At 70.0% G+C, this 112,973-nt stretch carries 106 protein-coding genes and 1 tRNA gene (1 of these 107 cut by a window edge); 31 read left to right on the top strand and 76 right to left on the bottom strand.

Going from position 1 to position 112,973, the window contains the following annotated elements; translation table 11 throughout:
- Positions 1-1,275: the 5' portion of a S8 family peptidase gene (locus J5V96_RS04990; protein WP_236014575.1), read on the bottom strand. 702 nt of this gene lie to the left of the window's left edge; the window shows 1,275 of its 1,977 coding nt (coding positions 1-1,275); its start codon is at positions 1,273-1,275; its stop codon lies beyond the left edge, outside the window.
- A 251-nt stretch (positions 1,276-1,526) separates the two neighbouring features.
- Between J5V96_RS04990 and J5V96_RS04985 the strand changes: the two genes are divergently transcribed.
- Complete coding sequence (locus J5V96_RS04985; protein ID WP_208501168.1) at positions 1,527-1,883, top strand: iron chaperone; 357 nt, start codon at positions 1,527-1,529, stop codon at positions 1,881-1,883.
- Positions 1,884-2,007: 124 nt separating this feature from the next.
- Here the strand turns inward: J5V96_RS04985 and J5V96_RS04980 are convergent, their stop codons facing one another.
- The 8 genes from J5V96_RS04980 to J5V96_RS04945 form a co-directional block, all read right to left on the bottom strand.
- Entirely contained in the window at positions 2,008-2,382 is a 375-nt protein-coding gene (locus tag J5V96_RS04980; protein ID WP_208501166.1) for a VOC family protein, read from the bottom strand.
- Positions 2,383-2,854: 472 nt separating this feature from the next.
- The gene (locus J5V96_RS17200; protein ID WP_208501164.1) at positions 2,855-3,286 is read right to left on the bottom strand and encodes a GNAT family N-acetyltransferase; all 432 of its coding nucleotides are present in this window, start codon (positions 3,284-3,286) and stop codon (positions 2,855-2,857) included.
- Between the two features lie 116 nt (positions 3,287-3,402).
- Complete coding sequence (locus J5V96_RS04970) at positions 3,403-3,783, bottom strand: PLD nuclease N-terminal domain-containing protein (protein WP_208501162.1); 381 nt, start codon at positions 3,781-3,783, stop codon at positions 3,403-3,405.
- Between the two features lie 44 nt (positions 3,784-3,827).
- Complete coding sequence (locus J5V96_RS04965; protein WP_208501160.1) at positions 3,828-4,859, bottom strand: LacI family DNA-binding transcriptional regulator; 1,032 nt, start codon at positions 4,857-4,859, stop codon at positions 3,828-3,830.
- A 13-nt stretch (positions 4,860-4,872) separates the two neighbouring features.
- Positions 4,873-6,309 (bottom strand): GH1 family beta-glucosidase, encoded by a 1,437-nt coding sequence (locus J5V96_RS04960; RefSeq protein ID WP_208501158.1) that lies wholly within the window; start codon positions 6,307-6,309, stop codon positions 4,873-4,875.
- Positions 6,310-6,369: 60 nt separating this feature from the next.
- The gene (locus J5V96_RS04955) at positions 6,370-7,248 is read right to left on the bottom strand and encodes a carbohydrate ABC transporter permease (RefSeq protein WP_208502356.1); all 879 of its coding nucleotides are present in this window, start codon (positions 7,246-7,248) and stop codon (positions 6,370-6,372) included.
- 26 nt (positions 7,249-7,274) lie between these two features.
- Positions 7,275-8,306 carry a carbohydrate ABC transporter permease gene (locus tag J5V96_RS04950; protein ID WP_208501157.1) on the bottom strand — a complete coding sequence of 344 codons (1,032 nt, stop codon included), beginning with the start codon at positions 8,304-8,306 and terminating at the stop codon, positions 7,275-7,277.
- Positions 8,307-8,430: 124 nt separating this feature from the next.
- On the bottom strand, positions 8,431-9,759 hold the full coding sequence (locus tag J5V96_RS04945; RefSeq protein ID WP_307793527.1) for an ABC transporter substrate-binding protein: 1,329 nt from the start codon (positions 9,757-9,759) through the stop codon (positions 8,431-8,433).
- Between the two features lie 208 nt (positions 9,760-9,967).
- Here J5V96_RS04945 and J5V96_RS04940 point away from each other — a divergent pair, with 208 nt between their 5' ends.
- The 4 genes from J5V96_RS04940 to J5V96_RS04925 all read left to right on the top strand — a co-directional run bounded on the left by J5V96_RS04940 (position 9,968) and on the right by J5V96_RS04925 (position 13,059).
- Positions 9,968-10,939: a Gfo/Idh/MocA family protein gene (locus J5V96_RS04940; RefSeq protein ID WP_208501155.1), complete on the top strand. Its 972-nt coding sequence runs from the start codon at positions 9,968-9,970 to the stop codon at positions 10,937-10,939.
- A 132-nt stretch (positions 10,940-11,071) separates the two neighbouring features.
- Positions 11,072-11,320: a phosphoribosylformylglycinamidine synthase subunit PurS gene (gene purS, locus J5V96_RS04935; protein WP_208501153.1), complete on the top strand. Its 249-nt coding sequence runs from the start codon at positions 11,072-11,074 to the stop codon at positions 11,318-11,320.
- On the top strand, positions 11,320-12,027 hold the full coding sequence (purQ, locus tag J5V96_RS04930; RefSeq protein WP_208501144.1) for a phosphoribosylformylglycinamidine synthase subunit PurQ: 708 nt from the start codon (positions 11,320-11,322) through the stop codon (positions 12,025-12,027). The genes purS and purQ overlap by 1 nt, the downstream gene beginning before the upstream one ends.
- Before the next feature lie 87 nt (positions 12,028-12,114).
- Positions 12,115-13,059, top strand: coding sequence for a 2-hydroxyacid dehydrogenase (locus J5V96_RS04925; RefSeq protein WP_307793526.1), 945 nt, complete (start codon positions 12,115-12,117; stop codon positions 13,057-13,059).
- A gap of 84 nt (positions 13,060-13,143) precedes the next feature.
- Here the strand turns inward: J5V96_RS04925 and J5V96_RS04920 are convergent, their stop codons facing one another.
- The 6 genes from J5V96_RS04920 to J5V96_RS04895 form a co-directional block, all read right to left on the bottom strand.
- Complete coding sequence (locus J5V96_RS04920) at positions 13,144-13,947, bottom strand: ABC transporter permease (RefSeq protein WP_208501142.1); 804 nt, start codon at positions 13,945-13,947, stop codon at positions 13,144-13,146.
- Position 13,948: 1 nt separating this feature from the next.
- The gene (locus tag J5V96_RS04915) at positions 13,949-14,761 is read right to left on the bottom strand and encodes an ABC transporter permease (RefSeq protein WP_208501140.1); all 813 of its coding nucleotides are present in this window, start codon (positions 14,759-14,761) and stop codon (positions 13,949-13,951) included.
- Entirely contained in the window at positions 14,751-15,575 is an 825-nt protein-coding gene (locus J5V96_RS04910) for an ABC transporter ATP-binding protein (protein WP_208501138.1), read from the bottom strand. The genes J5V96_RS04915 and J5V96_RS04910 overlap by 11 nt, the downstream gene beginning before the upstream one ends.
- A 39-nt stretch (positions 15,576-15,614) precedes the next feature.
- Entirely contained in the window at positions 15,615-16,673 is a 1,059-nt protein-coding gene (locus J5V96_RS04905) for an ABC transporter substrate-binding protein (protein ID WP_208501136.1), read from the bottom strand.
- A 225-nt stretch (positions 16,674-16,898) separates the two neighbouring features.
- Complete coding sequence (locus J5V96_RS04900; protein WP_307793525.1) at positions 16,899-17,654, bottom strand: HNH endonuclease family protein; 756 nt, start codon at positions 17,652-17,654, stop codon at positions 16,899-16,901.
- A gap of 118 nt (positions 17,655-17,772) precedes the next feature.
- The gene (locus J5V96_RS04895; RefSeq protein ID WP_208501126.1) at positions 17,773-18,300 is read right to left on the bottom strand and encodes an adenine phosphoribosyltransferase; all 528 of its coding nucleotides are present in this window, start codon (positions 18,298-18,300) and stop codon (positions 17,773-17,775) included.
- Positions 18,301-18,339: 39 nt separating this feature from the next.
- On the opposite strand from J5V96_RS04895, the gene J5V96_RS04890 reads away from it, so the two are divergent.
- The 4 genes from J5V96_RS04890 to J5V96_RS04875 all read left to right on the top strand — a co-directional run bounded on the left by J5V96_RS04890 (position 18,340) and on the right by J5V96_RS04875 (position 21,811).
- Positions 18,340-18,924 carry a hypothetical protein gene (locus tag J5V96_RS04890; protein ID WP_208501123.1) on the top strand — a complete coding sequence of 195 codons (585 nt, stop codon included), beginning with the start codon at positions 18,340-18,342 and terminating at the stop codon, positions 18,922-18,924.
- A gap of 121 nt (positions 18,925-19,045) precedes the next feature.
- Positions 19,046-19,321 (top strand): GlsB/YeaQ/YmgE family stress response membrane protein, encoded by a 276-nt coding sequence (locus J5V96_RS04885; protein ID WP_208501121.1) that lies wholly within the window; start codon positions 19,046-19,048, stop codon positions 19,319-19,321.
- Between the two features lie 242 nt (positions 19,322-19,563).
- On the top strand, positions 19,564-20,862 hold the full coding sequence (locus J5V96_RS04880; protein ID WP_208501119.1) for an L-fuconate dehydratase: 1,299 nt from the start codon (positions 19,564-19,566) through the stop codon (positions 20,860-20,862).
- A complete protein-coding gene (locus J5V96_RS04875; RefSeq protein WP_208501117.1) occupies positions 20,855-21,811 on the top strand; it encodes an aldo/keto reductase in 957 nt (318 codons plus the stop codon). Before J5V96_RS04880 ends, J5V96_RS04875 begins: the two co-directional genes overlap by 8 nt.
- A 62-nt stretch (positions 21,812-21,873) precedes the next feature.
- Here the strand turns inward: J5V96_RS04875 and rbsK are convergent, their stop codons facing one another.
- From rbsK to J5V96_RS04830, 9 genes are all read right to left on the bottom strand, one after another.
- A complete protein-coding gene (gene rbsK / locus J5V96_RS04870) occupies positions 21,874-22,794 on the bottom strand; it encodes a ribokinase (RefSeq protein ID WP_208501115.1) in 921 nt (306 codons plus the stop codon).
- Between the two features lie 65 nt (positions 22,795-22,859).
- Complete coding sequence (locus J5V96_RS04865; protein ID WP_208501113.1) at positions 22,860-23,606, bottom strand: SDR family NAD(P)-dependent oxidoreductase; 747 nt, start codon at positions 23,604-23,606, stop codon at positions 22,860-22,862.
- Positions 23,603-24,442, bottom strand: coding sequence for a fumarylacetoacetate hydrolase family protein (locus J5V96_RS04860; RefSeq protein ID WP_208501111.1), 840 nt, complete (start codon positions 24,440-24,442; stop codon positions 23,603-23,605). The genes J5V96_RS04865 and J5V96_RS04860 overlap by 4 nt, the downstream gene beginning before the upstream one ends.
- 1,040 nt (positions 24,443-25,482) lie before the next feature.
- Entirely contained in the window at positions 25,483-26,280 is a 798-nt protein-coding gene (locus J5V96_RS04855) for an amidohydrolase family protein (RefSeq protein WP_208501108.1), read from the bottom strand.
- Complete coding sequence (locus J5V96_RS04850; protein ID WP_208501100.1) at positions 26,277-26,951, bottom strand: FadR/GntR family transcriptional regulator; 675 nt, start codon at positions 26,949-26,951, stop codon at positions 26,277-26,279. The genes J5V96_RS04855 and J5V96_RS04850 overlap by 4 nt, the downstream gene beginning before the upstream one ends.
- A gap of 212 nt (positions 26,952-27,163) precedes the next feature.
- On the bottom strand, positions 27,164-29,413 hold the full coding sequence (gene glgB / locus J5V96_RS04845) for a 1,4-alpha-glucan branching protein GlgB (protein WP_208501098.1): 2,250 nt from the start codon (positions 29,411-29,413) through the stop codon (positions 27,164-27,166).
- Complete coding sequence (locus J5V96_RS17355; RefSeq protein ID WP_208501096.1) at positions 29,410-30,825, bottom strand: maltokinase N-terminal cap-like domain-containing protein; 1,416 nt, start codon at positions 30,823-30,825, stop codon at positions 29,410-29,412. The genes glgB and J5V96_RS17355 overlap by 4 nt, the downstream gene beginning before the upstream one ends.
- On the bottom strand, positions 30,822-32,546 hold the full coding sequence (gene treS / locus J5V96_RS04835) for a maltose alpha-D-glucosyltransferase (protein WP_236014566.1): 1,725 nt from the start codon (positions 32,544-32,546) through the stop codon (positions 30,822-30,824). The genes J5V96_RS17355 and treS overlap by 4 nt, the downstream gene beginning before the upstream one ends.
- 82 nt (positions 32,547-32,628) lie before the next feature.
- Positions 32,629-34,590 (bottom strand): maltotransferase domain-containing protein, encoded by a 1,962-nt coding sequence (locus J5V96_RS04830; RefSeq protein ID WP_208501086.1) that lies wholly within the window; start codon positions 34,588-34,590, stop codon positions 32,629-32,631.
- Positions 34,591-34,769: 179 nt separating this feature from the next.
- On the opposite strand from J5V96_RS04830, the gene glgP reads away from it, so the two are divergent.
- Positions 34,770-37,355: an alpha-glucan family phosphorylase gene (glgP, locus tag J5V96_RS04825; RefSeq protein ID WP_208501085.1), complete on the top strand. Its 2,586-nt coding sequence runs from the start codon at positions 34,770-34,772 to the stop codon at positions 37,353-37,355.
- Positions 37,356-37,376: 21 nt separating this feature from the next.
- Here the strand turns inward: glgP and glgX are convergent, their stop codons facing one another.
- The 5 genes from glgX to dnaK all read right to left on the bottom strand — a co-directional run bounded on the left by glgX (position 37,377) and on the right by dnaK (position 43,548).
- Positions 37,377-39,527 carry a glycogen debranching protein GlgX gene (glgX, locus tag J5V96_RS04820; RefSeq protein WP_208501076.1) on the bottom strand — a complete coding sequence of 717 codons (2,151 nt, stop codon included), beginning with the start codon at positions 39,525-39,527 and terminating at the stop codon, positions 37,377-37,379.
- Positions 39,527-40,000 carry a heat shock protein transcriptional repressor HspR gene (locus tag J5V96_RS04815; RefSeq protein ID WP_208501074.1) on the bottom strand — a complete coding sequence of 158 codons (474 nt, stop codon included), beginning with the start codon at positions 39,998-40,000 and terminating at the stop codon, positions 39,527-39,529. Before J5V96_RS04815 ends, glgX begins: the two co-directional genes overlap by 1 nt.
- Positions 40,001-40,082: 82 nt before the next feature.
- Positions 40,083-41,069, bottom strand: a complete 987-nt coding sequence (locus tag J5V96_RS04810; RefSeq protein WP_208501072.1) for a DnaJ C-terminal domain-containing protein — start codon at positions 41,067-41,069, stop codon at positions 40,083-40,085.
- 2 nt (positions 41,070-41,071) lie between these two features.
- Positions 41,072-41,692: a nucleotide exchange factor GrpE gene (grpE, locus tag J5V96_RS04805; RefSeq protein ID WP_208501062.1), complete on the bottom strand. Its 621-nt coding sequence runs from the start codon at positions 41,690-41,692 to the stop codon at positions 41,072-41,074.
- Complete coding sequence (gene dnaK / locus J5V96_RS04800) at positions 41,692-43,548, bottom strand: molecular chaperone DnaK (RefSeq protein WP_208501060.1); 1,857 nt, start codon at positions 43,546-43,548, stop codon at positions 41,692-41,694. Before dnaK ends, grpE begins: the two co-directional genes overlap by 1 nt.
- 185 nt (positions 43,549-43,733) lie before the next feature.
- Here dnaK and J5V96_RS04795 point away from each other — a divergent pair, with 185 nt between their 5' ends.
- A complete protein-coding gene (locus J5V96_RS04795; RefSeq protein WP_208501051.1) occupies positions 43,734-45,167 on the top strand; it encodes an MFS transporter in 1,434 nt (477 codons plus the stop codon).
- Positions 45,168-45,329: 162 nt separating this feature from the next.
- On the top strand, positions 45,330-46,274 hold the full coding sequence (locus tag J5V96_RS04790) for an AraC family transcriptional regulator (RefSeq protein WP_236014519.1): 945 nt from the start codon (positions 45,330-45,332) through the stop codon (positions 46,272-46,274).
- Between the two features lie 16 nt (positions 46,275-46,290).
- On the opposite strand, the gene J5V96_RS04785 is transcribed toward J5V96_RS04790, so the two are convergent.
- Together J5V96_RS04785 and J5V96_RS16935 are read right to left on the bottom strand one after the other, a co-directional pair.
- Entirely contained in the window at positions 46,291-47,502 is a 1,212-nt protein-coding gene (locus J5V96_RS04785; protein WP_208501049.1) for an MFS transporter, read from the bottom strand.
- 130 nt (positions 47,503-47,632) lie between these two features.
- The gene (locus J5V96_RS16935; RefSeq protein WP_307793523.1) at positions 47,633-48,190 is read right to left on the bottom strand and encodes a MarR family winged helix-turn-helix transcriptional regulator; all 558 of its coding nucleotides are present in this window, start codon (positions 48,188-48,190) and stop codon (positions 47,633-47,635) included.
- A gap of 91 nt (positions 48,191-48,281) precedes the next feature.
- On the opposite strand from J5V96_RS16935, the gene J5V96_RS04775 reads away from it, so the two are divergent.
- The 4 genes from J5V96_RS04775 (at position 48,282) to J5V96_RS04760 (ending at position 51,923) form a co-directional block, all read left to right on the top strand.
- Positions 48,282-48,602, top strand: coding sequence for a hypothetical protein (locus J5V96_RS04775; RefSeq protein ID WP_208501047.1), 321 nt, complete (start codon positions 48,282-48,284; stop codon positions 48,600-48,602).
- A gap of 166 nt (positions 48,603-48,768) precedes the next feature.
- Positions 48,769-51,060 (top strand): immune inhibitor A domain-containing protein, encoded by a 2,292-nt coding sequence (locus tag J5V96_RS04770; protein ID WP_208501045.1) that lies wholly within the window; start codon positions 48,769-48,771, stop codon positions 51,058-51,060.
- Between the two features lie 129 nt (positions 51,061-51,189).
- Positions 51,190-51,558 (top strand): TfoX/Sxy family protein, encoded by a 369-nt coding sequence (locus tag J5V96_RS04765; RefSeq protein WP_208501036.1) that lies wholly within the window; start codon positions 51,190-51,192, stop codon positions 51,556-51,558.
- Positions 51,555-51,923, top strand: a complete 369-nt coding sequence (locus J5V96_RS04760; RefSeq protein WP_208501026.1) for a YchJ family protein — start codon at positions 51,555-51,557, stop codon at positions 51,921-51,923. The genes J5V96_RS04765 and J5V96_RS04760 overlap by 4 nt, the downstream gene beginning before the upstream one ends.
- A 62-nt stretch (positions 51,924-51,985) precedes the next feature.
- Here J5V96_RS04760 and J5V96_RS04755 read toward each other — a convergent pair whose 3' ends face one another.
- The 3 genes from J5V96_RS04755 to dcd all read right to left on the bottom strand — a co-directional run bounded on the left by J5V96_RS04755 (position 51,986) and on the right by dcd (position 54,625).
- Positions 51,986-53,161, bottom strand: a complete 1,176-nt coding sequence (locus J5V96_RS04755; RefSeq protein WP_208501023.1) for a zinc-binding dehydrogenase — start codon at positions 53,159-53,161, stop codon at positions 51,986-51,988.
- A complete protein-coding gene (locus J5V96_RS04750; RefSeq protein ID WP_208501016.1) occupies positions 53,161-53,868 on the bottom strand; it encodes an HAD family hydrolase in 708 nt (235 codons plus the stop codon). The genes J5V96_RS04755 and J5V96_RS04750 overlap by 1 nt, the downstream gene beginning before the upstream one ends.
- Before the next feature lie 151 nt (positions 53,869-54,019).
- The gene (dcd, locus tag J5V96_RS04745; RefSeq protein WP_208501009.1) at positions 54,020-54,625 is read right to left on the bottom strand and encodes a dCTP deaminase; all 606 of its coding nucleotides are present in this window, start codon (positions 54,623-54,625) and stop codon (positions 54,020-54,022) included.
- 145 nt (positions 54,626-54,770) lie between these two features.
- On the opposite strand from dcd, the gene J5V96_RS04740 reads away from it, so the two are divergent.
- Both J5V96_RS04740 and J5V96_RS04735 read left to right on the top strand, forming a co-directional pair.
- Positions 54,771-55,178 carry a hypothetical protein gene (locus J5V96_RS04740; protein WP_208501006.1) on the top strand — a complete coding sequence of 136 codons (408 nt, stop codon included), beginning with the start codon at positions 54,771-54,773 and terminating at the stop codon, positions 55,176-55,178.
- A 219-nt stretch (positions 55,179-55,397) separates the two neighbouring features.
- Positions 55,398-55,471 (top strand) — tRNA-Gly (locus J5V96_RS04735).
- 255 nt (positions 55,472-55,726) lie between these two features.
- Here J5V96_RS04735 and J5V96_RS04730 read toward each other — a convergent pair.
- The 11 genes from J5V96_RS04730 to J5V96_RS04680 form a co-directional block, all read right to left on the bottom strand.
- Positions 55,727-57,142: a glycoside hydrolase family 32 protein gene (locus J5V96_RS04730; RefSeq protein WP_208501005.1), complete on the bottom strand. Its 1,416-nt coding sequence runs from the start codon at positions 57,140-57,142 to the stop codon at positions 55,727-55,729.
- Between the two features lie 236 nt (positions 57,143-57,378).
- Positions 57,379-58,287, bottom strand: coding sequence for a carbohydrate kinase family protein (locus J5V96_RS04725; RefSeq protein WP_208501003.1), 909 nt, complete (start codon positions 58,285-58,287; stop codon positions 57,379-57,381).
- Positions 58,280-59,707 carry a glycoside hydrolase family 32 protein gene (locus tag J5V96_RS04720; RefSeq protein ID WP_208501000.1) on the bottom strand — a complete coding sequence of 476 codons (1,428 nt, stop codon included), beginning with the start codon at positions 59,705-59,707 and terminating at the stop codon, positions 58,280-58,282. Before J5V96_RS04720 ends, J5V96_RS04725 begins: the two co-directional genes overlap by 8 nt.
- A 65-nt stretch (positions 59,708-59,772) precedes the next feature.
- The gene (locus J5V96_RS04715; protein WP_208500998.1) at positions 59,773-61,587 is read right to left on the bottom strand and encodes a dipeptide ABC transporter ATP-binding protein; all 1,815 of its coding nucleotides are present in this window, start codon (positions 61,585-61,587) and stop codon (positions 59,773-59,775) included.
- Complete coding sequence (locus tag J5V96_RS04710) at positions 61,584-62,480, bottom strand: ABC transporter permease (protein WP_208500996.1); 897 nt, start codon at positions 62,478-62,480, stop codon at positions 61,584-61,586. The genes J5V96_RS04715 and J5V96_RS04710 overlap by 4 nt, the downstream gene beginning before the upstream one ends.
- A 48-nt stretch (positions 62,481-62,528) precedes the next feature.
- Positions 62,529-63,506, bottom strand: coding sequence for an ABC transporter permease (locus tag J5V96_RS04705; protein WP_208500995.1), 978 nt, complete (start codon positions 63,504-63,506; stop codon positions 62,529-62,531).
- A 12-nt stretch (positions 63,507-63,518) separates the two neighbouring features.
- Positions 63,519-64,628, bottom strand: a complete 1,110-nt coding sequence (locus J5V96_RS04700; protein ID WP_236014518.1) for a glycoside hydrolase family 172 protein — start codon at positions 64,626-64,628, stop codon at positions 63,519-63,521.
- Positions 64,625-66,031, bottom strand: a complete 1,407-nt coding sequence (locus tag J5V96_RS04695; RefSeq protein WP_208500993.1) for a family 43 glycosylhydrolase — start codon at positions 66,029-66,031, stop codon at positions 64,625-64,627. The genes J5V96_RS04700 and J5V96_RS04695 overlap by 4 nt, the downstream gene beginning before the upstream one ends.
- 76 nt (positions 66,032-66,107) lie before the next feature.
- Positions 66,108-67,718 carry an ABC transporter substrate-binding protein gene (locus J5V96_RS04690; RefSeq protein ID WP_208500985.1) on the bottom strand — a complete coding sequence of 537 codons (1,611 nt, stop codon included), beginning with the start codon at positions 67,716-67,718 and terminating at the stop codon, positions 66,108-66,110.
- A 131-nt stretch (positions 67,719-67,849) separates the two neighbouring features.
- On the bottom strand, positions 67,850-68,842 hold the full coding sequence (locus tag J5V96_RS04685) for a LacI family DNA-binding transcriptional regulator (protein WP_208500982.1): 993 nt from the start codon (positions 68,840-68,842) through the stop codon (positions 67,850-67,852).
- Between the two features lie 139 nt (positions 68,843-68,981).
- Positions 68,982-69,503, bottom strand: coding sequence for a CGNR zinc finger domain-containing protein (locus J5V96_RS04680; protein ID WP_208500980.1), 522 nt, complete (start codon positions 69,501-69,503; stop codon positions 68,982-68,984).
- Between the two features lie 25 nt (positions 69,504-69,528).
- Between J5V96_RS04680 and J5V96_RS04675 the strand changes: the two genes are divergently transcribed.
- Positions 69,529-69,720, top strand: a complete 192-nt coding sequence (locus J5V96_RS04675) for a hypothetical protein (RefSeq protein ID WP_208500978.1) — start codon at positions 69,529-69,531, stop codon at positions 69,718-69,720.
- A 25-nt stretch (positions 69,721-69,745) separates the two neighbouring features.
- Here the strand turns inward: J5V96_RS04675 and J5V96_RS04670 are convergent, their stop codons facing one another.
- Entirely contained in the window at positions 69,746-70,342 is a 597-nt protein-coding gene (locus J5V96_RS04670) for a TetR/AcrR family transcriptional regulator (protein ID WP_208500976.1), read from the bottom strand.
- A 105-nt stretch (positions 70,343-70,447) separates the two neighbouring features.
- On the opposite strand from J5V96_RS04670, the gene J5V96_RS04665 reads away from it, so the two are divergent.
- From J5V96_RS04665 to J5V96_RS04655, 3 genes are read left to right on the top strand one after another with little or no spacing between them, the layout of a single operon-like run.
- Positions 70,448-70,876: an organic hydroperoxide resistance protein gene (locus tag J5V96_RS04665; protein ID WP_208500972.1), complete on the top strand. Its 429-nt coding sequence runs from the start codon at positions 70,448-70,450 to the stop codon at positions 70,874-70,876.
- Between the two features lie 40 nt (positions 70,877-70,916).
- A complete protein-coding gene (locus tag J5V96_RS04660) occupies positions 70,917-71,495 on the top strand; it encodes a hypothetical protein (protein WP_208500971.1) in 579 nt (192 codons plus the stop codon).
- Complete coding sequence (locus J5V96_RS04655; protein ID WP_307793522.1) at positions 71,492-72,907, top strand: dihydrolipoyl dehydrogenase family protein; 1,416 nt, start codon at positions 71,492-71,494, stop codon at positions 72,905-72,907. The genes J5V96_RS04660 and J5V96_RS04655 overlap by 4 nt, the downstream gene beginning before the upstream one ends.
- A 43-nt stretch (positions 72,908-72,950) precedes the next feature.
- Here the strand turns inward: J5V96_RS04655 and J5V96_RS04650 are convergent, their stop codons facing one another.
- The gene (locus J5V96_RS04650) at positions 72,951-74,363 is read right to left on the bottom strand and encodes a serine hydrolase domain-containing protein (RefSeq protein WP_208500967.1); all 1,413 of its coding nucleotides are present in this window, start codon (positions 74,361-74,363) and stop codon (positions 72,951-72,953) included.
- Positions 74,364-74,473: 110 nt separating this feature from the next.
- On the opposite strand from J5V96_RS04650, the gene J5V96_RS04645 reads away from it, so the two are divergent.
- A complete protein-coding gene (locus tag J5V96_RS04645; RefSeq protein WP_208500961.1) occupies positions 74,474-75,214 on the top strand; it encodes an alpha/beta hydrolase in 741 nt (246 codons plus the stop codon).
- Here the strand turns inward: J5V96_RS04645 and J5V96_RS04640 are convergent.
- The gene (locus tag J5V96_RS04640; protein ID WP_208500958.1) at positions 75,211-75,747 is read right to left on the bottom strand and encodes a MarR family winged helix-turn-helix transcriptional regulator; all 537 of its coding nucleotides are present in this window, start codon (positions 75,745-75,747) and stop codon (positions 75,211-75,213) included. The genes J5V96_RS04645 and J5V96_RS04640 overlap by 4 nt on opposite strands.
- A gap of 100 nt (positions 75,748-75,847) precedes the next feature.
- Here J5V96_RS04640 and J5V96_RS04635 point away from each other — a divergent pair, with 100 nt between their 5' ends.
- Positions 75,848-76,240: a DUF7882 family protein gene (locus J5V96_RS04635; protein ID WP_208500956.1), complete on the top strand. Its 393-nt coding sequence runs from the start codon at positions 75,848-75,850 to the stop codon at positions 76,238-76,240.
- A 75-nt stretch (positions 76,241-76,315) separates the two neighbouring features.
- On the opposite strand, the gene J5V96_RS04630 is transcribed toward J5V96_RS04635, so the two are convergent.
- The 4 genes from J5V96_RS04630 to J5V96_RS04615 all read right to left on the bottom strand — a co-directional run bounded on the left by J5V96_RS04630 (position 76,316) and on the right by J5V96_RS04615 (position 80,559).
- Positions 76,316-77,452, bottom strand: coding sequence for a bifunctional 2-methylcitrate synthase/citrate synthase (locus J5V96_RS04630; protein ID WP_208500954.1), 1,137 nt, complete (start codon positions 77,450-77,452; stop codon positions 76,316-76,318).
- A gap of 37 nt (positions 77,453-77,489) precedes the next feature.
- Positions 77,490-78,389, bottom strand: a complete 900-nt coding sequence (gene prpB, locus J5V96_RS04625; RefSeq protein WP_208500952.1) for a methylisocitrate lyase — start codon at positions 78,387-78,389, stop codon at positions 77,490-77,492.
- Positions 78,389-79,915 carry an MmgE/PrpD family protein gene (locus J5V96_RS04620; RefSeq protein WP_208500950.1) on the bottom strand — a complete coding sequence of 509 codons (1,527 nt, stop codon included), beginning with the start codon at positions 79,913-79,915 and terminating at the stop codon, positions 78,389-78,391. The genes prpB and J5V96_RS04620 overlap by 1 nt, the downstream gene beginning before the upstream one ends.
- 140 nt (positions 79,916-80,055) lie before the next feature.
- Positions 80,056-80,559 (bottom strand): MarR family winged helix-turn-helix transcriptional regulator, encoded by a 504-nt coding sequence (locus J5V96_RS04615; protein WP_208500948.1) that lies wholly within the window; start codon positions 80,557-80,559, stop codon positions 80,056-80,058.
- Positions 80,560-80,599: 40 nt separating this feature from the next.
- Here J5V96_RS04615 and J5V96_RS04610 point away from each other — a divergent pair, with 40 nt between their 5' ends.
- Positions 80,600-81,511 carry a nitronate monooxygenase gene (locus J5V96_RS04610; protein ID WP_208500946.1) on the top strand — a complete coding sequence of 304 codons (912 nt, stop codon included), beginning with the start codon at positions 80,600-80,602 and terminating at the stop codon, positions 81,509-81,511.
- Positions 81,512-81,541: 30 nt separating this feature from the next.
- Here J5V96_RS04610 and J5V96_RS04605 read toward each other — a convergent pair whose 3' ends face one another.
- The 3 genes from J5V96_RS04605 to J5V96_RS04595 form a co-directional block, all read right to left on the bottom strand.
- A complete protein-coding gene (locus J5V96_RS04605) occupies positions 81,542-82,411 on the bottom strand; it encodes an EamA family transporter (protein ID WP_208500944.1) in 870 nt (289 codons plus the stop codon).
- Positions 82,408-83,691: a serine hydrolase domain-containing protein gene (locus tag J5V96_RS04600; RefSeq protein ID WP_208500941.1), complete on the bottom strand. Its 1,284-nt coding sequence runs from the start codon at positions 83,689-83,691 to the stop codon at positions 82,408-82,410. Before J5V96_RS04600 ends, J5V96_RS04605 begins: the two co-directional genes overlap by 4 nt.
- 111 nt (positions 83,692-83,802) lie before the next feature.
- On the bottom strand, positions 83,803-85,185 hold the full coding sequence (locus J5V96_RS04595; RefSeq protein ID WP_208500939.1) for an ATP-dependent DNA helicase: 1,383 nt from the start codon (positions 85,183-85,185) through the stop codon (positions 83,803-83,805).
- Between the two features lie 117 nt (positions 85,186-85,302).
- Between J5V96_RS04595 and J5V96_RS04590 the strand changes: the two genes are divergently transcribed.
- Complete coding sequence (locus J5V96_RS04590) at positions 85,303-86,367, top strand: hypothetical protein (RefSeq protein WP_208500937.1); 1,065 nt, start codon at positions 85,303-85,305, stop codon at positions 86,365-86,367.
- Positions 86,368-86,412: 45 nt separating this feature from the next.
- On the opposite strand, the gene J5V96_RS04585 is transcribed toward J5V96_RS04590, so the two are convergent.
- The gene (locus tag J5V96_RS04585) at positions 86,413-88,389 is read right to left on the bottom strand and encodes a bifunctional copper resistance protein CopD/cytochrome c oxidase assembly protein (RefSeq protein WP_208500934.1); all 1,977 of its coding nucleotides are present in this window, start codon (positions 88,387-88,389) and stop codon (positions 86,413-86,415) included.
- Positions 88,390-88,542: 153 nt separating this feature from the next.
- Here J5V96_RS04585 and J5V96_RS04580 point away from each other — a divergent pair, with 153 nt between their 5' ends.
- Positions 88,543-88,794, top strand: a complete 252-nt coding sequence (locus tag J5V96_RS04580) for a DUF6458 family protein (RefSeq protein ID WP_208500932.1) — start codon at positions 88,543-88,545, stop codon at positions 88,792-88,794.
- 106 nt (positions 88,795-88,900) lie between these two features.
- On the opposite strand, the gene J5V96_RS04575 is transcribed toward J5V96_RS04580, so the two are convergent.
- Positions 88,901-89,188 (bottom strand): HU family DNA-binding protein, encoded by a 288-nt coding sequence (locus tag J5V96_RS04575; protein WP_208500929.1) that lies wholly within the window; start codon positions 89,186-89,188, stop codon positions 88,901-88,903.
- Positions 89,189-89,453: 265 nt separating this feature from the next.
- The gene (locus J5V96_RS04570) at positions 89,454-90,056 is read right to left on the bottom strand and encodes a TetR/AcrR family transcriptional regulator (RefSeq protein ID WP_208500927.1); all 603 of its coding nucleotides are present in this window, start codon (positions 90,054-90,056) and stop codon (positions 89,454-89,456) included.
- 157 nt (positions 90,057-90,213) lie between these two features.
- On the opposite strand from J5V96_RS04570, the gene J5V96_RS04565 reads away from it, so the two are divergent.
- Positions 90,214-91,077: an alpha/beta hydrolase gene (locus J5V96_RS04565; RefSeq protein ID WP_208500925.1), complete on the top strand. Its 864-nt coding sequence runs from the start codon at positions 90,214-90,216 to the stop codon at positions 91,075-91,077.
- Positions 91,078-91,171: 94 nt separating this feature from the next.
- Here the strand turns inward: J5V96_RS04565 and rpsN are convergent, their stop codons facing one another.
- The 10 genes from rpsN to J5V96_RS04515 form a co-directional block, all read right to left on the bottom strand.
- Positions 91,172-91,477: a 30S ribosomal protein S14 gene (gene rpsN, locus J5V96_RS04560; protein WP_208500923.1), complete on the bottom strand. Its 306-nt coding sequence runs from the start codon at positions 91,475-91,477 to the stop codon at positions 91,172-91,174.
- A gap of 2 nt (positions 91,478-91,479) precedes the next feature.
- Positions 91,480-91,650, bottom strand: coding sequence for a 50S ribosomal protein L33 (gene rpmG, locus J5V96_RS04555; protein WP_208500915.1), 171 nt, complete (start codon positions 91,648-91,650; stop codon positions 91,480-91,482).
- Positions 91,650-91,886, bottom strand: coding sequence for a 50S ribosomal protein L28 (rpmB, locus tag J5V96_RS04550; protein ID WP_055987914.1), 237 nt, complete (start codon positions 91,884-91,886; stop codon positions 91,650-91,652). Before rpmB ends, rpmG begins: the two co-directional genes overlap by 1 nt.
- Before the next feature lie 190 nt (positions 91,887-92,076).
- On the bottom strand, positions 92,077-92,733 hold the full coding sequence (locus tag J5V96_RS04545; protein WP_208500913.1) for a DNA-3-methyladenine glycosylase: 657 nt from the start codon (positions 92,731-92,733) through the stop codon (positions 92,077-92,079).
- A 65-nt stretch (positions 92,734-92,798) separates the two neighbouring features.
- The gene (locus J5V96_RS04540) at positions 92,799-94,193 is read right to left on the bottom strand and encodes a hypothetical protein (RefSeq protein WP_208500906.1); all 1,395 of its coding nucleotides are present in this window, start codon (positions 94,191-94,193) and stop codon (positions 92,799-92,801) included.
- Entirely contained in the window at positions 94,183-95,103 is a 921-nt protein-coding gene (locus J5V96_RS04535; protein ID WP_208500904.1) for a TIGR03943 family putative permease subunit, read from the bottom strand. Before J5V96_RS04535 ends, J5V96_RS04540 begins: the two co-directional genes overlap by 11 nt.
- Positions 95,096-96,139 (bottom strand): permease, encoded by a 1,044-nt coding sequence (locus J5V96_RS04530; RefSeq protein ID WP_208500902.1) that lies wholly within the window; start codon positions 96,137-96,139, stop codon positions 95,096-95,098. Before J5V96_RS04530 ends, J5V96_RS04535 begins: the two co-directional genes overlap by 8 nt.
- A 19-nt stretch (positions 96,140-96,158) precedes the next feature.
- Positions 96,159-96,545 carry a Fur family transcriptional regulator gene (locus J5V96_RS04525; RefSeq protein ID WP_208500899.1) on the bottom strand — a complete coding sequence of 129 codons (387 nt, stop codon included), beginning with the start codon at positions 96,543-96,545 and terminating at the stop codon, positions 96,159-96,161.
- A 13-nt stretch (positions 96,546-96,558) separates the two neighbouring features.
- Positions 96,559-97,446, bottom strand: a complete 888-nt coding sequence (locus J5V96_RS04520) for a metal ABC transporter permease (protein WP_208500897.1) — start codon at positions 97,444-97,446, stop codon at positions 96,559-96,561.
- A complete protein-coding gene (locus J5V96_RS04515) occupies positions 97,443-98,276 on the bottom strand; it encodes a metal ABC transporter ATP-binding protein (protein ID WP_208500895.1) in 834 nt (277 codons plus the stop codon). Before J5V96_RS04515 ends, J5V96_RS04520 begins: the two co-directional genes overlap by 4 nt.
- Before the next feature lie 105 nt (positions 98,277-98,381).
- On the opposite strand from J5V96_RS04515, the gene J5V96_RS04510 reads away from it, so the two are divergent.
- Positions 98,382-99,416 carry an FUSC family protein gene (locus J5V96_RS04510; protein ID WP_208500887.1) on the top strand — a complete coding sequence of 345 codons (1,035 nt, stop codon included), beginning with the start codon at positions 98,382-98,384 and terminating at the stop codon, positions 99,414-99,416.
- 8 nt (positions 99,417-99,424) lie between these two features.
- On the opposite strand, the gene J5V96_RS04505 is transcribed toward J5V96_RS04510, so the two are convergent.
- The 5 genes from J5V96_RS04505 to J5V96_RS04485 all read right to left on the bottom strand — a co-directional run bounded on the left by J5V96_RS04505 (position 99,425) and on the right by J5V96_RS04485 (position 105,619).
- Entirely contained in the window at positions 99,425-100,408 is a 984-nt protein-coding gene (locus J5V96_RS04505) for a metal ABC transporter solute-binding protein, Zn/Mn family (RefSeq protein ID WP_208500885.1), read from the bottom strand.
- Positions 100,409-100,879: 471 nt separating this feature from the next.
- The gene (locus tag J5V96_RS04500; protein WP_208500876.1) at positions 100,880-102,223 is read right to left on the bottom strand and encodes a dihydrolipoamide acetyltransferase family protein; all 1,344 of its coding nucleotides are present in this window, start codon (positions 102,221-102,223) and stop codon (positions 100,880-100,882) included.
- A gap of 38 nt (positions 102,224-102,261) precedes the next feature.
- Positions 102,262-103,257 carry an alpha-ketoacid dehydrogenase subunit beta gene (locus J5V96_RS04495; RefSeq protein ID WP_236014517.1) on the bottom strand — a complete coding sequence of 332 codons (996 nt, stop codon included), beginning with the start codon at positions 103,255-103,257 and terminating at the stop codon, positions 102,262-102,264.
- Between the two features lies 1 nt (position 103,258).
- On the bottom strand, positions 103,259-104,389 hold the full coding sequence (locus tag J5V96_RS04490) for a thiamine pyrophosphate-dependent dehydrogenase E1 component subunit alpha (protein WP_307793521.1): 1,131 nt from the start codon (positions 104,387-104,389) through the stop codon (positions 103,259-103,261).
- Between the two features lie 162 nt (positions 104,390-104,551).
- Positions 104,552-105,619 (bottom strand): histidinol-phosphate transaminase, encoded by a 1,068-nt coding sequence (locus J5V96_RS04485; RefSeq protein WP_208500874.1) that lies wholly within the window; start codon positions 105,617-105,619, stop codon positions 104,552-104,554.
- A gap of 741 nt (positions 105,620-106,360) precedes the next feature.
- On the opposite strand from J5V96_RS04485, the gene J5V96_RS04480 reads away from it, so the two are divergent.
- A complete protein-coding gene (locus J5V96_RS04480) occupies positions 106,361-106,675 on the top strand; it encodes a GIY-YIG nuclease family protein (RefSeq protein ID WP_208500872.1) in 315 nt (104 codons plus the stop codon).
- 186 nt (positions 106,676-106,861) lie between these two features.
- Here J5V96_RS04480 and uxuA read toward each other — a convergent pair whose 3' ends face one another.
- The 3 genes from uxuA to uxaC are packed head-to-tail and all read right to left on the bottom strand — an operon-like array spanning position 106,862 to position 110,988.
- The gene (uxuA, locus tag J5V96_RS04475) at positions 106,862-107,938 is read right to left on the bottom strand and encodes a mannonate dehydratase (protein WP_208500869.1); all 1,077 of its coding nucleotides are present in this window, start codon (positions 107,936-107,938) and stop codon (positions 106,862-106,864) included.
- A gap of 12 nt (positions 107,939-107,950) precedes the next feature.
- Positions 107,951-109,528: a mannitol dehydrogenase family protein gene (locus J5V96_RS04470; RefSeq protein WP_208500861.1), complete on the bottom strand. Its 1,578-nt coding sequence runs from the start codon at positions 109,526-109,528 to the stop codon at positions 107,951-107,953.
- Positions 109,525-110,988 (bottom strand): glucuronate isomerase, encoded by a 1,464-nt coding sequence (gene uxaC / locus J5V96_RS04465; protein WP_208500859.1) that lies wholly within the window; start codon positions 110,986-110,988, stop codon positions 109,525-109,527. Before uxaC ends, J5V96_RS04470 begins: the two co-directional genes overlap by 4 nt.
- Before the next feature lie 265 nt (positions 110,989-111,253).
- Between uxaC and J5V96_RS04460 the strand changes: the two genes are divergently transcribed.
- Complete coding sequence (locus tag J5V96_RS04460) at positions 111,254-112,879, top strand: MFS transporter (RefSeq protein ID WP_208500851.1); 1,626 nt, start codon at positions 111,254-111,256, stop codon at positions 112,877-112,879.
- Positions 112,880-112,973 lie beyond the last annotated feature (94 nt).

Genomic DNA, 112,973 nt, shown 5'->3' with positions numbered 1-112,973 from the left:
CGACTGCGAGACCGTGGTCGGCGCTGACCCGTCGACCGTGGAGTCGTCTTTCACCGAGAACAGCATCAACGTGGCCTCCTTATTGGCCGCGAGGAGCGGCAGGTCGGTGCGCGAGTCGCCGGTGAAATCCCAGACGGGCCGGGTATCGCGGTCTGCCACAGCGCCCGCCAACCACATCCGCGGCATCACGACGACGGCGTTGCCCGGACGAGTATCGGCGACGTTCACACCGGTCCGGCGCAGCAGCGCGGTCAACTCATCGACAGACTTATCTGGAAACCGCTGCCGCAACACCGCGAACGCCCCCGCGACTTGCGGGGACGCGAACGATGTACCCGTGACCGGCGAGAAGTTGTTCTCGTGCTTCGTCTCCGTCGGCGTCCGGTACGACCACGCCGTCCACAGCTGATTGCCCGTCTCCGTGTTCCCCACCGGCGCCAGAAGCTGTACCCGCGCCGACGCGTTCGACGGGGCATAATCGTCCGTGAGAGTGTTCATATCCGACACGTTCGTCGAACCCACAGCGATCGCCGCGGGAGCACACGCCCACTTCCCGGTCGCGGCGGAAAACCCTTGGTTCCCCGCCGCGACGGTCACCGCGATGTTCTTCTCCTTCAACTCGGCGGCCAAGGTCGCGAACTTCACTGGGGGGCACGGTTCCGTATCCGCGATCTTCACCGAGTCAAACGCCGCGGAAATGTTCACCGCCGCGATCGAGTACTTCTTCGACAACACATCCCGCACATACTCCAGCGCCGCGTAGATGCCCACCACGCTCCAGTCGACGCTCGTGCCGACTTTCAGCAACGCCAACGACGCCCCCGACGCCACCCCCGCAACCGTGCCGATCTCCCCGCCCCGCTCCATGGGCGATCCCGCCGCGACCCCCGCCACCGCCGAGCCGTGTGTGGCATTGCACACCACCCCATTCGCGTCCACACAATCCACGTTGTAGCGAGACGTCCCCGGGCCGGACTCGAACCGCACGCTCGGATCGGCACTCCACGGCCCCGACGACGCACTGCACGTCGAATCGGAGAACACCAACGGCTCCGCGAACTTCCCGAAACACGCCTCTTCGACCACGCGGGAAGCGAACATGCGATGAGAGGGATTGAACGCCCCGTCGATGATCACCACCATCTGACCCTCACCGGTCAGGGTGGACTGATCAACCGATGCGAAACCAGACGGCAGCCCTCCAAGATTCTCCGGCGCAGAACCACCCGACGCAGCCACCGCCGCCTGTGTGCTCGTGAGCACCGCAGCGAACATCGCTGCCACCCCCAACGCCGCCAAACCCCGACGCCACACCCGCATATCCACTCCTCCATCGGAACCGCGGCTCACTCAACCAGCACGCGCCGCGCGAAACGGCCAACTCAGTACCGGCGAAGGAAGACTCAGTGCCAGAGCCCGCGAACAACAGCGTGGTGATTTCGAAGGGCTAGTTGCGCAGCACACAGGGCGCCCGGCTTCGGCCGGGCGCCCTTTCGCGTATTCGGTGCACACGTCAGGATGTGCGCATGGGCCCCGTCACCGAATCCCTCGCCGCGCTCGACGAGCCCGTGCGATCCTGTTTCGCCACGATGCACGCGCGCCTGCACGAGCTCGTGCCGCACGACATCACAGAAGGACTCAGCTACGGCATGCCCGCCTTCCTCTACCGCGGCAAGGGCATCCTCTCGACCGTGCAGACGAAGACGCACCTCTCGCTGTTCCCGTACTCCGGGTCCGTCGTCGAGCAGGTCGCGCCGGATCTGCCCGGCTTCTCGCTCTCGAAGGGCACGATCCGCTTCTCACTGGATCACCCGATCCCGCCCGCCGTGCTCGACCGCGTCATCGAACTGCGCCGCGCCGAGATCGAGGCGAAGCTCGGCTGAGCCGACGCAGCCGGACACTCCTGGTCAAGACCCGCCGCACCCGCACCACCCCGCACGGCGTTTCGTGACCACGAACCGCCCGGCGCGCCACCTGCACGGCGTTTTCGTGCGAGCGTGGCGCGGGTCAGAGGTACGGCCGAGTGATCAGCTCGAGATAGTGGCCCGAGGGATCGAGAAGATAGACCCCTCGGCCGCCGTGCTCGTGGTTGATCTCTCCCGCCCGGGAACGCTGAGGGTCTGCCCAGTGATCCCAGCCGTGATCGGTGATCTTGGCGTAAGCACGGTCGAAGTGAGCATCATCGAGGAGATATGCGTAGTGCTGCGGCGGGAACTCCATCGGCGGAGCTGCGAACTGCAGCAGGACGCCACCGGCGATCTGCAGGTTGACGAACGGGCCCCAAGCGGGCGCGTCGTCGGCTTCGAGCAGATCACGATAGAACGCCGCCATCTCGGCAGCGTCGACCGAGGCGATGATCGTGTGGTTGAAGTGTGCGGTCATGATTCTCCTTGTGTTGTGTAAGTGAGTTCGGGTCACTCACACACGGAGGAGCGCGGATCAGCGCACGACCAGATCGCCGTTCCGGGAACGGCCGGTGTCGGCCTGGCTGGTCATCATCCTCCCGAGGATACCGGGCCGGAGGCCGCCGTTACCGGTCAAGACCCGCCGCACCAGCACCACCCCGCGCGGCGTTTCGCGACCACGAGCCCCCGCCCGCGAATCAGGCCGACCCCTACTGGTCAAGGCCCGCCGCACCAGCACCACCCCGCGCGGCGTTTCACGACCACAAGCCGCCCGCCCGGCGGATCAGGCCGGTCCCACAGGTCAAGACCCGCCGCACCAACGCCACCCCGCACGGCGTTTCGCGACCACGAGCCCCCGCAGCACCACCCCGCACGGCGTTTCGCGACCACGAGCGCCCGCAGCGCCACCCCGCACGGCGTTTCGCGACCACGAGCCGCCCGCCGGCGGGTCAAGCGGGGCGCGCGTCGGGGCGCCAGCGCACCAGTGTGTTCTCCGGCGCCGCGACGGGCGCCCAGTCGTGCCGCCCGTAGAGGGTGTGCGCGTCGTTCGTGACGAGCAGCGTGCGCTTGAGGCCGAGGCGGTCGATCTCGGCGACGATGCCCTCGACGAGGATCTTGCCCAGCCCGCGGCCCCGATGATCCGGATCGACGATCACGTCGGCCAGCCAGCCGAACGTCGCGCCGTCGGTCACCAGGCGCGCGAAGGCCACCTGCCGACCGGTCGCGGTGTCGTACATGCCGAAGCAGCGCGATCCGGCGTTCGCGGCGTCCTGCACCGCGCGCGAGCGATCCTGCGCCCAGTAGGAGTGCTGCTGCAGCGTCGAATGGATCCAGTCGCCGTCGAGACGCTGGGGGTCGGCGGAGAACTCGTACGCGGTCACATCCCGATCCTGCCGCCTGGGCGGGCGATCCGCGCGGGCCAATCCCCACCCCGCGGCCCGATGCGGCCACCGGAGAGAACCCCGGGCCGGCCCGGCCGCCGGCGCGTCCGTGCGGGTTACTCGCCGCGCTCGGCGCGGCGACGCGCGAGCTCGGCGCGCAGGCGATCGGCTTCGATCTCGCGCTCGAGGTCGGCGAGCTGCTGCTCGGTGCTGCGCAGGTCTCGGACATCGCGCGGCGCGCGATCGTCGACGATCCGGATCCCTCCGGTGGCGGCCGACGGCGCCGCACCCCTCCAGCCGTGGTCGCGCGGCTCGCGCGCGGGCCACTCTCGTCCGACGGTCCACCAGAGCACCCCGCCCAGCACGGGGATGAGGATCGCGAGGATCACCCAGACGAGCTTCGGCAGGTGGTTCACCTGGTCGTCGCGCTTGGTGATGATGTCGATGAGCGTGAGCACCGAGAAGGCGAACACCGCGAACGAGATGACGTACGGCATGCCGTCACGTTAGCGCCCGCGACGGGCCCCGGAACAGCCCCGGATCAGGCGGTCTCGCGGATGACCAGCTCGGAGTGCAGGATCGTCGCCTGCGGCGGATCTTGACCTGCGAGGCGCGCGAGCAGCACCTCGGTCATGCGCTCGCCCTGCTCGCGCGAGGGCTGGCGCACGGTGGTGAGCCTCGGGGCGATCTCGATGGCCGCGGGCGAGTCGTCGAAGCCGATGACGGCGATCTCGTCGGGCACGCGCACGCCGCGAGCCTGGAGCACGCCGAGGGCACCCCGGGCCATGAGGTCGGAGGCGACGAAGACCGCATCGGGGCGGTCGCCCGAGGCCAGGATGCGCACCATCGCGGCGGCACCGCCCTCGATCGTGAAGTCGCCGTTCTCGACGTGCGACGGGGCGAGCCCCGCGCCCGCGAGCGCGTCGCGGAAGCCCTGGAGGCGGTCATCCGACACCGTCATGTCGAGCGGGCCCGTGATCGTCGCGATGCGCCGGTGACCGCGGTTCAGCAGGTGGCGCGTGGCGATGCGCCCGCCCTCGATGTTGTCGACGTCGACGAACCAGTAGTCGTCGCCGTAGGGCGGCACGGGGCGCCCGCCGAACACGACGGGCATGGTGCGGTGGATGCGCTCGAGGAAGGTGTTCGACGCGTGGTGCGAGACGATGAGCGCGCCATCGACGTTGCCGCCGGTGAGGTAGTTCGTCGTCTTGTCGCCCGGATCGCCCGAGGCGATGAAGAGGTTGAGGATGTAGTCGGACGACGCCAGTCGCCCGTTCACTCCGCCCACGATCGAGGCGAAGAACGGGTCGCCGAAGAAGCGCGTGGTGTCCTCGGGCACAACGAGCGCGATGGCGAGGGTCTGGCGCGAGGCGAGCGAGCGAGCCGCGCGGTTGGGCACGTAGTCGAGCTCGGCGATGGCTCGCCGAACCGACTCGAGCGCCGCGGGGCTCACCCGCTCGCCACCGCCCAGCACACGCGAGACGGTCGATCGGGACACGCCGGCGCGAGCCGCGACCTCCTCGATCGTGGCCGCGCCCGCTCCCCGTGGGGCGGTGGTGCTGGACAGTGACATCGGTACCAGGGTCTCAGACGGCGCTGGGAGCGTCAGCCGAGCGCGCCGCGATGATGCGCGCGTACTCCTTGCCGGAGTCCTTGATGGTGCGCACCTGGGTGTCGTAGTCGACGCGCACGATGCCGAAGCGCTTGGCGTAGCCCCAGGCCCACTCGTAGTTGTCGAGCAGCGACCAGTAGAAGTATCCGCGCACGTCGGTGCCGGCCTCGATCGCGTCGAGCACGGCCGCGACGTGGCCGCGCACGAACTGCGCGCGCTCCTCGTCGTGCACCTCGCCGTCCACGACCTCGTCGGTGTAGGACGCACCGTTCTCGGTGACGTAGAGCGGGGTGCCGGCGGCCTCGGCGTAGTCCCGCCAGACGCGGTTCAGCAGGTTCGTGAGGCCGGGGAAGTCGACCTCCCAGTTCATGTTCGTGCGCTTGTAGCCGCGCTCGGCCCAGTGCACACCCTCCATGGCGGGGAACGGCGAGCGCTTCGGTCGCGAGGACGGGGCCTCGCCCTTGGGGGCCGGGTTCTCGGGCACGGATCCGGTGACGAACTCGCCGTGGTAGTAGTTCACGCCGAGGAAGTCGAGCTTCGTGCTCACGACCTCGAGGTCGCCCGGCTGCACCGCCGCGAGGAAGCCGTCGACGGCGTCCGCGTCGACGCCGCGGATGTCGTCGATCACGTCGGCGGGGTACTCACCGCGGAAGATCGGATCGAGGAACCAGCGGTTGAACTGGCCGTCGACCTTGCGGGCGGCGTTGACGTCGGCCGGATCCTCGGGGTTCACGGGCTCGCCGTTGGTGAGGTTCAGCGTGATGCCGAAGTCGAGGCTCTCGTCGCGGGCGCGCAGCTCCTGCACGGTGCGGCCGTGCGACAGCAGCAGGTGGTGCGAGGCGAGCAGGCCGTCGAGGATGCTCTGGCGACCCGGGGCGTGCTCACCGCCCGTGTAGGAGAGGAACGACGAGCACCACGGCTCGTTGTGCGTCGTCCACTTGGTGACGCGGTCGCCGAGGGCGTCGTGCACCGACAGCGCGTACTCGACGAAGCGGTCGACGGTGTCGCGCGACGTCCAGCCGCCCTTCTCCTCGAGCGCCTGCGGCATGTCCCAGTGGTGCAGCGTCAGCCACGGCAGGATGCCGGCCTCGAGCAGCTCGTCGACGAGACGGCTGTAGAAGTCGATGCCCTTCTGATTCACGGGGCCGCCGTCGGGGCGCACCCGCGACCACGAGGTGGAGAAGCGGTAGGTCTGCAGACCCAGCTCCTTCATGATCTTCACGTCGTCCGCGTAGCGGTGGTAGTGATCCGTGGCCACATCGCCGTTGTCGGCGTTGATGACGGCGCCGTCGAGGCGGCTGAAGTGGTCCCAGATGGAGGCGGTGCGGCCGTCCTCGAAGGCGGCGCCCTCGATCTGGTAGGCGGCTGTGGCCGCGCCGAAGAGGAACTCGTCAGGGAAGGTGCGAGGCATGGTTGTCCTTAAGGATTGCGCAGGCTGTGCGCAGAGACTAGTTCGGGAAGCGCTTCCGGGTCAGCCCTTGACGGCGCCGGCCATGATGCCGGACACCAGCTGCTTGCCGGCGACCACGAACAGGATGAGCAGCGGGATGGTCGCGAGCACCGCGCCGGCGAGCACGATCGAGTAGTCGATGTAGTAGCCGGACTGCAGCTGGCTGAGCGCCGTCTGCAGGGTGGGGTTGGTCGCATCCAGCACGATCATCGGCCAGAGGAAGTCGGTCCAGGCGGTCATGAAGGTGAACAGACCGAGGATCGCCATGGCCGGGCGGGCCGCGGGCAGACCGACCGTGAGGAAGGTGCGGATCTGGTTGGCGCCGTCCATGCGGGCCGCCTCGATCAGCTCGTCGGGGATGACGTCGACGAGGTACTGGCGCATGAAGAACACGCCGAAGGCCGTGACGAGCATCGGCACGATGACGGCCCCGATGGTTCCGGTCCAGCCGAGCTCCGCCATGACCATGTACAGCGGGATGATGCCGAGCTGGGTCGGGATCGCCATGGTCAGGATGACACCGACCATCAGACCGTCGCGCCCCTTGAAGCGCAGCTTCGCGAAGGCATAGCCCGCGAGCGTGGCGAAGAAGACGACCGAGATCGTGATGATGGACGACACGACGATCGAGTTCCACAGCGACAGCCAGAACGGGATCGCGTCGAAGACCTTGAGGGCGTTCGCGACGAAGTTGCCGCCGGGGATCAGCGGGAGCGTCTCGCCGACGGTGCGGTTCGAGGTCGAGGCGACGACGAACGACCACCAGATCGGGTAGATCGATCCGATGAGGAACGCCGAGAGCAGGCCGTAGGTGAGGAAGCCGGGGCGGCTGCCGATGCCGGCGACCCCGCCCTTGGCGGCCCTGCGGCGCGTGGCCGGGGCCTCGGACGTCACGGCGATGCGGGTCGAGTCGGAGACCTGGGTGCTCACTGGGCGGCCTCCTTGACGGCGCGGCGGGACTTCTTGGCGGACTTCGGGTCGCCTGCGGCCGCGATGCGGTTCGACAGGAAGAAGTTGATGAGACCGAAGACAATGATCAGCAGGAACAGCAGCCAGGCCACGGCCGAGGCGCGACCGAGGTCGCCGCTCTGGAAGCCGAGCTCCCACATGTAGAGCACGGTGGTCTGGAACTGGCGGTCGGCGCCGCCGATGCCGCCGTTGCTGGTCGGGTCGAGCAGTCGGGGCTCGGCGAAGATCTGCAGACCGCCGATGGTGGCGGTGATGATCACGAAGATGAGGGTGGGGCGGATCGTCGGCAGCGTGATGTTGAAGAAGCGGCGGGCCGATCCGGCGCCGTCGATGGCGGCCGACTCGTACAGCTCGCGCGGCACGGCCTGCATGGCGGCCAGCAGGATCAGCGCGTTGTATCCGGTCCAGCGGAAGTTCACCATGATCGCGATCGCGATGTGGCTCCAGAAGGTGTCGCGCTTCCAGTCGATGTTGTCGATGCCGAAGACCCCGAGCAGGTTGTTGGCCAGGCCGTCACCCGGGTTGAAGATGCTCGAGAAGATGATCGCCACGGCGACGGGGGTCACCACGAACGGGATGAGCACGCTCATCCGCCAGAACGTGGGAGCGCGCAGGCCCTGGTCGAGCAGGTAGGCCACCAGGAGCGCCACCGCGAGCTGCGGGATCGAGGACAGCAGGAAGATGCTGATCGTGTTGAACAGCGAGTTCCAGAAGAACGGCGCCGCCAGCACCTCCACGAAGTTGCCGAAGCCGACGAAGTCGCCCTGACCGCCCAGCAGCTGCCAGTCGAACAGCGAGACGACTGCCGTGTAGATGAGGGGGAAGAGACCGGTGAGGCCGAACAGCAGGAAGAACGGCGCGATGTAGAAGTACGGCGACGCCTTGAGGTCGAATTTCGACAGCTTCTGACGGAAGGTCGGCTTCGGCTTCTCAGACGACGCGACGGCGGCGGCCGGCGCCTCGGGCGGCGCGGTGACGGTGCTGGTCATGGAAGGGATGCGTCCTCGATAGGGGGTCGGGTGATACGGCACGGAACGCTCTCGGGCCGTACCTGGGGGTGCGTGCCGGGGACCGATCCGATCCCCGGCACGCACCGGGTTCCTCAGCGAGGAGTTACTTCACGATCTCCTTGAGGAGACCCAGGGCCTTGTCCCAGGCGGCGTCCGCGTCGCCCTCACCGGTGTCGAGCACCTGCAGGGCCGGACCGAAGACCTTCTCCTGGATCTCGGAGTCCTTCGGACCCTTGAACTGCGCCACAACGCCCTCGGCGCGAGAGGCGAGGATGGCACCGGTCGGCGAGCCGTTGAACCACTCGTTCGGCGTGGCCTCGGAGGCGAGCGTCTCCTGCGCCTCGAGGGTCGAGGGGAAGTTGCCGGCGGCGGCCGACTGCTTCACCTGCTGCTCGGGCTGGGTCAGCCAGTCGGCGAGGGCCGCCGCGGCGTCCTTCTTCTGCGAGGTCTCCGGGATCGACAGCCAGGCGCCGCCCCAGTTGCCGGCACCGCCGGGGAACACGTCGGCGAAGTCCCAGGTCGAGGTCTCCGGCGTCGCGCCGGCCTGCTCGAGCTTGCCCTTCACGTTGCCGAGCATCCAGCCCGGGCAGACCATCGTGGCGAAGGTGCCGTCGACGAACGACTTGCCCTCGTTCCAGTTCCAGGCCTCCTGAGCGGCCGACTGGCCACCCTCGATGGCCGAGGCGAGCAGGTCGAAGTTCTCGCGGAGGTCGGCGTTGTCCTCGATGTTGAGTTCGCCGTCCTTCGTGTAGTAGCCCTCTTCCTGCTGGTTCACGATCGAGTTCCAGACGAAGCCGCCGTGGTCGAACCACGCCTTGCCGCCCGAGGCCTCGACGTACTCCTGGCCCACCTCGAAGTAGTGCGCCCAGTCGCCCTCGAGCTTCTTGGCGACCTCCTCGCGGTCGGTCGGGAAGCCGGCCGCCTCGAAGGCCTCCTTGTTGTAGCAGAGACCCGTCGGGCCGATGTCGGTGCCGTAGCCGAGCACGCGGCCCTCGGCGTCGGTGGCCTGCTCGTACTTCCAGTCGACCCAGTCGGCCCTGCGGTCTTCGATGCCGTAGTCGCGGAGGTCCACGAACATGTCGGACACGTTCATGATCTCGCCGAGCCAGCCCTCCTCGATCGCGACGATGTCGGAGACGCCCTTGCCGCCCGCGCCGAGCTTGGTGACGAGGTCGGTCTTGGCGTTGCCGCCGGTGTCGATGTTCTTCGCCTTGATCGTGACGTTCGGGTGGAGCTCCATGTACTCCTTGTAGAGCTCGTCGTAGCCGAACGTGCCGAACGTGGTGATGGTGAGTTCGACCTTCGCCTCGGGGTCGTACTCGCCACCGGCGTCGCCGCCGCTGGCGGCCGGCGCGCAGGCCGACAGGGCGAGAGCGGACACGGTGCCCGCCGCGGCGATGAAGCCGAGACGACGCATGGTCGTAGCCTTCACAGTTCACTCCTTTGTGGGTGGGGAATCAGGACGCCAGCTGTGGCGTGTCCCTGTGGTGAGAGGGATCCCGGTGATCACGCGTGGGAGCGCTCCCACCAGGCCTGCACGTGAGCATATGGGAGCGCTCCCACGCTCCGCAACTCCGTGATGGATCTGTGATGAACGCCCGGTGAACCGCTCGCCGGTGGCCCCCGCTAGGCTCGCCGACGTGACTGACACGACCACCCGCTGGGGAATCCTCGCGCCCGGATCCATCGCCGAATCCTTCGCCGCCGACCTCGCTCACACGCCGGGGCAGCAGCTGGTGGCCGTCGCGTCGCGCGACGCCGAGCGCGCCGCCGACTTCGCGGCCCGCCACGGCGCGCTGCGCTCGCACGGCTCGTATGACGAGCTCCTCGCCGCGCCGGACATCGACGTGGTCTACATCGCCTCGCCGCACGCGCTGCACCTCGAGCAGGCGACCCGCGCGCTCGAGGCGGGCAAGCACGTGCTGTGCGAGAAGCCGCTCACCCTCGACCGCGCGACCGCCGAGCAGCTGATCGCGACGGCGAGAAAGCAGGGCCGCTTCCTCATGGAGGGCATGTGGATGGCGACCAACCCGGTCATCCGCGACCTCGACGCGCGTCTGAAAGCCGGCGAGTTCGGGGCGGCGCGCCACCTGCACTGCGAGTTCTCGTTCCGCGTCGACGCGGGTCCCGAGCACCGGCTGCTCAATCCCGACCTCGGCGGCGGAGCCCTGCTCGATGTGGGCGTGTACCCGCTGTCGCTCGCCCACATCCTGCTCGGCGAGGCCATCGCTCTCCACGGGGCGGGCGTGCACGACCGCGTCGACCTGAACGTGTCGATCTCGGGCCGCTACCCCGGCGACTCGACCGCCTCGCTCGCCGTGGGCCTCACGCATCCGGCGCCGGTCGCCGCACGGCTGTCGACCACGGAGGGCTGGATCGAGATCGACGACTTCTACGCCCCCACGCACTTCACCTGGGTGCCGAGCGGTGGCGAGCGCGTGCGCTTCGACCCCGCGCAGCCCCTCTACGGCCGCGGCTTCGGCAACGAGGCCGCGCACGTGGCCGAGTGCATCGCCCAGGGACTGCTCGAATCGCCCCTCGTGCCGCACGCGCAGACCCTGACGATCCTGGGCCAGGTCGACCGCCTGCGGGCGGAGGTCGCCGGGGCCTGAGCGGGCGCGACGCGCCGGTAGACTGATGGCGATCCCCGCCCTCGCGATCGCTGGTGTTTCGACTCCTCGCTTCGCTCGTCGCTCAACAACCGATAACGGCGGCCGCAGGCGGCTGCTGAGAGGACCATGAGAATGCCCACCATCGTCGTCGACGTCATGCCCAAGGCCGAGCTTCTGGACCCCCAGGGCAAGGCGGTCACCGGATCGCTCGCGCGCCTCGGTCACGGAGCCTTCCAGAACGTGCGCATCGGCAAGCGCATCGAGCTCTCGGTCGACGGCGAGGTCACCGACGAGGTGCTCGCCGAGGCCCAGAAGATCGCCGACGAGATCCTGTCGAACCAGGTCATCGAGGACGTCGTGAACATCGAGGTCGTGTCCTGATGACCGCCCGGATCGGAGTGATCACCTTCCCGGGCTCACTCGACGACCGCGACGCGCAGCGCGCGATCCGTCTCGCCGGCGCCGAGCCCGTGGCGCTGTGGCACGGCTCGCACGACCTCGACGGCGTCGACGCGCTCGTGCTGCCCGGCGGCTTCAGCTACGGCGACTACCTGCGCGCGGGCGCCATCGCCGCCCTCGCGCCGATCATGACCGAGGTCAAGGACGCGGCAGCCAAGGGCATGCCGATCCTGGGCATCTGCAACGGCTTCCAGATGCTCGTCGAGGCGCACCTGCTGCCCGGCGGTCTGATCCGCAACGCCCACCAGCAGTTCATCCGCCGCGACCAGCGCCTGCGCGTCGAGAACGCCGACACGGCCTGGACGAGCGACTTCGAGGCCGGCCAGGAGATCGTCATCCCGCTCAAGAACGCGGATGGCGGCTACATCGCCGACACCGAGACCCTCGCGCGCCTCGAGGGCGAGGGCCAGGTGGCCTTCCGCTACCTCGGCGTGAACCCCAACGGCTCGGCGAACGACATCGCCGGCATCGTCAACGAGCGCGGCAACGTCGTCGGCCTGATGCCCCACCCCGAGCACGCGGTCGAGCCGGGCTTCGGCCCGCAGACCCCGGCCGCCATGCGCTCGGGCGTCGACGGCCTCGGCTTCTTCACCAGCGCCGTCAAGGCCGTGGTCTCCGCCGCGGTCTGACGCGCAGACGCCGCGAACGGCGCCGCTCCTCTCGGGGAGCGGCGCCGTTTCTCGTCCGCCCCTCCTGGGCCTCAGTAGGCTCGGAGGGTGAGCGAGAAGCCCGACACCGTCGTCCTGTCCGTCCCGACCACCGAGCTGGCCGAGGATGTGCGCGCACTGCTCGATCCGACGCTGCCGATCGAGGTGATCGAATGGGACGGCGGCCAGGATCCCGCTCCCCGCGAGGTCATCGACATCGTCGTGCCGCCCTACATGAAGCAGGGCAAGGCGCTCAAGGCGCTCGAGCACGTGCGCCACCGCCTCGTGCAGGGCCAGTCGATCGGCTTCGAGGGGGTGGCGGATCGCCTCCCCGAGGGCTCCGTCTACGCGAACGCCTCGTCGGTGCACGAGACCGCGACCGCCGAGCTGACGCTCGCCCTCATCCTGGCCGCCCAGCGCGAGCTGCCGCGCATGATCCGCAACCAGGACAAGGGCGTGTGGGACTCGTACCGTGCGGCGGGACTCGCCGACAAGCGCGTGCTGCTGCTGGGCTTCGGCGGCGTCTCGAAGGCGATCGCGGATCGCCTCCTGCCGTTCGAGGTCGACCTGGTGCCTGTCGCCACAACGGCGCGCCGCGAGGCCGGCATCGACGTGCACGCGATCGACGAGCTGCCGCAGCTGCTTTCCACCGCCGACATCCTGGTGATCGGCCTGCCCGGTGGCGATGAGACGCGCCACCTCGTCGACGACGCCGCCCTGTCGGCCCTGCCCGACGGCGCCCTCGTCGTGAACGTGGGACGCGGATCCATCGTGGACACCGACGCCCTGGTCGATCACGTCTCGCGGGGACGGATCCGGGTCGCCAGCGACGTGTTCGACCCCGAGCCGCTCCCCCAGGACCACCCGCTGTGGTCGCTGCCGGGCGTCATCGTGGCGCCCCACGTGGGCGGCAACGCCGACCCCATGCGCCCCCGGATCGCGCGGCTGGTCGCTGCGCAGGCCGAGCGCATCGCTCGGGGCGAGCAGCCCGTGAACGTGGTCATCGGCGGCTGACCCGAGAACGACGAGAGGGATCCGGATCACGCGGCGTGCGCGATCCGGATCCCTCTGCTTTCGAGTGCGTCTTTGCCGGGAGCGTCAGACGTTCTTGAGCGGGTGCATGCCCATCCGCGTCAGCGTGACGTCCTCGATCACCTGCATGAGGTTGTAGAGAACGAGCGCGGCGGCCGTGACGAGCACGACCGAGGCCCACACCTCCGGGAACTTCGACTGCGAGATCGCCGGGCCGATGCCGCCGCCGATGCCGTCGGAGGTGGCGAGCCACTCGGCCAGCAGCGCGCCGGTGAGAGCGCCCGGCACTGAGATGCGCACGGCCGCGAAGAACGCCGGAAGCGAGGAGGGCAGGGCGACCTTGCGCAGCGCCGTGAAGCCGGATCCGCCGTAGACCTGAATGAGATCGAGCATCTGCGGCGACGCCGAACGCAGGCCGAACACGATGTTCACCAGCGCCGGGAACAGCACCACGATGCCGCCGATCACGGCGACCGACCAGAGGTCGCGACCGAACACCAGCGTGATCACGGGGGCCATCGCCACCAGCGGCACCGAGCGCAGCAGCATGGCCAGCGGCATCAGCGCGTGCTCGATGCCGCGGTTGAGCTGGAACAGCATGGCCGCGATCAGGGCCACCACCAGGCCCGCCGCGAAGCCGATGAAGGCGTGCCCCAGGGTCACCCAGAGGCGCCCGAACAGCAGCTCGCGGTTCTCGGCCGCCTGCGGCCCGCTGAAGAGGTGGGTCGCGATGTCGAGCGGCCCCTTGCCGACGTAGGGGTTCACGTGGAACGCCCACAGCAGCCCCTGCCACAGCACGGTCACGACGATGAGCGTCACGACGAACATCACAAGGCCGCGGCCGAGCACACGAAGAGTCTGGTTCGCCATCTCACGCCCCCTTCGACCAGGGAGCCGCGGCGCGCGCCACCAGCCCCAGGAGCCCGTAGCCGGCGAGAGCGATCACGCCCGACAGGATCGCCAACGCCCACACCAGCGGCGGGTTGAAGTCGACCTGCGCGATCATCATCGCCCGGCCCACGCCCGCCTGCACCTTGCCGAAGAACCCGCCCAGCACCGCGCCGAGGAACGCCGCCGGCACCGCCACCTGCAGGGCGTTGAGGATCGCCGGGAGCGCCGCGATGAGCCGCACCTTGCGCAGCTGCATCAGGCGGGACCCGCCGTACACCGCCACGACGTCGAGCGCGCTGCGGTCGGCGGCCTTGAGCCCGAGCAGCGATCCGACCACCGTCGTGAAGAAGACGCTGAGGGCTGCCAGGATGACCGACGTCGGCGACGGTTCGCCGACCTTCGGCACCGGGAGCATCACGATGAGCACCATGCCGATGGCGACGATCGGCAGGCAGTAGGTGATGGTCGCGAGCTGCATCACGAGGCCCTCGAAGCGCGGCACAACGAGCACCAGCGCCGCAAAGAGCAGGGCCAGGCCGTTGCCCCAGACGTAGCCGATGCCCGCCTCGGCGAGCGTCACGCCGAACTGAGGCGCGAAGAACGCGAAGCCGCGCTGCACGGTCTCGACCACGACCTGATCCGGCGTCGGGATGGGATGCGTGCAGTTCGGGCCGAGGCAGGACAGCACCGTGGCGGCCAGCAGCCACCACAGGCCGATGACGCCCACGACGCCGACCGCGCCCCACACCCACGCGGGCACCGCACGGCGGCCTCCGAGGGCGTCAGTGCTCATCGTCCGCGGCGCCGTCCGCCCCGCCGAACAGCAGATCGGAGGCGTGGTCGACGTAGGCGTGGAACTCCGGCGTGCGCATCATCTCGGGCAGGCGCGGACGCGGCAGGTCGATGTCCATGACCTCTTTGATCCGGCCCGGACGCGGGGTCATGACCGCGACCTTGTCGCTGAGGAAGATGGCCTCCGAGATGCCGTGCGTGACCAGCAGGGTGGTCGCGGGCTTCTCGGTCCAGATGCGCAGCAGCTCGAGGTTCAGGCGCTGCCGGGTCATGTCGTCGAGCGCGCCGAACGGCTCGTCGAACAGCAGCACCTCGGGCTTCATCACGAGCGAGCGCGCGATCGAGACGCGCTGGCGCATGCCGCCCGAGAGCTGGGCGGGCTTGGCCTTCTCGAAGCCCGTGAGCCCGACGAGATCGATGAGCTCGGCGACGTAGTCCTTGTCGACGGCCTTTCCCGCCACCTCGAACGGCAGCTGGATGTTCGCCTGCACCGAGCGCCACGGCAGCAGCGCCGCATCCTGGAACGCGATGCCGAGCTTGTTCGACGCGCGCAGCTCCGTCGGCGTGTGGCCGTCGACGCGGATCTCCCCGCTCGTCGGGGCCTCCAGGCCCGCGAGGATGCGCAGGATGGTCGACTTGCCGCAGCCCGACGGGCCCAGCAGCGACAGGAACGTGCCCTGCTCGGTGTGCAGATTCGCGTCCTGGAGGGCGGTCACCTCGCGGCGACCTTGGCGGAAGGTCTTGTTCAGTCCGCTGATATGCAGACCGGTGCCCAGGACATCCTGGGCACCGGGTGCAGTAGCCGTGTCGGTCACGGGTCCGTTTCTCTCTTCGCTTGGCTCGAGGGGTCCGGATCAGCCCGCGTACGCGACGAGCTCGGGGTGCTCCTCGTAGACCTCGGTCAGCAGCGACAGGTCGAAGATCTGCGACGCCTCGACCGAGATGCCCGAGCCCTTGAGGCTGGCCACGGTGGCCTCCTGCATGTCCTCGGTGATCGAGAAGAGGCCGTGGGCCTCGGTGTCGGGCGTCGCGATGAGCAGGGCCTGGGCCTTCATCGCGGCCTCGGTCTTGACCGGGTCGAGGTCGGTGCCGAAGTCGGCGACCACGTCGGCCGCGGCCTGGGTGGGATCGGCGAGCACGTCGGTCCAGCCCTTGATCTCGGCGACCAGGAAGTCCTTGAGCAGCTCGCGGTTCTCGGCGAGGTAGGCGTCGGTGACCGACACGGTCTCGGCCACCAGCGGGAAGCCGTTGTCGGCGAGGGGCAGGTTCGTGACGGGGTTGCCGCCGAGCTCGACCGTCAGCGCCTCGTTGGTGAGGTACGCGTAGAAGCCGTCGACCTCGCCGTTCACGAGCGGCGACGGGTCGTACTGCACCGCCACGACCTGCACGTCGTCGGAGGAGAGGTCGTTCGCCGCGAGGAACGCGTCGAAGGCGGCGCGGTTGGAGTCCTGCACGCCGATCTTCTTGCCCTTGAGGTCGTCGACCGTGGCGATGTCGGCGCCGTCCTTGAGCGACAGGATCGTGAAGGGGTTCTTCTGGAAGGTGGCGCCGATCATCTTGATCGTGGCGCCCTCGTTGGCGACGGCCGCGCCGACGGCCAGCGGGTCGTTCAGCGCGATCTGGGCGGTGCCGCCCATCAGCTCGGCGACGCCGGTCGAGGGGCCCTCGAGCAGCGTGACCTCGTCGAAGCCCGCTTCCTCGTAGTAGCCCTTGGAGGTCGCGTAGAACTCCCCCGCGAACTCCTCGTTCTTGATCCAGGACTGCTGCACGGTGATCGAGCCGTGGCCGGCCGACTCAGCGGCTTCCGCTTCGGCGCCGGTGTCTCCCCCGGCGCAGGCGGTGAGCGCGACCGCGCCCGTGAGGATGAGGCCGGCGGCGGCGAGGCCGCGGCGGACGAACGTGGTGCGCATCATTTCGGTTGACTCCAGGTCGGGCGCGATCCGACATCCGGAGGTACCGGGGGGCCTCGCGCCAGGAGGTGCACGGGCGCCAGGAGACATCAACCGGTTCGGGTCCGGTGGAGAATCCCCGGACATCCGCGTTTCGGTGATGTGACCAATTGTGACGCCTCGAAAGCTGGGGAATCGCCTGGACCGGGGATCCGGCAGGTCACGTCTCGATATCGGAATGGATCCGGATCACCGCAGCGCGGGCTGATCGGGGCAGGTCGCCAGGATGCGCACCATCGTGTCGTGCTCGGTCGCGGTGACCCAGAGGCCGTAGGCCGCCTTCACCGACACCTGACGGGCGACGTAGTCGCAGCGGAACCCCTTCTGCGGCGGCAGCCAGGTGGCCGCGTCGCCGTCGGACTTCTGCCTGTTCGCGGTGCCGTCCACGGCGAGCAGGTTGAGCGGGTCGTTCGCGAAGCGCTCGCGCACATCCGGATCGAGCTGCTGCGCCCCCTTCTGCCACGCGTCCGAGAGCGCCACGACGTGGTCGATCTGCACGAGTTCGGAGGTTCCCTGCCCGCGCACGAACGCGATCCGCTCCCCCGTGTAGGGATCGGCGAGGGATCCGCTCATCACCCTGCACGGACCGGATCGCACGGTGTCGGTCAGGTCACGCGCGAGTACGTCGTTGCGGGTGTCGCAGCCGTTGCGATCGACGTCCTTCCAGCGCTGCCCGAACTGCTCCCGGTCGTACCCGGTGCGCGGCGCCCGCCCCTTGACCTCGAGCGTCTCGAGCAGCGCGAGCGCGGTGCCCTCCGCGGCCTCGGGGGCGGGAGCGGGGGTGGCTTCGGCTTCGGCTTCGGCGTCGGCTTCGGCGACCGGCGCGGCGAGGATCTCGGAGATCGGCCCGGGCACGCGGGCGGAGACGAGCACGGCGAGGACGCCGACCCCGATCACCCACGGCCAGGCGGACGCGCGACGACGGCGACGGGGCTTCAGAAACACCCGATCGACCGTAGCCGCCGCCTCGGACATCCCGGACATCCGGCCCGGCGCCGCGTGTGGCGAGGTGGCGACGCCGCGGTACGGCGGTGCGCGCGGCGCGGCAGCCGCGCGACCCGGATCAGACGGTGAAGACCGCGTGCACGTCGCCGACGTGGGCGCGGCCGCCGAGGCCCTCGAGCTCGAGGATGACGGCCGATCCGATCACCGTGGCGCCGAGGTCGGCGATGAGGCTCTCGGCGGCGGCGAGGGTGCCACCCGTCGCGAGGACGTCGTCGAACAGCAGCACGCGCTCGTGTCCCTCGAGCACGCCCGGGGCCTCAATCGTCGCCGTGCCGTACTCCAGCGCATACGACACGGCCGCCGCGGGCCGCGGCAGCTTGCCGGCCTTGCGGATCGGCATCATGCCGACGCCGGTGAGGGCCGCGGCGAAGCCCGCGAGCAGGAATCCGCGCGCCTCGATGCCCGCGACGATGTCGAACGTGCCCTCGTAGGGCGCGACCATCGCCTCCACGACGGTGCGCAGCGCGGGTCCGTCGGCGAGCATCGGCGACACATCGCGGAACAGCACCCCTGGCTCGGGGTAGTCGGGGGTCAGGGCGATCAACGACTCAGCGCGGGCCAGGGCTTCGTTCTGCACGTCCCCCATCCTCGCGCGCCCGCCTGTGACCACGCCTAACCTGGAGCCATGACCCGTCTCCAGGCCGACGCCGACACCGCCCGCTGGGTGCCCGTGACCGGATCCCTCGGGTTCCGCGGACGCCGTCATCGCCGGGCCGCGATCCGGATGCTGCTGGGCCACGGATCGCGCGCGATCGGCGGCCAGGGGCGCGGCAGCGGGATGCTCGCGTGGGGCCTCAGCCAGGCGGTGCCGCTGATGCTGCGCCGGGCCGACGGGCGTGTGCTGGCGTGGGTCTGGAAGGACGAGCCGGAGCTGGTCGTCGTGACGGCGCAGGTGCAGGAGATCACGCCGCAGGTGCGGGTGGCGCGGGCCAGCCGGCCGATGGAGTACGACGACACCGAGGCCTTTCGCGGCACCTACCTCGGTATGGGCGAGAGGCTCGTGCTGCCGCCCGCGGAGGGCCGCGTTCCGTTCGCCGAGTACAGCTGGGACACGGGGGCGCACCTCGTCACCGTGAACGCCATCGCGGGCGATGCCGAGCGCTTCGGAACCGTGCTGCCCGCGGTCGACGAGCTCGCCCGATCCGTGCGCATCGTCGACGATCTGCGCGTGCCCGAGACCACGGGCGTGCTCCGGATCAACCCCGCCTGAGTGTCAGCTGGGTCGCGCGTATTCCCACCTGGCGGGCCTTCTGTCAAGCCCCTGCCGGCGCACTCATCCATTTCATAGGTTGATTCCCGTGGGAGATCCCCACCAAGGAAGGGAGCGCGTCATGGGCTTCATCGCATTCATCATCCTCGGACTCATCGCCGGAGCGATCGCGAAGGCGATCCTGCCTGGGCGGCAGGGCGGCGGCTGGCTGGCCACGCTTCTGCTCGGCGTCGTCGGCGCCCTGCTCGGCGGCTGGCTCGGAGGTCTGATCTTCGGTGCCGATCTCGGTGGCTTCTTCGATCTGACCACCTGGCTTCTCGCCATCGGAGGCGCGATCATCGTGCTTCTGATCTGGGGTCTCATCACGGGCCGCAGCGGCAGCCGCACCACCCGGTAACCGGGCGGCACACGAACGTCGGACGCCTCCCTCCACGGGCGTCCGGCCGAAAGAGGATCCACCTTCACGAGCCATCAGACCCCACCGCGGTGGGTCGGCCCCGGAGGGTGAGGATTCCGGCACAGAGCGCCCGTCGCATCACGCGACGGGCGCTCCGTCGTGTGCGGGCGCAGAAATCTCCGTCGGGGCGTTGTGCTCACAGACATCGGATGTCTAGGCTGAATCGACCCCAAAGGAGCCCCGTGAGCACGATCGTCAGCGTCGACACATCCGACATCCGCTTTCCCACCTCCCTGCAGCTGGACGGATCCGATGCCATGAACCCGGATCCGGACTACTCCGCCGCGTACGTGCGTCTCGTCACCGACGCCGAGGACGGACACGACGGCCACGGCTTCGTGTTCACCATCGGCCGCGGAAACGACGTGCAGACCGCCGCGATCGACGCGCTCGCGCCCTTCCTGCTCGGCCGCGACGTCGAATCGCTGCTCGCCGACATGGGCGCAGTGTGGCGCGAGCTCGTGTGGGACTCGCAGCTGCGGTGGCTCGGCCCCGAGAAGGGCGTGATGCACATGGCCATCGGGGCCGTGGTCAACGCGCTCTGGGATCTGAAGGCCAAGCGCGCCGGCCTGCCCCTGTGGCAGCTGCTGGCCCGGATGACCCCCGAGGAGATCGTGGATCTCGTCGACTTCCGCTACCTCTCCGATGCGCTCACGCGCGAAGAGGCGCTCGACCTGCTGCGCGCCGCCGAACCCGGCCGCGCGGAGCGCGAAGCCGCGCTGTTCGCCGACGGGTATCCCGCCTACACGACCACCCCGGGCTGGCTCGGGTACTCCGACGAGAAGCTCGAGCGCCTCTGCCACGAGGCCGTGGCCGACGGCTTCTCGCAGATCAAGCTGAAGGTCGGCGGCGACCTCGACGACGACATCCGGCGCCTGCGCATCGCACGCGAGGCCGTCGGCCCGGACATCCGGATCGCGGTCGATGCGAACCAGCGCTGGGACGTCGGCTCGGCGATCGAGTGGATGTCCCACCTCGCCGAGTTCGACATCGCCTGGATCGAGGAGCCCACGAACCCGGATGACGTGCTGGCGCACGCGGCGATCGCCCGCGGCGTCGCGCCGATCCCGGTGGCCACCGGCGAGCACGGCGGCGGACGGGTGATGTTCAAGCAGATGCTGCAGGCCGAGGCGCTGCAGGTGCTGCAGATCGACGCGACCCGGGTGGCCGGGGTGAACGAGAACATCGCCATCCTGCTGCTGGCCGCGAAGTTCGGCGTGCGCGTGTGCCCCCACGCGGGCGGTGTCGGCCTGTGCGAGGCCGTGCAGCACCTCTCGATGTTCGACTTCGTCGCCGTCTCCGGCACACGCGAGGGCCGGATGATCGAGTACGTCAACCACCTGCACGAGCACTTCGCGACGCCGACGGACGTGCGCGACGGCGTCTACCGCGCGCCGCTCGCGCCCGGCAACGGCATGGAGATGCTCGCGGCCAGCCGCGAGGAGCACACCTTCCGCGGGGAGTTCGCGCTTCGTGGCTGAGCGGGAGCTGCCCACGCTGGGCTTCGGCACGGCGAACATCGGCAACCTGCTCGGCGTGCTGAGCGACGACGAGGCGTGGGCCGTTCTCGATGCCGCGTGGGAGGCGGGCATCCGCTACTTCGACACCGCCCCGCACTATGGCCTGGGCCTGGCCGAACGACGCCTCGGCGCCTTCCTCCGCGGTAAGCCGCGGGAGGACTATGTCGTCTCGACCAAGGCCGGGCGCCTCCTTGAGCCCGACCCCACTTGGGACGGCCAGGCGCTGGATCTCGGCGATTCGTACCACGTGCCCGCGTCGCTTGTGCGCCGCTGGGACTTCACGGCCGTCGGCATCCGGCGCTCCCTGGAGGCATCGCTGGATCGCCTCGGGCTCGACCGGGTGGACATCCTGTATCTGCACGACCCGGAGGGCACGGGCGACCTCGAGGGGGCGCTGGCGACCGGAGTGCCGGCGGTGCAGGCGCTGAAGCACGAGGGCGCCGTGCAGGCGGTCGGCCTGGGGTCGATGACCACGCGCGCACTCGAGCTCGGCGCCGACGCGGGGCTGGATCTGCTGATGGTGGCCGGGCGCCTCACCCTCGCCGATCAGCCCGCCGCGGCGCGGGTCGTGCCCACGTGTGCCGGCAAGGGCACGCGTATCGTCGCCGCGTCGGTGTTCAACTCGGGTGTGCTGGCGACCGACGATCCGGATGCCGACGCCCTGTACCAGTACGGATCCGTCCCCTCGGCGGTGCTCGAGAAGGCGCGGCGGATCGCCGGCGTCTGCCGCGACTTCGGGGTGCCGCTGCCCGCGGCCGCCCTGCAGTACCCGCGCCGATTCGATCCGGTCGCCGCCGTCGTGACGGGCACGGGCGATCCGGATCAGCTGCGCCAGAACGTCGCGCACGCCTCGCGCGAGATCCCCGAGGAGCTCTGGGCGGCGCTGGTCGCCGAGGGGCTCATCCCCTAGCGGCCGGCGGTCGCGGCCTCGCCCTCGGTTCGCGCACCCCGGAAGCCGCGGATCGGGCCACCTCAGCGGGGGAGCAGGGCGTCGACCTCGGCAGCGGTCGGGATGCTCGGCGACGCCCCGGGCTTGGTGACCGCGAGGGCTCCCGCGGCGATGGCGCGGCGGATCGCGTCGGGGCGGGTCTCACCCGCGGCGAGCGCGGCGGCGAGGTGGCCGGCGAAGGCATCCCCGGCCGCGGTGGTGTCGACGGCCTGCACGGGAAGGGCGTCGAAGTGCTGCTCGTCCGAGGCGGTGACGAGCACCGCGCCCGCCGACGCGAGAGTCACGAGCGCGGCGCCCGCTCCCCTCTCGACGAGCGCGCGCCCGGCGGCAAGGGCGCCCGACCGATCCTGCACCGCGAGACCCGTGAGGACTGCCGCCTCGGTCTCGTTGGGCGTGACGATGTCGATCAGCGGCCAGAGGTCGTCGTCGAGCCTCGCGGCGGGCGCCGGATCGAGGATCACCAGGATGCCGGCGTCGTGCGCTCGGCGGATGGCGTGCGCGACCACGGGGAGAGGCGACTCGAGCTGGGTGAGCAGCACGGCGGGCGCCTCGGCCAGGGCCGCGTCGACCTGCGCCTCGGTGAGCCGCGCGTTGGCTCGGGGCACCACCACGATGTCGTTCTCGCCCGTGGCGTCGACCCGGATGTGCGCGATGCCCGTGCCCACGTCGGCGAGGGCGCGCACCGCGGTCGTGTCGACGCCCGCCTCGCGCAGCTGCCCTGCCACGAGCTCGCCGAACGCGTCGTCGCCGACGCAGCCGATGATGCGGGCCACGGCGCCCGCGCGCGCGACGGCGATCGCCTGGTTGGCGCCCTTCCCTCCCAGCACCAGCGTGAACTCGTCACCCAGGATCGTCTCGCCCCGCGCGGGGACGCGCTGCGAGAACGTCGTGAGGTCGGCCGAGATGCTGCCGACGATGAGCACGGCGGGTTCGAGTGCGGTCACCCCGCAAAGGTATGAGAAAAGCCGGCTCCGGGCATCCGGAACCGGCGTTTCTCATACCTTCTGGGCTACGAGGTGCGCAGGCGCAGGGAGTCCATGCCGCCGTCGACGGCGAGCGTTGTGCCCGTGGTCGACGCGGCGCGCGGGCTCACGAGGTAGGCCACCGCATCGGCGACCTCCGCCGGGGCGACGAGGCGCCCGTGCGGCTGTCGCGCGTTCAGCGCGGCGCGCTCCGCTGCCGGATCTTCTGACGCGTCAAGCAGGCGACCCACCCAGGGGGTGTCGGCCGTCCCGGGGTTCACCGCGTTCACGCGGATGCCCTCGGGGAGGTGGTCGGCGGCCATCTGGCGCGTGAGCGAGAGCACGGCGCCCTTCGTCGCGCCGTACAGTGCGCGCTGCGGCAGGCCCACGGTCGCGGCGATCGAGCACGTGTTCACGATGGCCGCGGCCTTCGACGCGCGCAGCCACGGCAGCGCGGCCCGCGCGACGCGCACCATGCCCACGACGTTGACGTCCCACACCCGATGCCACTCGTCATCCGAGTTCGCCTCGATGGTGCCCTGCGCGCCGATGCCCGCATTGTTGACCAGGATGTCGATCCCACCGAGGTCCCGGGCGACGGCCTCCACCCCCGCGCGCACCGTGGCGTCGTCGGTCACGTCGACCACGTAGCCGTCGACGACGTCATCCGGGATCATCCGGTCGAACACCGCGACGCGGGCGCCGTCCTCGCGGAGGCGCTCGACGATCGCCGCCCCCAGACCCGAGGCGCCGCCCGTGACCACGGCTACGAGCCCACCGAGCACGCCGCTCACACGAACTCCTGACGCTGGTCGCCGAGGCCCTCGATCTCGAGCTCGACGACATCGCCCGCCTTGAGATACGGGAAGCGGCCCGACAGCGCCACGCCCTCGGGGGTGCCGGTCAGGATGAGGTCGCCGGGCTCCAGCTCGAGGTGCTGCGAGAGGTGCCACACGATGTACGGCACGTCGAAGATGAGGTCGCTGGTGCGGGAGTCCTGTCGCGGCTCGCCGTTCACGCGGCTGCGCAGGCGCAGGTCGGAGGGGTCCAGCTCATCCGGGGTCACCAGCCAGGGGCCGACGGGCGAGAACCCCGGCGCCGACTTGCCCTTGCCCCACTGGCCGCCGGAGATCTCGAGCTGCCACTCGCGCTCGGACAGGTCGTTGGCGATCACGTAGCCCGCGATGTGCGCCGCCGACTCCTCGGGGGATGCGAGGTAGCTCGCCCGACGGCCGATCACGATGCCGAGCTCGACCTCCCAGTCGGTCTTCTCGCTGCCCCGCGGAATCGCGACCGGATCGTACGGACCCACCACCGTGTTCGGCGCCTTCATAAACAGCACCAGGTTCTTCGGTGGCTCCGCTCCGGACTCCGCCGCGTGGGCGGCGTAGTTCATGCCGACGCAGTACACCGCAGAGGGACGCGCGATCGGCGCACCGACCCGGATGCCCTCGGCCTCGATCTCGGGGAGCTCTCCCGCGTCGAGGGCCGCCTGCACGCGCGCGACCGGATCCGTCGCGAGGAACTCCCCCGAGACGTCCGCGGTCAGCGGGGTGAGGTCGTGATATCGGTCATCCACGAGGACGGCAGGGCGCTCCGCGCCCTTCTCTCCGAGGCGTGCGAATCGCATCTGTTCCACTCCGAACATCTGAGGTCTGGCGTCGCGCGAGCGCGCGTGACGCCGAGCCTAGCACTCCGATGGACCGATAGGTCGGACGTCTGTCGCCACCCCGCTCGTTGAGCGACGAGCGCAACGAGGAGTCGAAATGCCCCACCCGCGCCGCGCCCGTGCCCCCGCGACGCTCACCCACCCGCTCGTTGAGCGACGAGCGCAGCGAGGAGTCGAAACGCCCAAGCCGCGCCGGCTGTGCCCCCGCGAGGCCGACCCACCCGCTCGTTGAGCGACGAGCGCCAGCGAGGATCGAAACGCCCAAACCACGCGCCGTCTGTGCCCACGGAACGCTTACCCACCCGCGCGTTGAGCGACGAGCGCAGCGAGGAGTCGAAACGCCCAACCCCGCCGGGCCTGTGCCCGCGACGCTCACCCGCCCGCTCGTTGAGCGACGAGCGCAGCGAGGAGTCGAAACGCCCCAACCTGCGCCGCGCCTGTGCCCCCGCGAAGCCTGGGCGTCTCGACTCGCTCCGCTCGCTCGACGAACGGGGGGGTGAGGGGCGCGAGGCTTGGGCGAGGGGCGAGGGGCGAGGGGCGTGGGACGTGGGGCACCCACCCACCCGTTCGTTGAGCGACGAGCGCAGCGAGGAGTCGAAACGCCCAAGCCGCGCGCCACCTGAGCCCCCACGACGCTCACCCACCCGTTCGTTGAGCGACGAGCGCCAGCGAGGAGTCGAAACGCCCAAGCCGCGCGCCGCGCCTGTGCCCCCACGAAGCCTGGGCGTCTCGACTCGCTCCGCTCGCTCGACGAACGGGGGGGGTGAGGGGCGTGAGGTTTGGGAGAGGGGCGAGGGGCGTGGGGCACCCACCCACCCGCTCGTTGAGCGACGAGCGCCAGCGAGGAGTCGAAACGCCGCAACCGCGCGGCGCCTGTGCCCCCGCGAAGCCTGGGCGTCTCGACTCGCTCCGCTCGCTCGACGAACGAGGGGTGGTGGGGGGCGGAGCCGCGGGGCGTCTCGACTCGCTCCGCTCGCTCGACGAACGGGGGGGGTGGCGCGTCACACGCCGTAGAAGGCGCGGGCGTTGGCGCCGAAGACCCGCTCGTCCGACGTCACGGAGCGCACGGCGGCGAGGGCATCGGCGACGGGCGTGCCCGCGCCCGGCACACCGGAGACGGGCCAGTCGCCGCCGAACAGGCAGCGCTCGGATCCGAAGGCTTCGAGCGTCTCCTCGAGAAACTCGTGCCCCAGTCCGCCCTCGGCGGGCAGACCCGAGAGCTTGACCTGCACGTGCGGCAGCGCCGCGATGCGGTGGATCGACCGCCGCCACTCCTGCCCCTCGGCGCTGTCGAGGCCCATGCGCACGGGCGGCTTGCCGAGGTGGTCCAGCACCGTCGGCGTGCCCGGCGCCGCCGCGAGCAGCGCCGCGAGCGCGTCCAGCTGCGGCCACCGCACGGTCGCGTCGAACGTCAGTCCCCGCTCGCCGGCCGCCCGCAGACCCGGCAGGAGGTCTTCGGTGATCCGCTGATCCTGCAACAGGTGCCGCACACCGCGTACGAGGGGCGCCTGCGTCAGCTCGTCGAGCCGCGGATGCCGCAGATCCACCTTCGCGACGATCGCGCGCAACCCCGGCCAGGCAAGGCCCGACACCCAAGCGACCTCGTCGAGCGGTGCGCTCGAGTCGGCCTCGACGAACACCCACTCCGTGATCGCGCCGTCCGCGTCGTCGACGTCGTCGGGCCCGAAGTCGCGATCGAGCGCCGGCTCGTCGCGAAGCCACGGGTACGCCAGCCGCGACGGCGCCCAGACGTGCACATGGGCATCCAGCACCCCGCCCGCAGGCGTCGCGCCGTTCACTGCACGCTCCTGCGTACCCACTCCTCGACGCCTGCGACGTGCGCGGTCATCAGCGCCGACGCGAGATTCGGATCGCGATTCGCCACCGCATCGAGGATCGCGTGATGCTCGCCGATCGTGCGCTCGACGGATCCGCCCTCGGTGATGGCCCGCCAGACCCGCGCGCGCACGGTACGGCCCGACAGCGACTCGAGCAGGCTCGCGAGGTAGGCATTGCCGGCGCTGCGCGCGACACGATTGTGGAAGTCGATGTCGTGGGCGATGAGCTCGTCGATGTCCGGATCCGTGCCGAGCGAGTCGAGCAGGGATCGGATGTCCGCCACGTCGTCGTCCGACGCCTCCCGCGCGGCGAGCGCGGTCGCCTGCGGCTCGAGCATGCGCCGCACTGCGAAGATCTCGAGGATCGAGTCGTCCTGGTGCAGATCCACAACGAACGACATCGCCTCGAGCAGCAGATGCGGCTCGAGACTCGTGACGTACGTACCGTCGCCGCGCCGCACGTCGAGCACGCGGATGACCTCGAGCGCCTTCACCGCCTCACGCAGGGAGCTGCGCGAGAGACCCAGCTTCTCGCTGAGTTCCTTCTCGGGGGGCAGCCGGTCGCCCGGCCCGATCTCGCCCGACACGATCATCTGCTTGATGCCGGCGATCGCTTCATCCGTCACTGCCATGCAGCGAGCTTATTGGTCGGATGTCTCGAATGGGGGCTTGGGGCGTCTCGACTCGGTCGTTCCTCCCTCGCTCGACGAACGAGCGGGGCGCGAGCGAGCGGGGCGCGAGCGAGCGGGCGCGAACCTGCGGAGGCTTGCGCGTCTCGACTCGGTCGTTCCTCCCTCGCTCGACGAACGAGCCGGGAGCGAGAGAGGAACGAGCGCGAGGCGCGTCAGACCGTGGGCGCCTCGGGCGCCGCGGGCTCCGCGAGCCGGAACCACACCGTGGCCAGGGGCGGCACGGCGATCTCGGCGGAGTCACCCGTGACCTCGACGCGGCCGAGGTTGCCGACGCCCGAGCCGCCGAAGTCCACGGCGTCGGTGTTGAGCACCTCGTCCCACACACCCGGCTGCGGGAAGCGCAGCCGGTAGTGCGAGTGCGGCTGAGCCGAGAAGTTCGTGATCGACACGAGGGGCGCGCCCCCCTCGCCGTCCCGCCGCACCCACGCGAACACGTTGGCGCCCGCGTCGTCCGACACCAGCCACTCGAAGCCCGCCGGAGTGGTGTCCTGCGCCCACAGCGCCGGGGTCTCCTTGTAGCGGGCGTTGATGTCCTTCATCGCGCGGTGCACGCCCAGGTGGTCCGGCAGATCCAGCAGCCACCAGTCCAGCTCGCGCGACTCGGCCCACTCCGACTCCTGACCGAACTCCGAGCCCATAAACAGCAGCTGCTTGCCCGGATGTGCCCACATGTACGCGAGGTACGCGCGCAGCGACGCGAGCTGGCGCCAGCGGTCACCCGGCGCCTTGCGCAGCAGCGAGCCCTTGCCGTGCACGACCTCGTCGTGCGAGATCGGCAGCACGAAGTTCTCGCTCCACGCGTAGACCAGCGCGAAGGTCATCTCGCCGTGGTGGTGGCTGCGGTAGATCGGATCCCGACCGAGGTACCCGAGCGAGTCGTGCATCCAGCCCATGTTCCACTTGAAGCCGAAGCCCAGGCCGCCGCCCGAGGTGGGGCGGGTGACGCCGGGCCACGACGTGGACTCCTCGGCGATCGTCACCACGCCGGGCACGCGCTTGTAGACCGTGGCGTTCATCTCCTGCAGGAACTGCACGGCCTCGAGGTTCTCGCGGCCGCCGTGTTTGTTCGGCGTCCACTCCCCCGCCTCGCGGGAGTAGTCGAGGTAGAGCATCGAGGCCACGCCGTCGACGCGCAGTCCGTCGGCGTGGAACTCCTCGAGCCAGTAGAGGGCGTTGGCATAGAGGAAATTGCGCACCGGCGGGTTGCCGAAGTCGAAGATGTGGGAGCCCCACTCCTTGTGCCAGCCGCGCTGCGGGTTCGGGTCCTCGTAGAGGGGCGCGCCGTCGAACTTCACCAGGGCCCACTCGTCGGTGGCGAAGTGGCCGGGCACCCAGTCGAGGATCACCCCGACGCCCGCCTGGTGCAGCCTGTCGATCAGGAGGCGCAGGCCGTCCGGATCGCCGAAGCGGCTGTCGGGGGCGTAGTAGCCGGTCACGTGGTAACCCCACGAGCCGCCGAAGGGGTGCTGCATCACCGGCATGAACTCGACGTGCGTGAAGCCGAGGTCGGACACGTAGCCGACCAGCTGATCGGCCAGCTGCTCGTACGAGAGGTCCTTGCGCCACGATCCGAGATGCACCTCGTAGATCGACATGGGGCGATCGGTGTGACCGCGTCCCGCGTGGGCGGCGCGCTGGGCGAGCCACTCGTCGTCTCCCCACTCGTAGCTCGACGCGTGCACGATGGAGGCCGTCATCGGCGGCTTCTCGGCGTACCCGGCCATAGGGTCGGCCTTCTCGCGCCACACGCCGTCCTGCCCGAGGATCGCGTACTTGTAGTGCGTGCCCGATCCGACGTCCGGCACGAAGAGCTCCCAGATGCCCGACGATCCGAGGCGGCGCATGGGGTGCTCGCGGCCGTCCCAGCTGTTGAAGTCGGCCTTCAGCCGCACGGCCTGCGCGCGCGGCGCCCACACCGCGAAGGCGGTGCCGGTGACGTCGGGTGCCACGCCCAGGCCGTCGAAGGTCTTCACGTGCGCGCCGAGCACGGTCCACAGCTGCTCGTGGCGCCCCTCGCCGATGAGGTGCTGATCGACCTCGCCGAGCGTGGGCAGGAAGCGGTAGGGGTCGTCCGACACGACCGTCGTGGTCTCGTCCCCCTCGCCGTACGTGGTCGCGACCCGGTAGGTCGGCACCTCGGCGATCGGCAGCACACCCACCCAGATGCCGTCCTGCTCGTGCGTGAGCTCGACCTCGTTGACGCCGTTCGCCGGCGAGGCCTCGAACCCGACCACCACCTTGGCGGCGAGCGGCTTCAGCACGCGCACGGTGACGCCTCCGTCATGCGGATGCGCTCCGAGCACGCCGTGCGGGTCGTGGTGCGTGCCCGCGGCGATCGCGGACAGCACGTGCTGATCGACGGGACGGATCTCGGGGCCGGCGTTCGGGGTGGCAGAGGTCATCGGGTACCGATCCGTTCCAGCGCGGCCAGCGGGATCCCGATCCACGTCGGCCGATTGCGCTTCTCGTAGACAGCTTCGTAGACGGCCTTGTCGGCCACGTAGGCATCCAGCAGGATGCGGCGCTCCTCCTCGGATCCGGCGGAGGATCCGAGCGAGGCGACGTATCCCTCCAGGAAATGCCGGCGCGCGCGGGCGGACCACTCTCTCGCGCGCTGCGCGCGCAGGGCGGCCTCGGCCTCGTCCACCGCGGGGATGCCGAGCTCGACCACGCGTGCCGCGTAGTCGAACGAGCGCAGCATGCCCGCGACGTCCCGCCAGCGGGAGTCGGGCAGCACACGCTCGCCGAACGGGCGGCCGGGCTCGCCCTCGAAGTCGACGATCTTCCACCCGTCGGTGGTGCGCAGGGTCTGGCCGAGATGCAGGTCGCCGTGCAGGCGCTGCACCTCGAGATCATCGAGCCGCGCGAGCGCGCTGTACGCGTCGCGCAGGCGCTCGCAGTAGGGCTCGATCTCGGGCACGATGCGGGCGGCCTGCTCGAGGCGAGCCACCATCGACGCCGCCAGTTCGCCGGTGGCGCCCGAGTTGCGGCGCTCGCTCGGGAAGCTGTCACGCAGCATGGCGTGCACCGCGGCGAGCGCTTCGCCGAGGCGGGTGGCCTCGCCGGCGAAGTCGCCGCCGGAGTCCTCCACCTCGAGCTCGAGGTCTGCCATGACCATGCGCACGCTGCCGGTCGCGAGCTCGAAGCCGTCGGTGGCGGTGCGCAGGAACTCCTGGATCATCGCGAGCTGCAGCAGGCCGCCGTCGGGCAGGTCGATCTCGACCCATCCGTACAGGGCCGCGATGTCGGCCGATCCGCCGCGCGTGAGCACCTCGTGGATCTCGATGTCGGGGTTCACGCCCGGGCTGACCTTGCGGAAGACCTTCATGATCGCGGTGTCGTCGAAGCGCACCGACGAGTTGGACTGCTCACCGGTCAGCGGCGACGACACGAGCGCGGGCGAGAGGGTCGTGCCCGGCACGCGCCGGAATCGGAGCCCGTCGCGATCCGCCGATCCCGTCTCCTCCGCCGCGACGAGCCCCTCGAGCCAGAGCGCCATCGCGTCGCGATCGTGCACACCGTCGTAGACGTGACGCACTGCGGATCCGGATGCCGCGGATCCGACGAACGCGTACGCGATCCGATCCTGCGGTTCGTCGTAGGACGACAGCGGCACCTGGTACTGCTCGGAGCCGCCTTCCTCATCCGTGTAGTCGACGGTGACGAGGTACACGGTCGCCCGCAGGTCGGCGTCATCGCCGGCCAGTTCGGCGAGCTGCGTGACGGAGCCGACGCGGAACGGCCTGCCCTTGCCGCCGAACCACCGCGTGCGCGAGAGGTACGCCTCCCAATCGATGCCGAGGTCATTGCTCACAGCAGTCCCACCTCTTCCTGCTCGTCAGCCGGCGCATGCAGCTGGAACCAGTAGAACGCATGTCCCCCCAGCGTCAACAGGTACGGCAGCTCGCCGATCTGCGGGAAGGCGACGCCGCCCACCAGCTCGATGGGCACCATGCCCTGGAACCGACGCAGATCCAGCTCCACCGGCTGGGGGAACTGCGACAGGTTGTTGACGCACAGGATGACGTCGACGGATCCGTCGGCGTTCTCGTGCTCGCGCGTGTACGACAGCACGGACGGGTTCGAGCCGCCTAGGTCGTTGAAGCTCCCGAGTCCGAAGGCCGGATGGCGCTTGCGGGCCTGGATGATCTGGCGCGTCCAGTGCAGCAGCGACGAGCGGTTCTCCTGCTGCGCCTCGACGTTGACGGCCAGGTAGCCGTAGACCGGATCCTGAACCACGGGCAGGGAGAGCTTGCCCGGGTTGGCCGACGAGAAGCCCGCGTTGCGGTCGCCGGTCCACTGCATCGGCGTGCGCACGCCGTCGCGGTCGCCGAGCCAGATGTTGTCGCCCATGCCGATCTCGTCGCCGTAGTAGAGCACGGGCGATCCGGGCAGCGACAGCAGCAGGGCGGTGAACAGCTCGATCTGGTCGATGTCGTTCTCGAGCAGCGGGGCCAGTCGCCGCCGGATGCCGATGTTCGCCTTCATCCGCGGATCCTGCGCGTACTCGTTCCACATGTAGTCGCGGTCCTCGTCCGTCACCATCTCGAGCGTGAGCTCGTCATGGTTGCGCAGGAAGATGCCCCACTGGCATCCCGACGGGATCGGCGGCGTCTGCGCGAGGATCTCCGAGATCGGGAAGCGCTGCTCGCGACGCACGGCCATGAAGATGCGCGGCATCACCGGGAAGTGGAAGCACATGTGGCACTCGTCGCCGCCGACCGCGGGGTCGCCGAAGTAGTCGACGACATCGGCGGGCCACTGGTTCGCCTCGGCCAGCAGCACCCGGCCCGGGTACTCGCGATCGACGATCTGGCGCACCTTGCGGAGGAACTCGTGCGTCTCGGGCAGGTTCTCGCCGTTGGTGCCGGGACGCTCGTAGAGGTAGGGCACCGCGTCGAGGCGGAAGCCGTCGAGCCCCATGTCGAGCCAGAACCGCATGGCGTCGAGCATCGCCTCGTGCACCTTCGGGTTGTCGAAGTTCAGGTCGGGCTGGTGCGAGAAGAAGCGGTGCCAGAAGTACTGCTGACGCACCGGATCCCAGGTCCAGTTGCTCGGCTCGGTGTCGACGAAGATGATCCGCGCGTCCTCGTAGAGCTCGTCGGTGTCGCTCCACACGTAGAAGTCGCCGTAGGGTCCGTCCGGGTCACGGCGGCTCTCCTGGAACCACGGGTGCTCGTCCGAGGTGTGGTTCATGACGAAGTCGATGATCACCCGGATGCCGCGGGCGTGCGCGGCGTCGAGGAACTCCTGGAAGTCGGCCGTTGTGCCGAGCTCGGGCAGCACGCCCGTGTAGTCGGCGACGTCGTAGCCGCCGTCGCGCAGGGGCGACGGGAAGAAGGGCGGAAGCCACAGGCAGTCGACCCCGAGCCACTCGAGGTAGTCGAGCTTCTCGATGAGCCCGCGGAAATCGCCCATGCCGTCGCCGTCGCTGTCCTTGAACGACCGCACCAGCACCTCGTAGAAGACGGCGGTCTTGAACCAGTCGGGTTGGGCGCGATCCTGCGGCTGATCCGGGAACGGCTCCTGCGACAGGATCGGGATGGCCGACGTGTACGGCGCGGGCTCGGGAGTCACGTGCGCTTCCTCCTTCGGGTACTGCGACGGCTTCGGGCGTTTACGGCTTCCGGACGGTCAGGATGTGCGCGACGTCTCCGACGGGGTCGAGGCGCACGTAGTTGTCGGCGCCCCACGACCACTCGGCGCCGGTCAGCTCGTCCTTCACGATGAACTGCTCGGGAAGGCCCGCGGCGGCGAGGTCGAGGTGCACCGTCGTCGCGTGCGCTCCGTGCGGGTCGAGGTTGATCACCGCGATGACGGTGTCGTCCTCGTGCGTCTTCGAGAAGACGAGGATGTTCTCGTCGTCGGCGGCGTGCACCACGAGGTTGCGCAGCAGTCCCAGCGCGGGGTGGGCGCGGCGGATCTCGTTGAGGCGGGCGATGTACGGCGCGAGGGTGCGGCCGCTCTCGTTCGCCGCGTCCCAGTCGCGGATCCGGATCTGATACTTCTCGCTGTCGAGGTACTCCTCGGATCCGGGCTTGACCGACACGTGCTCGAACAGCTCGTATCCCGCATACATGCCCCAGGTCGGGGTGGCGAGGGCCGCGAGGGTCGCCCGGATGGCGAACATCGCGGGACCGCCGTACTGCAGCGACGCGTGCAGGATGTCCGGGGTGTTCACCCAGAAGCTCGGCCGCATGAGGTGATCGCTCTCGCGCGAGACCTCGCGCAGGTAGTCCTCGATCTCGCCCTTCGCGGTGCGCCACGTGAAGTAGGTGTACGACTGGTGGAAGCCCACCGAGCCGAGCGTGTGCATCATCGCGGGGCGCGTGAAGGCCTCGCTGAGGAAGACGACATCCGGATCGGTGGCCTTGATGTCACCCAGCAGGCGCTCCCAGAACATCACGGGCTTGGTGTGCGGGTTGTCCACGCGGAAGATGCGCACGCCGTGCGACATCCACAGGCGCACGATGCGCGTGACCTCGCGCACCACACCCTCGAAGTCGTCGTCGAAGTACACCGGGTAGATGTCCTGGTACTTCTTCGGCGGGTTCTCCGCGTAGGCGATCGAGCCGTCGGCGCGATGCCGGAAGAACTGCGGATGCGACGTCACCCACGGGTGATCGGGTGCGGCCTGCAGCGCGAGGTCGAGCGCGACCTCGATGCCCTTCGCGTTCGCCGCGGCGACGAAGGCGTCGAAGTCGGCGAACGTGCCGAGGTCGGGGTGGATGGCGTCGTGTCCGCCGTCCTTGGATCCGATCGCCCAGGGCGACCCGGTGTCGTCCGGGCCGGGGGTGAGGGTGTTGTTCGGGCCCTTGCGGTTGACCTCGCCGATCGGATGGATCGGCGGCAGGTAGAGCACGTCGAAGCCCATGGCCTGCACGCGGTCGAGACTCTGGACGGCGGTCTGGAACGTGCCGCTGCGCACCTTGCCGGTCGCGGCGTCGATGGTGGCCCCCTCGGAGCGGGGGAAGAACTCGTACCAGGCGCCGGTGAGCGCGCGCCGCCGATCGGCGAACAGCGGGTACGGGCCGGCCGCGGTGAGCAGGTCGCGCAGCGGGCGACGCTCGAACAGTTCCTGGATGTCGGGGCCCTCGAGCACCGCGAGGCGCGCCTCGACCGGGCGGGCGACGTCCGTCGCCGCCGCGGCGGCGGCCTTGACCGCGGCCTTCTCGGCCGTGGTGAGCTTGTGCTCCTTGCCGATGCGCTTCAGCAGCAGCTGCGCCTCGAGGAACATGAGGTCGACGTCGACCCCGGCGCGGATCTTGATGCCCGCGTCGTGCGTCCAGGTGGCCAGCGGGTCGGACCATCCGCGCACCTCGAACGACCAGTCGCCCTCGGCATCGGGGGTGACCCATGCCTCGTAGCGGTCGGTGCCCACGCCGATCAGACGCATCCGCGCCGGATCACGGCGCACGCCGTCGGGACCGATGAGCACAACGTCTGCGCCGTGCTGATCGTGCCCCTCGCGGAACACTGTGGCCTGGATGGGCAGCGGCTCGTCGACCGTGGCCTTCGCGGGGCGGCGCCCCTGGTCCACGATCGGATGCACGTCGATGACAGGAATACGGCCGACCATGTCCCCAACCTGGCACAGGCGGGGCGAGGATGCCCAGTCTGGAGCGAGACCTTGCGTCATCCTTCACGCGGGTGTAACCGGGACCCCTGACGGTGCGACTCACGGAGGTCCGGCGCCGGTCGCCGACATTCATCCGGCAGACCTGTCGCGGCCATCGGAGCCGGCATTAGCGTGGGGCCATGCGAGCGATCCGACGTCTCACCGTCCGACCCGTCCTGCCCGAATCCCTCGCCGCCCTCGGCGAGCTGGCCGGGAATCTGCGCTGGTGCTGGGACATCCCGACGCAGGATGTCTTCGCCCACGTCGATCCGAAGCTCTGGCACAGCACACACGACCCGGTGCGCCTGCTGGGCCGGGTGCCCGCGTCGCGCTTCGACGAGCTCGCCGCCGACGCGGAGTTCTGCGCCAAGCTCGAGCGCGCGCACGCCGATCTGCGCGCCTACCTGGCCGCCGACCTCTGGTACCAGCGCGAGCTGACCGACGCCCCGCGCACGATCGCGTACTTCTCGCCCGAGTTCGGCATCGCGGCGACGCTGCCCCAGTACTCGGGCGGCCTGGGCATCCTCGCCGGCGACCACCTCAAGGCCGCGAGCGACCTCGGTCTGCCGCTGGTGGGCGTGGGGCTGCTGTACCGCCACGGCTACTTCGACCAGACGCTCTCGCGCGAAGGCTGGCAGCTCGAGTCGTACCCGCTCGTCGATCCGGATGAGAAGCCCCTCACGGTGCTGCGCGAGGCGGACGGATCCCCCGCGGTCGTGCGGCTCGCGATGCCCGGCGGCCCCGATCTGCGCGCCCGCATCTGGGTCGCCCACGTGGGACGCGTGCCCCTGCTGCTGCTCGACACCGACATCGACCCCAACCCCGAGCACTACGTCGACATCACCGACCGCCTCTACGGCGGCGGCGCAGAGCATCGCCTCCGCCAGGAGCTGCTGCTGGGCGTGGGCGGCGTGCGCGCGCTGCGCGCCTACAGCCGCATCACCGGCGCGCCGGTGCCGGACGTCTACCACACCAACGAGGGCCACGCCGGGTTCCAGGGCCTGGAGCGGATCCGCGAGCTGACCCTGCCGGCCGAGCAGGGCGGATCCGGCCTCTCGTTCGATGACGCGCTCGAGATGGCGCGCGCCTCCACCGTCTTCACGACCCACACGCCGGTGCCCGCCGGCATCGACCGCTTCGAGCGCTCGCTGATCCAGCAGTACTTCGCCGCCGAGGGCGGCGTGCTGCCCGGCGTGCCGACCGACCGGGTGCTCGCCCTCGGCGCCGAGGACTACCAGGGCGGCGACCCCGGGATGCACAACATGGCCGTGATGGGCTTCCGCCTCGCGCAGCGCGCGAACGGCGTCTCGCAGCTGCACGGCCACGTCAGCCGCGACATGTTCAATGGCCTCTGGCCCGACTTCGGTGAGTCGGAGGTGCCGATCGGGTCCATCACCAACGGCGTGCATCTGGGCACCTGGGTCGCGCGCGAGTTCCAGGAGCTGATGAGCGAGGTGGGCGCCGACATCGACGGCGACCCCGAGGCGTTCGCCCGAGCCCTGGACGGCGTGCCGTTCTCGCGGGTGTGGAGCGTCAAGCGCGATCTGCGCGAGCGCCTCGTGCTCGACGCACGCGCGCGGCTGCGCGCCTCCTGGCTCGCGCGGGGCGCCGCGGCGGCCGAGCTCGGCTGGATCGACGACGCCCTCTCCCCCGACGTGCTGACGATCGGCTTCGCCCGCCGCGTGCCCTCGTACAAGCGCCTCACGCTGATGCTGCGCGACAAGGATCGCCTGAAGCGGCTGCTGACGGATCCGGATCGCCCGATCCAGCTGGTCATCGCCGGCAAGTCCCACCCCGCCGACGACGGCGGCAAGCGCCTGATCCAGGAGCTCGTGCGCTTCGCCGACGACCCGGAGGTGCGCGGCCACATCGTGTTCCTGCCCAACTACGAGATCGGCATGGCGCAGACCCTCTACCCGGGCTGCGACGTGTGGCTCAACAACCCGCTGCGCCCCTACGAGGCGTGCGGCACCTCGGGCATGAAGGCAGCGCTCAACGGCGGCCTCAACCTCTCCATCCTCGACGGCTGGTGGGACGAGTGGTTCGACGGCCAGAACGGCTGGGCCATCCCCTCGGCCGACGGGCTGGCGGATCCGAACAAGCGCGACGACCTCGAGGCCGCGGCTCTCTACGACCTCATCGAGCGGGAGGTCGCCCCGCGCTTCTACGACGTCGACCACAACGGCGTGCCCATGCGCTGGCTCGAGATGATGCGCCACACGCTGGAGTCGCTGGGCCCGAAGGTGCTGGCCACGCGCATGGTGCGCGACTACGTCACCGCGCTCTACGCCCCGGCCGCCGCCGCCGCCCGGCGCCTGAACGGCGACGCGCACTACGCCGGCGCCGTCGAGCTGGCGGAGTGGAAGCGCCGCGTGCGCGAGGCCTGGGACGGCGTGCGCGTCGAGCACGTCGAGACCCACGGCGTCGACATCGCGCCCACCGTCGGATCGTCGCTCGAGGTCGTGGCCCACGTGGCCCTCGGCGGCCTGTCGCCCGAGGACATCGAAGTGCAGCTGGCCTACGGCCGCACGGGCGACGACGACCAGCTCTCCGCGGTGCAGGTCGTGCCGCTCGCGCTGCGCGAGTCGTTCGAGGGATCCCGCGCGTCGTTCGGGGGCTCGGTGCGCCTCGACCGCGCGGGCGCCTTCGGCTACACGGTGCGCGTGGTGCCGCGGCACGAACTGCTCAACACGACCACCGAGCTGGGCATCGCGGCGCTCGCGTAGAGGGGCGTGGTCGGGGCGGTCTCAGACCGCCTTGACCACGACCACGGTGCGTCCGTCGATGTGGAGGGGGTCGGTGATCTTGATCCGGGTGCCGACGGGCGCGCCGGGATCGGTGGACAGCACGACCTCGAGCTCGTCGATCCAGTCGTTCTCGGGGTGGCGGAGATCCACCGGCACATCGCCCGCGTTGAACCACAGCGCGAACGAGTCGTCGATGCGCTGCTCGCCCCGGGGCCCCGGCTCGCGCAGCGGAGTGCCCGAGACGAACATGCCGATGGTGCGCAGGCCCGCATCGTTCCAGTCGCGTCCGCGCATAAGACGGCCATCGGGGTGCAGCCAGGCGAGGTCGGCGGGCCCGCCCGGGATGGTCGGGGCGCCCTCGAACCAGTGACGCTGGCGCAGCGCCGGGTGCTCGCGCCGCAGCCGCAGCGCGGCCTTGGTGATCTCGTACACGTCGAGCCAGGCGTCATCCGCCGACCAGTCCATCCAGGAGATCTCGTTGTCCTGGCAGTACGCGTTGTTGTTGCCGCCCTGCGTGCGGCCCCGCTCGTCGCCGGCGGTCAGCATGGGCACGCCGTTGGACAGACACAGCGTCGCCATCAGGTTCGCGACCTGACGACGGCGCAGGGCGAGCACGTTCTTGTTGTTCGTCTCGCCCTCGACACCGTGATTCCAGGAGCGGTTGTTGTCGGTGCCGTCCCGGTTGTCCTCTTTGTTGGCCTCGTTGTGCTTGCCGTTGTACGAGACCAGGTCGCGCATGGTGAAGCCGTCGTGCGCGGTGATGAAGTTGATGCTGTTCGACGCGGTGCGGCCGTCGTCGGCATACAGGTCGCTCGATCCCGCCAGCCGCGTGGCCACCGCGTGGATGGGCGCCTGCCCGCGCCAGAAGTCGCGCATGGTGTCGCGGTACTTGTCGTTCCACTCCGCCCACTGGGGAGGCATCTGACCGACGAGATAGCCGTCCATCGACACGTCCCACGGCTCGGCGATGAGCTTCACGTGACGCAGGATCGGATCCTGGTCGATCGCGATCAGCAGGGCGCACTGGAAGTCGATGTCGTACCCCGTGCGGGTGAGCGCCGACATCAGGTCGAAACGGAAGCCGTCGACGTGCATCTCGGTGACCCAGTACCGCAGGGAGTCGAGGATGAGCCGCAGCGCGAGCGGGTTCCAGGCGTTGACGGTGTTGCCGCAGCCGGTGACGTCCCAGTAGCGGTCGTCGAAGGCGCCGTCCTGGCCGATCACGCGCTTGTAGAAGCCGCGATCGTCGAAGCCGCGGAACGAGAGCGTCGGCCCGTCCGGGCCGCCCTCGGCGGTGTGGTTGTAGACGACGTCGAGGATCACCTCGATGCCCTCGCGGTGCAGGGCCTTGACCATCTGCTTGAACTCGTGCACCTGACCGCCGCGATCGCCCGAGGAGCTGTAGGACGCGTCCGGCGCGAAGTACGAGATCGTGTTGTAGCCCCAGTAGTTGCTGAGGCCGCGCTCGGAGAGCCACGGCTCGGAGAAGAACTGCTGCACGGGCAGCAGCTCGACGGTGGTGACGCCGAGGTCGCGCAGGTAGGAGGTGACGGCCGGATCGGCGAGGCCCGCGTACGTGCCGCGCAGGTGCTCCGGCACGCGGTCGTGGAGCTTCGTGAAGCCCTTTACGTGCAGCTCGTAGATGACGCTGTCGCGCATCCGATGATGCGGCCGCACGGCCTCCTCGTCCTCCCAGTCGAAGGCCGGGTCGACGACCACGCTGCGCGCGGTGTACGCGGCCGAGTCGGTGGCGTCCGGTTCGAGGCGGCGATCCTCTCGCGCGCCGAAGATGGGCTGCTCGGCTTTGATGGTGCCGCTCGTGGCGCGGGCGTAGGGGTCGAGCAGCAGCTTCTTGGGGTTGAAGCGGTGGCCGTTCGGCGGGTCCCAGGGACCGGCGACCCGGTAGCCGTAGCGCTGACCCGGCTGGATGTCGGGCAGGGCGCCGTGCCAGATCCCGAGCATGTGCTCTGTGAGGTCGTACGCGGTCTCGTCGCCGTTCTCGTCGAACAGACACAGCTGCACGCCGGTCGCGTCGGGTGTGTACACGGCGAAGTTCGTCGACGCGGGCGACCAGGTCGCGCCGAGGGGCCAGGCGCGGCCCGGCCAGACCGGGATGGTCTCGCCGAGCATCTTCCAGGTGACCGGGCTCATCAGGGTTCCTCCCCCTCGGTGGGCTGACGGGTCTGGGGGTGCTCGACGGACTGCGGTGTCCACAGCACGAGTTCTGCACTGCGGCGCACGCGGGTGCCCGCGCGCAGCGTGACGACGGATCCGGTCGCGCCGGCCGCGAAGACGCGCGCGCCCGGTCGGGAGGCGCGCTCCGCGCGGAGCGCTCCCTCGAGATCCGCGCAGCGTCGACGGAGGGCGCGCACCTCGTCCTCGAGGTCGAGCACGCGGGCGATGCCCACGAGGCTCATCCCCTCGCTCGACAGCCGGGCGACCTCGCGGAGCTGCTCGACGTTGCGCGCCGAGTAGCGCCGCGAGCCGCCCCGCGTGCGCCCGGGCACAACCAGGCCGATGCGGTCGTACTGGCGCAGCGTCTGGGGGTGCATGCCGGCGAGGTCAGCGGCCACGGCGATGGCGAAGACGGGGGTGTCGTCGTCGATCTCGTATGAGTCGTTCATCTCTCTCCCCTCTCGCGACCGCCGGTGCTCACACCAGCTTCGCTCATCCGCGGATCCGGATGAGCGATCTTCACCCGGCAGGTCAGCCGCGCGCGCGGCCCATCAGCTCGTCACGCGGGTTGCCCTGCGGGCCCGCCTCGACGAAGCGGGCGAGTGCCTCCCTGGCCTCGTCGTCGAGGTGCGCCGGCACCACCACCTGCACCTCGGCGAGCAGGTCGCCGGTGCCCTTGGACGACGTGATGCCGCGCCCCTTGACGCGCAGCACGCGCCCGGAGGGCGTGCCGGGGGCGACGCGGAGCTTGACCGGATCGCCGCCCAGCGTCGGCACCTCGATGGTCGCGCCGAGCGCCGCCTCGGCGAACGTCACCGGCACCACCACGCGCAGGTTGAGCCCGTCTCGTGTGAAGACCGGATGCGGGCGCACCGCGATCTCCACAACGATGTCGCCGGGATCGCCGCCGTCGGGCGACGGACGGCCCTTGCCGCGCAGGCGGATCTTCTGCCCGTCGGCGACCCCCGCCGGGATCTTGATCTTGAACGGCTTGCCGTCCTCGCTCTGCAGCGAGATCGTCTCGCCCTTCGCGGCCGTGACGAAGTCGATGGTCGTGCGGGCGCGCACATCCGCGCCCTTCTGTGGGCCGCCGAAGCCGCGGAAGCCGCCGCTCGAGCGCCCGAAGCCGCCCGAGCCGAAGCCCCCTCCGCCGCCCTGGTTGAACATCGAGAAGATGTCGTCGAAGTCCTGGGCTCCGCCGCGGTTCTGCGTGAAGCGGCTGAACACGTCGTCGAAGCCGCCGGCACCGGCGCCTCCGGCGCCCGGGGTGAACCGGGCGCCGGATCCCATCGCGCGCAGGGAGTCGTACTCCTCGCGCTCGGTGGGGTCGTTCAGCACGGCGTAGGCCTCGCTGATCTCCTTGAACTTCGCCTCGGCCGCGGCATCGCCGGGGTTCGAGTCCGGGTGGTACTTCCGCGCGAGCTTGCGGTACGTCTTCTTGAGGTCAGCGGCGCTGACGTCCTTCGACACCCCGAGGACCTTGTAGAAGTCCTTCTCGAACCAGTCCTGGCTGGCCATGGTTACTCCGCGGGAACGGCGACGACGACCTTGGCCGCGCGCAGCTCGATGTCGCCCAGGCGGTAGCCGAGCTCGACGACCTCGAGGATCGTCGCTTCGGCGGTGCCGGGGATCGGCTGCTGGAAGATCGCCTCGTGCTGCTGCGGATCGAACGCCTCACCCGGCGCGCCGTAGGCGACAAGACCCATCCGCTCGGCCACGCCGCGCACCTTCTCGGCGATCGCTCCGAAGGGGGAGCCTTCGGCGAGGTCGCCGTGCTTCTCGGCGCGGTCGAGGTCGTCGAGCACGGGGATGAGGCCCTTGACGGCCTCTCCCTGGGCGCGCGCGATCTCGATGTGGCGCTGCTCCTCGGTGCGGCGGCGGTAGTTGGCGTACTCCGCCTGCAGGCGCTTGAGGTCGTGCAGCAGCTGCGTCTCGTAGTCGGAGTGGTCGGCCTCGGCCGCGTCGTCCGTCTGCTCGGCGTCGAGAATGTCCTCGATCGTCAGCTCGTCGTCGGAGGCCCCCTCCTGCGCCTCGGGGGCGGTCGCGTTCGCGTCCGCCCCCTCGGCCTCAGGCTGGACCTCGGCTTCGCCGTTCGTCGGCTCGTCGGCCTCAGAAGGATCCGTGAAGTCCTTGCCGGTCATCAGTTCTTCTTGTCCTCGTCGTCCTCGACCACCTCGGCGTCGATGACGTCGTCATCGCCCGCCTGGTCGCCTGCGGGGGCGTCGGCCGTCGGGGCGGCCTGCTCGGCCTGCGACTGGGCGTAGATCGCCTCGCCGATCTTGCCCTGGCTGGCGTTGAGCTTGTCGAACGCGGTCTTCACGGCCTCGTCGTCGTCGCCCGCGAGCGCCTTCTTGAGGTCGTCGACGTCGCCCTGCACGGTCTCCTTGACGTCGGCCGGCAGCTTGTCGTCGTTGTCCTTGATGAGCTTCTCGATCGAGTACGCGAGCGTCTCGGCCTGGTTGCGGACCTCGGCGGCCTCACGGCGCTTCTTGTCCTCGGCCGCGTGCTCCTCGGCCTCGCGCACCATGCGGTCGATGTCCTCCTTGGGCAGCGACGAGCCGCCCGAGATGACCACCGAGGCCTCCTTGCCCGTGCCCTTGTCCTTGGCGGACACGTGCACGATGCCGTTGGCGTCGATGTCGAAGGTGACCTCGATCTGCGGGATGCCGCGGGGCGCCGGGGCGATGTCCGTCAGGTCGAACGTGCCGAGCGGCTTGTTGTCGCGGGTGAACTCGCGCTCGCCCTGGAACACCTGGATCGACACCGACGGCTGGTTGTCGTCGGCCGTCGTGAAGGTCTCGCTGCGCTTGGTCGGGATGGCCGTGTTGCGCTCGATGAGCTTGGTCATGATGCCGCCCTTGGTCTCGATGCCGAGGCTCAGGGGGGTGACGTCGATGAGCAGGACGTCCTTGCGCTCGCCCTTGAGGACACCGGCCTGCAGGGCGGCGCCGACGGCGACGACCTCATCCGGGTTGACGCCCTTGTTGGCCTCCTTGCCGGTCTCGCGCTTGACGAGCTCGGCGACGGCGGGCATGCGGGTCGAGCCGCCGACGAGCACCACGTGGGCGATCTCGGAGAGCTTCACGCCGGCCTCGCGGATGACGTCCTCGAACGGCTTCTTGGTGCGCTCGAGCAGGTCCTTCGTGAGCTCCTCGAACTTGGCGCGGGTGAGCGTCTCGGACAGCGACACCGGGCCCTCGGCCGTGAGCGAGAGGTAGGGCAGGTTGATGGAGGTGCTCGTCGACGACGAGAGCTCCTTCTTCGCCTGCTCCGCGGCCTCCTTGAGGCGCTGCAGGGCGATCTTGTCGCCCGAGACGTCGACGCCGGTCGTCGCCTTGAACTGCGAGATCAGGTGGTCGACCACACGCTGGTCCCAGTCGTCGCCGCCGAGGCGGTTGTCGCCCGCGGTGGCGCGCACCTGGATGGTGGAGAAGTCGTCGTCCTTGCCCACCTCGAGCAGGGAGACGTCGAAGGTTCCGCCACCGAGGTCGAACACCAGGATGAGCTCGTCCTCCTGGCCCTTGTCGAGGCCGTAGGCGAGAGCCGCGGCGGTGGGCTCGTTGATGATGCGCAGCACGTTGAGGCCGGCGATCTCACCGGCATCCTTCGTCGCCTGACGCTCGGCGTCGTTGAAGTACGCGGGCACCGTGATGACCGCATCGGTCACGGTGTCGCCGAGGTACTGCTCGGCGTCGCGCTTGAGCTTCATGAGGATGCGCGCCGAGATCTCCTGCGGCGTGTACTTCTTGCCGTCGACGTCGAACGACCAGTCGGTGCCGATGTGGCGCTTGACCGAGGCGATCGTGCGGTCGACGTTGGTGACGGCCTGTCGCTTGGCCGTCTCGCCGACGAGCACCTCTCCGTCCTTGGTGAACGCGACGACCGACGGGGTGGTGCGGAAGCCCTCGGCGTTGGCGATGACCTTCGGCTCGCCGCCCTCGAGGACGCTGACGACCGAGTTGGTCGTTCCGAGGTCGATACCCACAGCACGTGCCATGTTGCTCTCCTTCTGACGGGGTCTAGCGAAAGATTCGGGGCGGGTTGAGCCGCGATGACTCAAGGATAGAACGCCGGATCAGACGTGTCAAAGCGAACTTGATATGACTTGACTCAACTTTGCATCGGGATCCGCTGAGAGCGTGGCGACACTGCCGGTTCACCGGCGGGCCGTAGCCTCATCGCATGACCGACCGCGATCCGTCTGAGATCACCCCGCCTCCCCTCGCGCGCACCGGAGCACTCGGACCCATCGCGCGGGGCATCGATCCGGATCCGGTCCCCCGCAAGGTGGTCACCTCGTGGGCCATGTGGGACTGGGCCATGCAGCCCTTCAACACGGTGATCCTCACGTTCGTCTGGATCGCGCTGTACCTGACATCGCGGATGTTCCTGCCCGCCGACGTGCGCGAGTCGGGCCTGCTCGCCGACGGCACCTGGATGAACTGCAACGAGTCGCAGTACATGGCAAGCGCGTACTGCCAGGGACTGACCGACCTGTCGGAGTGGTGGGGCTGGGCGAACTTCGCCGCGGGCATCCTGATCCTGCTGCTCGCCCCCGTGCTCGGCCAGCAGGCCGACGCCCGCGGCAGCAAGAAGAAGTGGCTCGTCGGCGCCACGATCTCGATCGCCCTGATCCAGTTCCTGCTCTTCTTCGTCGAGGCCGACCCGAAGTACTTCTGGTTCGGCGCGCTCGCCGTCGCGATCGGCGCCGTCGTCGGCGAGATCGGCAACGTGAGCTACTACGCGATCCTCTCGGAGGTCTCCACACCGAAGACGGTCGGCCGTGTCTCGGGACTCGGCTGGGGCCTCGGCTACATCGGCGGCGTCGCGGCGCTCATCGTGTGCATTCCTGTGCTGTTCGGGCTCGGCCAGGACAATCCGCTGGCCTACAAGCTCGTCGCGGTGATCTGCGCCGTGTGGACGCTCGTGTTCTCGATCCCGATGTTCCGCAACGTGCCCGAGTCGCCCGCCTACGCCGAGGCCGAGAAGTCGGGCTTCTTCCACGCCTACGTAGTGCTCGCCCGGAACCTGCGCAAGCTCTTCCGCACCAACCGCCCCGCCTTCTGGTTCCTGCTCGCGGCCGCCGTCTACCGCGACGGGCTGGCCGGCGTCTTCGCCTTCGGCGCCGTGCTGGCCGCGCAGGGCTTCGGATTCTCGTTCCTCGAGGTGATCGTCTTCGGTCTCGCCGCGAACCTCGTCGCGGGCGTCTCGACGATCTTCGCCGGCCGCGTCGACGACGCCATCGGCCCGCGCCGGCTCATCGTCATCGCCCTGTCGGGCCTCGTCGCCATGGCCTTCGTCGTCTTCCTGCTGAAGGACCTCGGATCCCTCGTGTTCTGGGTGTGCGGACTGCTGCTGTGCGCATTCGTCGGCCCGGCGCAGGCCGCCAGCCGCGGACTGCTCACGCGCCTCACCCCGCCGAGCATGCAGGGCGAGATCTTCGGCCTCTACGCCACGACGGGCCGCGTCGCCTCTTTCCTCTCGCCCCTGGCCTGGTCGCTGTTCCTCGCCTGGTTCGGCGGCATCGTCTATGGCGTGCTCGGCATCGCCGTGATCCTGCTGATCGGCCTGGTGCTGCTGCTGTTCGTGAAGCTGCCGCCGCACGTGCGCGCCTGAGCCCCGCGCCCCCGCCCCTCGCTGAAAACACGTGTTCTCAGCGGCGACACGCCTGATCGGCGCGGATCCGGCGTGCTCTCGCTCAGAACACGTGTTGTCAGCGGGAGTGAGGATGCGGCGGCGCGCCGGAATAGACGCGCGCCGTGGGCGGTTGGGCCCGCCATGACGATGGTGCCGACGGATGAGCGCGAGGACGCCGTCGTCGCGCGCCCCGACGACGCGGTCGATGATCGGATGGACCGGCTGCTCGCCTCCCTGCAGTGGGATTCGGCGGGCATGACGCGCCACACGCTCGCGGCGCGGGAGTCCCTCCGCCTGGCCGCGGGCGACGCCACGCTGGTCTTCACGCTCGAGGGCGCCGCCGAGCTCGTCGCGCACCCCCGCCGCGCCTGCGCCGGATGGGGCGGACGCCCCGACCGCCCGGCGCCGGCCCACCTCGATGCGGGCGACTCGGCGTTCGCCCTGGGCACCACCCCGCTGCGTGTGCGCGCCGCGGCCGCCTCCGTGATCCTCGTGGCGCGGCTGCGGCCCGCACCCGAGACGAGCCGACTGCTGGCCGCGCTTCCGGATGTGCTCACGGTCGGCGGGTTCGCCGCGCAGGAGCCGGGTGTCGCGGCTCTCGCGATGCACCTGGGCGAGCCGGCGGCCGCGCAGGCATGCGCCGTCGGCGGCGGGCGTGCGGTCTGCGACCTGATGGCGACCATGCTCGCCGTGTCCACGCTGCGGGCCTGGGCGGTATCCGGCTGCGCGCCCGCCGACTGGGCGGCGCGCACCGCCGATCCGTTCCTCGCGCGGGTGCTGGATGCGATCCACGCGGATCCCGGCCGCGACTGGAGCGTCGAGAGCCTCGCCGCCCTCGGGGCGATGTCGCGCTCGGTCTTCGCCGAGCGGTTCCGCGATGCGCTCGGACGCTCGCCGGCGGGATACCTCGCGGAGGTGCGGATGGAGGCGGCGAAGGCGCTGCTCGCCTCGGGCACCCGGGTCTCCGAGGCGTCGCGGCGGCTCGGCTACGAGTCGGACGAGGGCTTCAGCCGGGCGTTCCGGCGCCACACGGGCATGACCCCGAGCGCGTGGCGCGGCGCGGGCCTCCGCTCGATCGCGAGCTGAGGCCCGTCGCCCGTTATCAGCGCCCGGCGCGCCCCGCGATCCCGAAGGTCACGGCGCCCACGGCGATGGCCACCGCGCCCGTCGCGTAGGCCGCACCCACGCCGGCGCCGTCGATGAGCAGTCCGCCGAAGCCGGCCGCCAGCGAGATCGCGAGCTGGAAGCCCACGACCACGAGCCCGCCCCCGGCCTCCAGCCGGTCGGGCAGGCGACGGCCGATCCAGGTGTTCAGCACGATCAGCCACGCGGCGAACGACATGCCCCACACGAAGACCGCCACGCCGGCGGCGACCACCGACTGCGGCCACAGCAGCACCGCCACCACCGGAGCGGCCACGAGCAGGGGAACGGCGGTCGACAGCGGCGCGAGCCAGCGGTCGACGACGGCCGCGGTGATCGCGTTGCCCACGAGCCCGCCCACGCCGAACAGCCCCAGCATCAGGACGATCGCACCCTCGTCGAGAGGAGCCCCGCCGGAGCCGATGGTCACGCGCTCGAGCGCGAGGCGGATGTAGGTGTAGGCCACGAAGTGCCCGAAGACGATGAGCACGTGACCCGCGAGACCGAGCGCGACCCCCGGATGGCGCAGGGCGCCGCGCAGCACGGCGAGCCCCGCGCCCGCCTGCGCGGGCACCTCCGGAAGCAGAGCGCGCAGCGCGACGGCGACGGCGACGGTGAGCACGGCGGCGGCAGCGAAGACCGCGCGCCAGTCGAGCACCGTGCTGAAGAAGACGCCGAGCGGGACGCCGATCACCGTGGCCAGCGACACACCGGCCGTGGTGAACATCACCGCGCGGCCGAGCCGCTCGGGGCCCGCGATGCGAGCCGAGACCACCAGCGACATCGCCCAGAAACCGCTGAGCGCCGCACCGAGCAGCACGCGCGCCGCGAGCACGGTGACGAGGTTCGGTGCGATGGCCACCAGCAGGTTCGACACCGCGGCGATCGCGGCGAGCCAGACGAGGAGCGTGCGACGGTCGAGCCGCGGCACGAGCATGCCGATAGTGGGTGCGACGATCACCCCCACGAGCGCGGTCGCCGTGACGGTCTGGCCGGCCTGCCCCGGGGTGACGCCGAGCGCGTCGGCGAGCTCGATGAGCACGCCGTTCGGCAGGAACTCGGCGGTCACCAGCACGAAGCTCATCACCATCATCGCGACGAGCGCGGCATAGAGGCGGGGCCGGGCGGCGCCCGTCCCCTCGGTTCTGGGCAGGGAGAGGGTCTCGGTCATGCCTCCAGCCTGGCGAGCGGGCGCACGATGCGCCCGACCGGGCGTCCGGCGCATCCGACCGATCATCCGGATCCGCAGGGCAGGATGCCTGCGATGCTCGCCGGTTCGGCGCGCCGCCGGTCAGCGCGAGTCAGCGCGGCCAGGCGTCGGCGAGCCGGGTGAGGAGGCTCGCGAGCTGCGCGCGCTCGTCGGGCGAGAAGCCCGCGAGGGCATCGGCGACCGCGTCGGCGCGTGCGCCGCGACTGCGGTCGAGGATCGCGCGCCCCTGCTCGGTGAGGGCGACGAGCGTGCGGCGGGCATCCGACGGATCCGCCTCCCGCCGCGCCAGCCCCGTCTCGACCGCGGCCTGCACGAGGCGACTGGCGCGCGGCTGGTCGACCCCGAGCGCCTCGGCCAGTGCGCCCACCGACTGCGGTCCGTCCGCTCGCGCGAGCACCTCGAGAAGACGCAGCCGCGCCATGCCGCGACCGAGCGGCCCGCCGCCAGGGCCACCGCCGGGGCCGCCGAAACCGCCGCCGAACGGACCGTGGCCGCGCTCGTGCCCGTGATGCGCGTGGTGGCCGTGATCGCCGTCGTGATGCCCATGGTGCGGATGCTCGCCCCACGGACCTCGCTGCCCCGGTCGCATGCCCAGGCGCAGGCGCCCCAGGGCGTCGGCGATCTGCGCGATCGGATCATTGTCGGTCACGACTCCAAGATACATGCCACTTGACATGCGAATGGGATCCATGTCACCATGCATATACATGCACACTGACATACAAAACGAAGGAGCTCCCATGGAGAACCCCACCCACACCCCCGCCGACCACGACGCCCCCGCCGGCCACGGCTCGGCCGAGCGCCCCGAGCGCCGCAGCCGCGCGCTGCGCCTGCTCGACCGCCTGGACGCCTACAAGCGCCTCAGCGAGACCATCTCCGACGAGGATCTGGCCACCACCCGCCGCACGCTCGAAGCCATCGCGCAGGAGCTCGGCGACGAGGGTCGCCACGGCCACCGCGGCCACCACCGCGGCCACCGCCACGGCTTCGGCCCGCAGCACCGGATGCCGCACGGTCACCACAACGGCTTCGGGGATCGCCTGCACCACGCGTGCTGATCCACTCGCGCCGCGAAAATGCAAGTGGGATGGGGAGCGCTCCCCATCCCACTTTCACGTACCGAGACCTCCGTATCCGTCGCCGCCGGGATCTGCGAAAGTTCTGACACCACTCCGTGCGCCTCCCAGAGCGCGCGGATCCCACCTCACCCCCGGAGGACTCAGAGTGAAAAGACGCATCACCTGCGCGCTCGGCACAGCGGCGATCCTGCTGACCGGCTCGCTGCTCGCCCCCACCGCCGCCACCGCGGCCCCGGCAGGCATCCCCGCGGCGCCCGAGCCGACCACGCAGGGCCCCGCCGACGATCGTCCCGATCCCCTGCACGAGAAGCGCTCCGCGGCGAAGCAGCGCGCGGCCGAGATGGTCGCCCTGGGCGAGGCCACGGTGAAGACCAAGGGCAAGGGCAAGCACAAGAGCAACGTGGTCGAGATCCGCCCCGGCGAGTTCGTCGAGTACGGCACCTCCGAGACCGCGCAGCTGTTCACGATCCTCGTGGAGTTCGCCGACCAGGCGCACAATCAGATCCCCGAGCCGGCCGCCGACGACAACTCGACCTACTGGGTGCCCGACTTCTCACAGGCGCACTTCCAGGACATGTTCTTCGGCGAGGGCGAGTCGTTCAAGGGCGTCTACGACGAGATGTCGTCGGGTCGCTTCGACCTCGAGGGCGCCGTGAGCGACTGGGTGACCGCCCCGGGCACCGCCGCCTCGTACGGTTCGAACTACATCGACCCCGCGACGGGCGAGGACCAGGGTGAGACAAACGCGAGCATGACGGCGTTCATCCAGGACACCGCGAACGCCTGGTACGACGCGCAGGTCGCCGCCGGCAAGACGAAGGACCAGATCGTCGCCGAGCTGAACTCGTACGACATCTGGGACCGCTACGACATCGACGGCGACGGCGTCATCAACGAGCCCGATGGCTACATCGATCACTTCCAGGCCGTGCACGCGGGCCCCGGCGAGGAGGCCGGCGCCCCGGCCGAGGCCATCTGGTCGCACCGCTGGGCGGCCAACCCCGGCGGACGGGTCGGTCCGTCGACGCATCCCCAGGTCGGCGGCGTGCAGATCGGCGACACCGACGTGTGGATCCGTGACTACACGACGGAGCCCGAGAACGGCGGACTCGGCGTCTTCGCGCACGAGTTCGGCCACGACCTCGGTCTGCCCGACTACTACGACACCCGGCCGGGCGGCGACAACGGCACCGGCTTCTGGACGCTGATGTCGAGCGGATCGTGGCTGAGCCGCGGCGACGGCGCCATCGGCACCCTGCCGAACCAGATGGGCCCGACCGAGAAGCTCTACCTCGGCTGGCTCGACTACGAGGTCGTGCAGCGGGGCACCAGCGCCTCGGTCAAGCTCGGCCCGGCCTACCACGCCTCCACGCTCGGCGCGCAGGCCGTGATCGTCGACCTGCCGGAGGGCAGCTACCAGGCCGAGCTCGAGGCGTCGCCGGAAGGATCGCGTCACCTCTACTCGGGCAAGGGCAACGACATCCGCAGCACCGCCACCAGCCCCGCGTTCACCGTGCCCGCGGGCGCGACGTTCGCGGCCTCCGCGAAGTACGACATCGAGACCGACTGGGACTACGCGTTCGTCGAGATCACGACCGACGGCGGCGCGACCTGGACGGCCCTGCCGACCAACCGCTCGACGACGACCGATCCGAATGGGCAGAACACGCCCACCAACGGCATCACCGGCACCACCAGCGGATGGGTGCCCCTCACCGCCGACCTGTCGACCTACGCCGGCGCGACGGCCCAGGTGCGCGTGCGCTACTGGACCGATGTGGCCGAGGTGAAGGCGGGCTTCCAGATCGACGGCATCCAGATCTCGGGGCTGCCGACCACCGACGGCGCCGATGACTGGACGCTCGACGGCTTCCAGCGCGTGGTCGACGGCGCGTACACGCAGACGTACTCGCACTACTACGTGGCCGAGAACCGCGTGTACGGCGGCTACGACCAGACGCTGCGCACGGGGCCGTACAACTTCGGGTGGCAGGAGACCGCGGTCGACAAGGTCGAGCACTTCCCGTACCAGGACGGCCTGCTCGTCTGGTACGCGAACAGCCTCTACCAGGACAACAACACGCTCCAGCACCCCGGCGGCGGCGAGGCGCTGCCGGTCGACGCGCGCGCCAAGGCGCTGAAGTGGTCGGACGGCACCGTCGCCCGCAACCGCATCCAGCCGTTCGACGCGACGTTCGGCCAGCACAAGACCGACGCGATCTCGCTCCACCGCGAGACGCCGACGGGGATGACGACGCTCAAGGTGCCGTCGCAGAAGGCGATCACGACCTTCGACGACAGCAACCCCGATGCGTACTACGACCCCGAGAACCCCCTCGGATCGGTGCGCGTGGCGGGCACGGGCACCACGATCAAGGTCGTGGACCAGAACGTCAAGCGCGGCTTCATGACCGTCGAGGTCAACGCCGCCGGCTGATCCGGCGGGTCGATCAGGAAGGCCGCGCTCCCTCGGGGGCGCGGCCTTTCCGCTGTCGGGACACGCCCCGGATGCGAGTGTCACAGCAGGATCGGCACAACCGCCCTCCCGGGCGCTTAATCTGAGCGCGTGGCCTACGACGAAGTGCTCGCCGACCGCATCCGCGCGTACGCGGCTGCATCGGACGACGCGACCGAGATGAAGATGTTCGGCGGGATCGGATGGATGCTGCGCGGGCACGTGTACGCGGGCGTCACGCGGTCGTCGCTGATGATCCCCGTCGGCAAGGACGGGTTCGACGACGCCCTGGCGCGCGGGGCGAAGCCCCTGCACATGGGCGCCAGGCAGATGGCCGGCTTCGTCACCGTCGACGACCCCACCGACGAGCAGCTCGCCGAGTGGATCGGCGCCTCGATCGCCCGGATCGCCGCCCTCCCGCCGAAGCCGCCGAAGGCGCCGAAGGCCCGGAAGGCCGGCGCGAAGGAGCAGGACGCATGAGCCTGCTCGATCCCTGCCCCTGCGGCAGCGGCAGGGCGTACTCCGCCTGCTGCGGGGCCCTGCACACCGGGGCGCGCCTGGCCGAGACCCCCGAGGAGCTGATGCGCGCCCGCTACAGCGCCTACGTCCGCCGCGACGGCGACTACCTCCTGCGCACGTGGCATCCGCGCACCCGCCCGAAGACGCTGGACTTCGAGGACGGGCTGACGTGGGCGGGCCTCGAGATCGTCGAGGCGACCGACACGGAGGTCGAGTTCGTCGCGGTCTACGAGACCGCGCTCGGGATGGGCGCGCTCGCCGAACGCAGCCGGTTCGAGCGTCGCGGCGGGCGCTGGGTCTACGTCGACGGCGACGTCCGCGACTGATCCGGATCCGTCCCCTCCCCCCGGAGAGACGCGACGGATCCGCGCCGGCCGGCCGACAGGCCTCAGCGGCGGTGCAGGCCGCGGCGCAGGGCGTCGCGCGGGTCGACCCCTACGCGCACGGCGACGCCCGAGGCGGCGGCCACGAGGGCCTGGTCGAGCTGCGCGAGCGGATAGCGGGCGCTCACGAGCTCGTCGAACGGATGCTCGCCGGCGCGCTCCTTGAGGTACTGCACCACCTCGTCGAGATCGTGCGGCGTGTAGTTGTGCACGCCCCGCAGGGTCGCGAGCCCCCGCACCAGGCGCTCCGGGTCGAACGGGATCGGCTCGGTCGGCGAGACGCTGCCCACGAGCACGACCACCCCTCCCACGCCGATCACCTCGATCGCCTGCGCGACGGCGTGCGGAGATCCGGATGCCTCGAGCACGATGCCGTACTCGTTCGCGTCGATGCGGCCGAGGGCCTTCGCGACCGCCTTGCCCGCGGTGGGATCGACCACGTGGCGGGCGCCGAAGCGCAGGGCGAGCTCGCGACGGGCCGGATCCGGATCGGCGACGACGACCGTCGCTCCGCGGTCGGCGGCGATCGCGGTGGCCGTGAGGCCGATGAGGCCCGCGCCGAGGATCAGCACGGCCGAGCCCTCGAGGGGGGTGACCTGCTCGGCCGCCCGGAGCGCGGCCCACGCGGTCGCGCCCCCGCACGCCGCGGGCGCGAGCACCTCGGCGCCGAGCGTCTCGCCGACGCGCACGATGGCGGTGCCCGCGCGCAGGTGGGCGTGCGTCGAGAAGCCGCCGGTCAGCTCCCAGTGCGTCTGCAGCCGCTCGTGTCCGTACTTGAGCAGGTGGCGGCACTTCTGCGGCAGTCCGCGGCGGCAGCGGTCGCAGTCGCCGCAGCTGGCCATGACCGACCAGATAATGCGGTCGCCCGGGTTCACAACGTGACCGCTGACGTCGGTGACACCCTCGGCGACATCGAGCACGCGCCCGACATGCTCGTGGCCGAGCACCAGCGGCGTCGGCGCGGGGCGGTGCCCCGCGACCGTGTGCACGTCGGATCCGCAGATCGTCGCGAGCTCGATCGCGACGAGGGCCTCCCCCTCCCCGAGCACGATGCCGGGCACGGCGATGGCCTCGTGCGGGCGGCCTACGCCGGTCCAGGCCATGGCGACGGCCGACTGCTCGAGGCAGACATCGCGGACGTTCGCTGCGGGGGCGTGGGGCAGCAGGGCCTTCGGGACCATCAGACGACCACGCGGACGGGAAGACCGAGCAGCGCGCGCAGGCCCGTGACGTCGTCGAGCACTGCGTGCGCTCCGGCCGCCTCGAGGGCCGTGCGGTCGTGCGCGCCGGTCAGCACGCCGGTCACGAGCCCCGCGCCGGCGGCGAGCCCCGTGCCGATGTCGCTGGCGGTGTCGCCCGCGACCGCGATCGCGGCGACCGAGGACACCTGGGCGTGCAGTGCGGCGCGCAGCACGAGATCGGGCGCGGGGCGCCCACGGCCCGCGTCGACGGGCGAGAAGGCCGCGTCGACCAGGTCGCGCCAGCCGAGGCCGTCGAGGATCGTGTCACGCGTGACGGGAGCGAAGCCCGTGGTGAGGATGACCGCGATGCCGGCGGCGCGCAGATCCTGGAACAGCTCGGCTGCCCCGGGGATGGCCTCCACACCCTCCTCGACGATGAGCTCGGCGTAGGCCTGCTCGAATGCCGCGGTCGCCTTGGCCGCCGTCACGGCGTCGCCCCCTGCGAGGTGGGTGAACACGTCGAGCTTCGACTGCCCCATGGTGTCGCGCACGTACTGCAGAGCCTCGCCCCACGGCATGCGCGCGGCGACGCCGGTGCGCTCGTGGGCCCGTGCGAATGCGCGCTCGACGATGCCGTCGTCCTTGACGGTGGTGCCGGCCATATCGAGAACAACGAGCTCGACCGGAGTGGTGACGGATGCGTCCATGGGTCCCCCTGGAGTGAAGCGAACACCCCACCCTCGCATCGCGCCGCACGTCGATCCGGCCGATGCCGGCCCTGTTCACCCCGCGTTTACCGAGGTTTCCGCGCCCGGTTCGCTCTGCGTCGAGGGAAGCGGATGCGGGCCGCCAGGCGGATCAGCCGCCGAGGGAACCGGCCTCGGTCACGGACACGTCCGTCCGGTGGAAGCTCTGGAAGGAGCGCGACGCCGTCGGGCCGCGCTGACCCTGGTAGCGGTTGCCGTAGGGACCCGAGCCGTACGGGTTCTCGGCCGGCGAGGTGAGCTGGAAGAAGCACAGCTGACCGATCTTCATGCCCGGCCACAGCTTGATCGGCAGGGTTGCGACGTTCGACAGCTCGAGCGTGACATGCCCCGTGAATCCGGGGTCGATGAATCCGGCCGTCGAATGCGTGAGAAGGCCCAGGCGCCCGAGCGACGACTTGCCCTCGAGGCGGGCGGCCACGTCGTCGGGCAGGGTGACCTTCTCGAAGGTCGAGCCGAGCACGAACTCGCCGGGGTGCAGCACAAACGGCTCATCCGGTGCCACCTCGACCAGGCGGGTGAGGTCGGGCTGATCCTCCGCCGGATCGATGAAGGGGTACTTGTGGTTGTCGAACAGGCGGAAGTAGCGGTCCAGACGCACGTCGATGCTCGACGGCTGCACCATCGCCGGGTCGAAGGGCGAGAGGCCGACACGGCCGGCGTCGAGCTGGGCCTTGATGTCGCGATCCGAGAGCAGCACGGGTCAAGCCTAGAGTGCCTCCGGCCGCCTTCGCGGCGGCCTTGCCACAACGCATGTGCTCCCGTCAAGCGGGAGGCGCGCAGCCCACCGTCGGTGTTGCATCGGAGACGAGCCACGTATCGAGCCACGTCGAGAGGAGATGCGCATGTCGCAGGATCAGACCCAGCCGGTCACGGAGACGAAGGACGCCGCAACGGAGGCGATCGACAACGCCAAGGAGCGCGCGGCCGAGGCCGCGACGCAGGCCGAGAACGACCTCAAGGGCAAGGCCGGAGGCGCTCAGCACGCCGTCGCCGACGGGCTGCGGGCGGCGGGAGACAAGGTCGCGGCGCTGTCCGACACCGACGGTGTGGTGGGAGACGTCGCCGAGAAGGTGTCGGAGGGCCTCACGCACGCGTCCGAGTGGGTGGCCGGCCGCGACCCCGAGTCGATGCTCACCGAGGCCAAGTCCTTCGCCAAGCGCAAGCCGTGGGTCACCGCGGGGATCGCCGTCGGTGCGCTCCTGGTGCTCAACCGCATCACGCGCGCGCTGACGGGCGGCGGGCGCCGCTGAGGCCCCGCGCGGGCCTGGGCACGCGCCTGGGCCGCGCCCCGCGCCGAGGGCACACGCCCCGCGCCGAGGGCGCATCCGGCTCGCGAGCGCGCGTCCTCCGAGATGTGCTCTCGCGCCGACGATGTGCCCTCACCGGCCGGACACGGATCCGCACCCCGCGATCGCGCGGCGGTGCGGATCCGTGCTGTTAGGCTGGCCATCACGCGCTCCGGCGCGTACGGGGCTGTAGTTCAATGGCAGAACTTCTGCTTCCCAAGCAGACAGCGCGGGTTCGATTCCCGTCAGCCCCTCCACTGTCAGTTCTCGCTTGTTGAGATATCACACGGAACTAAGACACCACGCCGATTCAGCGTGCCCCCGGCCGTCGTCGGCCTCTGGAAAGCCGCGCGGTGGGTCCGCGACAAGCTGAGGTCCATCCGCGGACGATCCAACGTCCCGATGGTGGGCGGCCTAAGCCAATCACCATCGAAGGACGTGACGCCTACAAGGCGCCAGGAGCCTCGCGACGCGGGTTCGACCTCGTCGCGAGGGCGGGATGGCGACGTCAGCTACCCGAGGTAGCGAATGGTGAGGTTACGGAATGTCGTGGTGCCGTCGTGGGAGTAGAGGCGGACACGGTTATCGCTCTCAAGAGGGAACACCCGGTGCGAATGAACCACTCGCCCGTCTCCGACGAACATCTCGACGCTGGTGCGATCCACGAGAATTCGAATCGCGAGCCGTCCGGCAGAGGGGTCCACCGGCGTCTGGCTCTCCCCGCCCATCGGGTTGATCGTGGGGCGGCGGTTGACGTAGGTGAAGGGGCCGCCGAGGAACAGTCCGGCGGCCACGTGACGCCCGCCACCCGGCGCTCGGCAGATCTCGAGGCCGATGTTGGTCGGAGACGAGGCGGGGTCCCAGACCAGTTCGCACGTCAGGTCGAACGTCTGGGACCGCACGTCCAGATCGCGTGTGCCCGTCAGTTCCACGTCACCCAGCTGCTCGGTCTTCCGTGCGTATTCGTCGAGCGCAGCGGTCGGGGCCGATGCCAGGTAATACACCCCGTCTCCGCGCTTGAGTCGGATGTCCCGCACGATCATGTCGTCGCCGTTGTACCCGTCCGTGACGAGCGTGGGGGTGTTGTGCGGGTAATCCCAGAAGTTCGCCCATCCGATCGCATGGCGAAGGTTGTCGACTTCGGCTCCGGATGCGTCATGGTGGGGATAGGTGACCGCCCCGTAGAAGTCGAAGCCGTAGTCGAGCCATTCCGGATCGGGGCGAGCGGGAGTGAACGACGACCCGTCGAAGCTGCCTGTCCAGTAGGCGTAGGTCGCGGGGAGCCCTCGGCTCTTGCCGTTCGCGCTGGTGGCGAGCACCCAGTGCTGTGTGCCGTCGTCCGCACTCATCCGGAAGATGTCGGGGCACTCGAGCACCCCGAGATCCGTGCGCTCGAACTCACCGACCCGCTGCCAGGACTTCAGATCCGCGGAGGTATAGAACCCGAGCTTGTGCCCTTCCGCGTTGACCATGAACCATCGACTGCGATCGTGATCCCAGATGACCTTGGGGTCGCGGAAATCGGTCACACCGGGGTTCGGCAGGACGGGCGCATCGCCGCCTGCGCGGAAACTCTGTCCGCGATCGGTGGAGTACCACAGGTACTGCGCCTGGCGACCGCCTCGCGCCTGGGTGACCAGGGCGATCACGGCGTTCTCGCCGTATCCGGCTGTGTTCTTCTCGTCGACGACCAGACACCCCGACCAGCAGTCGCCGTTGGCGTTGCTGAATTTAGGGATGGCGACGCCGCGGTCTCGGAACGTGACGTGATCACGAGTCGTCGCTCGTCGCCATGACGTGCCCGCACCGCCGCTGAGGTAATCGGCGTTGTAGAGGTAGTAGTAGTGGTACTCCCCGTCGAGGTAGACGGGACGCTGGGGATCGTTCTTCCAATTGTCGGGAACACTGAAATGGTAGGCGGGTCGCATTCCGCGCCGTCCTTTCGAGGTCGGATTGTTCGTCGGGTGGTGAGATCCACTCAGTGGGGCGGCCTGGGCGCCCGACGCGGCGAGAAGAAGAGATCCGCCGGCTACGGCTACGCCGGCTCCCGTGATGAGGGCTCGGCGCGAGACTGCGGGGGTGTCGTCCATGAATCACCTTCTGTTCTGGCGGCTTCAGTGCCGCGTTTAGGAATAGATCCGATCGGTTGGAGCTGGTCGGCGCCTCACTCGCCGTGGGAGGCCGCCGAATGGGTTCCGCCAAGTTCGCGCGCCCACGGAAGATCCGCTCCCGGCCGCGACACGGTGATCGCCGCCGCGGTGGCTGCGCGTACCCCCAGTAGCGAGAGGCGTTCGGTATCGAGCTCACCCTGATACGTGAGGTAGTCGTCGATCAGTGAGGTCATGAAGGTGTCGCCTGCGCCGATCGTGTCCGCGATCGGGGTCAGGACTCCGGGAACGTCGACGCTCTCAGACGCGCTGCGGAGGAGCGCGCCATCGGCGCCGAGCGTGGCGGCTACCAGCCGCGGTCCGATCGCACGGATCCGTCCAAGGGCTTCACGAATGGACAGGTCTGGATAGAGCCACCCGGCGTCTTCATCGCTCAGTTTCACGATCGTGGATCGTTCAGCTATCGCTTCGAACTGCTCCACAGCTGCGCTGTGGTCGCGGATGAGGTCCGGGCGAATGTTCGGATCGAAACTAATCGCTGCCGCCGGAGTTTCTTCCAGGTATCGCAGCAGCTTCGATGCACCGGGCTCGAGAAAGGCGCCGAGGGAACCGGTGTGTAGCAGGGCGGGCTCTACGTGTGGCGGAACGGGAGGAAGGTCCCACTCGATGTCGAATTCGTACCTCGCAGACCCGTCACCATGAAGCGTGGCAAGGGCGGTGGAGGTGGGTGCGCTAGTGAAGGACTCCGCGAGCACCGTGACTCCGGAGCGCTCCAGGTGCCGGACGATGCGGCTGGCGTGCGGGTCTCGACCGAGCCGTGTGAGCAGTGCGACATCCCGCCCTCGCCGCCCCAGCCCGAGGGCGACGTTGGCAGGACTCCCACCGGGGTGCTCAGTGCGTCCCTCGGCTGAGACGACGATGTCGACGAGCGCTTCGCCGATGACGAGAACACAGGCCTCAGTCACGGTTCTCGCTTTGGTCGTGCGCCGAAGAACGGAGTTCGGTAACACGTACCTCCGTCATGAGAGCCTCTCCGCCTCGCGCGCAGATGGCGAGACGCCGCCGCCGGTAGTCGGCGAGTGTGAGGACGCTGAGGGTGAGGGAACCTGCGGCGGCGAAGATCTCCACCGAGCCCGCGTCAATCCAGATGTCAAGATCGAGGGCGTCTCGATGCTCCTCCGGGACAAGGACGCTGGCAGTGACAGGGAAGAGCTCGTTGTCGATGAAAGCGTCCGACGCACGTTCGAGCAGCAGCTCCCCCTCGGAATACGTGAGGTGGACTGAGGGCGCAGCCTGATCCTCCTCAACGCTCTCCAGAGTCAGAGCAACCGTTGCGGCGGTGGAGGCGATCGTCATCTGCAGGCGGACTGCTGTCTGGAGTGCGTCGGCTGGCAACACCCACTCCTCCGCCCCGAGTGCGACATCTCGCGCGACCTGGCGGCTGGCTTCGGTCGGCACGATCGCGGGCGTCTGGATGAGACGTCCATCGCGGAGGGTGAGGGCGCGCGGTAGAGCCATGCTTCCTTGCCACGGCGCGTCGGGCAGATCGTGGGCGTAGATCCAGTTGTTGAGCCAACCGATCATGACGCGCTCGTCGAGGCCGCTGAAAGTGACGCCGGCGTAGTAGTCCGGGCCGTGATCCAGCCAGTCCCATCGCTGCGCGGCAAAACTTGTCCCGTCGAAATGACCGACGAAGTAAAGCATCCCGGATCCTCCGGCCGGATGGCCGGGATTGACCGATAGAGCCATCACCCAGTCGTCGCCGATGGGGAACAGATCCGGGCACTCCCAGATGCCTTCAGTTGGCCCCTGAGGGCCGAAGGCGGAGAGATGTTCCCACCTGAGCAGATCGTCAGATCGGTATAGGTGGATCTGACGGTCAGCGGCTTCCACCGTGACCATCACCCAGTGGTTTTCGTATCGGAAGACCTTGGGGTCGCGGAAATCGCTCGTACCCCGGTCGAGCACCACTCCGTACTTCGTCCATGTGGTCCCCCCGTCGTCGCTCCACGCCACCGCTTGCGCCTGCCCCCCTTCAGAGGCTGCGGTGTAGAGCGCGACGAGGGGGCCGCGTCCGTCCGTGCCGAGGCCGGAAGTGTTGGTGTCATCGGAGACGATCGAGCCGGAGAAGATCTGCGCGTCGCTGTCGTACCGCAGCGCGACCGCGTGCTCGGTCCAGTCAATGAGATCGGTGCTGGTCGCGTGCCCCCAGCTCATATTGCCCCACGCGGTGCCTTCCGGGTTGTGCTGGAAGAACAGGTGGTAGACGCCATCGTGGAAGATCAGCCCGTTCGGGTCGTTCATCCAGTTCCGTTGCGGGGCGAAGTGGATCTTCGGCCGTGCGGCCACCCGCGCGAGATCGGCGGGGGTCGTGTTCGTGGTCACGAGGTGCTCCAGGTTTGCCGCGGACGCGGCATGTCGGTCAAACGAGGTGGGGCTTGGCTGCGGCTTCAGGGCACGGGCAGTCCGTCCGGGCTGATCCAGTGACGTCCCGTGAGGAAACGGCGCGGCTCCCGTTGCTGCTGTGTTTCGCGTCGCTCAACGATCTGCGCGATCTCCGCGCGGGCCTGCGCGCGCTCGACTCTGTCGAACGGAATCGCGCGGGAAGGGTCGGGTGCGGCGGACAGCAGCAGCTGCGTATAGGGGTGCTGTGGGTGATCCATGACCTGCGCGCTCGGGCCACCTTCGACGAGCGCGCCGCGGAGCATGACGACTGTCGTGTCGGCGACGAACCGTGCAGAAGCAAGGTCGTGGGTGATGTAGAGGATCGAAATGCCTCGCTCATCACGAAGCCGCTTCAGGAGCAGCAGCACACCCATCCGGACGGACACGTCCAGCATCGAGGTCGGCTCGTCGGCGAGGATCACCTTCGGGTTCACCGCGAGCGCACGAGCGACAGCGACTCGCTGCCGTTGTCCGCCGGAGAGCTCATGAGGGTACCGCTCGAGCAGCGCCGGGCTCAGTTCGACCGACTCCATCAGTTCGCGTGCGGTGTCGCGTCTGTGGGCGGCCGACAGCTCCGGCCGATACAGGGCGAGGGGCCGCTCCAGGAAGTGGCGGATCCGCTTGGTCGGGTTCAGCGAACCAAAGGGGTCCTGGAACACCATCTGCACCATCCCGCGGTAGCGGCGCGACGCTCGACGACGCTCTTCTCGGAGCACGTCGAGGCCGTCGACGCTGATCCGTCCGGAGGTCGGGGTCTCCAGCCGGGCGAGCATCCGCGCGATGGTGCTCTTACCGCTGCCGGACTCCCCGACCAGCGCCATGATCTCGCCCCCATGGAGGGTCAGTGACACGCGATCAACTGCGGTGTTCGTCTTCCGAGAGAACAGCGTGCCCTGGTGAAATACCTTCACCAGGTCCTCGAGCACGATCACCGGCTCGCCGAAGGTCTGTGCCTCCGCGGCTGGCTCAGCGGTCTCGTCTACGGAGCGGATCGGCGGAAAAGCCTCGATCAGCCGTCGCGTGTACTCGTGTTGTGGGTCGGTGTAGATCTTCTTGGAGTCTCCGATCTCCAGGAGCTTCCCGTCCCGCATGATTCCGAGGCGCTGGGTGATCTCCACCATCAGCGACAGGTCGTGGGTAATGAAGAGGATGGCGAATCCGAGCCGAGCCTGCAGTTCCTTGATCTGGTGGATGATCTCCTGCTGCACGACCACGTCGAGAGCGGTGGTGGGCTCGTCCATGATCAGCAGGGACGGCTCAAGCGCGAGAGCGATCGCGATCACGGCTCGCTGGCGCATGCCGCCTGAGAGTTGATGCGGGTAGGAGGAGATGCGGTCGGGATCGATGCCGACGAGCTCGAGGAGCTCGCGGGCTCGCGTTCGCGCCTCGGCGCGGTTGAGATCGCGGTGGGTCGTGATGACGTCCACGATCTGGTCGCCGATCGTCATCACAGGGTTGAGGGAGTTCATCGCGCTCTGGAACACCATCGACACGTCGTTCCAACGGAACATCCGCAGCTGCTCTCCGGTGAGAGCGCTGACGTCCTTGTCGCCACAGCGGATCGCGCCACCGACGATACGGCCGTTGCCACCGAGGAGCTGCAGGATCGCGTTGGCGATGGTGCTCTTTCCGCTGCCGGATTCGCCGGCGAGCCCGAAGGTCTCCCCCTCGCGGATGGTGAAGGAAACGTTGTCGACCGCGATCACCGGTTCGCCTGCCGTCTCGTAAGCGATCGTGAGGCCTTCAACCTCCAAGACGACCTTGCGCTCTGCGAGGCCGCCTGCTGACGCAGCGTGCTGACCGACCGTATTCGTGTTCACTTCTTTCGGCCCTTCTTCATCCGGGAGACCAGGCGCGGGTTGGTGATCTCATCGACGGCGTAGTTGATCAGCGCGAGCGCGAATGCGACCAGCGCGATCGCGACACCCGATGGCAGGAACGTCCACCACGTGCCACGGATCATCGATCCTTCGATGCTCGACCAGTAGAGGTTGGTACCCCAGCTGATGGCCGACACGTCGCCCAGGCCGAGGAACTCCAACCCCGCCTGGGCACCGATGCCGAAGATCACGCAGGCGAGGAACGTGCTCATCACGATGGACGCCATGTTGGGCAGCATCTCCCGGAGCATGATGGTCAGCGACCGCTCACCTGTGACAACCGCGGCGTCGACGTAGTCCTTGCCGCGTAGCGACAGCGCCTGCGAACGAATGACGCGCGCCGATCCGGCCCAGCCCGTGGCGACCAAGACGAGCACGATCGTGCCCGGGCCAGCCGGGAGGAACGCGGCGAGGATGATCAGCAGCGGCAGTCCAGGGATCAGCAGGAAGATGTTGGTCACCACCGAGAGCAGATCGTCCGCCACGCGTCCGAAGAACGCGGAGGCGAGTCCGATCAGCAGTCCGACGATGGTCGCGAGAGCACCGACGGTGAAGCCGATCCCGAGCGAGCTGCGCGATCCCCATATCAGCAGGGACAGCACGTCCTCGCCCTTCTGAGTGGTTCCGAGCAGGTGGGCCCACGATGGCGCTTCGGAGCCGTCCGCCACCGCAGCTCGCGGGTTGCCCGGGGCAAGCAGCGGGGCGATCAGGGCGATGATGATGAAGATGAGCAGGATCGCGATGCCCACCACGGCTCGCTTGTCGCGCAGCAACCGCCCGAGAAGATGATCGCGGAAGACCGGAGTGCGCACGGGCACGCCAGGTCGCGACATCGTCTCAACGGAGACGATGCTGGATCCAGAGTTCTGCAGGGACATGGGTCACCTCACTCGCACGCGCGGGTCGAGGCGCACGTAGACGATGTCGATCAGGAAGTTGGCGACGAGCACGGCGGCCGTCAGCGTCAGGAAGATGCCCTGCATCAGCGGATAATCGAGCGCCTGCACGGCTCTGAGCAGCTGGTATCCGATGCCGGGGTATGCGAACACGACCTCTGTCAGCAGTGCGCCCCCGACGACGAAGCCGATAGACATTCCGAAGGAGGTCACCGACGGGAGCATGGCGTTGCGTGCCGCGTAGCGGTACATGATGCGGCCCTCGCGGAGGCCCTTCGCGCGGGCCATCGTGATGTAGTCCTCGGCGGAGGTCGCGATCATCGTGTTGCGCATGCCGAGCATCCATCCGCCCACCGACACAGCGACGATCGTTCCCGCTGGCAGGATCAGGTGCCACAGCACATCGCCGATGAAAGAGAAGCTGAACGACGGCGTCATGCCCAGCGTGAATGCCTGGCCGACCGGAAACCACTTCATCAGGACCGCGAAAAGATACAGCGCGATCATGGCAATGAAGAAGTAAGGGAACGATCCGACGAACACCAGGAGCGGGGGGAAGAGACTGTCCAGCACCCCTCCGCGGCGCCAGGCGGCCCAGATGCCGAGGAGGTTCCCCAGAATGACGGCGATGAGCAGCGCGGTACCGCCCAGAAGCACAGTCCAGCCGAGCTGCCCGCCGATGACTTGGGAGACCGGGGTCGGAAACTGGGAGATGGATAGGCCGAGATTGCCCGTGAACACGTCGCCGATGTACTGGACGTACTGCAGTGCGATGGGTCGGTCGTCCAGGCCGAACAGGTGCCGGAACTGGGCGACCTGCTCGTCGGTGAGCGTCCCCTGCATCTGGCCCAACATCCGCCCGACGGGATCTCCAGGGATGAGCCGAGGCAGCAGGAAATTGATCGTCAGGGACGCCCAGAAGGCGATCAGGTAGTAGCCGAGCCGGCGAAGAACAAATGCCATGAGGGTGCCTCCTTAGCGAGGTGCGCGCTGCGCCCGCGTCGGGAAGACACGCCCGCTTCCGGCGGAGCTGTCCTGGTACCAATAGGCGACCGAAGAGACGTCGTCGGCACGTTCGACGAGGTCCGGACCGACTTGGCCGATCTGCTGGAGGGTGACTCGCAGGTCCTGGTGGAAGTAGATCGGGTCCGGGACGTGCCAGCGGTACATCCCATGCACCGGCGCCATGGCGGTGGCGTACACCGCCTGCTTGGACTCGTCCCGCGTGAGGTAGGTGGGATAGCCCACGTAAGGCGCGCTGTAGGTGAGCACGTCCGGCTCGAAGTCGCTTGAGAGCCTGTCTTGGAAGGCCCACGCCCCGCCGTAGTAGTCCTCGGTACCGGTGCCACAGATCGTGGGAAAGTCGGAGTCGCCGTCGACGAAGAACTTCATCTCACCCTCTCCCCACCAATACCGCTCCAGTGCGACGATCGACAGATACGAACCCAGGAACACGCCACGACCGCTGACGCCGTCAAGCAGGGTGTAGTCCTGCGCAATCGTGGTCGGGTTCTCGCGGCGGAACTGAGCGTGGAAACGCAGCTCCCCCACCTGGTCGGCACTGTCGTGCGCGAGGTAGTCGATCTGGTAGAAGAACCCCTCGACGTCGCGGGGATGCTGATTCTCGATGGTGATGCGGGCGCCATCGGAGAACGGCATCGCGAAGTAGGCGTTCATGCCGCTGGTGGGCGCGACCAGCACAAGAGAGGACGTCACGAGGCTGCGCTGTCCATTGCCGTTGCAGAAGAAGTCGCCAAGAGGGACCTCGACAGCTGGGATGTCCGAGCCGTCCCAGTACATGCGCAGCACGAGGTCGCGCAGGACGAACCCGACTGCATCGGTGTGGTTGGTGACGGTGCACCAGATGTGACGGATCTCGCCGGCGCCAGCGGCGTCCGCCAGGGTGACCGTCTCACCTTCGGGCAGGGTGATGCACGGGCGACCCTTGCGGCCGGGGCCGAGGATCGACGCCGCGGTCCCGCCCTGACCTGCTGCCGCGTTGGGGTTCTCGGCGGTGAAAGAGCGCGATCGTGTGCCGCGGTTCAGGTCGGTTTGCGCTGCGTGGAGCCAGTCCATGGTGGTCATCGGTCTTCCTTCGGGGTCTGTTGCAGGGACTGCACGGAGCCGGCGTCTACATCGACGACGCCTTCTTCGACGAACGCTGCGAGAAGATTCCCCGCGAGGTCGTAACCCCGCAGCGTCGCGGCGGATGTTCCGTTGATGTAGATGACGGTGATCTCTCCGTCGAACTCAAGCGAGAGCCGCACGGGACCGTCCGGCAGGGTGACGGGGCGGTTGTCAAATGGAGCATCCGACCCGAATCGGTCCAGTCGATCGATTCGGAACCGCTTGAGTGATGGTTCGAAGCTGATGCTGTAACCGTGCGTGCGCGAGTCGTCGACGCGGATCTCCAGCCCGAAGACCTTCGTCCCCGGCGACGGATTCAGGTTGATGTCGACGAATCCCGCGTGCGGCATCGTGGCGAGAGTATGCGTGCCGTAGCCGTGCGTGGACGCGATCTGCACGGAGGAGAAGTCGACGGCCGGCGCGTCCGTCGACCGCTCCAGCACCGCGCGTGCGCGGGCGTTCTGCTGCACTCTCAGGCGTCCGTCGGTGTGCTGGCGGAGTTCGTGGATCACGAGATTCCCGCCCCAGAGCCACGACGCGCCGTCCTTGCCCGCGGTGTAGTTGGGACACCAGCCGACGAGGTACCGACCGTCTCCGTCGGAGATGGTCTTCGCTGCGTACAAGCCCAGCCCATCGAGTTCATCGTCTTCCGGTGCAAGCCACGGGCCGTCCAGTGCAGTCGCCATGCGGTAGCGGGTGACGGTGCGATCCGTGAGGGTGGAATACACGAGGTACCAGTAGTCGCCCATCCGGAACAGGTCGGGGCACTCGTGCATCGAGAACAGGCCAGGTGCCCACAGGGGCTCGCCAATAGTCCATTCGTGCCCGTCCGGCGACGTTGCCTGGACCGTGGCGCCCCGTCGATGAACGGGGCCGTCCAGCGTCTGTGCCGCGATGAGCATTCGGTACAGGCCCGCATCTGCGTCCCAGAAGACGAACGGATCGCGCCATTCATGTGCGTCATAACGACTGGCGTCAGCCACCAGCGCGAACTCGGGGTCCTTCTCCCACGTCACCAGATCAGTGCTGCGAGCGCGCAGCACTGTCTGATGGCGAGCGCCTTCCGCCAGCGGAGTCTTCGCGAAACCGGTGTAGAAAGCGTAGAACGTGTCGCCGAGGCGGATCACACTGCCCGTCGCCGCCGAGAAGTCGGGCGCTCCCGTCCCGCCTCGTGTGACAGCGACGCCGATCTCCTCGAAGTTCACGAGGTCGGTACTGGCCAGATGCCACCAGTCCGTCTCAACTCGATCATGAGTGTCGTCCGCATAACGCTTCAGGTAGAACACGTGGAACGTGCCGTCCCAGAAGAACGGGATGGTGTCGCCGATCCGGGCATGGTCAGGCTTGAAGAAGCGTTGCATGATCACCCTGTCTGCTGTGTGGAGGAGAGACTGGTGGGGTGGCTCGCACGGGCTCGCTCACCCCACCAGAGGCGCGTCAGTCGCGCGGATGGATCGTGGTCAGAACGAGCACCGTGCTCGAGCCCGCGGGCGACAGCGTCGCGTACGGGTCGTCCTCACTCGGCCAGCCGACGAAGGTGGTGCTGTTGTAGGCGCCCCACTCCGGACCGGGGAAGAGCGGGATCGTCGGAGCGAGGTCGGAGTAGAGCTTCTGAAGCTGACCCATGATCGCGTGCTGCTGCGCCTCGTCTGTCGCCGCCGCGAACTGGTCGAGAAGCTGGTCGGCCTCCTCGCTGCAGAGACGGTGGAAGTTCTGCGTCGCTTCCTCACCGACGGGCTTGACGGTCTTGCAGGACATAGCACCTCGGTAGAACTCGTAGGGAGTCACGCCGCTCTGGCCCCACGCGATGTTGCCCGTGTAGGTGCCGCCGAACAGCTCCTGGTTGATCTGCGACCAGTCCTGCACACGCAGCGGGGCGTCGATGCCGAGCTCCTTCATTCCGTCGGAGATGACCTGCGCTACCGCGATCCAGTCCGTCGATGCGGAGCCGACACCGATGTTGAACGTCAGCGGGGCACCCGCCGGCGTGGTCCGCATGCCGTCCTTGCCGCGGACGTAGCCGGACGCGTCGAGCAGCTCGTTCGCCGCGTCGACGTCGTAACTCGTCCAGCCGCAGTCGGCGACGAGGTCCTCGTCACGCCAGGAGTCGTAGGCGTCACTCAGTCCGGTGCAGTCGGCGGGGTGGGTGTACCCGCCCATGCCCTTCTTCGCGACCGCCTCGCGGTCGATGCCCATGCTGATCGCCTTCCGCAGGTTGACGTCGTCGTAGGGCTCCTGCGTAGTGTTCAGGCTGAGCGAGATCGTCGACCCGACCGCGGGGAACCAGTAGCCCCGGTGCTCCGGATCCACGTCGACGTATGTCTTCTGGATGTCCTGGATGAAGCCGAGCCCGAAGTCGATGTCGCCGTTGATCGCGGCGATGTTCGCGGCGTCGTTGCCGCCGTAGGCGATGACCCGGATCCCGCCGTAGTTGGCCTTGTCTTCCTGCCAGTAATGCGGGTTGCGCGTCAGATCGTAGGACTGCGCCGAGAAGTTTGCGACCTCGGTGAACGGTCCGGATCCGATCGGTTCGGGGTTCTGGAAAGTCGCCGGGTCATCGATCTCCTCCCACACATGCTTCGGGACGATCAGCTGCCCGCCGAGTTCATAGAGGCCAGGAGTGTAGGAGCGGTTGAACTTGTACTCCACGGTGTGCTCGTCCAGCGCGGTGACATCGTCGACATAGTCGTTCGTCGCCTCGCCCAGGATCTCGCGCGCGAGATCGAACGTGTAGACCACATCCTCCGAAGTGAGCGATTCCCCATCAGACCACGTCAGATCGTCGTTCAGGGTGAACGTGAGCGTGAGCCCGTCGTCGCTCCAGTCGTAGCCCTTCGCGAGCCAGGGCACGAGCTCCCCCTGGGCGAGGTTGGCGACCATCAGGGGCTCGTAGACCGCCCGCTTGGACATGTCCAGCGCGGTCGGCGAGAAGGGGTTGAAGTTCCGCGTGAAGGAGGCGTTGCCAATCGAGGCGACGCGCAGGACCTCTCCATCAGCAGTCTCCTCTGCGGGCGAGCAGGCCGACAGAGAAGCGGCGACAGCGCCCACTGAAATACAAACTACTAACGCGCGCCAGAAGCTACGCGCATGAAGACGAGACATGATGTTCCTTTCGTCATTGAATGGTGAAGGGGATCGCGGGCCCTATTGGAGGACCGCGCGTGGATGTGCGCTCGGGGTCACACGGAATTCCTCGCGATCGGAGGACAGGAGATCACGATCTTCTTGCGGTCGATGTCCTCAGACGCGCGAGTGAGCAGCTCTGCCCCCCTGCGACCCATCTCGCGGAAGGGCAGCGCGACCGTGGACAGAGCCGGTCGCAGATACTTCGCGATGGTCTCCTGGTTGTCGAATCCGACGATGGAGAGGTCCTCCGGAATGCGGAGGCCCAGGTCACGCGCCGCGTCATAGGTACCCATGGCGATACGGTCATTCGCACAGAAGACGCCATCGATGTCACCAGCCGCCAGAAGCGCGCGCGCGACATCGTAGGCCGAGTCGGGTTCCGGCCCGCTGGTGACGATCGACGCAGGGTCGATCGCCATGCCAGCGGCGACAAGAGCCTTCTCGAACCCGAGCCGGCGCCCCTGGGCGGCGACCAGATCTTCAGGAAGATTGATCATCGCGATCCGGCGGCGCCCGCGGGCCAAGAGCATCTGCGCCGCTTCGCGACCACCTTGCTCCTCGTCGGGGATGATCGAGGGTCGCTCGCCCAGAGCGTCGAAGCAGTGCACGAGAACCACTGGAACGTTCTCCAGCGCAGCAGGGACGTCGATCGCGCGGTTCCACGTCGTGGCGATCATGATGCCCCCGACGCGATGCTCGAGCATCATCTCGATCGAACGAGCATCCGGACGTTCCGGTGTAGCCGTACCCGCGATCAGCAAGGACTTGCCGTGTCCCCAGAACCATTCCTGGGCCCCAGCGATGAGATCTCCAGCGAAGGGCGTCGAAACGATGTCGGTGACCAGGCCGAACAGGTCCGTCTTCTGCCCTGCGAGCGCCCGAGCCCCGGCGTTGGGCCGATAGCCCAACTCGGCAGCTTTGGCGATCACGCGCTCTCGCGTCTCACGAGAGACCTGGGCCTCGTTGTTGAGCGCGAAGGACACCGCCGAGCGCGAAATGCCGAGCTGTCGAGCGACATCGCTCATGGTGACCGATCGCTTCGTCATCCTCGACGCCTTTCAAAAACTTACGCGCGTTAGTCCCGCGCTACCGACGAAGCTAACGCGCACCAGACTTGGCGTCAAGCTCCGTTACGCGACGGTTATCTTGCCTCATCCAGCCCACGAACTGACCTCCACTTCCGCATCACACCTGCCGCCGGGCGCGGTGCCTCTGCACCGCCGACCTGTTCGCGCAACGCACCGAGCAGTAGCGCTGCCGCCCATTGCGGGTCACGTCCACGACCACCCGGTCGCACGAATCCGCCGCGCACCGCGCGAGGCGATGGATGCCGCGGGTGACGAGGTGCAGGGCCGTGCCGACCGTGATGACGGCGCGGATGACGTAGGGCATCGAGTCGCCCGGGTCGCGGTAGTGGAGGTGCCAGCCCTCGCCGTCGTGGTCGGTCAGGCGGGGGTACGCGGCGGCATCCGCCATCTGGGCGTTCAGCAGCGCCGCTCGCCGCGCGGGATCCGGCTCGTCCACGATCGTGAGCCACTCGTCGATGACGGCCCGGGCGCGCTGGTGGTCGTCGTCGGCGCGCTGGAAGCGGCCGGTCATGCCTGCCTCGCGGATGCGCGCCTCGACGCCGTCGGCGTCGGCGGGCCAGTCGTTTGCCAACGAGCCCGCCATCACGACGGCGTACTCGCCGTAAGGGTTGAGATGCATAAGGGCATTACATCACCGTGGAAGGATGCAGAACGCCGAAGCCCGCGAGATCGCCCTCATCGCCCCCCGCCGCCACGAGCACGGGTGGGAGACCGAGTCCTCGCACCGCACGCTGGAGGGCGTGGTGGTCTACGTGCGCTGCGCCGACTGCGGCACCCGCCGCGTCGACCTCGTCGCCGCTTCTGCCCCTCCGCGCGCGCTCAGCCGCGAGATCTGAGCCGTCGCGGTCTGATGCGCGCCGATCATGCCGCGGCCGCGTCGACGATGGCGCGGAACGCGCCGGCGAGGCTGTCCGCCACGGTCGCGGGGTCGCCCAGGTAGCCGTTCACCATCGCGCCGTCGCGCAGGATCTGCAGCTGGCGCGCCGTGGCGGCCACATCCGCCGCCCCGGCCTCAGCCGCGACATCCGCGAACAGGTCGAGCACCCATGACCGGTGCGCCTCGACGGCCACGCGCACCGGATCGGCCGGATCGGCGTACTCTGCGGCGGCGTTGATGAAGGCACAGCCGCGGAAGCCCGGTCGGCAGCTGGCCTCGCCGATGTCGGTCGCGAGCCGACGCAGCGAGCCGATCGGATCCCCCGGCGTGCGGGTGCTCGTCATCCAGGCCTGCTCGCCCGCGGACTGCTGCTCGATGTACGCCACCACCAGATCGCTCTTCGTGCGGAAGTGGCGATAGAAGGTCACCTTCGTGATGCCGACCTCCTCGATGATCCGGTCGGCACTGGTCGCGCGGATGCCCTGGGCATAGAACAGCTCGGCGGCGGCAGCGAGGATCCGTGCCCGCGTCGCGGGTCCCTGCCTCGAGGCCGCCGGGGTCTCGGGTGCTGCTGTGGGCATGGCGTCCTCCTCCTCGGCCCGGCGGACTTGCGCCGTTCCGAAATGGAGTCTAGCGTTCCAATGTAGACGAACTAGTAACTCTACCTATTCGGATTCGGAGACACCATGTCCACTCCCCTGTACTCGACGACCGCCACCTCCACGGGCGAGGGCCGCGCGGGCGGCCGTGCCCGCACCGACGACGGCGTTCTCGACCTGACGCTCGCGGTGCCGACGTCGATGGGCGGGCCGGGCGGCGCGACCAACCCCGAGCAGCTCTTCGCCGCTGGCTGGTCGTCGTGCTTCCACTCGGCGCTGAAGATGGTCGCCGCACAGCGCAAGGTCACGCTCACCGGCTCGACGGTCGAGGCGCAGGTCACCCTCGACAAGACCGACGAGGGCGGCCTCGCACTGGCGGCGGCGCTGCGCGTCACCGTCGGAGGCGTCGACGAGGAGACGGCCCAGGAGCTCACGGCAGCGGCGCACGCCGTCTGCCCCTACTCGCTCGCCACGCGCGGCAACGTGCCCGTCACCCTCGCGACGATCGTCGCGTGATCCACCCCGTCATCCCCTCCCTCCCCTGGAAAGCCACATCATGAGCGCATTCGACACGACCTCATCCCCCACAGCCGCCCGCGTCTTCGCACGCAGGCTGCGCACCCTGTACTTCGTCCGCTTCGGCTTCGCCGTCCTGTGGGCCGCCGCGCTGTTCGCGACCGCCGCCCAGGCCGGGCCCGTCCTGACCACGCTGCTCGTGATCTACCCGCTGTTCGACGCGGGCGCCGTGCTCTGGCAGATCCGGGCCGAACACGACACGCCGCGCGCGAAGGCCTCGGAGTGGGCCAACGTCGTCGTCAGTGTCGTCGTCGCGATCGCGCTCGGCATCACCTCGAGCGTCTCGGTGGCTGCTGCCCTGGTCGTCTGGGGCCTGTGGGCCATCGGCTCGGGCCTGCCGCAGCTGATCGCGGCGATCCGCAACCGTCGCAACGGCGGGCAGATCCCGCAGATGCTCTCGGGCGGCATCTCGCTGTTCGCCGGCGCGGGCTTCCTCGCGATGGGCTTGCAGGGCGGCGGCATGATCGCGGGCGTGGCCGGATACGCGACCCTCGGGGGCGTCTTCTTCCTCGTCTCGGCGATCGTGCTGTCCGTGAAGCTGCGGAAGGCCGTCGCGTGAGCGCCGACGCGAAGATCCAGTCCGACTACGACCTCATCGTGGTCGGAGCCGGCCCCGTCGGCGAGAACGTCGCCGACTACGCGGTCAAGCGCGGCATCCGCGTGGCTATCGTCGAGGCGGAACTCGTCGGCGGCGAATGCTCCTACTGGGCCTGCATGCCGTCCAAGGCGCTGCTGCGCAGCGGCCACGCGCTCCGTGCCGCGCAGCGCCTTCCGGGCGCTCGCGAAGCGGTGAGCGGACGGATCGATCCGGCCCGCGTGCTCGCCCGACGCACGACGTTCACGGACGGATGGGATGACGCGGGGCAGGTCGCCTGGGTCGAGTCCGCGGGCATCACGCTGATCCGCGGCCGCGGCCGCCTGGTCGGTCGCGGCCTCGTGCAGGTGGGCGAGCGCACCTATTCCGCGTCGGCCGTCGCCCTCGCTACCGGATCCGTCCCGGTGCTGCCGGCGATCCCCGGCCTGGCGCAGGCGCGCCCCTGGGGCACTCGCGAGGCGACGTCGGCCGACCGGGTGCCGCCGCGGCTCGCCGTTCTGGGCGGTGGCGTCGCCGGCACCGAGATGGCATTCGCCTTCGCCTCGCTCGGGTCGCAGGTCACCCTGCTCTCGCGCGGCGCGCTGCTGGATCGCGAGGAGCCCTTCGTCGGCGAGCACGTCGCCGCGGCGATGAGCGCCGAGGGCATCGACGTGCGCATCGGGGTCGCCCCGACTCGCGTGCACCGGCACCCCGAAGGCGAGGTGACGATCACCCTCGGCGACGGCGAGGAGATCGTCGCCAACGAGATCCTGGTCTCCACCGGGCGACGACCGAACGTCGGCGATCTCGGCCTCGACGCCGTAGGACTGTCCGAGCGCCTTGTCGTCGACGACACGATGCTCGTCGCGGGAACCGACTGGCTGTATGCGGTGGGCGACGTGAACGGCCGCGCACTGCTCACCCACCAGGGCAAGTACCAGGCGCGGGCCGCCGGCGAGGCGATCGCCGCGGGGGTGCAGGGCACACCGCTGTCCGACGCCCCGTGGGGAGACCACGTGGCCACCGCCGACCACGCGGCGGTGCCGCGCGTGATCTTCACCGACCCCGAGGTCGCAGCCGTGGGGCTGACCGAGGCGCAGGCCCGCGAAGCGGGGCTGGAGGTGCGCGCGGTCGAGTACGACCTGGGCTGGGTCGCCGGCGCGAAGCTGCACGCGGACGGCTACGCCGGCCGCGCCAAGCTGGTCGTCGACGAGACCCGTCGTGTGGTGGTGGGTGCGACTTTCGTCGGCCAGGACGTCGCCGAGCTGCTCCAGGCGGCCACGATCGCCATCGTCGGCGAGGTGAGCATCGAGCGTCTCTGGCACGCGGTGCCCGCCTACCCCACCATCAGCGAGGTCTGGCTGCGGCTGCTCGAGACCTACGGCCGGCCTGCCTGATCCGGACGGCGGGCGGCCTCGCGGCCGTCCGCCGTCGGACCGGTCAGGCGGTGGGCTGCAGCACCGTCGCGGCGGTCGCGCGCACGAGTTGGAGCGAGCCGAAGCCGGCGTTCTGCTCGATCACGATGTCGGCGGTCGCGCCATCCGCGGCGAGCGCGATCGTGGCCGTGCGCACGTACGGCGTGCCCGTGACGACGCCGCGGATCACCAGGGTGCGCTCGTCCGCCCACGCGTAGGCGCCGAACAGGATGCGGTGCTCTCCGTCGACGGGCACCCGCGGGCCGTTCTCGAACCAGGCGCCGAGGCCGGCCGCCACGGTCAACTCGGCCGTCTCGATGACGGCCAGCTCGCGGTCGCGGCGCACCGCGAGCGATCCGCCCTCCCAGGCGAAGGCGAGGTCGCCCAGCCCCTCGGGCCACGCCGATCCGGACGGCAGGGGCAGGTGCAGGTCTGCGAGGGATGCGGCCGGCTCCGCGGGTGTGCGGTCGAACGCCGGTCCGAGGTGCCGCCAGAGGCGCGCCAGCTGCTCGTTCTGCGTCTCGAAGGGAAGCCCGCTGGTGATCACGACCACGGCGTTGTGCTCGGGCCACACCACGATGAACTGCCCGAAGGCGCCGTCGGCGCGGTAGGCGCCGGGCGCCGTGCAGTGCCACAGCTGGTAGCCGTAACCCACCATCGACTCGGGGCCCCAGCCCATCACCGACGGATCGGAGTGGTGGTGCGTCGCATCGGCGACCCACTCCGCCGGGATGAGCTGGCTGTCGCCCCAGCGTCCGCCCTGCACCAGCAGCTGTCCGAACGCCGCCATGTGCTCGGACGTGAGGTTCATGCCGAAGCCCCCGGCGTCGATCCCCTCCGACGACTGCTGCCAGGTGGCTCCCTCGATGCCGAGCGGGGCGAGCAGGCGCGGGGTCAGCCAGTCGAGCAGGCGCTGCCCCGTGACCCGCTGCATGATCGCCGCGAGCAGATGGGTCACCCCGGTGTCGTAGAGGAAGCGCGAGCCCGGCGCACGCACCACCGGCACGGCCAGGATCGTGCGCACCCAGGGCATCTCATCGTCGGTGATGGCGTTCATCGTGTCGAACTCGAAGCCCGCGGTCATGGTGAGCAGGTGCCGCACGGTCATGGCGCGCAGGTTTTCGCTCGGATCCGCGGGCAGGTCATCCGCCAGCAGCTCGACCACCCGATCATCGAGCGAGATCAGCCCCTCGTGCACCGCCAGCCCCACCGCCATCGCGGTGAAGGTCTTCGACACCGAGAACATCGTGTGTCGCTGGTCGGCGGCGTGCGGATGCCACCAGTGCTCGGCGACGACGTGACCGTGGCGCACGACCATCAGCGAGTGGGCGCCGCCGCCCTCGTCGAGCGCACGCACGAGATCGGCGATGCCTGCCGGATCGATGCCGACCTCCTCCGGGGTCGAGCGGGGAAGGAGAAGGCGCGGCGTCGAGCTCATGCGTCGATTGTGGCAGGGGCGTCCGACATTCCTTCGGCGTTGCGCAAGGCCGGGGAGGCGGGCTTCTCTCGGGCGGAAGCCGCCCGCGCGGCATCCGTAGGCTGAGAGGCGTGACGACACAGCGCGCCCGGCGGATCCTGAAGTGGACGCTGGGCATCCTCGGCGGTCTCATCGTGGCGGCGATCGCCGGCATCCTCATCTGGAGCCAGGTGGGCGTGATGCCGGCCGAAGCGGGTCCCCTGGCCGCCGTGCAGGATGATCCCGCGATCACGGCCCACGACACGTCGGCGGGGATCGTCCTCGAACCTGCCGACGGATCCGGCGATGCCGGGCTCGTCTTCATCCCCGGCGCGAAAGTCGATCCGTGGGCGTACGCGTCGAAGCTCTCGGAGCTGGTGGCCGAGGAGCACCTGACGGTGGTCATCTCGCGCCCCTGGCTCAACCTCGCATTCTTCGATCCGCGCCCGCTGGCCGATTTCACCTCCCTCGCCCCCGACGTCGAGACGTGGGTGGTGGGCGGCCACTCCCTGGGCGGCGTGCGGTCGTGCCAGCTCGCGCGCGACGCCGACGGGCTGATCCTGTTCGGCTCGTACTGCGCGAACGACCTCTCCGCATCCGGGCTTCCGGTGCTGTCGATCTCCGGCGCGAACGACGGCCTCTCGACGCCCGAGAAGATCGCGGCGGCCCGCCACCTGCTTCCCGAGGACGCGGAGCTCGTCGAGATCGAGGGCGCGAATCACGCGTCGTTCGGTGACTACGGCCCACAGCCCGGCGATGGCCCGGTGACGATCTCCGACGAGGACATGGCCGCCGAGCTGACGAGCCTCGTCGGGGAGTTCTTCGACCGCTAGGTCGCGCTCGCCTGAGCGGCGCCCTCGGAAGGCTGATCGTCGGCGGCCTCCTCGACGGCGGCGGCCATGCCCGCGAGGAACCGCGCGACCACCGCGCGCTCGGCCTCGCTCAGCCCGTCCACGATGTGGAGCATCCGCTGGTGCATCGGCCCGAGCGTCGCGCGCACCTCCTCGTCGCTGTGGCTCGTCGGAACGATGAGCAGCGTGCGACGGTCGGTGGGATGGGGCACGCGGGTGGCGTGCCCGTCACGCACGAGGCGGTCGACGAGCGAGGTCACCGACGCCCGCGTGATGTGCAGGTGGTCGGCGAGATCGGCCGGGCGCACCGGATGCCCCCGGCGCTGCTCGCGCAGCAGAAAGCGCAGGGCCATGAGATCGGTCTCGTTCATGCCCATGGACGACCGCGTGCGGGCGCGCATGGCCGTCTCGGCCGTGCGATACCGGCGAAGAAGGTTCAGCACGTCGACGGTCGTGGCACCGCCCTCATCCGGGTACCAGTACCCGGAGCTCTCATCGTCGGTCGACTGTGCCATCTCGGTGAGCATACTTGTCCCGCTTCCCCACCCCTGCGAACCGGACCCGGCACGACTCGCCGACTCCGTTTGATAATTAGATGATCTTACTATTAGGCTCTTGACGCAAGCAGAGAAGCTGCGCGGCGAGCGACGCGGCACGATCGAGGAGGACGAGATGGGACAGCTGTTCTACGGATCGACCGGGCAGGCGATCGAGGTCGATGACGCGCTGCTGGCGCACGTCCAGCTCGTGACCTTCACCAAGCTCCGTCGCGGGGAGTCCTTCGTGATGTCCTGGAAGCGTCCGGGAGGCGCCGGCCGAGAGACCGTCTGGGTGCAGCCCTCCATCCCGCTGCGGTTCGCGTCCGATTCGGATCAGGAGATCCGCATCAACGGCAAGCTGCTCGAGGATCTCGCCTACGCCGCGGGCTCTCTTCAGGGCATGGACCTCAGCGCCGATGTCGCTCCGGTGCTCACGGCGATGCGCGGCGGCGCGCAGCGGGCGGCCTGACCGCGCCTCGCGCGGAGCTACCTGAACGCGCCTCGCGCGGAACGGCCTGACCGCGCTCGCGCGAGCGGCCGAGGCTCAGCTGCCCGGAACGTGCCTCTCGTCGGGCCCGCTGTAGGACGACAGGGGCCGGATCAGCGCGTTCGACGCCGCCTGCTCGAGGATGTGCGCGGTCCACCCGACCACGCGCGCCGCGACGAACAGCGGCGTGAAGGTCACGGTGTCGAAGCCGATGAGGTTGTAGGCGGGGCCCGACGGGTAGTCGAGGTTCGGGTAGATGCCCTTGCGCGCGACGAACTCGTTCTCCAGCGCCGAGTACAGGTCCATCACGTCGTGGCGTCCGTAGTGCTCGACGAGATCGACGAGCGCCGCCTCCATCGTCGGCACACGTGAGTCGCCGTTCTTGTAGACGCGATGGCCGAAGCCCATGATCTTGCGCTTGTTCGCGAGAGCGTCGTCGAGCCACGCCGCAACGCGCTCCGAGGATCCGATCTCATCGAAGATGTGCATCACGGCCTCGTTCGCGCCGCCGTGCAGCGGCCCCTTGAGAGCGCCGATGGCCGCCGTCACGGCCGAGTAGAGGTCGCTCTGCGTCGAGGTGACCACCCGGGCGGTGAAGGTCGACGCATTGAACGAGTGCTCCGCGTACAGGATCATCGAACGGTTGAACGCGTCGACGACGACAGGATCCGGATCTTCTCCGAAGGTCATCCAGAGGAAGTTCGCCGAGTAGTCGAGATCGTCGCGCGGCTCGATCAGCTCCTGCCCGCGGCGGCGGCGCTGCCCGTAGGCCACGATCGCCGGCAGCTGCGCGAACAGGCGCACGCTGCGCTCGAGGTTCTGCTCGACCGAGCCGCCCGCGGTCAGCACGTTGCCGGATCCGGCGAGCGCGGTGGCGCCGATCGCGGACACCGCGGTGCGCACCTCGTCCATCGGGTGCGCCTGCACCGGAAGCAGGTCGATGAGGGCCTTCACCTCCGGCTCGAGCGCGCGGTGCGCCCGCTCGAGGGCGCGCAGCTCCGCCAGCTCCTCGTCGGTGGGCAGCTCGCCGCGCCAGAGCAGATGTGCGACGGCCTCGAACGGCTGGGTGGCCGCGAGCTCCTGCACCGGATAGCCGCGGTAGAGCAGGCTGTTCGAGGCGGGGTTGACCTTCGAGATCGCCGTCGTGTCGACGACGACGCCCGCGAGGCCCTTCTTGATGTCGCTGTCCGTCATGTCGTGCTCCTTTGCGCGCTGCGGGGTCCGGAAGGGATCACTTCCGGACGTCGAACGTGAAGATGCCCTCGTCGAAGGCCGAGTAGCCCTCGTAGTCGATGAGGTCGTAGAGGTCTGCGCGATGCTGCATCTCGCCGAGCTTCGAGGTGAGGTGTCCCTCGCCCAGCAGGGTGTCGAGCGCGCGCTCCGCGGCGCCCATGGCCATGCGCAGCAGCGACACCGGCCAGATGACGATGTTCACACCGACATCGCGCAGCTGATCGACGCTGAAGAGGTCGCTCTTTCCGAACTCGGTCATGTTGGCGAGGATCGGCACGTCGACCGCGGCCCGCACCGCCTCGAACTCCTCGAGCGTGCGCATGGCCTCGGGGAAGATCGCGTCGGCTCCCGCGTCGACCAGCGCCTTCGCGCGGTCGACCGCGGCGTCCAGCCCGTCGATCGCCCGGATGTCGGTGCGCGCCATCACGAGGAAGTTCGGATCCCTCCGGGCCTCGACGGCCGCGCGGATGCGCTTGAGGGCCGTCGCCTCGTCGACGACGGCCTTGCCGTCGAGGTGCCCGCAGCGCTTCGGGTTGATCTGGTCCTCGATGTGGGCGCCGGCGACGCCGGCGTCCTCGAGGGTCTGGATCGTGCGGGCCACGTTCATCGGCTCGCCGAAGCCCGTGTCGGCATCGATCAGCGCCGGGAGGTCGGTGGTGCGCGCGATCTGCGCGCCGCGGCTTGCGACCTCGGTGAGGGTCGTCAGACCGATGTCGGGCAGACCGAGGTCGGCCGAGAGCACGGCACCCGAGATGTAGACGCCCTCGAAGCCCTTGCGCTCGATGAGCCGGGCCGACAGCGGGTTGAAGGCCCCGGGGAACCGCAGCAGCTCGCCCGTGGCGAGACGCTCACGGAACAGGCGGCGCTTCTCGTGCGGGGCGATCGTCGAGTTCAGCATCAGAACAGGCCCTTCGGTGCGGGAGCGCCCTCGAGCACCCCCGGCTTGGCGACGATGTTCAGCGCGCGCACCTCGGCGGCCGTGAGCTCGGGCAGGCGCTGGGCGAGGTCGAGGAAACGCTCGATCTCGGCGGGGTCCAGCACGGGCTCGGCCAGCAGGCGGAACTTCGCGATGTAGTCGGCGCGGGCGAACGGGCGCGCGCCGAGCGGGTGCGCATCCGCGACCGCGATCTCGTCGGTGATCTGCGATCCGTCCGTCAGGGTGATGACGACGCGGCCGCCGAAGGCCTTCTCATCCGGATCCTCCGAGTGATACCGGCGCGTCCACTCCGGATCCTCGGCCGTGGTGACCTTGTGCCACAGCTCGACGGTGTCGGGACGGGCGGCGCGCTCGGGCGCGTAGGAGGCGACGTGGTGCCATCCGCCGTCCTGCAGGGCCACCGCGAAGATGTACGGAATCGAGTGGTCGAGCGTCTCGCGCGAGGCGGTCGGATCGTACTTCTGCGGATCGCCCGCGCCGGATCCGATCACGTAGTGCGTGTGGTGAGAGGTGTGCAGCACGACCGAGGCGACGTTCGCCGGGTCGCGCAGCTCGGGCCGCTCGGTGCCGAGCTTGCGGGCGAGGTCGATCCACGCCTGCGCCTGGTACTCGGCCGAGTGCTCCTTCGTGTAGGTGTCGAGGATGCCGCGCTTGGGCTCGCCGGCCGCGGGCAGCGGCACCTCGTAGCGCCCCTCGGGGCCGTCGAGCAGCCAGGCGATCACGCCGTCCTCGCCCTCGTAGATCGGGCTCGGCGAGGTCTCCCCGCGCATCGCGCGGTCGACGGCCTCCACCGCCATCTTGCCCGCGAAGGCCGGCGCGTGCGCCTTCCACGTCGAGATCTCGCCCTTGCGCGACTGGCGCGTGGCCGTGGTGGTGTGCAGGGCCTGCGCGACCGCCTGGGAGATCGTCTCGGCATCGAGCCCGAGCAGCGTGCCGATGCCGGCGGCGGCCGAGGGGCCGAGGTGGGCCACGTGGTCGATCTTGTGCTTGTGCAGGCTGATCGCGCGCACCAGGTCGACCTGGATCTCGTATCCCGTCGCGATGCCGCGCACGAGCGCCGCACCGTCGGCGCCCACGTGCTGCGCGACCGCGAGGATCGGCGGGATGTTGTCGCCCGGGTGCGAGTACTCGGCCGCGAGGAACGTGTCGTGATAGTCGAGCTCGCGCACCGCGACGCCGTTCGCCCAGGCAGCCCACTCGGGGCTCGTCGTCGTCTCGCTCGGCACACCGAACACCGACGCGCCGGCGCCGCCGCGCGAGGCGGGGTGATCGAGCGCCTGCGCCCGGGCCGCGCTCGGCGGGGTGCGCGTGAGCGAGGCGGCCGCCACGGCGGCGTTGTCGATCACCCGGTTCACGACCATGTCGACGACGGCGTCCTCGACCTCCACCGGGTCGACGGCGACCTGCGCGATCTTCCAGGCGAGCTGCTGCTCGCGAGGCAGCGGCTCCTCGCTGCGGTAGGTGCGAACGGGGTGCAGGGTGGTCATCGTCGAGCCTCCGGCGTGGTGAAGGGGTCCGGATCGAGCCTACGTGCCTGCGCCGACACTGCGGCTCCCAGTCGACAATCGCCGCGGCGGGCAGGCGCCATGCGGCGTTTCCCGACCACGAGGCAGGGCCGGGCGCGGCCTCAGCCGCGCTCGGTGCTCGCGAGGACGCCGAGCAGCCGGGCGAGGGTGGCCTGCTCGGCGGGAGAGAACTGCGACAGCTCGGCCGCCTCGCGCTGGGCGAGGGCGGTCATGGCCGCATCCGCGCGCTCGATGCCCTCGTCGAGCAGACGCACCAGCACGGCGCGGCCGTCGGTCGGGTGGGGGCGGCGCTCCACGAGCCCGCGCTCCAGCAGCTTGTCGATGCGGTTGGTCATCGCGGCGCTGCCGATCATGGTCGCGTTGACGAGCTGCATCGGGGTCAGCTCGTGCGGCGGCTCCTCGCGCCGCAGCGCGGCCAGCACGTCGAACTCCCACGCGGTCAGCCCTGCGCCCGCGAACGCCTCCGTGCGCAGGCGGCCGAGGCGGTTGGCCGCGCGGCGCAGGCGCGACATCACATCGAGGGGCGTGAGGTCGACATCCGGAAGCCGACGCGACCACGCGTCGATGAGGAGGTCGACTTCATCATCGCGATCGGCCGTCGTCATACTCCGTACCGTACCGCTCGGGCGGTGGCACGCTGGGATCATGAGCTCCCCCGCGCGCGCCCTGCCCTTCGATGCCCGGTTCGCGATCGTCAACGCCCCCATGGGCGGCGTCGCCGGCGGCGCGCTGGCCTCCGCCGTCACCCGCGCGGGAGGCCTGGGCATGATCGGCCAGGGCAGCGCGGGCAGCGTGGCGTCGCTCACGGCGCAGCTCGCGCTGGTGCCCGAAGGGGTGCGGGTGGGGATCGGCGTCGTCGACTGGGTGGTGCGGCGCGATCCGGCGCTTCTGGAACTCGCCCTCGACGCCGATCCGGTGCTCCTGTCGGTGGGGTTCGGGGACGAGCTCGATTGGATCCGGCGGGCGCAGGATCGGGGCATCCTCACCGCCGTGCAGGTGTTCGACGGCGAGGGCGCCCGGGCCGCCGACGCGGCGGGCGCCGACGTGATCGTCGTGCGCGGCCGCGAGGCGGGCGGGCATGGACGTCATCTCGTGGATCGGGATGCGCTGCTCGATGAGACCCTCTCGGTCACCGATCGGCCCGTGCTGGCCGCCGGTGCCATCGCCACGGCGGCGGACGTTCGCGCGGCGCTCGACCGCGGCGCCTCCGGCGTGTGGGTCGGCACGGCCTTCACCACCGCCGTCGAGGCCCTCTCCTCGCGCGGATCCCGCGCGGCGCTCCTCGCGGCCGGTCCGGATGACACCGTGCTCACGAGCGTCTTCGATCAGGCGGCCGGATGGGGCTGGCCCTCCGACATCCCCGAGCGTGTGCTCGCCAACGCCTTCACGGCGCGCTGGGCGTCCGGAGCCTCGCCCGTGGCCCGCGCCGAGTTCGCCGCCGCCGGGGCCCACGACGACCCGCGGGGCATGTCGGTCAACGCCGGGCTGGGCGTGGGGCACCTCACCGAGGAGCTCCCCGCAGCCGACGTGCTCGGCGCACTCGCCGCCGGTCTCTGATCCGCCACCGGGCGCTCGGGGCCACCGGACCTAGGCCAGGGGTTCGGCGGGGCGCCCCCGGGCCCTCCACACGGCACCCGCGCTCGCGCACACGACGAGCGCCAGCCCCACGGCCTCGAGCCAGGTCAGCCCCTGCCCGAGCAGCAGCCATCCGGCGAGCGCGGCCGTGGCCGGCGAGAGGCTCATGAGGATGCCGAACGCCGCCTCGCTCATCCGTCGCAGGGCGATCAGCTCGAGCGCATACGGGATCGTCGACGACAGGATCGCGACGCCCGCTCCCAGGGCGAGCAGGTCGATCCGGATCAGTGCGGGTCCGGCGGCGGCCACTCCGAACGGCAGTGAGACCAGGGCGCCGATCGCCATGGCCAGCGCCAGGCCCTCCAGCTGAGGGAACGCGCGCCCGACCGCGGCCTGGCAGCGGATGTACGCCGCCCAGAACACGGCGGCCCCCAGGGCGAAGATCACGCCGACCGGATCGAGGCGATCCCAGCCTCCGCCGCCCAGCGCGACCACCCCGGCGAGCGCGAGACCCGCCCAGAGCCAGGCCACGCGGGTGCCGGCGACGAGGATCGAGAGCGCCAGGGGCCCCAGCACCTCGATCGTGACGGTGACGCCGAGGGCCAGGCGCTCCAGCGCCAGGTAGAACATGCCGTTCATCACCGCGAGCGCGAGACCGAGCCGCACGACCGCGGCCCACTGCGCGCGTGTGCGGCCGCGCAGCGACGGGCGCGCGATCGCGAGCAGGATGAGAGCCGAGAACACCAGCCGCAGCATCACGATGCCGAGAGGGCCGGTGTGCGGAAACAGGCGCACGGCGATGGCCGCGCCGATCTCCTGGCACGCCAGGCCGAGCGCGACCAGGCCGACCGCCGCGCTCGATGTCGAGCGCAGCGCGCTCACTCGGCGGAGTCGATCGGACAGACGGCCTTCTCGGCGACCCGCGCGTGGTAGTCCTCGGCGGTCCACGGGAGCCCCGACTCGGGACCCTTCTCCCCCGAGCGGGCGGGTGCCTTCGAGGCGATCGCGGCGAGCTCGCGGGCGAGGTAGCTGACCAGCGCATCGGAGGCCGCGGAGTTGTTCAGCACAACCGCGACGGTGAGGCCGCTGTCGACATCCGACCATGCGCTCGACAGATAGCCGGGCAGCGAACCCTGCTGGCCGATCATGGAGCCGGCGATGTAGGTGCCGCCCGCGTACTGGTACCAGGAGTCGGCTTCAGGGTTCACGGGACGGGCGGCGGCCCAGCGCTCCGTGAGCTTGCCGTCGTCGCCCTTGACCTTCTCGGCCAGCGCCTCCGCGTAGATGCCGAGCTCGGTGACGGTCGACACGGCGCCGGCATCGGTCGCGCCGATGCTCGCGGAGAGCTTGGTCATCTCGCTCGGCGCCGCGCAGGCGGCCTCGCGATCGGCGTTCGAGGAGTGCCAGCCTCTCAGGGCGGGGTCTCCGGGCGCGGCGGCCTCGCCCCCGGGCAGGCTCGTGTGCTGCAGCCCGAGCGGGCTGGTGGCGTATCGGCGGATCAGCTCCGCTGGCGTCTGGCCCGTCGCGTTCTGCAGCGCGAGGCCGAGCAGGATGTACCCGGTGTCGGAGTCGGTGACCGCGGTGCCCGGCTCAGTGCGGGGGCGTCCGAGCCCGGTGGCGGCGAGCTCTCGCCAGTTCCACACGCGCTCGGGGGTGCGGAACACGTTCGGCATCACCGCGTCGCGGGAGCGGGCCAGGCCCGAGGTGTTGTCGCACAGCTGCTTGAGGGTGACGTTCTCGAGGTCGGGCGAGCTCTGCACCCACTTCGAGACCGGATCGTCGAGCTCGACGACGTTCTCGGCGACGAGACCGTACAGGGCATCGCACGTCATCGGCCGCGTCATCGTGGTGATGCGGAAGGCCATATCGGTCGTCACGGGCTCACCCGATCCGGGCCCCGTCTCGCCGATGCCGGCGACCCACGCGCCCGCCCACGGGGCCCACACGCCCACGATCGCGCCGGAGGCGCCGGTGGCCGCCATCCCCTGATCGACCGCGGCCTGCAACGCGGCGACGGTGTCGGCCGGAAGGTCGCCCGTGACCTGCGACGGCTGCGCGGCCTGCGCATCGCCCTCGGCGGTGCAGCCGCTCGCGATCAGGGCGATCGCCGCTGCACCCGCGATGCTCGACACCACACGCCGCAGCCGACTGTTCACCCGCATGAGACCCCCGCCTTCACACCCTCGACTCCCGAGTCTAGGCCGTACCCGTCCCGCGCTGTGCGGCCCATCCGCCCCCCACGCGCCGCCCGGCGCTGCTCGTGGCGGATCCGCTCAGGGAGTGCCCGCGGCGGCGGCCTCGGCCTGGCGCTGCTCCCACACGGCCTTCATAAAGCGCCGCACATCCTGATCGACGCGGATGTCGCTCGGGCGCAGCGGCCGAGACAGGTACAGCCCGTCGAGGGAGGTCAGCCGGCTCAGCGCCACGTAGGTCTGCCCGGGGGCGAAGGCGCCCGCACCGAGGTCGACGACCGCCCGATCGTAGGTCTTGCCCTGCGACTTGTGGATCGTCACGGCCCACGCCAGCCGCAGCGGGAACTGGGTGAACTCGGCCACGACCTCGCGGGTGAGCTTGCGGCCGATCGGGTCGTACGCGTAGCGGTGCTTCTCCCACACGGCCGGCTCGACGTCGAACTCCTCGCCGTCGACGTCCACGCGCACCGTCTCGCCCACGATGCGCGTGACGGTGCCGATGGTGCCGTTGACCCAGCGCGGCGGCTCGCCCGAGGCGGCGATGTCGTTGCGCAGGAACATCACCTGCGCGCCCACCTTGAGCTTGAGCTCCTCATCGGCCGGGTACACGTCGCCCCGCCCGAAGTCGCCGCTCACCTCGGCCTTGGCCGTCTGCTCCCGCCCCGGGAGCAGGGCCAGGTGCTTCGCGTTGATCGCGTTGACCCGGTCGTTGCGGGTCGCGAGTGTGATCACCGGCTGCTCCGGATCATCCGGCACCGGCCGCGCGCCCGCCGCGTTGAGCACGTCCGCGATCTCCTTGGTCACCCGGCCGTAGCGCACCGCGTTCAGCATGGTCTTGAAGCCGTCGTCGGCCTGCCGGTGGATCTGCGTCAGCTCGCGGATATGCAGCTGCGCGCCGTGCCGGCCGAGCTCGATGAGCCCGTCGCCCTCGGGCTCCCTGCCTGCCCACACGTGCGCGTCGAAGAACCAGAAGGAGCGGTAGTGATCCTGCACGTAGCGCGCCTCGTCGCCCCGGGGCGGAACGGGCGCGAGCTGATAGGGATCGCCGAACATCACCACCTGCACACCGCCGAACGGCTCGGCCCGGCGGCCGCGCGCCTGGCGCAGTGAGCGGTCGATCCCGTCCATGAGGTCGGCGTTGACCATCGAGATCTCGTCGATGACGAGGGTGTCGATGGTGTTGAGCAGCTTGCGCGTGGCGTCGGTCTGCTCGATGTCGCTGTCGGCGATGAGGCCGATCGGCAGCTTGAACAGCGAGTGGATCGTCTGTCCCTCGACGTTGAGCGCCGCGACTCCCGTGGGTGCGCACACCGCGATCTGCTTGCGAGTGTTCCACGCGAGGTGGTTGAGAAGCGTCGACTTGCCGGTGCCCGCGCGCCCCGTGATGAAGACATGGTCGCGCGTGTCCTCGATGAGGCGGAAGAGCTCCTCCTGCTCAGGGGACAGCGTGGGCATAACGTCCATCCTCCCATCCGTCGCCTCCCGGACGCCTGTGTTGCGCATCCTGTGGAGGGGTGTTTCGCCGGGGAGCGGCCGGGCGCGCACAGGAGGATCCGGGGCGCGCTTTCGTAGACTGGCGAAATGGATCAGCCCTCCGCGATCACGACGCCTCGTCGCGCGGCGAGCGACCTGATTCTGCTGGGCGTCGTGTTCGTGCTGCTGGCCGCCGCGATCTGGGCGGGATTCTCGGCCCTGCATCGGCAGTTCTGGGGCCCGAGCGCCTTCGTCGAGCGCTACCTCGCCACGCTGGCGGAGGGCGACACCGCCGCCGCCGTGGCGTTCCCGGGGGTGGCGGTCGACACGACCGACCTCGAGGGCGCCGGGCTGCCCGACACCGCGTCGGATGCGCTGCTGCGCCCCGCGGTGGTGACCTGGAACCTGACCGATGTCGAGATCGTCGGCGAGAAGACGTCCGGCGATGTCACCGAGGTCACGGCCTCCTACGAGCTCGACGGCGCCGACGGCGAGACCACCTTCCGGGTGCGTCCCGCGGGCATGGAGGGCCTGGTGCCGCGCTGGGGATTCGAGACCAGCCCGCTCGCCGAGATCGAGGTCGCCGTGCGCGGTTCGCGGCAGTTCTCGGTGAACGGCTTCGAGATCGATCAGCGCCAGGTCTCACCTCTCGGCCCCGAGGCCGACCCGCTCGAGCCCGTGTCGATGCTCGTGCTCACCCCCGGCGTGTACTCCGTGTCCGTCGACACCTCGATCGCCGCCGCGCCGCCCGTGACGGTGATGGCCGACGCGCCGCTCGGCAGCGTGCCGATCGAGCTGCAGGCGACGCCGACGGCCGAGTTCGCCGATGTCGTCACGCAGAAGGTCTCGGACTTCCTCGCGCAGTGCGCGACGCAGAAGGTGCTGCAGCCTACCGGATGCCCCTTCGGCACGCCCATCGAGGACCGGGTGCTGCCCGACACCATCCAGTGGTCGATCATCACGCCGCCGCCGCTGACGATGGTGCCGGACGGCGCATTCTGGGCGCTGTCGCCCTCGACCGGCACCGCCCATCTCGAGGCGGACGTGCGCGCCCTCTCGACCGGCTACATCTACCGGGTCAGCAAGGACGTGCCGTTCGTGATCGACGGCACCGTCGAGATCCTGCCCGACGGCACCGCGTCGATCCTCGTCGGCTCCCCCGACCTGCGCTGACGCATCGCGCCGTATGCTGCGCGGCGGCCGCCGGCGAGACGCGGGTCAGCGCGAGGGCCGGGCGGCGTCGCGCTCGGCCATGGCCGCCAGGCGCGCGTTGTATGCGTCGAGCTCGGCGTTCTCGGTGCGGTCGGCATGGCGGTCCTGACGACGCTGCTGGCGCTCGTCGCTGCGGCTCCACTGGATGGCCACGACGATCGCCGTGATGAGGGTCGGGATCTCGCCGATCGACCACGCGACGCCGCCGCCGATGTACTGGTCCTCCAGCGGCGTCGGACCCCACGTGCGCCCCATGCCGCCGAACCACTCGGCGGCCATCAGGCCCTCCTGCATCATCATCGCGACGCCGAAGAACGCGTGCATCGCCATCACGGCGATGAGGGTGACCAGGCGCCCGGGGTAGGGCATGCGGTACGGCAGCGGATCGATGCCGGTCAGCGTCATGACGAACAGGAAGCCCGAGATGAGGAAGTGCGTGACCATCCACACGTGGCCCAGGTGGTCGTACAGCGACCAGCGGAACAGATCCGTGAAGTAGAAGACCCACAGTGAGCCGACGAAGATGCCCGCCGCCACCAGCGGATGCGTGATGACCCGCGCGAACGGGCTGTGCACGGCCCACATGATCCATTCGCGACCGCCTCGGGTGCCGTCGTCGCGCTTCTCGATCGCGCGCAGGGCGAGGGTGATGGGCGCGCCCGGCACGAGCATCAGCGGGATGCCCATGGTCAGCAGCATGTGGCCCAGCATGTGCAGGCTGAACAGATAGTCCTGGTAGGCGTTGACCGGGCCCGAGGTCACCCAGAAGAGGGTGAGGCAGCCGGCGATCCAGAGCACGGTGCGGTAGATCGGCCAGCTGTCGCCGCGGCGACGCAGGCGCACGACGCCGAGCACGTAGAACGCGATGCCGAACGCGGCCACGGTCGCCCACAGCAGGTCGACGTCCCAGGTGGTGAACCAGCGCTCGAGCGTGAGCTCCGGCGGCAGGGGCTCGCCGGTGAGGATCTCCGCGGGCGTCGACGAGTAGGGCGTCTCGCCGAGCGGCGGAGGGGTGCGGGCGAGCGCGGCGGCCGCTCCGGAGGCGATGCCCATGAACGCCAGCTCCACGCCGATCAGGGTCCAGAACGCGCGCGAGGCGCGCTCGTCGCGCTGCATCCGGCCGATCAGGAGCCCGCGGTACCAGGCACCCAGCACGCCCATCGCGATGAGCGCCACGACCTTGACGATCAGGATCGCCCCGTACGGCGACATCAGCTGCTGCCACGTGCCGATCGACGAGAGCGCGCGCGCCAGGCCCGATCCGGCCACGATGACGAAGCCCACCAGCGCGATCGACGAGTAGCGTCCGACGACCGTGGCGAGCCGCGATCCGAGTGCCGGCCGCAGCACGGCGAGCAGCACGAGTCCGCCGAGCCACGCCGCCGCGCCCAGCACATGCAGGCTCATGGCCGTGACGGTCGCGTCGTGGCTCGCCAGTTCGCCGGAGTGACCCTGCGTCGCCATCGGGATGAGGGTGGCCAGCGCCAGCACGGCCGTCACGAGCGTCCAGAGCCAGGACCGGATCGCGAACGCCAGGATCGTCACGACCGCTGCGGCGATCGTCGTGATCAGCCAGGTGCGCCCGAGCTCGACCTCGGTGAGGAAGCGGCCCAGCTGCGCGCCGAACTCCGGGCCCGCCGAGAACTCCGGGTTGAAGGAGTCGAGGAAGGTCATGAACCCCGTCGCGCCGGCCGCGACCGTGAGCACGGCCGCCCCGATCGATGCGACATCGAGCGCACCGTCGAACTCCTTCTCGCCCGCCTTCAGCGCGAACAGCGCGAGCACGAGGGATCCGGCCATCACGGCCCCGGACACGTTGACGAGCAGCTTGGTCAGCGGCAGGCCCCAGCGCACGATCGCGCCCGGATCGCCCTGCGCGAGCGGGGCCGCGGCGCCCGTGAACGCGAGCGAGGCGACCGCCGTGACCACCGCCGCGACGACCAGGATCACGGGCCCGACGGCCCGCAGCGCGCGCGGATTCACGCAGCCAGCCTAGGCGTCCGCGGCTGTGACCGGCCTGACCCCGCTCGTCGTCGCGAATCGCCGCGTGCCACCGGCCTCGCGCGGCGTTTCCCGATCAGCGGGCAATTGTCAACCCCGGTGACTGGGAGCATCCGGATCCGTAGCGTCCCGGTCATGAGTATCGGAACCGGAGTAGTGCTCTTCGTGATCGGCGCCATCCTCGCGTTCGGGCTGGAACTGGACATCCCGGCCGTCAACGACGATTTCATCGGCTACCTGCTGATGGGCGCGGGAGTGGTGGTCTTCATCGTCGGCATCGTGCTGATGACCCGTCGCCGCTCGGCCGTCACCTCCACGCGCACCGTGGGTGACCCGGCTGCGGGACAGCAGGTGACCGAGCGACGCACCGACGTCGACCCCTACTGACCCGCGCTCGCCCAGCGGGCGACACGAGTCAGTGCCCGGATCCTCCGGGGACGCAGAAGGGCCCCTCCCACTTCGGAGGGGCCCTTCTTCTGCCTGGCGGCCGGAATTACTTGGCGGCGGCCTTGAGCTTCGAGCCGGCGGTCACCTTGACGCGCTTGCCGGCCGGGATCTCGATGGTGGCACCCGTCTGCGGGTTGCGGCCCGTGCGAGCGGCCGTGTCGACCTGCTCGAACGCGATCCAGCCCGGGATCGAGACCTTGGCGCCCTTGGCGACGGCCTCGGAGACGGTGGTGAACAGAGCGTCGACGACGCCGGAGACGGCGGCCTGGCTCTGGCCCGTGGCGCTGGCGATGCTCGCGACGAGCTCGGTCTTGGTGATGGACTTGTCGGCCATGTCATCCTCCATCGGCGCCCAGGGACGCCGCGATGTGATCAATGGACCGGAGACGATTACCCCCGGGCGATCAGTCGATCGCGCCTCGACAGTACCAATGAGGCCCGGAATTCCGCGGATTCTCGCGGGATTCCCTCACATTCGGGCGGCGTGTCGGCCTCTGAAGGGGGTTTTCGGGCGATTTCGGGCCGGATCCGGGCGGTTTCCGCGTGATTCCGGGGATCCGGCCCGTCCGGTATCCCGGACCAGATCGACGGACGAGGGATCAGGGGCGGTGCGCGGCGACGATCGAGCGCGCGGTGCGGGCGAACGCGTCGGCGGCGCGGTCCTGGCCGTCGAGGTAGCCGCCGACGAGGGCGGCGTCGCGCAGCAGCACGAGTGAGGCGGCGACATCTCGCGGCTCGCGGAGCCCGGCGCCGGCGGCGACCTGCTCGAGCACGCCCCGGAACCAGCTGCGGTGCTCGTCGATGAGCCCGCGCACCGGACCGGATCCATCCGGGAACTCCGCGGCGGCGTTGATGAACGGGCAGCCGCGCGTGTGCCGCTCGCGCACGTCGGCGGCGACACCCTCGATGGTGAGCTCGAGCAGCTGCTGCGGGTCGGAGGTGGCCTGCAGGGCGCCGTCGAAGAGACCGCGGATCGCGGCGTCCTCGCCCTGCAGGTAGGCGAGGACGAGGTTCTCCTTGCCGGCGAACTGCTTGTAGAGGGTGGCGCGCGTGACCCCTGCCTCCTCGATGATGCGGTCGACGCCCACCGAGTGGATGCCCTCCTCGTAGAAGAGGCGGGTCGCCGCGTCGAGCAGCTTCTCGCGCGCGGGGCTCGGCCGCTTCGCGGGCGCCCGCGGCGGAGTGTTCTCGGGGGTGGTCATGGCGTCCTCCTCGGTTCTTATGGTGCCCCAGAAAAAAGATCCGCAGAGTCCTTGCGGTAGATAGAACGATCGGTCTACTCTGATGCTACAGCCGATCAGGATCACCGGATCGGATCCAGAACCCCACCGCAGCACCCCACCCCGAGGAGCAGGAACAATGAACGCCACCATCGACACCCCCGCCACCGACCTCCACGACGCCCTCTCCGAGAAGGCGCCGATCGTCCTCATCCACGGCCTGTGGATGACGCCGAAGAGCTGGGACACCTTCGCCGAGCGCTTCCGTGCCCGCGGCCACCAGGTGATCGTGCCCGGCTGGCCCGGCATCGACGACCGCGAGGTCGCCGACATCCGCCGCAACCCCGAGGCGCTCAAGGGCGTCGGCCTCCAGCAGATCGCGGCCCACTACGAGCGCATCATCCGCTCGCTGCCCCGCAAGCCGATCATCATGGGGCACTCGTTCGGCGGCGTGCTCACCCAGATGCTGGCCGACCGCAACCTCGGCGTCGCCTACGTCGGCATCGCCCCCGGACAGACCGCCGGGGTGCTGTCGCTGCCGCTGTCGACCCTGTGGACCGGCACGCCGATCCTGTCCAACCCCTTCGGCATCAACGGCGCGAAGCCCCTCTCGAAGCGCCACTTCCACTTCACCTTCGGCAACGACCTGCCCCGCAGCGAGTCCGACAGGTTGTGGGAGGAGTTCGCCGTGAACTCGTACAACCGGGTGTTCTTCGAGGGCGTCACCTCGCTGCCCAACGAGAAGGGCGGCATCACGCGGGTCGACTACGCCCGCGCCGAGCGCGCCCCGTTCCTCGTCATCACCGGAGAGATCGACCACGTCGTTCCCCCGGCTGCCGGCAAGGCGATCGTGAAGAAGTACCAGAAGGCCGGCGGCGGTCTCGTCGAGTACAAGGAGTACGCCGGACGCACTCACCGCCTCGTGAGCCAGCCCGGCTGGGAGGAGATCGCCGATTACGCGCTCGACTGGGCCGTGGCCCACCAGCAGGTGCTCGCCGGCTGACGTGTCAGCAGCGCCCCCGCACCCCGCACCCAGAAACGCGAAAAGGGCGAGGATCCGGATGGATCCTCGCCCTTTCAGCGATGAAGCTCGGTGCTTACCAGCTCGACTTGGTCACGCCGGGCAGCTCGCCGCGGTGAGCCATGTCACGGAAGCGGACACGCGAGATGCCGAACTTCGTGAGGACACCGCGGGGGCGGCCGTCGATGACGTCGCGCGAGCGGACGCGGGCCGGCGACGCGTTGCGGGGCAGCTTCTGCAGGCCGACGCGGGCCTCCTCGCGCTGCTCGTCGGTCGAGTTCGGGTCGACGAGCGCCTTCTTGAGGGCGGCGCGCTTCTCGGCGTAGCGCGCGACGATCACCTTGCGCTGCTCGTTGCGAGCGATCTTGCTCTTCTTAGCCATGCTTAACGCTCCTCACGGAAGTCGACGTGCTTGCGGACCACCGGGTCGTACTTCTTGAGCACGAGGCGGTCGGGGGTGTTGCGACGGTTCTTCTTGGTCACGTAGGTGTAACCCGTGCCCGCCGTCGACTTCAGCTTGATGATCGGACGGATGTCCTGAGCCTTCTTGGCCATTAGAGCTTCACACCCTTCGCGATCAGGTCCTTGACGACCGACTCGATGCCGCGGGCGTCGATGACCTTGATGCCCTTAGCCGACACGTTCAGCGTGATCTTGCGACCAAGCGAGGGAACGAAGTAGGTCTTCTTCTGCACGTTCGGGTCGAAGCGACGCTTCGTCCGGCGGTGCGAGTGCGAGATGTTGTGACCGAAGCCGGGAACGGCACCGGTCACCTGGCACACAGCAGCCATGATGATTCTCCTTCAATACCGTGGAGCCGGACGGCCCCACCCAAGGTCTCTTGTCTGCACACGCCTCTCCCGACCCTTGCGGGCTGTGTTCGGGAGGGGATGTACGAACTGCGCACAGGAGTGCACGCAGACAAGGGATCAGCTTAGCAGACTCGGGCGCGTCGCCTTGACAGAAGGCCGGGAACGCGGATCAGGACGCTCCCCGCCCGAACCGGAAGGCCGAGACGGTGGGATCTCCCGGAATCCAGAAGCGCCACGGGAAGGCGGCCGTGCCGGCGATGCCGGCCACCCCCACACGGGGGCCGCTGGCGACGTCCGCGAGCGGGTTCTCGAGAACCTGCAGGCGCGCCGTCGCGCCGGCCTGGACGGATCCGGCGACCGCGTCGATCCCGTCGTGGATCGGATGGCGCAGCCCGATCGCATCCCCGAGGCGGCCGGGTCCGCGAGCGAGGTCGCGGTCGGAGCGCGCCACCCCGCGCGCCTCGCGGCGGGCGCGCGCGATGTCGGCGCCCTCCACGATCTCGCCCGCCCGCAGCAGGATCCCGTCGCCCTGGCCCACCGGGCCGCACACGACGTTGACGCACGAGTGGATGCCGTGGCTGAGGTAGACGTAGAGGTGGCCCGCCTCGCCCCACATGGTGGCGTTGCGGGCGGTCTGTCCATTGCGCGCATGAGACCCCGGATCGGCGACGTCGCCTGATCCGAGCCCGTGATACGCCTCGACCTCGGTGATGCGCACCGTCACCCGGCCGTCGTCGAGCGAGGTCGTGAGCAGCCCGCCGAGCAGGCGCGGGGCGACCTCGAGCGGAAGGCCGGCGAGATCCTCGCGGCGTGCGGGGCGGTGCATCAGTCCATCCTCACCCGGAACGGTCGCTTCCGGAAAGGGCGACCGGCCGGGAGGCCACGGCCGGATCAGACCGGGCCGACCGAGCACCAGTCGATCGCGAACCCCGTGAGCGCCGACAGCTGCTCGCCTGTGGCGACGTCGATGATCCGCGTCTCGAGGCGCTGCGGCATGGCCGTGGGCGCATCGTCATAGGGGTTGGCGACGATGTCCGGGGCCACGAGCGCGGCGACGTAGCGGCCGGACGGCGACACGCAGGTCTGCAGCAGGGCGTCCTCCGGGCCGGGCTCGAGCAGCTGCCGCACCGACCCGTCGTCGGCCACGTGCGCCACGACGGGCGGAAGCGGCAGGCCGTCCGCATCCGTCTGCTGGTAGACGCGGATGGTCCCCCCACGTCCGGCGCCCCCGGCCGGCAGGGGCAGGATGGCGGCCACCCGCCCGAGATCGGCGTCGGCCTGCGGCAGGGGCGACTGCTCGCCGGTGGTGAGGTCGAGCTGCACCGTGCCAGCATCGGCCCGCTCGATCAGCGCGGTGTAGGAGCCGCGCGCGATCGCATCGATCGTGACGGCGCCGCCGAGCATCACGGGCTCCGCTCCCGACTGCGGATCGACCTGGATCAGCTGTCCCTCGAAATCGACCATCAGCAGCGCGGTGGAATCGGGCACGAATCGCCACGGATCGACGCTCGCGGGCTGCCCGCCGAGCTCGACGGGCACCGGATTGGCGGCCGGATCCCGCAGGTCCGACAGGAAGAGGGCGCTGAGGAGGCCCTCGCCCGACGGGTCGGTGAAGGTGTAGCCGACGAGGTCGCCGCGCTGCGAGACCTGCAGCTGCTGCACCATGCCCTCCCCCGGCAGCGCGATCTCCGTCGCATCCGTGCCGTCGCGATCCATGGTCTGCAGGGTCGAGACGCCCGCGTCGGACGTGACGACCACCAGGCGCGAGGGCGTCGTGCGGAAGTCGTCGATCACGGGCGCGGCGAACACCACCCGCTCGTCCCGGCCCGCGAGGTCGGTGCGAACGATCTCGTCGTCGCCCCCGGCGTCGCGACGCAGCAGCAGCACCTCCGCGGGCGGGGTGCGGAACGTCGTGCGCAGCTCGGACACGGGTCCGCCGCCGACCGCGCGCGCCCCCGCGACCGAGACCGTGTACTCGGTGTCGTCGTCGAGCGGCAGCGTGAACCGCACGCCGACGCTGCGCCCGGCCGCGTCGATGGTGAAGGGCGCCTCGGGCGTCACCGTGATCTGCTCGGGCCGGATCTCGCCGAGCGCCTGGTTCGCCGTCAGGATGACGCGCGCGCCCGAGACGGAGATCGCGGCGGCCGGATCGACCTGCACGGTGCTCACGCGCGGCCCCTGGGTGAGACTCACCGCGGCTCCCGCGCCGGCCAGCACGCCGAGCGCGGCGACCACCCCCGCCAGGGCCAGGGCGAACCGCCGAAGGCCCGCACGCTCAGTACTCATACGGATCCCCGGGGGCGTCGACGGGCGTGAGCGCCGCGGGCTCGATGACGAGCGCGCCGTCGGCGTCGGTGGCGATCGTGCCCTGCACGCGGATCCAGTCGCCCTGTGCGAGCGCGCGATCCCAGCCCGGCGAGACGACCGGGAGGGCGGCGGGCTGGGCGTCGATCACGCAGTGCGTCACGACGAGCCGGCCGAGGCGCAGCGCGCCGTCATCGCCCGGCGCGACGAATCCCGTGAGGTCGATCTCGGTGCCGACATACGCATCCGGATTCGCCGCCGTGGCGAACACCGAGGCCCACTCGCCCACGCCGAACGACGAGGTGTCGGCGCCCGCCAGCAGCACCTCGTCGGCGCCGGCGAACAGGGGAGGCGCTCCCGTGTCGCGCGACATCGCGAGCTGCGCCGACAGCGGGGCCGGCGGCAGCACCAGGGCGGCGGCCACCACGGCCGTCGAGATGAGGCCGCCGAGCGCCGGCAGCACGCCGGTGATCCAGGGCGTCTCGACTCGCTCGTTCCTCGCTCGCTCGACGAGCGCGGGGGTGGGCTCGCTCGGGTGGACGAGCGCGGGGGTGGGGCCGCTCGGGCGGACGAGCGCGGGTGTGGGGCCGGCGGCAGGCGCTCGGACGAGCGCGGGGGTGGGCTCGGCGAGACCGGCGGCGTGGGCAGGGCCGTGATCGTGACCGTGGTCGTCCTCGGCGCCGAGGGGCAGGACGAACGAGGCCACCGCGCCCGCGAGCGCGACGATTGCCATCGCGATCGCGAACCACGCCTGATCCGGGTTGATGTAGAGCGCGAGCCGGTCGGTCAGCGCCAGGCCCAGCGTGACGACCGCGAGCGCGGCGGCGAGGCCCGCGCCGAGCCAGCGCGTGCCGATCGAGCCGAGGGCCCTGCGGCCCGTGACGTCACGCAACGAGGTTCACCCCGATCCCGATCGCGAAGGCCGCCAGCAGCACAACCGCCACGATGCCGGCGAGCGTGCGGGTGGTGAAGGTCGTGCGCATCAGCGCGAGCATCTTGACGTCGACGAGGGGGCCGACCAGCAGGAAGACGATGAGCGACCCCGACGAGAACGTCGAGGCGAACGACAGCGCGAAGAACGCGTCGACGTTCGAGCAGATCGCCACCGTCATCGCCAGCGCCGCCATCGCGACGATCGACAGCACGGGGTTCGATCCGATCGCCAGCAGCGCGTCGCGCGGGATGACCACCTGCACCGCGCCCGCCAGCGCCGATCCGATGACGAGGGCGGGCATCACCGCGCGCAGCTCGACGACGAACTGGGCGATGCTGCGACGCCCGCGCGAGCCCGTCTCATGCGCGACCACGTCGCACGTGTCGAGGAAGCGCCCCGTCAGCAGGCTCATCGGATCCGGGTGGCGCGAGTAGATCCATCCGATGAGGTTCGCGATCACCCACCCGCCGACGATCCGCGCGATGAGGATGCCGCCGTCCCATCCGAAGGCGGCATGGGTGGTGATGATGACGATCGGATTGACGATGGGCGCGGCGACGAGGAAGGTCAGCGTCTCGGCGGGCGAGACGCCGCGCATCAGCAGGCCGCGCGCGAACGGCACGTTGCCGCACTCGCACACGGGGATCAGCATCCCCAGCAGCGACAGCACCAGACGGCGCGCCCATGCCGCCCGCGGCATAAAGCGCTCGATTGCCCCCGCGGGCAGCCACACCTGCACCACGATCGACAGGATGACGCCGAGCATCACGAACGGCAGCGACTCGATGAGCACGCTGAGGGCGAGGGTGAGTCCGTCCTGCGCGCGCGTCGGCAGGGACTGGTCGAACACTCGCGGCGCGAACGCGTCGATCGCCAGCAGCACGGCGACCGCGGCGATGCCGAAGCCGACGCCCGCCACCGTGCGGGAGCGCGCCGAGCGGCGCGCCCCTTCGGGCGCATGCTCATGGGTGTGCTCGTGTTCGCGGACCGTCATGCGCGGCTGCCCGGCGACTCTAGGCGCAGTCGGCGCAGAGGCCGAAGATGTCGACGACGTGCTCGGGCTCGCGGAAGCCGTGCTGAGCGGCGGTCTCCTGGGCCCACTGCTCGACGGCCTTGGCCTCGATCTCGACGGCCTTGCCGCAGGATCGGCAGATGAGGTGATGGTGGTGACTGCTCATCGTGCAGGCGCGATAGAGCGACTCGCCATCCGGGCTCTGCAGCTGATCGGCCTCACCCGCCGCCGCGAACCCGGCGAGCGCCCGGTACACGGTCGCGAGGCCGATGCCCGTGTCGGCGTCGCGCAGCGTCGCGTGCAGACGCTGGGCGCTGACGAAGCCCGGGGCCTCGCAGAGCGCCTCGCGCACCTTGTCCTTCTGCCAGGTGTTGCGCTGGGTGACCATGGTGCCTCCCGGTTCAGGCGGCCGCGGGCGCGACGGCAGGGGCGCCGACGACCGCGAGCGCGCGGTCCCGACGCCACGCGATCACGCGGCAGACGAGGTAGATGAGGAAAGAGATCGTGGTGATGTACGGGCTCACCGGCAGGGTGCCGGCGATCGCGAGCAGGATGCCGCCCACGGCCGAGACGAAGCCGAACAGCGCCGCGAGCAGCGGCACGCCGAGCGGTCCGTGGCTGACGCGCATGGCGGCCGCCGCGGGGGTCACGAGCAGCGCCATCACCAGCAGCGCGCCGATGATGTGCACCGCCACGGCCACGATCAGCCCGAGCAGGATCATGAACACGATCGCGATCGCCCCCGAGGGCACACCGCGGGCCTCGGCCGACTGCCCGTCCAGCGAGTCGAACCGCAGGGGGTTCCAGACGAGGATCAGCCCCGCGAGCACGACCACGGCGATGCCGATCAGCCACCCCAGATCCGGGCTCGAGACCGAGACGATCTGCCCGGTGAGCAGGCTGAAGCGGTTGGCGCTGCGGCCCTCGTAGAGAGAGAGGAACAGGATCCCGAGGCCCAGGCCGGCGGGCATCAGCACACCCACGATCGAGTTGCGGTCGCGGGCCTTCGCCCCGAGCGCCCCGATCAGCAGCGCCGCCGCGACGGCCCCGACGAGGGATCCTGCCACCACGCTGCCGCCGAACAGCAGCGCCGCCGCGGCGCCGGCGAACGACAGCTCGCTGACGCCGTGCACCGCGAACGCCATGTCGCGCTGCACGATGAACACCCCGATGAGGCCGCCGACGATGCCGAGCACCGCGCCGGCGACGACCGAGTTGCCGACCAGCTGCAGCAGCGCGCCGTAGTCCTCGAACGAGAAGACGTCGCTCCATTCGAGCAGGGGCCTCATGCCGCGCCCACCTCCTCGGGCGCCTCGTGCAGGTGGGCTTCGGCGCAGTGATCGTCGGCGTCGGGCGCGCCGACGACGACGAGGCGGCCGCCCATCCGAAGCACTTCCACGGGGGCGCCGTACAGCGCGGTGAGCACGTCGCTGCGCAGCACCTCCTCCGGGGTGCCCAGCTTGAAGCGGCCCCCGGCGATGTACAGGATGCGGTCGACGTGATCCAGGATCGGATTCACATCGTGGGTCACGAAGAGCACGGCCGCGTCGCGCTCGCGTCGCTCGCGGTCGATGATGGCGGTGACGGCCTGCTGGTTCGCGAGGTCGAGGCTCGACAGCGGCTCATCGCACAGCAGCAGTTCGGGACGGTCGGCGAGGGCCTGGGCCACGCGCAGGCGCTGCTGCTCGCCGCCGCTCAGCATCCCGACGGGATGATCGGCGTACGTCGTCGCCCCCACCGCGTCGAGCAGCGCATCCACCCGCTCGCGATCGCCTCGCCGAGGGATCGGCAGCCCGAACCGGGTGCCGTTGATGCCCATGGCGACGAGGTCGCGCGCCCGCAGGCTCGTGCCCGGCGGAAGGGGGCGCTGCTGCGGGATGTAGCCGATGCGGCGGTCGCCGCGCCTGGCCGTCGATCCCCCGACGCGCACCTCTCCCGCGCTCAGCTGCTGCAGCCCGAGGACGGCCCGCAGCAGGGTGGTCTTCCCCGACCCGGATGGTCCGAGCACGGCGACGAACTCGCCGGGACGGACGCTGAGGTCGAGCCCGCTCCACAGCTCTCGCCCGCGCAGCCGCAGGGCTGCGCCGGCGATCTCGAGGACGGGATCGGAAGAGGTCATGCATCCATTCTACGGACGGTACTGATAACGGTTCTCAGACAGGGGCGGAGCATCGTCCCGATGGGACGCGGCCGCCGTCCAGGACGTCTCTCCTACGCTGGAAACGTGGCGGAATCTCGAGGACGACTGTGGACCGGAGTCCTGCGCGTCGCTCCCCACAGCGGCGATCATCGAGTCGCGCTGCGGGCGGCGATCAGCGTGGCGGTGCCGCTGCTGGTGCTGTGGGCCGTGGGCCGGCTCGACCTCGGCATGTACGCGAGCTTCGGCGCGTTCGCGGCGCTGTACGGCCGCAAGGATCCGTTCGGCGATCGCCTGCGGATGCAGGCGGCCGCGGGCGGCGTGCTGATCGCCGCCATGCTCGCCGGCACGGGCCTGTCCGTGCTCGGCGCCCCGGCCCTCGTGTCGGTGTTCGCGGTGGCGGCGCTCGCCTCGCTCGTCACGCTGCTCGCGTACACGATGCAATGGCATCCGCCCGGGCCGCTGTTCGTGGTGTTCGCCGCCGGCACCACCGCGAGCATCCCGGCATCGGGCGGCTCGTTCGCCGACATCGTCATCGTGGGCGGCGCGAGCGCACTGTTCGCGCTCGTGGTCACCACCGTGTTCGCGGCCGCCTCCGCGCGCGGCCTCCCGCCGGCCGCCACGGGCAGGCGACCGCTGCGTGTCGGGATGCTCGCGGGCGAGATGGCGATCACGGTCGGCGTGGCCGCCTCTCTCGCCGGCGCGGCCGGACTCGTGCTGGGGTCGCACTGGTACTGGGCGACCGTGGGCGCCGTCGCCGCGGTCAGCGGCGCGCACGTCTCGGCGCGCCTCATCCGCGGCCTCCAGCGCCTGGCGGGAACCCTCGTCGGCGTGGTTGTGGCCGCCGGCATCCTCGCCCTGCATATGCCGCCGCTGGCCGTCATCGCGGTGGCGGTCGTGCTGCAGGCCGGCGCCGAGATGTTCATCGGTCGTAACTACGGCATCGCGATGATCTTCGTCACTCCGCTGGCGCTGCTGATGGTCGAGCTCGCGTCATCCACGCCGGCGGAGGTGCTCCTGCGCGACCGAGCCGTCGAGACGGTGATCGGCGTCACCGCCGGGACGCTCATCGCCCTCGCCTCGGCCGCGGTGCGGCGGCGGGGCCACGCCCCCGCGGCGTAGGTTCCGGATCAGCCGGCGAGCGCACCCTCGAGAGCGGTCACGTTGTCGGCCATCCACTCGACGTACGTCTCGTCGCCCTGCAGCAGCTCGCTGAGCTCGACGACGGGCACATCCGCCTCCTCGGCGGTGCCGATGACGCGCTCGGTCTCGGCCCCGCCCGTCTGGGCGTTGGTCAGGATCACCGCGGCGTCGCCCGCCTCGATCACGCGCGTCGCATCCAGAAGAGTGGCGGGCGGCACATCCTGCCCCTCCTCCACCGACTCGGCGAAGCCCTCAGGCGTCACATCGTCGAGGCCCGCAGACGCGGCGAGGTAGCCGCCGATCGGCTCGGTAAGGAAGACGCCCTCCCCCTCGTGCGCGGCGTGCAGCGCGTCGAGGCGACCCTCGAGCCCCTCCAGCTCGGCCACCAGCGCGTCGCGGTTGTCGGCGAGCTCGGTCGCGTCGACGAGGTCGGGCAGCTCGTGGCCGATCTCCTCGGCGATGCCCTCCACCACGTGGATCATCGTGTGCACGTCGTACCAGACGTGCTCATTGAAGCCCTCGATGTGGTCGTGGCCCTCGTGCCCCGCCTCGTCCGCGTGCTCGTCGTCCGTGTGCTCGTCGGCGTGGTCGGCCTCGTGCCCCTCGGCGCCCGGGAAGTCATGCGAGAACTCGACGGCCGTGATCACGGGGGTGTCATCGGCGACGAGCTCTTCCATGAAGCCGTCATAGCCGCCGCCGTTCTGGATCACCAGCTTCGCATCCTGCACGAGCAGGCGATCGCGGGCGCTCGCCTCGTACGCGTGCGGATCCTGCGCGGCCGTGTCGATCACCGACGCCACCTCGACGCCGTCGCCCACGAGCTCCTGCGCGATCTGCGCGTACACGTTGGTCGACGCCACGATCGTCGCCCCGCCCCCGTCACCGGCTCCCTCGGCGGCACCGGAGCAGCCCGCGAGGGCGACGGTGGAGACGGCGAGGAGGGCGACGGGAAGCACGCGGGGGAAGCTCATACTCCCACTCTAGCGCAAATGAGAATCGTTATCGCTAAGCCCTACGCCGCGCCTCCCCTCGTTCGTCGAGCGAGCGCAGCGAGTCGAGACGCCCAAAGCCCGCGCGAAGGTCTGGGCGTCTCGACTCGGTCGTTCCTCCCTCGCTCGACGAACGGGTGGGTGGAGGGGGTGGAGTTGGATGGGCGGCACGGATCGCCCACCCCCTCGTTCATCGCGCCCACCCCCTCGTTCGTCGAGCGAGCGCAGCGAGTCGAGACGCCCCAGCGCGCGCGCAGGTCTGGGCGCCTCGACTCGGTCGTTCCTCCCTCGCTCGACGAGCGGATGGGTGAGGTCGCGGGACAGATCGCCCACCCGCCCCTCGTTCGTCGAGCGAGCGCCAGCGAGTCGAGACGCCCAAGCCCGCGCCCAGGTCTGGGCGTCTCGACTCGGTCGTTCCTCCCTCGCTCGACGAACGGGTGGGCGAGGAACGGGTCAGTCGAGCAGCAGCGCGGGCTCTTCCAGGATCGAGGCCACGTCGGCGAGGAAGCGGCTGATGCCGTCGCCGTCGATCACGCGGTGGTCGAACGATCCGGAGACCGTGGTGACCCAGCGGGGGCGCACCTCTCCGTCGACGACCCACGGCTTCTGGCGGATCGCGCCCATGGCGACGATCGCCGACTCGCCGGGGTTGATGATCGGAGTGCCGGCATCCATGCCGAAGACGCCGATGTTGGTGATCGTGATCGTTCCGCCCTGCTGGTCGGCCGGGGTGGTCTTGCCCTCCCGCGCGGTGACCGTGAGGCGCTCGAGGGCGCGCGCCAGTTCGCGCATCGACAGATCCTGGGCGTCCTTGATGTTCGGCACGAGCAGTCCGCGCGGCGTGGCCGCGGCGATGCCGAGGTTGACGTAGTTGCGCACGTGGATCTTCGCGCCGACGCCGCCCTCACCGTCGACCCACGCCGAGTTGATCATCGGGGTGCGGCGCGCGGCCCACAGCACGGCACGGGCCACGATGAGCAGCGGCGAGACCTTGATGTCCGCGAAGTCGGGCGAGGCCTTGAGGCGCTTGACGAGCTCCATCGTGCGCGTGGCGTCGACGTCGGTCCACACCGAGACGTGCGGCGCGGTGTGCGCCGAACCGGTCATCGCGGTCGCGGTGGCCTTGCGCACGCCCTTGACCGGGATCTCCTCGACGCGCGCGTCCACGGCGGCCGTGGGCGCGCTCGGCGCGGCGACGGGGATCTCCTCGTCGCGCACCGCCGGACGCTCGGGGGTGCTGATGTTGCGGAACACGCTGGCCTGTTGCGCGTGACCGAGCACGTCGTCGCGGGTGACCTCCCCGGCGGGGCCGGTGCCGCGTACGTCCGCGAGCGCGACGCCGAGGTCGCGCGCGAGCTTGCGGATCGGGGGCTTCGCGATCACGCCCACCGACGAGGCGACCGGCGCCTCGGCGGGCTTCTTGCGGCGGCGCGTCTTCGCCTCGCTGCCGGATCCGTATCCGACGAGGACGGATCCGGATCCCTCGCCGTCGGCGGGCGTCGCGGCGACCGCAGAGGGCTGCCCGTGGCCGGTGGGCTCGTGCGACTCGGGCGCGGCGGCCGAGGCGGGGGCCACGGTGATGATCGGGGCGCCCACGTCGACCGTGTCGCCCTCCTGCACGAGGAGCTCGCCCACCGTGCCGGCGAACGGCGACGGCAGCTCCACCAGCGACTTTGCGGTCTCGATCTCGGCGATCACGTCGTCGATGGCGACCTGGTCGCCCGGCTTGACGTGCCAGGTGACGAGCTCGGCCTCGGTGAGGCCCTCGCCGACGTCCGGGAGGTGGAAGGTCTGCATGGTCCGATCCTGTCTTATCGGTGTCGTGCGATGGGCGGTCAGTACGCGAGCGCGCGGTCGACGGCCTCGAGCACGCGGTCGGCGTCGGGCAGGTAGGAGCCCTCGAGCTTGGCGGCGGGGAAGGGCACATCGAAGCCCGACACCCGCAGCACCGGCGCCTCGAGGGAGTAGAACGCGCGCTCGGCGATCGTCGCGGCGATCTCGGATCCGAGGCTGGTGTGCTGCGGAGCCTCCTGCGCGACCACTGCACGGCCCGTCGACCGCACCGACTCGAGCACGGGGCCGTAGTCGACCGGCGACAGCGAGCGCAGGTCGACCACCTCGCAGCTGGTGCCCTCGGCCTCGGCGAGCGCGGCGGCCTGCAGCAGCGTCGTCACCATCGCGCCGTGCCCGATGAGCGTCACATCCGTGCCGCGGCGCACCACGCGCGAGGCGTGCAGGGGCAGCGCCCGCGCCGACGTGTCGACCTCGCCCTTGGGCCAGTAGCGCGACTTCGGCTCCATGAAGATGACCGGATCGTTCGAGGCGATCGCATCCTGGATCATCCAGTACGCGTCGTTCGGCGTGGACGGGCTGACCACCCGCAGGCCCGGGGTGTGCGTGAAGTACGCCTCGGGGCTCTCCTGGTGGTGCTCGACGGCGCCGATGTGGCCGCCGTAGGGGATGCGGATCACCACGGGCAGCGAGAGCACACCCTCGTGGCGGTTGGTGAGCTTGGCGAGCTGGGTCGTGATCTGGTCGAAGGCGGGGAACACGAAGCCGTCGAACTGGATCTCGACCACGGGGCGGAAGCCGCTCATCGCCAGGCCGATCGCGGTGCCGACGATGCCCGACTCCGCGAGCGGGGTGTCGAGCACACGGCGCTCGCCGAACTCGGCCTGCAGCCCCTCCGTCACCCGGAAGACGCCGCCGAGGCGTCCGATGTCCTCACCCATGAGCAGCACGCGGTCGCTGTCCTGCATGGCCTTGCGCAGGCCGGCGTTGAGCGCCTTGCCGAAGCTCATCGTCTGAATCTGAGTCTGCGTGTCGGTCATCTCAGACCTCCTCTCCGAACGACGCCTCGTAGTCGGCGAGCCACTGCCTCTGCTCGTCCATCAGCGGGTGCGGCTCGGAGTAGACGTGGGCGAACATGTCGTCGCGCGTGGGCACCGGCAGCTCGAGCGTGCGGGTGCGCACATCGGCGGCGAGCGCGGCGGCCTCCGCGTCGACGTCGGCGAAGAACGCGTCGGATGCGCCGCGGCCCAGCAGATAGGCGCGCATGCGGGCGATCGGGTCGCGGGACACCCACGACTGCTCCTCGTCGCTCGTGCGGTACTTCGTCGGGTCGTCCGACGTGGTGTGCGCGCCCATCCGGTACGTCACCGCCTCGATCGCGCGAGGGCCGAGTCCCGAGCGGGCCTCGTCGAGCGCGAGCTTGGAGACGGCGTAGCTGGCGAGCACGTCGTTGCCGTCGACGCGGATCGACTCCATGCCGTAGCCGCGCGCGCGGTCGGCGAGGGGCACGCGCGACTGCGTCGTGACGGGCACCGAGATCGCCCAGTGGTTGTTCTGCAGGAAGAACACCTGCGGGGTCTGGTAGCTCGCGGCGAACACCATCGCCTCGTGCACGTCGCCCTGGCTGGAGGCGCCGTCGCCGTAGTAGACGATGACGGCCTCGTCGGTGTCGGCGTCACCGGTGCCGCTGCGGCCGTCGAATGCGAGGCCCATCGCGAAGCCCGTGGCATGCAGCGTCTGCGATCCGAGCACCAGCGTGTAGATGTGGGTGTTGCCGTGCGCAGGATCGGTCGGATCCCAGCCGCCATGGCTCACGCCGCGCATGAGCTTGATGATGTCGACCGGATCGACGCCGCGGATCGTGCACACCACGTGCTCCCGGTACGACGGGAAGAGGTGGTCCTGCGCGCGAGCCGCGCGGGCGGATCCGACCTGCGCGGCCTCCTGGCCCTGCGACGGCGGCCACAGGGCGAGCTGGCCCTGGCGCTGCAGCAGCGTGGCCTGGCGGTCGAACGCGCGCACCGAGACCATGTCGCGGTAGAACTGCTCGAGGTCGGATTCCGTGAGCGCGTCGACGAGCGGCAGGTAGCGCTCGGCAGTCTCGGACGGCGCGATGGCGCCATCCGCGTTCAGGATCCGAACGGTCGGGTCGATCTCAGATTCCGAGGTCACCAGTCCACGCTATCCGCGGGCATGCACCCCTCGGGCGGAAGACTCTGGACAACGGATGTCCGGATCCTGTGGACGATCTCCACAGTCGCATTCCGAGGGGGATATCTGCGCCCCCGTCCGTCGGGTGCCCGAAGCGGGTCGAGATGCGCGGTTTCCCGCGGCTCAGCCGCGCAGGGCCGCGGCGATCTCGATGACGGGGGCGACCGACTCGGCCTCGCCCACGCTGATCCGCACGCCCTCGGGGAACGGGCGCACGATGATGCCCCGCGCGTCGTAGGCGGCGGCGATGGTGCCGGAGTCGAGGGTCTCCGAAGCGGGCAGCCAGACGAAGTTGCCCTGGGCATCCGGGATCTCCCAGCCCGCGGCGCGCAGGCCGTCGACGATCTGCGCCCGACGGGCGACCAGCTCGTCGACGCGGGCGTCGAGCTCGTCCTGCTGGGCGAGCGAGGCGAGCGCGGCGGCCACGGCGGTGGCCGTGACCGACAGCGGCGTCAGGGTGCTGCGCGCGGCGTCGAGCACGCGCGGGTGGCCGATGGCGTAACCCACTCGCAGGGCCGCGAGGCCATAGGCCTTCGAGAAGGTGCGCAGCACGACCACGTTGGGATGCGTCTCGTACACGCGCTCGCCGAGCCCGTCGACGGCGCCGTCGGCCCGCACGAACTCGGCGTACGCCTCGTCGAGCAGGATCAGCACGTCATCCGGCACCGCGGCGACGAACTCGGCGAACTCGGTGGACGTGATCACCGGCCCGGTCGGGTTGTTCGGGGTGCACAGCAGCACAACCCGCGTGCGACCCGTCACCGCGGCGGCCATCGCGGCGAGGTCGTGCCGGCCGTCAGGCAGGTTCGGCACCTGCACGCCCGTCGCGCCGGCGATGAGGGCGAGTCCCGGGTAGGCCTCGAACGAACGCCACGCGTAGACGACCTCGTCGCCCGCCGACGCCGCGGCCTGGATGAAGGCCTGCAGCAGCGAGACGCTGCCCGCGCCGATCACCACGGCCTCGGGCTCGACGCCGTACCGCTCGCCGAGCGCGACGCGCAGCTCGGCGGCCGTCGCATCCGGGTATCGGTTGAACGCGTCGGCGCGCGCGGCGGCCTCGAGCACGCCCGGCAGCACGCCGAAGGGGTTCTCGTTGCTCGACAGCTTGAATCCGCTCGCATCGGCGGCCCGGCCCTGCTTGTACGGCGGCAGGGCGGCGATCTCGGGACGGATGCGCGGAAGCTGGCTCATGGGGTCGAGTCTAGGTAACCCGCCCCGCGCCGAGCGCCGCCCCGCCCCCGCTCGTCGCCCCTCGCCCGTCGAGCGAGGAAGGAACGACCGAGTCGAGACGCCCCCACCCACCCGCTCGTCGAGCGAGGGAGGAACGACCGAGTCGAGACGCCCCGAACCCCCCGCTCGTCGAGCGGGGGAGGAACGACCGAGTCGAGACGCCCCAAACCCCCGCGCAGGCTTGGGCGTCTCGACTCGCTGGCGCTCGCTCGACGAACGAGGAGCTGTGCTCGACCGACTCGAGACGCCCCACCCACCCGCTCGTCGAGCGAGGGAGGAACGACCGAGCCAAGACGCCCAAACCCCCGCCCAGGCTTGGGCGTCTCGACTCGCTGACGCTCGCTCGACGAACAAGGGGCTGTGCTCGACCGACTCGAGTCGCCCCACCCACCCGCTCGTCGAGCGAGGGAGGAACGACCGAGTCGAGACGCCCCGAACCCCCGCCCAGGCTTGGGCGTCTCGACTCGCTGACGCTCGCTCGACGAACAAGGGGCTGTGCTCGACCGACTGAGTCGCCCCACCCACCCGCTCGTCGAGCGAGGGAGGAACGACCGAGTCGAGACGCCCCGAACCCCCGCCCAGGCTTGGGCGTCTCGACTCGCTGGCGCTCGCTCGACGAACAAGGGGGGATCGGCGACTCGAGACGACCGCGCCTGTGGACAACTTCGGCTCAGACCGTGCGCGCTCCACTACGGTCCGAGCATGGCTGGCTACGTCTATCTGCTGCGCTGCGCCGACGGCAGCACCTACTGCGGCAGCACGCGCGACCTCGACGGCCGCGTCTGGGAGCACAATCACGGGCTCGGCGCCGCGTACACCCGCCGAGCGGGACGCCGACCGGTCGAGCTCATCTGGTTCTGGGAGTTCGACGGCATCGCGGAGGCGTTCCACTGGGAGAAGCAGATCCAGGGCTGGAGCCGCCGGAAACGTGAGCTGCTCATCGAGGGCGGTCTCGAGGCCGTGCGGCACTGGAGCGTCAACGAGCGCAAGCGGCGCGCGGAAGCGGCGGAATCCTGACTCGCGCGCAGGCTTGGGCGTCTCGACTCGCTGACGCTCGCTCGACGAACGAGGGGGTTTCCGCTCGTCGAGCGAGGGAGGAACGACCGAGTCGAGACGCCCCAAACCCCCGCCCAGGCTTGGGCGTCTCGACTCGCTGGCGCTCGCTCGACGAACGAGGGGGTTTCGATCGTCGAGCGACGGGGCTCAGGCGCGCGAGCCCTTGTCGACGGCCTCCCAGAGGCCGTTGAGGTACGAGGCGCCGAGCGCGCGGTCGAACAGGCCGTAGCCGGCGCGGCCGGTCTCGCCCCAGATCATGCGTCCGTGATCGGGGCGGATGAAGCCGTCGAAGCCCGACTCGTGGAAGGTGCGCACGATGTCGAAGAGGTCGAGGGATCCTTCCTCCGACAGGTGCGCCGACTCGTAGAAGCGGCCCTCGTCCTGCCAGCGGATGTTGCGGATGTGCGCGAACGGCACGCGCCCCTCGCCCGCGAACTCGCGCACGATGTCCACCACGTTGTTGGCCGGGTTGGCCCCGAGCGAGCCGGTGCAGAGCGTGAGGCCGTTGCTCGGGGAGTCGACGGCGTCGACGATCCAGCGCAGGTCGTCGCGGTTGGAGACCACGCGCGGCAGGCCGAACAGCGGGTGGGGCGGGTCATCCGGGTGGATCGCCATCGAGATGCCCACCTCCTCGCACACGGGCATGATGCCCTCGAGGAAGTACTTGAGGTTCTGGCGCAGCACGTCGGCGTCGACGCCGTCGTACTTGGCGAACAGCGTCTTCAGGTCGGCGAGGCGCTCGGGCTCCCAGCCGGGCAGCGTGAACCTCGAGCCCTCGGCCGAGTACTGCGCGAGCAGCGACTCGGGGGTGATCGACTCGGAGATCGAGCGGTCGTACTGCATCGTCTTCGAGCCGTCGGGCAGTTCGTACCAGAGGTCGGTGCGCAGCCAGTCGAACACCGGCATGAAGTTGTAGCAGATGACCGAGACGTCGACCTCGGCCAGGTTGCGCAGCGTCTGGCGGTAGTTGTCGATGTAGCGGTCGCGCGAGGGCAGGCCGATCTTGATGTCGTCGTGGATGTTGACCGACTCGATGATCTCGAGCGTCAGACCCGCGTCGTGCACCTGCTTCTTCAGCGCCGCGATCTTGTCGACCGGCCACACCTCGCCGACGGGCACGTCGTAGAGCGCGCCGACCACGTCGCGCACGCCCGGGATCTGGCGGATGTACTCGAGCGAGACCGGATCGTCCTGAGGGCCGAACCAGCGGAAGGACATTCTCATGCGCGTTGCTCCTTACGAGTGGGCGAGGGCGTAGAGGCCGGCGCGGACGGCGCCGGGACCGTGGAGAAGGGTGGTGAGGTGGGCGAGCACGGTGTTCGCGACGCCCGCCTCGGCGAGGTCGACACCGAAGATCGACGCGTCGCGCAGCAGCTCGCGGGCGGCCGTGGCCGTCCGCGGCCGGCCGAACTCGACGCCCGAGAGACGCTCATCCAGCTGCGCGAGCAGCGGATCCGGGCTGCGCTCGAACGCGTTGCCCTGGTCGTCGACGGCGAGCAGGTACCGGATCCATGCCGCGATCGCGAAGGGGATCCACGTGAGCGACTCCGCGGATCCGGCGGCCGCGTGACGGCGGATGGTCTCGCCGAAGCGGATGCCCACCTTCTGCGACGTGTCGGATGCGATGCGCTGCGGCGCGTCGGGCAGGCCGGGGTTGGGCAGGCGCTTCGTGATGACTTCCCGAAGGAAGGCCTGGGGGTCCATGCCCTCGGGAGCGTCGACCACGGGCAGGCCCTCGGTGGCGCCGATGCCGACGACCATCCGGTGGATGTCGGAGTCCTTCATCATCTCGGCGATGCGGGTGTAGCCGAGGAGGCACCCGACGACCGCCATCGCGGTGTGCAGAGGGTTGAGACAGGTGGTCACCTTCATGCGGTCGGCGCGCGAGACGGTCTCCTTGTCGCCGAGCACCACTTCGCCGGTCTCGAAGGGCGGGCGGCCGTTCGGGAAGGCGTCCTCGAGCACGAGGTAGCTGACCGCCTCGGTGTTCGAGAAGGCGGCGAGCGCACCGCCGGATGCGCGCTCGTGCAGCTGCGCGTTCGCGAGGCCGAGCTCGGCCAGGCGCTCGCCCACCGCGGGCGACGGCGCGGGCGTGATGCGGTCGACCATGGTGGAGGGGTAGGCGACGCGGTCGCCGCCGACCCACGCGCCGAACTCCGCCGGGGCCTGGCCCGCGGAGATCCATGCCTCGGCGACGCCGCGCACGGCCGCGGCGAGGCGCTCGCCGTTCTCCGAGAAGTTGTCGGTGGACACCAGCGCGATCGGGGCCGCTCCCGCCCGGAAGCGCGCGAGCAGCAGCGAGCAGAGCGCCGGGATGGCGCCGCGCACACGACCCGGGCCCGCGGCGATGTCCGATGCGTCCGAGAGGTAGCCCTTCTCGGTGACGGTGAGGGTGACGAGCTGCAGCGAGGGGTTCTCGAACACGGCGGTGAGGCGCGCCCATCCGTCCTCCGCCTCGGGGGCGAGGTGCCAGCTCTCGGCGACCGACGCGACGATCTCGGGCTCGATGGATCCGTCCTCGCGCAGCACCGCGTTGACGAAGAGGTCGTCGGTCGCGCTCGAGTTCTCGACCACCTGCGGATCGCGCAGGTTCGCCAGGATGATCCCGGTGTCGTGTCCCGCGTTCAGCATGCGCTGGGCGGCGACGGCGTGCAGGCTGCGGAAGAAGTTGCCCGCGCCCAGGTGCACCCAGGTGGGGCGCTCGGCCGTGGCGGCGCGCATGGCGCGCACGTCGTACTGCGGCACGGTGAACCCGGCGGCCTCGAACTCCGGCAGCCGGTCGAGCGCGGTGGCGTCGAGCGTCAGCGCGGTCACGCGGCGCCTCCCGCCAGAGGCACGTCGAAGCGGAAGTAGCGCACGGCGTTGTCGTGGAAGATGTCGCGCAGGATCGACACGAGCGTCGCGTCGTTCGCGGGGAACTCCCCCGCATCGACCCACTGCGCGACGATGTCCACCACGATGCGGCGGAAGTACTCGTGGCGCGGGTACGACAGGAACGAGCGCGAGTCGGTCACCATGCCGACCGCGGCAGGCAGGTAGCCGACCTCGGCGAACGTGCGGATCTGCGCCGCCATGCCCGCGATCGTGTCGTTGAACCACCAGGCGTTGCCCAGCTGCACCTTGGCGGCGATGCCCTCGCCCGGGAAGCAGGTGGCGAGCACGGCGAGCTGCTTGTTCTGGCCCTCGTCGACGGTGAACAGCAGCGTGCGGGGCAGCGTGTCGTCGTCCTCCAGCTCACCGAGGAAGAGGCGCAGGGCCTCGATCGGGCGGTCCTCGCCGATGGCATCGAAGCCGGTGTCATGACCGATCGACCGCATCAGCCGCGGGTTGGCGTCGCGCAGCGCGTTGAGGTGCAGCTCCATCACCCAGTCGCGGGCGTGGTAGAGCTTCGCGAGGCGGCGCATCAGCGCCCAGCGGAAGTCGTCGGCATCCTGAGCGCTCAGCGTCTCGCCGGCGAGTCGGCGACGGAGCAGGGCATCCGCCTGCTCGTCGGTGGCCGGGCGCTTCGGGAAGATCTCGAGCGACTGATCCGAGACCGTGCAGCCGCGCTCGTCGAAGAACGCGATGCGCTGCTCGAGGGCGGCGGAGAGGCTCTCGAAGTCGGAGATCTCCGATCCCGTGAGCGCGGCGAGGCGCTCGACGTAGGGCAGGAACGCGTCGCGCTCGATGCGGAGCACGCCGTCGGGGCGGAAGCCCGGCACCACCAGCGTGTCGAAGTGGTCTGCGGCGGCCAGCGCCTCGTGGTGCTCGAGGGTGTCGAGCGGGTCGTCCGTTGTGCAGATGACCTCCACACCGCTGGCCTTCACGAGGCCGCGGGCGCTGAACTCGGGCTGCTGCAGCTTCGCGTTGGCGCGGTCGTAGATGTCGCGGGCGCTGTCGGCGTCGAGCACGTCGTCGATGTCGAAGTAGCGCTGCAGCTCGAGGTGCGCCCAGTGCTGCACGGGGTTGCCGATCGCCCGGCCGACCACGGCGGCGAAGGCCTGGAACTTCTCGAGATCCGAGGCGTCGCCCGTGATGAGGCGCTCCTCGACGCCGGCGCCGCGCATCAGGCGCCACTTGTAGTGATCCGCCCCCAGCCACGCTTCGGTGATCGTCGCGAAGCGACGGTCGTCGGCCAGTTCCGCCGCGCTGAGGTGGCAGTGGTAGTCCACGACCGGAACCGAGCCCGCGAGCGCGAAGAGGCGCTTGGCAGTCTCGGATCCGAGCAGGAAGTCCGGCCCGAGGAAGGGGCGGGTGCCCGCTCCGGTGGGCGCGGAAGCCGTGTCGTGCGTCATCGTCGATCGCCGCCTTCGCCGTGTTGATGATCCGCCGAGTTTCGCCTGACGGACCAGAGGTTCATATTCGGATTCCACGGTACTCGATCGCGCGGAACTCCTCGCCTCCACCCCGCACACCGGCCCCGCCAGCACCCGTCGAGTCGATTTGCACCCCGGATGAGGCGTTGCATACCCTCGTGTCCGCATGGCAGACCATCGTTCCGTCATGCGGAACAAGGCAAAGGCGCCTCCCGTGCGCGGCCTGAGGAAGGATCCCACCCACATGCACTCCCGCACCGACGCGTCTCCGAAGGCGGAGCGCGACTATTCGACCGGCCGGGTCTTCACCGCGAAGCCGATCACCATCGTCCGCTCGATGGGCTACGGCGTCGTCGACCTCATGGGCGGCGGATGGAACACCATCGTCGGCGGCCTGATGCTGTTCTTCTTCACCACCTACGGCAACGTCTCGGCCGTCGAGGGTGGCGCGATCCTCGCCATCGCCCGCATCGTCGACGCGATCGTCAGCCTGCTCATCGGTCCGCTCACCGACAACTTCTTCCGCACGAAGCTCGGCCGCCGCTTCGGACGCCGCCACTTCTTCCTGCTCATCGGCGCCCCGGCCGTGCTCGTCACGTTCCCGCTGCTGTGGATCGCCGGGATGGGCTTCTGGTACTACCTCGTCGTCTATCTCGTCATCGAGATCGTGATGGCGGTCATCCTGATCCCGTGGGAGACCCTGCCCAACGAGATGACCCCCGACTACGTGGGCCGCACCAAGCTCTCGTCCACGCGCATGTTCTTCTCGGCCACCGGAACGTTCCTCGTGTTCGCCCTCCCCGCCGCGATCAAGGCCGCGGGCAACCCGAACGCGTACCTGATCGCCGGATCGGCCATGGCCGTGCTCTTCGCCGCCGGCGTCGCCATCGCCTACTTCACGACGTGGGAGAAGAAGCTCACCCCCGAGTACCTCGCCGAGCTCGAGGCGCAGCCGCGCCTGAGCGTGTGGAAGACCCTGGCCGACACGGTGACCCAGGCCGGCTCCACGTTCAAGAACCTCACCTTCGTGAAGCACCTGGTGATCTACCTGTGCTCGTTCACCGCCAAGGACGTCTTCTCGAGCGCGCTGACCTTCTTCGTGGTCTACTCGCTGGCGGGATCCGAGACCTTCGGCCTGACGCTGCAGTCGCTTGCCATCGTGGGCCTCCCCGTGACCATCGGCGCCGGATTCCTCATGGTCGCCAAGGGCCCGCGCTTCCTGTACGCCACCTCGTACGTCACGATCATCGCCTCGCTGCTCGCGCTCGGCGCGGTGTACCTGTTCGACATCGAGAACCCGATCGCGATGCTCATCGTCATCGGCATCGCGTACCAGGCGGGTCGCGCTCTGCTCGAGTTCACCCCCTGGAACGTCTACCCGTTCATCCCGGATGTGGACTACCTGATGACCGGCCAGCACCGCGCCGGCGTCTACGCCGCGGTCATGACCTTCGGCCGCAAGTCGACCGGCGCCATCGGCTCGCTCATCGTCGGCGGCATCATCGACGCCTCCGGCTACCTGAAGCCCGGCTCCGAGGGCGGCACGCAGCTCGACCCGAACTGCGTCGACGCGTGCGTGCTCGTGCAGCCCGACGGCGTCTCGTCGGCGATCGCGTCGGTGACCGTGTTCCTGCCGCTCGCGCTGATCGTGATCGCGCTGATCATGTCGCGGCTCTTCCGCCTCGACAAGCCGACCCACGAGGTGCTGCTCACCGAGATCACCCGCCTCGAGAACGGCGGCGCCAAGGCCGACGCCGACCCGGCCGTCGCGAAGCTGATGTCGAAGCTCGCCGGCCGTCGCTACGAGAAGCTGTGGCCCGTGGAGGACGCGCTCCGCGCCGGCACCTGGCGCAAGCCCTCCGACGACTGACCCCGCGCCGCCTCCCTCCTTCCCCGCTCGTCGAGAGAGGGAGGAACGACCGAGTCGAGACGCCCAGGCCCCCGCACGGAGGCTTGGGCGTCTC

The organism is Microbacterium stercoris, assembly GCF_017592545.1.
Classification (GTDB): domain Bacteria; phylum Actinomycetota; class Actinomycetes; order Actinomycetales; family Microbacteriaceae; genus Microbacterium; species Microbacterium stercoris.
This window is presented reverse-complemented; position numbering and strand designations above follow the sequence as displayed.

Excerpts from the sequence above, each read along its gene's own strand:
- J5V96_RS04985 (WP_208501168.1), top strand. The coding sequence starts at position 1,527 with ATGGGCCCCGTCACCGAATCCCTCGCCGCGCTCGACGAGCCCGTGCGA.
- J5V96_RS04980 (WP_208501166.1), bottom strand. The coding sequence starts at position 2,382 with ATGACCGCACACTTCAACCACACGATCATCGCCTCGGTCGACGCTGCC.
- J5V96_RS04970 (WP_208501162.1), bottom strand. The coding sequence starts at position 3,783 with ATGCCGTACGTCATCTCGTTCGCGGTGTTCGCCTTCTCGGTGCTCACG.
- J5V96_RS04965 (WP_208501160.1), bottom strand. The coding sequence starts at position 4,859 with ATGTCACTGTCCAGCACCACCGCCCCACGGGGAGCGGGCGCGGCCACG.
- J5V96_RS04960 (WP_208501158.1), bottom strand. The coding sequence starts at position 6,309 with ATGCCTCGCACCTTCCCTGACGAGTTCCTCTTCGGCGCGGCCACAGCC.
- J5V96_RS04950 (WP_208501157.1), bottom strand. The coding sequence starts at position 8,306 with ATGACCAGCACCGTCACCGCGCCGCCCGAGGCGCCGGCCGCCGCCGTC.
- purS (WP_208501153.1), top strand. The coding sequence starts at position 11,072 with ATGCCCACCATCGTCGTCGACGTCATGCCCAAGGCCGAGCTTCTGGAC.
- purQ (WP_208501144.1), top strand. The coding sequence starts at position 11,320 with ATGACCGCCCGGATCGGAGTGATCACCTTCCCGGGCTCACTCGACGAC.
- J5V96_RS04920 (WP_208501142.1), bottom strand. The coding sequence starts at position 13,947 with ATGGCGAACCAGACTCTTCGTGTGCTCGGCCGCGGCCTTGTGATGTTC.
- J5V96_RS04915 (WP_208501140.1), bottom strand. The coding sequence starts at position 14,761 with ATGAGCACTGACGCCCTCGGAGGCCGCCGTGCGGTGCCCGCGTGGGTG.
- J5V96_RS04905 (WP_208501136.1), bottom strand. The coding sequence starts at position 16,673 with ATGATGCGCACCACGTTCGTCCGCCGCGGCCTCGCCGCCGCCGGCCTC.
- J5V96_RS04895 (WP_208501126.1), bottom strand. The coding sequence starts at position 18,300 with ATGGGGGACGTGCAGAACGAAGCCCTGGCCCGCGCTGAGTCGTTGATC.
- J5V96_RS04890 (WP_208501123.1), top strand. The coding sequence starts at position 18,340 with ATGACCCGTCTCCAGGCCGACGCCGACACCGCCCGCTGGGTGCCCGTG.
- J5V96_RS04885 (WP_208501121.1), top strand. The coding sequence starts at position 19,046 with ATGGGCTTCATCGCATTCATCATCCTCGGACTCATCGCCGGAGCGATC.
- J5V96_RS04860 (WP_208501111.1), bottom strand. The coding sequence starts at position 24,442 with ATGCGATTCGCACGCCTCGGAGAGAAGGGCGCGGAGCGCCCTGCCGTC.
- J5V96_RS04850 (WP_208501100.1), bottom strand. The coding sequence starts at position 26,951 with ATGGCAGTGACGGATGAAGCGATCGCCGGCATCAAGCAGATGATCGTG.
- glgB (WP_208501098.1), bottom strand. The coding sequence starts at position 29,413 with ATGACCTCTGCCACCCCGAACGCCGGCCCCGAGATCCGTCCCGTCGAT.
- J5V96_RS04830 (WP_208501086.1), bottom strand. The coding sequence starts at position 34,590 with ATGGTCGGCCGTATTCCTGTCATCGACGTGCATCCGATCGTGGACCAG.
- glgP (WP_208501085.1), top strand. The coding sequence starts at position 34,770 with ATGCGAGCGATCCGACGTCTCACCGTCCGACCCGTCCTGCCCGAATCC.
- glgX (WP_208501076.1), bottom strand. The coding sequence starts at position 39,527 with ATGAGCCCGGTCACCTGGAAGATGCTCGGCGAGACCATCCCGGTCTGG.
- J5V96_RS04815 (WP_208501074.1), bottom strand. The coding sequence starts at position 40,000 with ATGAACGACTCATACGAGATCGACGACGACACCCCCGTCTTCGCCATC.
- J5V96_RS04810 (WP_208501072.1), bottom strand. The coding sequence starts at position 41,069 with ATGGCCAGCCAGGACTGGTTCGAGAAGGACTTCTACAAGGTCCTCGGG.
- grpE (WP_208501062.1), bottom strand. The coding sequence starts at position 41,692 with ATGACCGGCAAGGACTTCACGGATCCTTCTGAGGCCGACGAGCCGACG.
- dnaK (WP_208501060.1), bottom strand. The coding sequence starts at position 43,548 with ATGGCACGTGCTGTGGGTATCGACCTCGGAACGACCAACTCGGTCGTC.
- J5V96_RS04795 (WP_208501051.1), top strand. The coding sequence starts at position 43,734 with ATGACCGACCGCGATCCGTCTGAGATCACCCCGCCTCCCCTCGCGCGC.
- J5V96_RS04790 (WP_236014519.1), top strand. The coding sequence starts at position 45,330 with ATGACGATGGTGCCGACGGATGAGCGCGAGGACGCCGTCGTCGCGCGC.
- J5V96_RS04785 (WP_208501049.1), bottom strand. The coding sequence starts at position 47,502 with ATGACCGAGACCCTCTCCCTGCCCAGAACCGAGGGGACGGGCGCCGCC.
- J5V96_RS04775 (WP_208501047.1), top strand. The coding sequence starts at position 48,282 with ATGGAGAACCCCACCCACACCCCCGCCGACCACGACGCCCCCGCCGGC.
- J5V96_RS04760 (WP_208501026.1), top strand. The coding sequence starts at position 51,555 with ATGAGCCTGCTCGATCCCTGCCCCTGCGGCAGCGGCAGGGCGTACTCC.
- J5V96_RS04755 (WP_208501023.1), bottom strand. The coding sequence starts at position 53,161 with ATGGTCCCGAAGGCCCTGCTGCCCCACGCCCCCGCAGCGAACGTCCGC.
- J5V96_RS04750 (WP_208501016.1), bottom strand. The coding sequence starts at position 53,868 with ATGGACGCATCCGTCACCACTCCGGTCGAGCTCGTTGTTCTCGATATG.
- J5V96_RS04740 (WP_208501006.1), top strand. The coding sequence starts at position 54,771 with ATGTCGCAGGATCAGACCCAGCCGGTCACGGAGACGAAGGACGCCGCA.
- J5V96_RS04730 (WP_208501005.1), bottom strand. The coding sequence starts at position 57,142 with ATGCGACCCGCCTACCATTTCAGTGTTCCCGACAATTGGAAGAACGAT.
- J5V96_RS04710 (WP_208500996.1), bottom strand. The coding sequence starts at position 62,480 with ATGTCGCGACCTGGCGTGCCCGTGCGCACTCCGGTCTTCCGCGATCAT.
- J5V96_RS04705 (WP_208500995.1), bottom strand. The coding sequence starts at position 63,506 with ATGGCATTTGTTCTTCGCCGGCTCGGCTACTACCTGATCGCCTTCTGG.
- J5V96_RS04700 (WP_236014518.1), bottom strand. The coding sequence starts at position 64,628 with ATGACCACCATGGACTGGCTCCACGCAGCGCAAACCGACCTGAACCGC.
- J5V96_RS04695 (WP_208500993.1), bottom strand. The coding sequence starts at position 66,031 with ATGCAACGCTTCTTCAAGCCTGACCATGCCCGGATCGGCGACACCATC.
- J5V96_RS04685 (WP_208500982.1), bottom strand. The coding sequence starts at position 68,842 with ATGACGAAGCGATCGGTCACCATGAGCGATGTCGCTCGACAGCTCGGC.
- J5V96_RS04680 (WP_208500980.1), bottom strand. The coding sequence starts at position 69,503 with ATGCATCTCAACCCTTACGGCGAGTACGCCGTCGTGATGGCGGGCTCG.
- J5V96_RS04675 (WP_208500978.1), top strand. The coding sequence starts at position 69,529 with ATGCAGAACGCCGAAGCCCGCGAGATCGCCCTCATCGCCCCCCGCCGC.
- J5V96_RS04670 (WP_208500976.1), bottom strand. The coding sequence starts at position 70,342 with ATGCCCACAGCAGCACCCGAGACCCCGGCGGCCTCGAGGCAGGGACCC.
- J5V96_RS04665 (WP_208500972.1), top strand. The coding sequence starts at position 70,448 with ATGTCCACTCCCCTGTACTCGACGACCGCCACCTCCACGGGCGAGGGC.
- J5V96_RS04660 (WP_208500971.1), top strand. The coding sequence starts at position 70,917 with ATGAGCGCATTCGACACGACCTCATCCCCCACAGCCGCCCGCGTCTTC.
- J5V96_RS04650 (WP_208500967.1), bottom strand. The coding sequence starts at position 74,363 with ATGAGCTCGACGCCGCGCCTTCTCCTTCCCCGCTCGACCCCGGAGGAG.
- J5V96_RS04640 (WP_208500958.1), bottom strand. The coding sequence starts at position 75,747 with ATGGCACAGTCGACCGACGATGAGAGCTCCGGGTACTGGTACCCGGAT.
- J5V96_RS04630 (WP_208500954.1), bottom strand. The coding sequence starts at position 77,452 with ATGACGGACAGCGACATCAAGAAGGGCCTCGCGGGCGTCGTCGTCGAC.
- prpB (WP_208500952.1), bottom strand. The coding sequence starts at position 78,389 with ATGCTGAACTCGACGATCGCCCCGCACGAGAAGCGCCGCCTGTTCCGT.
- J5V96_RS04620 (WP_208500950.1), bottom strand. The coding sequence starts at position 79,915 with ATGACCACCCTGCACCCCGTTCGCACCTACCGCAGCGAGGAGCCGCTG.
- J5V96_RS04615 (WP_208500948.1), bottom strand. The coding sequence starts at position 80,559 with ATGACGACGGCCGATCGCGATGATGAAGTCGACCTCCTCATCGACGCG.
- J5V96_RS04610 (WP_208500946.1), top strand. The coding sequence starts at position 80,600 with ATGAGCTCCCCCGCGCGCGCCCTGCCCTTCGATGCCCGGTTCGCGATC.
- J5V96_RS04600 (WP_208500941.1), bottom strand. The coding sequence starts at position 83,691 with ATGCGGGTGAACAGTCGGCTGCGGCGTGTGGTGTCGAGCATCGCGGGT.
- J5V96_RS04595 (WP_208500939.1), bottom strand. The coding sequence starts at position 85,185 with ATGGACGTTATGCCCACGCTGTCCCCTGAGCAGGAGGAGCTCTTCCGC.
- J5V96_RS04590 (WP_208500937.1), top strand. The coding sequence starts at position 85,303 with ATGGATCAGCCCTCCGCGATCACGACGCCTCGTCGCGCGGCGAGCGAC.
- J5V96_RS04580 (WP_208500932.1), top strand. The coding sequence starts at position 88,543 with ATGAGTATCGGAACCGGAGTAGTGCTCTTCGTGATCGGCGCCATCCTC.
- J5V96_RS04575 (WP_208500929.1), bottom strand. The coding sequence starts at position 89,188 with ATGGCCGACAAGTCCATCACCAAGACCGAGCTCGTCGCGAGCATCGCC.
- J5V96_RS04570 (WP_208500927.1), bottom strand. The coding sequence starts at position 90,056 with ATGACCACCCCCGAGAACACTCCGCCGCGGGCGCCCGCGAAGCGGCCG.
- J5V96_RS04565 (WP_208500925.1), top strand. The coding sequence starts at position 90,214 with ATGAACGCCACCATCGACACCCCCGCCACCGACCTCCACGACGCCCTC.
- rpsN (WP_208500923.1), bottom strand. The coding sequence starts at position 91,477 with ATGGCTAAGAAGAGCAAGATCGCTCGCAACGAGCAGCGCAAGGTGATC.
- rpmG (WP_208500915.1), bottom strand. The coding sequence starts at position 91,650 with ATGGCCAAGAAGGCTCAGGACATCCGTCCGATCATCAAGCTGAAGTCG.
- rpmB (WP_055987914.1), bottom strand. The coding sequence starts at position 91,886 with ATGGCTGCTGTGTGCCAGGTGACCGGTGCCGTTCCCGGCTTCGGTCAC.
- J5V96_RS04545 (WP_208500913.1), bottom strand. The coding sequence starts at position 92,733 with ATGCACCGCCCCGCACGCCGCGAGGATCTCGCCGGCCTTCCGCTCGAG.
- J5V96_RS04540 (WP_208500906.1), bottom strand. The coding sequence starts at position 94,193 with ATGAGTACTGAGCGTGCGGGCCTTCGGCGGTTCGCCCTGGCCCTGGCG.
- J5V96_RS04530 (WP_208500902.1), bottom strand. The coding sequence starts at position 96,139 with ATGACGGTCCGCGAACACGAGCACACCCATGAGCATGCGCCCGAAGGG.
- J5V96_RS04525 (WP_208500899.1), bottom strand. The coding sequence starts at position 96,545 with ATGGTCACCCAGCGCAACACCTGGCAGAAGGACAAGGTGCGCGAGGCG.
- J5V96_RS04520 (WP_208500897.1), bottom strand. The coding sequence starts at position 97,446 with ATGAGGCCCCTGCTCGAATGGAGCGACGTCTTCTCGTTCGAGGACTAC.
- J5V96_RS04515 (WP_208500895.1), bottom strand. The coding sequence starts at position 98,276 with ATGACCTCTTCCGATCCCGTCCTCGAGATCGCCGGCGCAGCCCTGCGG.
- J5V96_RS04505 (WP_208500885.1), bottom strand. The coding sequence starts at position 100,408 with ATGAGCTTCCCCCGCGTGCTTCCCGTCGCCCTCCTCGCCGTCTCCACC.
- J5V96_RS04500 (WP_208500876.1), bottom strand. The coding sequence starts at position 102,223 with ATGCAGACCTTCCACCTCCCGGACGTCGGCGAGGGCCTCACCGAGGCC.
- J5V96_RS04495 (WP_236014517.1), bottom strand. The coding sequence starts at position 103,257 with ATGACCGACACGCAGACTCAGATTCAGACGATGAGCTTCGGCAAGGCG.
- J5V96_RS04485 (WP_208500874.1), bottom strand. The coding sequence starts at position 105,619 with ATGAGCCAGCTTCCGCGCATCCGTCCCGAGATCGCCGCCCTGCCGCCG.
- J5V96_RS04480 (WP_208500872.1), top strand. The coding sequence starts at position 106,361 with ATGGCTGGCTACGTCTATCTGCTGCGCTGCGCCGACGGCAGCACCTAC.
- uxuA (WP_208500869.1), bottom strand. The coding sequence starts at position 107,938 with ATGAGAATGTCCTTCCGCTGGTTCGGCCCTCAGGACGATCCGGTCTCG.
- uxaC (WP_208500859.1), bottom strand. The coding sequence starts at position 110,988 with ATGACGCACGACACGGCTTCCGCGCCCACCGGAGCGGGCACCCGCCCC.
- J5V96_RS04460 (WP_208500851.1), top strand. The coding sequence starts at position 111,254 with ATGCACTCCCGCACCGACGCGTCTCCGAAGGCGGAGCGCGACTATTCG.